Genomic DNA, 114,973 nt, shown 5'->3' with positions numbered 1-114,973 from the left:
TTTTTTCAGCAATTAAATGGTATTTTAAAGTGTACTGGATTGAGAATAATATTTTACATATAAAGCACGGTGTTTTTGTAAAGAAGGAAAGTTATTTAAATAAAGAACGTGTGCAAAATGTTAGTACGTCTTCTAACGTCATTTATCAGATGCTTGGGCTTATGAAGTTAAATATAGAAGTAGCGGGTGGTGGTAGTGAACCAGAAGTGATGTTGGCTGGTATTAAAGAAGACGAGGCAAAACATTTAATCTCTTTATTACATAAGAAAGAAACTACTGTAAAAGAAGAAATAGAAGAGGAAGAAAGCAAGACGGTTTATCAGTTAACAGCGAAAGAGGTTTTAGCAGCAGCGATTACATCTGGTCAGTTCGGACTAGTGTTTTCTGGACTGGTACTTCTTTACACAAAGTTTGATTTTGTTCTTCCTGAAGGATTCACAAGTAAAGTAGAAGCGTATGTGATGGGAAACGGTGTTTATAAACTAATTGTAATAGCATTAATTTTAATGGCAATTTCATGGATTATTTCCACGGCTGGATATGTGTTGAAATATGCAAACTTTAAAATTGAGCGAAAAGGGGAAGAAATTCGTATCGTTCAAGGGTTATTTGAAAAGAAAGAATTTGTCTTAAAATTGCACCGAATTCAAGCGATTACTGTAAAAGAATGTATGCTTCGCCAGCCATTTGGTTATTGCGCTGTTGAAGTGGAAGCAATTCACAGTATTGGAGCAGCAAGTAATGAAGTGATGTTGCATCCTTTTATGAAGAAAAAAGATGTACAGCACCTGCTCACATATTTAGAGTTACCTTATGAAATTGAGGCGGAGATCGCTCACTTACCAAAAACAGCGTTGCGTCGTTATTTCATTATGAGCTGGTTAATAAGTATCATACTCACAGTTCTAATTGCTAGCGTGAGTATATATTTGAAACAATATATTGCTTTATTTTTTATTTTACCGTTATTTATCGTGTTTTCGTTACTTGCGTATGCTAGATATAAAAGTGGTGGTTATGAATTAAGAGAAAATCAACTAACGGTTGTATATCGTAATTTTTCGAAATATACAGGAATAATGCGAAGAAGACATGTTCAAGCAGTAGGTTATAATCAATCGTATTTTCAAAGAAAGGATGAATTATGTACAACTCTTGTAGCGGTAGCTGGGCGGGGTTATGAAGTAAAGCATATGAGAAAAAAAGATTCACTTCGTATATATAATTGGTACAAAGAAAAAGGAAACACCGGTGTGTAATGGTGTTTCCTTTTTGTGTCATGATTTGTCGATAAGTCGATATATTCGAAGAAACGCTGATATAATTCGAGTTGCGCTGATATATTCAGAAAAACGCTGATATAATTCGAGTTGCGCCGATATATTCGAAAAATCGCCGATATAATTTCACATACCGTGGTTTCCGAACTCCAAACTCAAAAAAATTAAACTAACACATCAAAAGTAGTCACAAAAGAAGGGCGAGAGAAAATACTCTTTTGCTGTTCTGCATGTGGATGCGCTTGAGCCTGAGGTTTTCCTTCTACTTGCGTGGGACGTTTTTTATGAGCGTTTTCGAATGAACGTGATTCTGTCCAGTCTTTAAAGTTTTGCTCTGTTTCCCACATCGTTAAGATGACATATGTATCGTTACTTAATGGGCGTAGAACACGGATCGCTTGGAATCCTGGTTCGTTTTCGATAAGGCCTGCGCGGTTTTTAAAGCGGTTTTCAAATACAGGGCGACCTTCGTCTGTTACAGAAATGTTGTTACAAACGATATAGCCAGGTTGTCCTTTGAATTCACCGACAGCATCTAGTACGTCATACTGAAGTGAACCTTCTACAGATTCTTCTGTATTTTCTTTATAAAACATATTTTCCTCATCATTTTTTGCAGTGAAATGTGCTTGTTCTAGAGGTGTTTCGTATGAAATAATAGCCTTCATTTTAATGCCCCCTTACTAGTTTGTTTCTATTATATCAACTCTCTTAAAAAACTTCGAAGATTATATACATAAAGATACTTCTTTTTCAAATAATAAATGTACCATCATTTGGAAAGAAGGACGATGTATGAAGAAAGTAAAGTGGACTTTATTAGGCGGCGTCGCAACGTTCGTAGTAGCGATTGTACTCTATAAACTTATCGTGTTAGCTGGTGGCTATATGATGGATGAAAAGCAGCTCGTTTTCCACTCTTCATCACGTATCGTTGACCAGAAAGGGAAAGAAATTACGAAATTATACGTAGAAAATAGAGACCTTGTACCGATCGAGCAAATTCCGAAGTATGTGCAGCAGGCGTTTGTTGCGGTGGAAGATTCTCGTTTTTATGAGCATCAAGGGATTGATTATCCGTCGATATTCCGTGCTCTTTATAAAGATACGTTAGCTGGAGAGAAGGTAGAGGGCGGTAGTACCATTACGCAGCAACTCGCTAAAAACGTCTTTTTAACTCGTGAAAAAACATTTACGCGCAAATTGAAGGAAGTCGCAATTTCTCTTCAATTAGAGCAAAAATATACGAAGCAACAAATTCTTGAAATGTATATGAATCATATTTATTTTGGTCATGGGGCTTACGGTATTCAAGCGGCAGCAAAGTTGTATTTTAATAAAAATGTTGAGGATTTAACAGTAGAGGAAGGGGCAATGCTTGCAGGCCTTCCGAAGTCACCAAACGGATATTCACCGTACTATTCTGCAGAGAAGAGTAAGGAACGCCGCGATCTAGTATTGTCACTTATGCATAAACAAGGCTATTTGACTGCAGAAGAAAGCGTTCGTTATCAAGGGAAGACAATTGCTCTATATAAAAATTTAGATGAGAATGAGCTTGCATATATGCCGTATATTGATATGGTCATAGATGAAGCCGCTCGTTTATACGGGTTGTCTCATCAAGAAGTACTTCGCGGAGGATATACGTTTGTCGTACCTATGGATGAAAAGATTCAAAAGGTAGCATATAACCAGTTTCAAGATGCAAGGAATTTTCCTGGGAAAGAAGAAGGGGCGCAAGGTGCTTTCTTATTAATGGATAATCGTACGGGAGGGATTAAAGCGGCGATTGGGGGAAGAAAGTACGTCCCGAGAGGATTTAATCGTGTTTTTGCCAAAAGGCAGCCCGGATCTGTTTTAAAACCACTTATCGTTTATGCACCAGCACTAGAAACGAAAAAGTATAATCCGTATTCTTTATTAACAAATGAAAGAAATTCTTTTGAAGGGTATGAACCTCGAAATTATAATCATGAGTATTCAAAAGAAATGACGATGTATGATGCGATTTTAGAGTCGGCAAACGTACCGGCAGTTTCTCTATTAAATGAGTTAGGGGTAGAAGAAGGAAAGCAATATTTAGAAAAAGGAAATGTCCATATTGCAGATGCTGGTTTAAGTACAGCTCTTGGGGGACTAAAAAATGGCGTTTCAACATTTGATCTTGTAAAAATGTATCGTTCATTTTTAGCAAATGGAAATATAATTGAGCCGCACGTTATTGATAAAGTATTAAATAGACACGGTGCAGTCATTGGGGAATCTCCAAAAGTAGAGACGAAAATCTTCTCGAAGCAGACAGCATGGTATATGACGAAAATGCTAGAAGGAGTTGTGAAGGAAGGGACAGCGAGAGTTGGTGTATATAACGGTGCGCTAGCTGGAAAAACAGGTACAACTTCATTGCCAAATGACGATAAGGGAGCAAGAGATATGTGGTTCGTCGGCTATACACCTAACTTAGTAGGCGCTGTTTGGATTGGTTATGACCGTACGGATAAGGAGCATCAGTTGCAAGGAGAAAGTGCATCTGCGACAAAATTGTTTAAGAAAATTTTAACGAAGGCTAATGTAGAACATAAAGAGAAGTTTATGAAGCCTGAAGGTGTGGAAACAATCGGCGCTCCGATTCGACTGCGCAAAATTGAAGATGTAAAAATGAAACTATCATTTAGCCCTTTCGGTTTATTTAAAGCAAAATTAAGTTGGAAACCACTTCCAGATAACAGAATTATGTACCGAATCTATAGAGTGGAGAACGGAATTCATACACATGTTAGCACTGTAAATGGTGCTGGGGAATATGAGGAAAAGTTCGTTAACATATTTTCAAAACCGAGCTTTTACGTTGTACCATATAATACACAAACGAATCGTGAAGGAGAAAAGTCAAAAGTAGCTAAACCATAGTTTTTCTCTGTGTTATAATAAGAATGTTGTGAAAATAGTAAGCGTTTTTAAGAATGTTTGTGTCAATTTAATGAACAACGTACATAATATTATGCATTTTGTTTTTACAAGCTGTATAGTAAAAAAAGATAAATATCGAACGTATTCGAAGCATTGGTAAGGAAGGGAGCAAGGGTCTTGGTAAGAACTATAAATGAGACATTTTTAAAAGCATGTAGGGGGGAACGTACCGATTATGTACCAGCATGGTATATGCGTCAAGCAGGTCGTTCACAGCCGGAATATAGAAAGATTAAAGAAAAGTATTCTTTATTTGAAATTACACATAATCCAGAGTTATGTGCTTACGTTACAAAATTGCCGGTTGATCAATATAACGTAGACGCAGCAATTCTTTATAAAGATATTATGTCACCACTACCTGCAATTGGTGTGGATGTAGAAATTAAATCAGGTATTGGCCCAGTTATTGATAATCCAATCCGTTCTTTACAAGACGTAGAAAAACTAGGGGAAATCAATCCAGAAGATGACGTACCGTACATACTAGATACAATTCGTTTATTAACGACAGAAATGTTAGACGTACCGTTAATCGGTTTTTCAGGAGCTCCATTTACATTAGCGAGCTATATGATTGAAGGCGGTCCATCTCGTAACTACCATAATACGAAAGCGTTCATGTATGCAGAGCCAAAAGCTTGGTTTGCTTTAATGGATAAACTAGCAGATATGGTTATTACATATTTAAAAGCGCAAATAAACGCAGGAGCAAAAGCAGTTCAAATTTTCGATTCTTGGGTTGGAACAGTAAATGTAGCAGATTATCGCGTATTTATTAAACCAGCAATGGAGCGTATTTTTGCAGAAGTTCGTAAGATGGGTGTACCGATGATTATGCACGGCGTAGGAGCTGCACACTTAGTGAATGAGTGGCACGACTTACCGCTTGATGTAGTCGGCTTAGACTGGCGCTTACCGATTGAAGAAGCACGTGCACGTGGCGTTCATAAGGCGGTACAAGGTAATATGGACCCTTCATTCTTACTTGCACCATGGTCTGTTATTGAAGAACATGTAAAAGGTATTTTAGATCAAGGGATGAAACAGCCGGGTTATATCTTTAACTTAGGTCACGGTGTATTCCCAGAAGTAAATCCGGATACATTAAAACGTTTAACTACATTTATTCATGAATACTCTAAAGGGCAGTTAGCGAAGTAAAGGAGAATTGCTGTATGAAAAAGAAAATTGGTTTGCTTGTAATGGCATACGGAACGCCATATAAAGAAGAAGATATTGAACGTTACTATACACATATTCGTAGAGGAAGAAAGCCAAGTCCTGAAATGCTGGAAGATTTAACAGAGCGTTACCGTGCAATTGGTGGTATTTCTCCTTTAGCTACTATTACATTAGAGCAAGCTAAGAAGTTAGAACAGCGTTTAAATGAAGTACAAGATGAAGTAGAGTACCATATGTATCTTGGTTTAAAACATATTGAACCGTTTATTGAAGATGCGGTGAAAGATATGCATAACGACGGAATACAAGATGCAATCGCACTTGTTCTTGCACCTCACTATTCTACGTTTAGCGTGAAATCATACGTTGGACGAGCACAAGAAGAAGCTGAGAAACTTGGAAACTTAACAATTCACGGCATTGATAGCTGGTATAAAGAGCCGAAATTCATCCAGTACTGGGTTGATGCAGTGAAAGGTATATATAACGGTATGTCAGATGCAGAGCGTGAAAAAGCAGTATTAATCGTATCTGCACATAGCTTACCAGAGAAAATTATTGCAATGGGCGATCCATATCCAGATCAATTAAATGAAACAGCGGATTATATCGCGCGCGGAGCTGAAGTAGCAAACTATGCAGTAGGCTGGCAAAGTGCAGGAAACACACCAGATCCTTGGATTGGTCCAGATGTACAAGATTTAACGAGAGAACTAAATGAAAAGCACGGTTATACTTCATTCGTATATGCACCAGTTGGATTTGTTGCGGAACATTTAGAAGTTTTATATGACAACGACTTTGAGTGTAAAGTTGTAACGGATGAAATTGGTGCGAAATATTATCGTCCAGAAATGCCAAATGCATCGGACGCATTTATTGATTGTTTAACAGATGTTGTATTAAAGAAAAAAGAATCTGTACTGTAAGAAGAAAGGGGGAGCCTGCTTGAGGAAAAAAGTTGTGATCGTCGGCGGAGGTATTACTGGATTAACAGCAATGTATAACTTACAAAAAAATATTCATGAAAAAAACTTGCCGATTGATACATTACTTATAGAAGCATCGGGTAAACTTGGCGGAAAAATTCAAACCGTTCGAAAAGATGGGTTTACAATTGAGCGCGGACCGGATTCTTTCTTAGCACGAAAAGAAAGTGCAGCTAGATTAGTGAAAGAATTGGGTCTCGGCGATGAACTTGTAAATAATCAAGCTGGTCAATCATTTATCCTCGTAAACAATCGGTTACATAAAATGCCGACTGGATCAATGATGGGAATTCCAACGCAAATTACGCCGTTTCTATTTTCCGGGCTGTTCTCCCCAATTGGTAAACTAAGAGCTGGTTTTGATCTATTAATGCCGAGGTCAAAGCCAGTATCTGACCAATCACTCGGACAATTTTTCAGACATCGTCTTGGAAACGAAGTGGTTGAAAACTTAATAGAACCGTTACTATCGGGTATTTATGCAGGGGATATTGATCAAATGAGCTTAATGTCAACATTCCCGCAAATGTATCAGATTGAGCAGAAACATCGCAGTATTTCACTCGGTATGCGTACGCTCGCTCCGAAAGAAGAGAAAGCTGAACCGAAAAAGGGAATGTTCCAAACAGTGAAAACAGGTTTAGAATCTATCGTAAAATCTCTCGAAGTAAAGATGCATGAAGGTACGATAATAAAGGGAACTCGCATTGAAAAAGTTGCAAAACAGGGTGATGGTTATACAATTACTCTTAGTAACGGAAAAGAAATAGAAGCGGACGCCATCGTAGTGGCAACTTCGCATAAAGTATTGCCGTCCATGTTTGCTCAGTACAAGCAGTTTCGTTTCTTCCGTAATATTCCATCCACATCCGTTGCAAATGTGGCACTTGCTTTCCAAAAGTCTGCAATCCAGCGTGATATTAATGGTACAGGATTTGTCGTATCACGAAATAGCGATTACACCATTACAGCATGTACGTGGACGCATAAAAAATGGCCGCATACAACGCCAGAAGGAAAAACACTCCTTCGTTGCTACGTCGGGCGTGCTGGTGATGAAGCGGTTGTAGAACAAACTGAAGAAGAACTCGTTCAGCTCGTACTAGAAGATTTAAAGAAGACGATGGACATTACAGAGGATCCAGAGTTTACAATTGTAAGTCGCTGGAAAGAAGCGATGCCTCAATATACAGTAGGCCATAACGAGCGAATGAAACAGCTCACAACATTTATGGAGAAAGAGTTGCCAGGTATATACTTGGCAGGTAGCTCCTATGCTGGCGCTGGACTTCCAGACTGTATTAATCAAGGTGAGGAAGCTGCAAAGCGTGTATTATCTCATTTGGAGAAAGTAATAGATGCTGAATTAATCGCACAATAAATTATAAGAAACGCCTTCAATCATATTGAAGGCGTTTCGTTTATTATATAAAATACTTATTCGCCAATAAACATATATAAGTTATTTGGCTTTATAACAGCATCTCCTGCATAAATAACCCACTCTGTTAAGTTATCAAAATCTAAATGATAACTATTTCCTTCACTCATATCTTCTATAAAATATGGTTCATTAATGAGTATTCCTTGAATGAAATCTTCCGTAATGTTTTGCATTTCAAACCACATATGTTCACTTTTTCCCTCTTCGTAGGATACACCAAATTTAGCAAGGAAACGAAAATCTTCATTTGATTGTTCAATGTGAAAAATGTTGCTGAAATACCCGAAAGTATTCTTCGCATTGTAAGCCATACGATCAGTTTCACTATTTGTTTTATAGAACATGAGCCCTGTAGCTTCCTCGTGTTCTTGGAAAAAGCTTTCAATATATTCTTCTGAAGTATTAAATTTGAATAAGAGAACAGATGGAGATTGATGGTATTCATCTCGGTCATCCATACCGCCTAAGAATGTATTTTGTGCATCTATTGGTTGTAGTTTCACTTCTTCATCCTCGATTGAAGATAATTGGTCCATACTCGTTTTATGCCCTATATAAGATAATCCTTTTTCCCACGGAACAGCGACTGTATGTATAGAACCTTGCTGACTATGTGCGATAACGATAGGCTCATTTATAGGGACTTGTCCATTCTCAACGGCATTATTAGCAAATGTTTGAAAGAGATCGCTAATGCCGTAGTAGGAAGAAATGCGATTTGGAATAATTAACTCTATTTCAGTTACGCCTGCTCTTAAAAGACCGTGTGTATGAAACCAATATTGCGTAGGCTCACCGTCTTTATCGTCTTCATAAATGGAATGAATAACGTATAAGTCAGGAATGTCAGGTAATAATTCATTTTCAACGTGATATTCAATATAGCTTCTAGATATCACTTTCATTGCTGCACTTGAATCGATTACAAATAACAAATCTGGGGCGAGATTCCATAAGAACTGTAACTGCTGGAAAAAGCAGTCCAGTACATCGCCTACAAATAGCGTACGAGTGAAAATTTCAGTGCCGAAAGCTGCATCTTCAAAATTACGATCTACGATTGTAGCATCTTGTCTATTGTACATTTTATATCCTTCTGGATCGTTCGGTTCATCAATATGCAGTTCATACGGTATGACTGTTTCACCCATATGTAATTCAACAATAAGGCTTGTCTCATCACTATAAACAATTTTTAAATCATCAACTTTAGTAGCGATCGTTTCTAGTCGCTGTTTTAACTGCTCAATTGTAATTCTAGTTGGTATAACGGCAATCATATCTGAAAAATGACGTTCTAATGTTCCATTCATAGCTGCGCGGTATGTTTCTGTTTGCACTTCCATCCAATCACTCCTATTCAAATGAATCCATTTTACATGCCAATAAACTTTCGATATTTTCTGTTTTCTCTCTAACATTATAGAGTGTATTTGTAGAAGGTGTAAAATTATTATTTTGTATTATAGTTTGAAAGCTTGTAAATTAAATAAATCTTTTGTAAAATTTGTCGAAATATAGTTCTATATAACGAATCATTTGTTATGATAGAAATGCTGAGAAAATATGAAATAGAGAGAGGAAAATGGCTGTGAAGAAATTGTTAAGTGTCTTTTTATCATTCTTGCTATTGCTTTCATTTACTGGAACTTTAGCGCAAGCAGAAGAAACTGCTTCTATGTCAGTAGAAAAAGCAATTCAAGTATTTAAGCAGCAAGGGAAAACGAAGGGGATAGTAGAAGGATATATTGTTGGATATACGCAAAGTTCTTCTAAATATACGAAGGATCCAGCTAAGTTTGATGATACAAACGTAGCAATTGCAGATTCGCCAAACGAAACGAATCCAGACAAAATCATGCCCGTTCAGTTACCGAAAGGTGATGTGAGAACGGCAGTGAATGTAAAAGATCACCCTGAAAATATCGGGAAGAAAGTTAGTTTGACTGGGACCCTTGAATTATATTTTAGTAACCCAGGTCTAAAATCAGTAACAGCTTATAAGTTTCAAGGTGAAGGACAAAACCGTGTTAGCGATGTAGTAGCTTCACCGAACGGTGGAGAAGTTGCTAAAGGAACAGCGGTAACATTAACGACGAATACAGAAGGCGCAACAATCTACTATACGTTAGATGGCTCTAATCCTACTAATAAAAGCGTTCGTTATAATGGACAAATTATAGTCAATGAAAATAGTGTAGTGAAAGCAATCGCAGAAAAAGAAGGACTTACTCCTTCAGCAATTTCGACATTTTCATTTATTATCGTAAATAATGAACAGGTTCGTATTCATGACATTCAAGGGAAATCACATATGTCTCCTTACAACGGGAAGAAAGTAAACAATGTGGAAGGCGTTGTCACAGCGCTTGATAAAAACGGCTTTTATATAGAAGATAATCAGCCAGATAATGACCCAGCTACTTCAGAAGGTATGTACGTATATAAAAAAGATGTGAATGTAGCAGTAGGAGATCTTATTCAAGTTGATGGAGTAGTAGAAGAATATGTTGGACCAGGATATGCAGAGCGATTTGAAACAGACTTAACGACGACTGAAATTAAAGCGAGCCGCGTTGCTGTAATCGCAAAAGATCAATCTTTGCCAGCACCGATTGTACTTGGGGAAAACGGTGTGAAAATCCCGGACCAGATTATTGATAATGATGCATTTGGTTTATTTGATCCAAATGAAGATGCAATCGACTTCTATGAAAGTATAGAAGGTATGCGTGTTACGATGCCAACACCAAAAATTATTACACCTCAGAAAAACGGAAATTTATATGTAACAGTAAAAAATGGTGGAGATAAAATAGTAACACAATATGGCACACCTCTATTAGATGAAAATCAATTAAACCCAGAGCGCCTTTCTGTAAAAGTACCTCGCGATTATGTAGCAAAAGTAGGAGATACTTTTACTGGAGATATAACAGGGGTAGTAGGATATGATTACGGTTCTTTCCGTATTTCGCCAATAACAGAACTGCCAGCTGTAGTGGATGGTGGATTTAAGCAAGTAGGGGCAAATATTCAGCCACGTCTTGATAAGTTAACGGTTGCTACATATAACATTGAAAACTTCTCGGCGAATAAAAAAGAAACAACAGATGAAAAAGTAAAAGCGTTAGCGTATTCTATTAAATACAATTTAAAAATGCCAGATATTATCGGTGTAGAGGAAATGCAAGATAATAACGGATCAATTAATGACGGTACAACAGATGCGTCATTAAGCGCAAAACGTATCATTGATGCAGTTCTAGAAATTCGTGGACCGAAGTATGAGTATGTAGAAATCGCTCCAAACAATAATCAAGATGGAGGAGCACCAGGAGCGAATATTCGCGTCGGCTTCTTCTATAATCCATCACGCGTGAAATTAGCGACGGTACCGAAGTTACTTGATAAGAATGTTGTTCGTATTGGAGACGAAAATCCATTGTTTGAAAGTACACGTAAACCGCTAGCGGTAGAATTTACGTTCCAAGGACAAAACATTGTTGTCGTTGCAAATCACTTAAACTCAAAACTAGGAGATGCAACGCCATTTGGAAAAGTGCAGCCGCTCGTATTAAAGAGTGAAGACAAACGAATTCAGTTAGCACAAGAAGTAAATTATTTCGTGCAAGGAATTCAGAAAAAGAATACAAATGCACCAGTTGTTGTGTTAGGTGATATGAACGATTTCGAATTCTCTAAACCACTAAAAACACTAGAGGGAACAATCTTAAAAGATATGTTAAACACAGTGCCGAAAGAGAATCGTTACACGTACATTCACGAAGGAAATGCACAAGTGTTAGATCATATTTTAGTAACAAACAACATCGCACCACACACAATTGTAGACCCAGTACACTTAAACTCAAACATTATGAAAGAACACGGACGTGTAAGTGACCACGACCCAGTACTTGCTCAAATTGATTTGAAGAAGGCTTCTTAAAGTGGGGAACGCTTAGGTGACTAAGCGTTCTTTTTTTGCATCGTTATAGAATAGTATAAAGAGATGATTCCTTTTTTTGTAATCTAACGATAAAATTGATTGAATATTTAGTTTTTAATAAGGGGGACAACAATGCAGTTACAAATAAATGGAAAGGTAATGAATCAGTTTGCAATTTTTTTTAGTACGATCATCATGCTTCAGTTTGTAGCTGATATAACAGGACTTACAAGCAATCTAGATATTACGTATAACTTAATACATACAGCAGCTTCTTATATAACATTTAGTTTGGCGGTTATTTTCACTTTAATAGGTGCAAGAAGAGAATTAAGTAAATATGCAATTGTTTCATTATGTTTAGTTGTAGGTATTAAAGCGATTTATTTTGTAGCGGTTGTTATTTTATGGGGATTGGCTGGTACACCGTAAGTGAATAGTAAATAAAACCCTAATTTCCAATATAGTAAGGAAATTAGGGTTTTATTATACTTGAAACGCTTTTCTACACCGCTCTCTTTTTTGCAACCTTCTTCTATATTTTTTTTTATCACGTTTTACTCCTTGTATATACATGATTAAGCTAACGAGGAGGAAGAATGCACATTGTATTGTCAAAATATACGGCGACATGCCATGCAAAGGTTGTTTTGGGTCATATAAATGAAAAGGAGCTCCGCCTATTGTAGGGAATATCGTATTTAGCAGGACGTATGGAATGGAGGCAACTGCAAATGGGAAAAGAATCGCCATATAGTCCTTTTGTGACCACGCAGATGCAGCAAGTCCTAAAAGGGCCATTAAACCTGCAAATAAAAAATTAATTCCGATATATACAGTAATGTAAGTGAGGGGAGATTCGTAATATAAGTTTGCAAACATCCCATTATCATTTATAATGCCTGAACCAGCCGTCGGTTCTCCGTCTGGAATGGTTAATTTGCAAAATAATAACGATAAGATGAACGGGAATGTATAAAGAAGTCCGCCACAAAAGAATGTAACAATATATTTCGTTACTGAATAAGGGAACAAAGAAATCCCTTTACTTACAAACGGTTTAAAACCATCTGATTTATCCGAATTGTAACTTGTACTAAAGGGGAAACTGGCAATAACGGGCATTAATAATAAATAAACATCCATTTCATTGTCGCGAAATCCAATCCATTTAAAAGCTGTTGTTACAAACGCATCCGTTCCATCCCCAATGTAACGAATTACATAATAATAATGGTAAATAAAAATAAGAGCTAGTCCACTAAACATAATAATTAAAGAAACACGATTACAAAAAGCTTGCTTTATATTTAAACGAAGTGCACGCATCATGACTGAAAAAGCCTCCACTGTTTTGATAAACTTGTCTATTTTCTATATTACTATTAATTGTAAAGATTTTCTTGTTTTTTTATTTGATTATTTGAAAAAGAGGAATTTTGTTGTTGGTAAGTAAGGTTTAGCTGAAATTAATTTTTCTAAAATATGGTTGACAATTAAGTATTACATTTGTAATCTTAATTATAGATTACAAATGTAATACTTAGGAGTGAAATATACTATGACAAATCAATTACCTAAAATATCTGAAGCAGAATTAGAAATTATGAAAGTGCTTTGGTCGAATTCTCCGCAAACAGCGAATGAAATTATAGAAGAACTGGAAGATGCAATGGACTGGAAACCGAAAACAATCCGCACATTAATTAATCGATTAGTGCAAAAGGAAGCCGTTTCTTACCATCAAGATAAAGGGCGTATGTACGCTTATTACCCGTTAGTATCACAAGATAATTATTTGCAAGTGGAAACGAAATCTTTACTAAAGCGTTTTTGCGGTGCAGCGTTTAAGCCATTACTTGTTAATTTCTTAAAAGAGGAGAAATTATCTTCAGAAGATATTAATGAATTAAAACGCATTTTAGATGAGAAGACAGAGGAGAATAAGAGGAAGGATCGATAAAAATGATAAACACGCTTATAAATGTATACCTTCCTCATTTTTTTGATTGGCTTATAGAAACGTCACTTATGGCTAGCATATTAGTCGGATTTATTTTGTGTATAAAAGTTCTATTCAGAAATAAATTAACCCCCCGGTGGCAATATATGCTGTGGATCGTATTAATGATAAGACTCCTTTTACCGTGGTCGCCAGATAGCTCTTATAGCATTTACTCATTACTTTCTTATAGTTCTAGCGTATCGGTGTGTTCTGCAACTAAAAAGTTGTGCGAAATGCAATTTTTTTTGTTAGCACCCCAACTCATTTTATAAATTCATATAAGAATGTTTTAATCGATAACTTTCCCCTGAAAATGTTAACAAATAACTATGATGAACCAAACGATCTATTATGGCAGTTGTTAATCGTTCATCGTGGAAAATACTATTCCATTTACTAAACTCTAAATTTGTTGTGATAATAATACTTTGTTTTTCATAACAACTGGCAATGACTTGGAAGAGGAGCTGCGCTCCTTCTTGGCTTACCGGTATATATCCCCATTCATCACAGATTAAAACCTCTGTTTTTTCTATTTGATTCATCATTTTATATAGCTTACCTGCATTTTTTGCTTCAATTAATTCGTTTACTAATGCAGCTGTTCGATAAAACTTTACACTTTTCCCTTGATTACAAGCTTCTACACCTATAGCGGTAGCTAAATGTGTCTTACCTGTTCCTACCCCACCATATAATACAAGGTTTTCTTTTCGTGTTGTAAAATCAGTCGATTTAAGGTCTTCTACACTTAATTGTTTTGGTAGTTCCACTTCAGTAAAACTATAATTTTCAAATGTCTTTATCACATCGAATTTTGCTTGTTTTAACAACCTATTCTTTTTCTTAATTTGCCTGTGCTGTACTTCTAGAGCTAACAGTTTCTCCAAAAACTCTTGATGTGTAGCTGCTTGAATAGAAGGATATTGTTCCACTATACGGGTTCCTAACTTTAATTCTCGGCAATAGAATTCAATTGAATTTTTCATGTAGCGTCATCCACCATGAGTTTGTCATAGCGTTTAAAGTCTATTTCAAATACTACTTTTTGTTCAAGTTCCGATGGAACTGGTACATCCACACATTTTGGTAATTTTCCATTTAACCGATACCAAGTTGTTAAAATGCTATCAGAATCTTGACAACCACCTTGTAGTGTTTGAATTAACGCTTCTGTCGCTATCGATGCATCTCCATCTTCATGTATCATCTGAGATAATACATGTATTGCACGCTTTTTCTCTGCTGTTTGCGTTAAATATTCTTTCCATGGATGTGGTAATTCTTCATAAAAAGCTAAATTTTGAATGGACTTAGGACGCTGTACCATTAATTTCAAATAAGGAATCCACTTCATTGATTCTAATCCTTCTCCATACAAACGTGGATGGCTTACAATTTTTTGATAGTTCTCATTTAAAATTTCAATTTGCTTATAAGTAACTTTGAGCCATACTTCTCTTTGAGCAAATTCAGGTGCGGTAGAATAAATGTTTTTTGCATAGCGAACTTTCCCGTATTTATCAGCTTTCGCTTTTTGTAAACGGTGAACATCAAACGCTACCTGTGGTAAAGGGATAAAAGCTTGGTGATCTACCTGAAACAACTTATCGATATGTTCTTTTTTACGATAATGTCGGCGATTCATATCATGATCACAACGTTGTAATAATTCCTGATTATATGCTTCTAAATCTGGAATAGATGGTATCGGAACAAAAAAATTACGACGTATATAACCGACTTTATTTTCTACATGACCTTTCTCATGGCCACTGTTTGGATTACAAAATACATGTTGAAAATTATAATGACATGAAAACTTTTGAAATTGTTCTGTCAGTATACGTTCTCCCTTTTTTGGAATACTTGTTACTGCCGCTGATAAATTATCAAACCAAATTTGATGAGGTACACCTGCGGTGTATTCAAATATTTGCTTTAATCCCTGTAAGAGACATTCTTGGTTTTGTGCTGGCAACACTTGTACATAACTGGCATTGCTATAAGGAAAGGAAACCGCTAGATAGGAACCTTTTGTTTCTATTCCTTTTTCATCTAGATAAACAAGATGGCCAAAATCTGCTTGCGCTTCTCCAGGTGAATGCTGTAAGGGGAGATAACCTTCACAACTCTGATACAATTCTTTCTTTTTCCGAGATACATAATATTGAACAGTCCGTATAGAAACAGAGAGGTCTCCACCATATATTTCAATCAAGCGTTTGTAGACACGAGCTCCGGTATGTCTTTGCTTTACTGGAACCTTTTTATCTTCTTTTAACCATTGATCAATTTGTACTTTGTAAGGATCTAATTTGCTTCCGTGTACTTTTCTTGAGGTTGGAACGGTATTTGGGTTCTCCAGATACGCATATTTTTGCACAGTTTGAAAACTATGCCCTGTTTCTTTTGAAATGGCTCGTAGAGACATCCCTTTATACTGGTGTAAATATTTGATATGATGTTGTTGAATCATTGTAAGCATCCTTTCTCCTCCTTCTAACTGTCTTTTCTCACAATTAGAAGGTTAGTGGAACGAGAGGGGTGCTGACAATGATTTTTTATTTATCAGCCTGTTAACCTTTTATTTTGCATAATGCACTACTTTCATTTTGCACTAAACACGTATCGGAAGTTATTCCAAAAAATATGCCGGCTACTGAGAATATAGTGAACATAGAAAGCGACCGAAAAGTGGAATTGGAATCAAATTCTAAAATGGTGACAAAAACTAGCGAACCGGAAGTAAAAGTCAGTTCGGAAAAACAGACTACATTTTCTTTATACAAACTTGCTTTGTATGTGTGGCTAGCTGGGGTAATCATATTAGCAGCCATCACGTTTCTTACAAATAGACGTTTATATTCTTACATAAAGAAACAACCGGATATTACGGACGAACAGGTCACTACAGTGTTTAATCGCTGTAAGCAGTCTATGAAAATGAAGAAGGCAGTTTTATTACGTCTTGCAGGAAAGATTGCAAGTCCAACGGTTTTTAGTTTCTTTCGCCCGAAAGTATTACTATCAAAAAAACATATGAAAGTATTAAATGAACAACAATTACAATATGTCTTTTACCATGAGTTAGCTCATATTAAGAGAAACGATGTAGCTGTAAATTGGATTATGTACAGTTTAATCCTATTAAATTGGTTCAATCCAATTCTTTGGTACGCCTATTTTTGTATGCGAGAAGATCAAGAATTAGCCTGTGATGCATATGCACTTACTTTTATAGATAAAGAGGAACAAATTGCATACGGTCATACAATTATTACCCTTTTAGAACACTATTCCTATCAATTACCAAGCCTGGCAAATTTAAGTAGAAATAAACGAACACTAAAAAGGAGAATCATTATGATTAAAAAATTCCAAAAGAAATCGTATCGTCTTTCTTTACTTGGAGTTATTGTCATAGTTGCTATAGCATCCCTTTCTTTATTCAACGCACGTGCAACGGAAGGGAAAGAAAAACAAAAGGATAAAGTAGAGCAGTCAAAGGATGCTTTCCAACATGCTGTAGATATGCTGTTTGGTACAGAAGAAAATGCAAAAAAAGAATATAGGTATTCAGCAAGAGTGTATGAAAATAAGACAGATTATTTATATTTAGCTGAAAAGGCTTTAACAACAGATGAGTTCCAACAGTACATAAAATTGTATAAAGAAATTATTAATATACAGAAAAAAGGTGCTCCGAGAGATTCTGACTACGAGTCAATATTTTTTAGGGAAGAACGTTTAACAGAAACTGATCGTGAAAAATTATATGCACTTTATGATCAATCAAAACCGTTTAATGACAAAGTGGAAGAATCTTTAAATTACACGGTAAAGGAAGCGCAGGAACATGTAGATTTTCAAATTAAGAAGCCAACTTACACAATTGAAGGCTACGATCTAAAGGATGAAAAGGTAAGTTGTTTTATTAAGAGAAGACCCGAGTTAATTATAGAATTAGAGTATACAAACGGAAAAGGAAACTATACAACTTATCAATCACAAGTATTTGGAGAAAGTAAAGATCCGTTCCATGGTTTATTTGTTGTAGAAGAAAATATTGAACAGTACGAATTAGAAGGTAATCAAATATTCTATGCGACTCATAACTCGGATAGGAATTTACAAGGTATGAAGATGATTGTTCCAGCAAAAGGGAAAAATCGTGCATACCAAATCGTTATTATTAATCATAGTTTAGAGAACCCAGGAGAAGCAGTATTCGATAAGAATGTAAATAAAGAAGAATTAGAGAAAATTATGCTTTCTATGTTGAAATAGCAAAAAGGTGTTCTTAAGATGTATATCTCTAGAACATCTTTTCCTTTTCTCTTTTCTTCTGATAAACTATGGAAAGTATGATATACACTGACTGAAATTTTTTTATACTGGAAATAATAAAAAGAGAACTTGTATAGAATGTAAGCGTGTGGTAATATCAAAGATGTACTGATTGACTATATTATCCAATTGGTCATTTTTGGAGGTGACAATGTGGCGATAGATCGAAAACGTTCTATTATTGAAGCTGCAACAAAGTCTTTTTCAGCGTTCGGCTATAAAGCAACAACGATGGATCAAGTAGCGAAGTTAGCGAATGTAGGGAAAGGAACGATTTATACTTTTTTCAAAAATAAAGAAGAGTTATTTGGTGAAATTATTTCTAATTTAATTACAGAAATGAAGCAAGTTGCAGAAAGTGCAATTCGTTCAGATGTTTCATTTTTTGAAAATGTACATAGAGCATTATATAGCATCTTGGAATTTAGAAAAGAACATCAGCTCATGATTAAATTAATTCAAGAAGAGCGCGATATGGGAACGAAAGAAGTACAAGAAGTGATGCAACAAGTTGATGTGGAAATCGTTTCTGTTATTCAATCGTATTTAAAGATTGCGATTGAAAAAGGTGAAATTAGCAAATGTGATCCAGAAATTACAGCATTTATTATGCTTCGTCTATATGTATCGCTTATTTTTGATTGGGAAAAAAATCACGAACCGCTAGAAAAAGAAAAAATTGCAGAGTTATTTGAACTTTATTTACTAAAAGGATTGTCAAACTAAGATAATCCTTTTAATTTTATAAAAAAATGACCAAATGAACAATTCGGTCATATATTTAAGTTAAGGGGGGATATAGAAAAATTATAATCATAATAAGAAAAAATTGCATAGTAATAAATTCAGGGATAAGGCATATGTATGAACAAGTATAGCCTTTTTGTTTGGGTAAAAATGACTATATGAACATTTTGGTCATTTTATAAAAGGGGGAGAAATTATGAAAGGGAAGCAGTTACTTCGGAAAGAGTTCACGGAAATTATAAAAAGTAAAAAAATATTAATTCCAATTATTGCGGTCTTATTCGTACCAATTTTATATGCAGGGATGTTTTTGTGGGCTTTTTGGGATCCGTATAAACAGTTAGATGACTTACCAGTTGCAGTAGTCAATTTAGATAAAGGCGCAGTATTTGATGGGAAATCAATTGAGGTCGGAAAAGGGCTCGTTGATAATTTAAAAGATAATAAAAGTTTTAAATGGGAGTTCGTAAGTGAAAAAGAAGCGAAGAAAGGAATGGAAGCTAGAAAGTATTACATGTTAGTGCGCATTCCAGATGACTTCTCAAGTAACGCTACAACGTTACTAAAAGACAATCCAAAGCCATTAAACTTAGAGTACATTCCAAACGAAAGCTTAAACTTCTTATCTTCACAAATTGGAGGAACAGCCATTGAAAAGATTAAAACTGAAGTATCAAGCACGTTAACGAAAACATATGCAGAGAAAATGTTTGATTCCATTCAAGACGTCTCAAAAGGATTAGCAGATGGGGCGGAAGGAGCAAATAAACTACACGACGGATCAAGTGAGCTGCATGATGGTTCAAGTAAAGTGACGGATGGCCTTCATACACTTCAAGGGAATTCTGGGGAGATGAAGGATGGAGTTCAGAAATTAGCAGATGGATCTAATAAATTAGTAGATGGATCAGGCAAAGTAACAAACGGTTTAAATGTGCTAAATAGTAAAACAGGTGAAATGCAGGTAGGTATCGGAAAATTAGTAGATGGGTCAGGCAAAGTAACAAATGGTTTAAATACGCTAAATAGCAAAACAGGTGAAATGCAGATAGGTATAGGGAAATTAGTAGATGGGTCAGGCAAAGTAACAAATGGTTTAAATACACTAAATAGCAAAACAGGTGAAATGCAGATAGGTATAGGGAAATTAGTAGATGGGTCAGGCAAAGTAACAGATGGTTTACACGTATTAAATAGCAATGCAGGTATCGGAAAATTAGTAGATGGATCAGGCAAAGTAACAGATGGTTTACATGCATTAAATAGCAATGCAGGTATTGGGAAACTAGTAGATGGATCAGGCAAAGTAACAGATGGTTTACATGCATTAAATAGCAATGCAGGTATTGGGAAGTTAGTAGACGGATCGGGCAAAGTAACAGACGGTTTAAATACGTTAAATAGTAAAACGGGTGAGTTGCGTGATGGATCTGAGAAAGTGACCGGTGGCTTGAACAAATTAGTAAGTAAATCCGGTGAATTAAAAACAGGAACAACGGATCTATCAAATGGTATGGGAAAACTTGTTGAAGGGCAAAGCCAATTAGAGGAAGGTTCTCAAGCGATCCAAAAGGGATTGCAAGAGTTAAATAGTAACGTACAAAAGTCTGCTGCAGGCTTAGAGGAAATGCAGTCGAAAGTTCCTTCTATATTGAATACAGTAAATGAAAAAATAGATGGAGCTGGGGCGAATGTAAATCAGTTAAATGAACTTACACAATCAACAGCAGGAGATGCAAAAAATGCAGCACAAGAGGTAGCGAATTTACAAAAGCAAATTGAAAGTTTACCAAAAGAATATCAAGAGCAGTTACAGCCATTCGTAACAAGTGCTGTAAAAAGTACAGCGACAGTTCAGCAAAAAGCTGCCGGAGTAGCAGGTGGAACAAATAAATTAAATGAAGAAGTGAAACAATTAAAAGGTGAAATACATCAAACAACAAATGGGTTGCAAAAAAACTTACCAAATCCAGCAGGGATAAAAACTCTAGCAGGTGCTATTGAGAAACTAACGAGCGCACAAAATGAATTTGTTAGTAAGTTTCATGGATTTGGTGAGGGATTAGATAATGCAAAAATAGGTGCCGATAAATTAAAAGATGGATCAGTTCAATTAATTGATGGAGTAACGCAATTGCAAAGTGGCTCTGGAAAAGTGACAGCAGGATTAGGTCAATTATCTGCAGGAGTAAATCAATTAGCAGATGGGTCTGGTCAAGTAACAGGCGGTTTAGGAACATTATCTGTAGGAGTATCCAAATTAGCAGATGGGTCTGGTCAAGTAACAGGCGGTTTAGGGACATTATCTGTAGGTGTAACGAAATTAGCAGATGGCTCAAGCCAAGTAACAGGTGGTTTAGGAACATTATCTGCAGGAGTAAATCAATTAGCAGATGGGTCTGGTCAAGTAACAGGCGGTTTAGGTGCATTATCTGCAGGAGCAAATCAAATGGCAGGTGGAGTAAATCAATTAGCAGATGGCTCAAGTCAAGTAACAGGCGGCCTAGGTCAATTATCTGCAGGAGCAAACCAAATGGCAGGTGGAGTAAATCAATTAGCAGATGGCTCGAGTAAAGTAACAGGCGGTTTAGGGACATTATCTGTAGGAGCAAATCAAATGGCAGGTGGAGTAAATCAATTAGCAGACGGATCTGGTCAAGTAACAACGGGCTTAGGTACTCTAAATGGTGGCCTAAATCAAATGTCAAATGGCTCAACCCAGCTAATCGACGGCGTAAATAAACTAGCAGATGGCTCAGGAAAAGTAACAGATGGTCTCGTAAAAGTAAACGACGGTTCAGGTGAACTTGCAGAGAAACTTGGCGAAGGGGCAGAGAAAACTGGGGAAGTAAAAGTAAACGACGGTTCAGGTGAACTTGCAGAGAAACTTGGCGAAGGGGCAGAGAAAACTGGGGAAGTAAAAGGAACGGATAAAACGTATGATATGTTTGCAAGTCCTGTAAAAGTGAAGACAGAGAAAATGGCGGAAGTTCCTAACTACGGAACTGGATTTACGCCGTATTTCTTATCACTCGGTTTATTTGTTGGGGCATTATTATTATCTATCGTATACCCATTACGTGATACAGTAGGCGTTCCAAAATCAGGATTTAGTTGGTTTATTAGTAAGTTCGGTGTTTTACTATCAGTTGGTATTATTCAAGCGATAGTAGCAGATGTTATATTACTGTTCGGATTGGGTGTAGAAGTACAAAGCATTCCATACTTCATACTCTTTAGTATCATTACAAGTTTAGCATTTATCGCATTAATTCAATGTTTAGTAACAGCATTCGGTGATGCAGGCCGTTTTATCGCCATCATCACATTAATTATGCAGCTTACAACGAGTGCCGGAACATTCCCGCTAGAATTGATTCCGAAGTTTTTACAACCATTCAATGCTTGGTTACCGATGACATACTCTGTATCAGGATTGAAAGCAGTCGTATCGAGTGGAGACTTTGACTTCATGTGGAAAACATAGGAATACTCATGATTTTTATCGTTGTATTATCATTTGGAACAATCGTTTCTTTAACTTTGATGCACAAACGAAAATTTAAAAATGTGCTTGAAAATCAATCGGTTGAAGCGTAGATAAAAGCACCTTTTTGGTGCTTTTTTTATTAGTTTTGTTTTATCCCGCTTTAATGATGGGCAGTAAGACCCCACCTCAAAATTCAGCGAAAGCAAAGAAGTTAGGTGGGGATCAACTGCCCATTAAAGCCCGATTGGTGAGGGCTAATAATCAGTGGGGGATGAAGAAACCCCCACTGATTAAAGTTTCACTTCATTGGTTGAGAAAGTTCATTTGTTTTTCTGTTTTTACGGAACAAGTATATAACGATACTTATAAGAATAATTGTAGCTACAATCCAAATAAATGGACCATATTTTTCAGCAAAAGTATATAGTTTCATATTACTAGCAATTTCCTCTTTTGTTTTTCCTATTAGAATTTCAGAACCACTATACCCTTCAAGGGTATCCCCCTTTTTTATGCCAAAAATAAGAGTGTCTGATTTGTTTTCTATTCCCGTATATCGGTATCCTTTACTTTTAATTGTTAATTGAGTATCATCCTTTTTTAGTGAGTAATCTTCGATGGAAATATCTTTTCCTGACAGTGTAATTGGTTCCATCGAAAAACGAATTTCTTTTAATGCAGGAAGAACCTCATTATTTAGTAAGAGCTGCTTTGCAATATGTTGCTCTGTATCAATGTTTATCCAATTTGCTTTTCGTCGTTTATACGTATTAATTTCAAGGAGTGCGAATTCTTTATTTTGAAGTTTTTCCTCTGTAATAGGTTGCGCAGTAGTTAATGCTCCTTTTAATAAAATCACACCGTCTTTTGCAGATTGAAATGAAGAGACTTCTTTCGTTTCTTTTAATGTATTGATAGCACTTCTATAATCTTCTTTTCCTAAAAGAACAGCTCCTGTATGTACGGTTAAAATAAGATATAGAATGCTTAATACTATAATAGCTTTTTTCACTATGTACCCTCCAAAGTATGTATAAGTTAATTGTAACATAATTTACCATTTTTAATTTGTTAATTTGAATAATAGGTTGCAAATGTAAAAGTGGTAAGTCAGTTTGAAGAAAGTGTGGGTGAGAGGAGTAAAAATGAAAAGGAATTCCATAATAGGAAACCAGAAGATACAAAGAAAATAGGTAGTAGAATATATACGTCTGTCGTAGTAGCTTCATTATCGAATAAGAGAGGAAGCAGTGTTGAAGCACCTATGGTGAAAAATAGCAAAAAAGATAATGAATAAGAAAAATTTATCAATTTTAGAGTGAAATATCATTTATAATCATCCTTCTCCTTAATTTCACCATATCGCATGTGCAGTTTAAACGAAAGAAAAGGATTTACAACAATTTACAGAGAAAACTAGAATAGAGGAGTTGATATGATGAAAGGAAATCTTACTTATTATTTTATCTTAAATCCGCTAATCATCTTTCTTGTTTACGCCCTTTCACCTATCTTATTTCATAAAGAAAAATATATAAATATGAAAGATGCACTAGGAATACTTGTAGTTTACTATGTGCTTATTAGTGGGTATTACTTTATGGATGTTGTAAGTGAAAGAATGAAGAAGAATAGTAAGGACAAACAATAAAGTTTTGTTGTATAAAAATTAATGGAGGACAATAAAATGACTGAAAGTGAAATGAAATTCCGGGATACGACCATTCGTAACTTTTTCGATAAAGAGGATCGTTTAAAATCGATTCCAGGTCAAAAGAAGAAAAAACTAGTATTGTTAGAGCATTTAATTAGCAAGTTAAATGCTGAAAATCAATATACAGAAAAAGAAATGAATACATTTATAAAACAATATCATGATGATTTTTGTACAATTAGACGTGAATTTATTGTACAGGGGTTTATGAATAGAGAGGATAATATGTACTGTATAAACGGGAGGGAAGTTTGGACGAAGTGGGAGGAGTTAAAATAATGAATCAGCGAGGGGATCCCCGCTGATTATAAGCCTGTGCTAGTCTTGCTGTTTCTTTGTAGTAAGTCTATGAACGCTTCAACATTCGAACTTGTAATGTATCCAAGCGTTATATATTCATCTTCATAGTAAAATATTATTTTTTTGTCAAAGATTCTTCTCTTCGTTTCTATGGATAGAATTTTTTCATAATCAAATTCGGCAATGAATGTGTTTTTATATTGGCTAAAAAAGAGAAGTCTTTGATTAGTAGCAAGTAACATGCCAGGATACGGGACTTTATGCGTAATCATATAGCCAGTAAGTGAACATTTTAAAGTAGATAAAACCTTTTCTTCTTTATGTAATAGTTGTTTTGCAGCTGTTAAGATTGGATTCATTGCATACATTCCTTTTATTTTGATGTATGAATATTGTATCAAGAGTAAAAAGATTCTCAATATGTAATATTGCATATTGGGCGTTTTATAGTTGTAATATTATTTTTCAAAAGAAAAAGTACGAGGTGATTTAATGATACGGTTAGTAAAAGAGACTGATGCAGAAGCAATTATGAATATTAGAAAAGAAATTATATTATCGGAAACTACTACAAAATTTTTCATAGTATCCCCAAAGAAGTTACCGAATGATATGAATGCAGAAAGAGAAAAGATACGGAAAAGTAATGAGAAAGGTAATCTTTATATCGTGTATGAAGTAGATGGGAAGGTAGTTGGCTTTTTAATTTTCAACCGATATGAACTAGAACGGTTACAACACGCAGGCACAATGGGAATGGGGATTAAAGAGGCGTATTGTAATCAAGGCATCGGCACGAAATTAATTGAATTTCTTATTAGTTGGGCGAAAGGGCAGAAAGGTTTAGAGAAAATTTGTTTAGGTGTAGTTTCTGTTAATGATCGGGCAATTAAAGTGTACAAACGTATGGGCTTTGTAGAAGAAGGCAGACAACGAAAGCAAATAAAGTATGAAGATGGATCATATGGAGATGACGTATTGATGGGGTTTTATATTGAATAAAGGATATATGGTATTAAGAAAAGGAATGTACATAACGTAAATTTCTAAAAGCAGTATATTGCCCATGCATTAACAGACTTTTACCTATGTATAATATTAATATAGTAAAATCATAACAACCGATATTGCAGTTTCCAATAATATACTATATAATCAATTTAAGAAAACGTTTTCATGCAAAGGGGGAGAATTTCGTGTCGACTATAGAGGACGTGGCGAAATTAGCGGGGTTATCAAGGACAACGGTTTCTAGGGTGATTAATAATCATCCATATGTTTCAGATGAGAAGAAAAAAAGGGTTCAATTAGCAATGAAGCATTTAGGCTTCGTTCCTAATTCTGCGGCGAGAAGGCTTCGTAAACAAAAAACGGAAACAATTGCGGTGCTAGTTCCAAGGATTACAAATCCTTTCTTCAGTAGATTTATTGAAGCAATCGAGATTGCTGCTTCTGAACATAAATATAAACTGATTATTTGTCAAACAAGATATTTACCGGAAAAAGAGATGGAGTATTTACAATTATTATCTACGAAACAAGTAGATGGGATTATTCTATGTTCACTAGAAAATCCGTGGGAAGATGTAGAGCCATACTTACAGCACGGTCCAATCGTGTTGTGTAATGAATATATTGAGGAAGCAAATATTCCAACAGTGAAGTTTGATCATGCGCAAGGAGCATACATAGCTGCGAAGCATGTGTTAGATCAAGGATATCGTAATCTTATTTTTTGCCGTGGTAACGAAACCAAAGTCGTTAGCCAGCAGCGAAAAATGGGCTTTTTACGTGCAATAACTGAGAAGAGCCGCCAAGTAGAAGCGATTGACTTTCTTGAAAACGCTTTCTCTTGGGAAGATGGAAAACGAATATTCCATGAAGTATTAAAGGACAAAAAAAATCCTACCGCGATTTTGGCAGGAGGCGATGAGGTAGCAGCTGGAATTATCTCAGAGGCGAAACGCCATAACTGGAGCATTCCAGATGATCTCGCTGTTATCGGTTTTGATAATCAAATATTATCGCAGATTACAGAACCAGGTATTACGACAATTGAACAGCCAATTGATGAAATGGCCCGAAAAGTTGTCGACCTGATGATGGATAAAATCCATACGAAAAATTATCGAAAAAAAGAATTGTATGAGTTTGAACTGGAGCTCTTGGTGAAAGGTTCAACGATGAAGGATAAGATGTTATTAGCCTAGTAGACTATGTCTGCTAGGTTTTTTTATGTTCACAAACTACTATTCTTCGTGAACGCAATCGTCACATTTGTTATGGTATGCTTCGTGTTGCTCATCAATTTCTTTCCCGCAGTGCGCACAAGTTTTCGTCGGTAAATTTCTGAAAAACTCCATTGGTTGATCGATCATGTCAATCCCTCCATTTCCATTTCTTACCATCATTGTATTAGTACAAAAAATAAAAGTCAACAACTGTTTTATAACAAAATTGAAAATTAATGAAAAAGTTTAGGAAATGGATTATAGTTAACAATGTAGGATGTAAGTAAAACATGCATTTCTACTCGGCTTTAGAAAGGATGGATACATATGAAAATGACTGTTGTCGGCTTTTGGGGCGGCTTTCCAGAAGCGGGAGAAGCAACGTCGGGGTATTTGTTTGAACACGATGGTTTTCGTTTACTTGTAGACTGTGGTAGTGGTGTACTAGCACAGCTTCAAAAATATATAACACCATCTCATATAGATGCAGTTGTACTGTCACACTATCATCATGATCATGTTGCGGATATCGGGGTATTGCAATATGCGAGATTAATTATGAGCGGGGCGAAGGGGCAACTACCGGAATTACCAATATACGGCCATACCTTTGACGAGAATGGATTCCATTCTTTAACGCATGAACCACATACGAAAGGAATCGCGTACAATCCAGAAGAAACACTTCAAGTTGGACCATTCTCGATTTCGTTCTTAAAAACTGTTCATCCTGTTACATGCTTTGCGATGCGTATTACAGCTGGAGATGATGCTGTAGTATACAGCGCTGATTCAAGTTATATTCCTGAATTCATTCCATTCACGAAAGATGCTGATCTTTTCATTTGTGAGTGTAATATGTATGCACATCAAGAGGCTGCAAAAGCAGGGCATATGAATAGTACAGAAGTAGCAAGTATTGCAAAAGATGCGAATGTAAAAGAACTTTTATTAACGCACTTACCGCATACAGGCAACCCATCTGATTTAGTAACAGAAGCAAAACAAATTTTCAGTGGCCACATTACGCTAGCGCATAGTGGCTACGTATGGAACTCATGAGGTGATACGATGTTATTTATTGATAATAAAGGAATTACAGATCCTAGAATAAACTTAGCGATTGAAGAATATTGTGTGAAAAATTTAGATATTAACGAAACATATTTACTGTTCTACATTAACGAACCTTCGATTATCATTGGTAAAAACCAAAACACAGTAGAAGAAATTAATGCAGATTACGTAAAAGAAAAAGGTATTCATGTCGTTCGTCGTCTATCAGGCGGAGGCGCAGTATATCATGATTTAGGAAACTTAAACTTCAGTTTTATTACGAAAGATGATGGAGACAGTTTCAGCAACTTCAAAAAATTTACAGAACCTGTAACGAAAGCGCTTAGTAAATTAGGCGTAAATGCAGAACTAAGTGGTCGTAACGACATTTTAGCTGAAGGTAGAAAAATTTCAGGTAACGCACAGTTCGCAACGAAAGGTCGTATGTTCAGCCACGGTACGTTACTATTTGACTCTGAAATCGATCACGTCGTATCAGCGTTAAAAGTAAAAATGGATAAGATTCAATCAAAAGGAATTAAGTCAATCCGTAGCCGCGTTGCGAACATTACAGAGTTCTTAAACGAAGAAATGACGACAGAAGAGTTTAGACAACTTCTTCTAGAAACAATTTTCGAAGGAGAAACAGAAATCCCAACGTATGAATTAACAGAAGAGGATTGGAAAGCAATCCATAAACTTTCTGAAGAACGTTACCAAAATTGGGATTGGAACTACGGAAAATCACCGAAGTTCAACTTACAACATTCACACCGCTTCCCAGTTGGACAAGTTGACGTTCGTCTTGAAGTGAAAAAGGGAACAGTAACAGAATGTAAAATTTACGGCGACTTCTTCGGTTCACTAGATGTTCATGATATCGAAGAGCGTCTAACAGGCGTTCAGTTCGATAAAGATGCATTCACTGCAGCTTTAGAAGGCGTAGATATCGCACGCTACTTCGGTAACATTACAACAGAAGATTTCTTACATTTATTCTTCTAAAAATGAGGGAGGCTTCCATAACGGGCAGCCTCTTTCTTTTTTGCGTAGATTGTCAGGTTTTGTCGGTAAGTCGATATAACTGAAAAATCGCTGATATAAATTGAGTTGCGCTGATATATTTGGAAAATCGCCGATATAAACCGAGTTGCGCTGATATATTTGAAAAATCGCCGATATAAATCGAGCGGCGCTGATATAACTGAAAAATCGCTCATATAATTTCATTTACCACAAAACATAAAATCACAGGACATTTGCCCCTCGTAAAGGAATATATATATTCAAAAGGAGGCGAATCGAAATGAAAAGGGTAATGTACGTTGTATTATTACTCAGCTTCGCCGTCGGAATGACAGCGTGTAACAGTGGATCGCCCTCAAGTCGTACAATTTTGTCTATCGGAAAACCGGCTGAGGATAATGTTATATATTTTACGCATACAGATAACAAACGAAAGATACATGATATACAAGACATGTTTCAAAATAAGAAGTGGAAAAGAAATGAAACATTCAGCACTGTTAATAAAACACCAGATGTCATCTTATCAATAGATGAAGACAATATAGGGTTACCGGCATTATATGTTACAGTTTATTTTCATGAAGATGGAGCGGACGCTCTTAACTTGTTTGGAAAGCATACGACGTTACATAAAGAGGAACTTGATAAACTTAGAGAAAAGATGAGTGCATATTATCCTAAAATGATTTTTGGTCTAGTGTTATAAATTACTTGTAAATAAAATCCCCTTATTTTTCCAAAGTAAACTAAGAGAAGGTGATCTGTCTATATGCAGTTAATAGAATATCACTTGCCACTTTAATTTTCTTTTAATATAATTAATTTAGAATTTTTAAATATTCTAAATTTTATAAAGGTGGGGTTTTTGTGAATCTCGTTCAATCTTTGGCTGAAACGGCAAAAAAGAAGGGGGAAAAACCGGCTTATATATTTATGGATCAGTCGGTCTCATATGACCAATTAAACAAAATGGTCACAAGGTTTTCTAGCAATTTAGCAGAAATGGGCATTGGAAAAGGGGACAATGTCGCATTAGTTGTTGGGAACTCACCACATTTTTTGGTCGGTTTATACGGAACAATGAAAGCCGGAGCAACTGTTATTCCAGTTAATCCAATTTATACAGCAGACGAAATGCATTATATTTTACAAAATGGAGATGTAAAAACAATCATCGTACTCGACGTCCTTCTACCTGTTATACAATCTCTTACAACAAGACTTCCTTCATTAGAAAACATCATCATATGCGAAACCTCATCAGATTTTAACCATACAGAAACCGAAAAAATGAAAACGTTTACTAGTTTTGTGGGGACTGGAGATACAACTTACGAAGGTCCTGAACTAGATGAAGAAGATGTAGCGGTTATTCTATACACATCGGGCACAACTGGAAAACCGAAAGGCGCTATGTTAACACATAAAAATTTATATAGTAATGCGAACGATGTGGCGTCGTATTTACAATATACGGCTGATGACCGCGTTGTTGCGGCACTGCCTATGTTCCATGTATTCTGTTTAACAGTTGCGGTAAATGCACCGATTGTGAACGGGGCAACGATTTTAATGTTACCGAAATTTAGTCCGAAAGAAGTATTCCGTATTTGTCGCACGTACGAACCAACGATCTTTGCTGGCGTACCGACGATGTACAATTATTTATATTTATTTGAAGAAGCAAGCGCAGAAGATGTGAAGACGCTTCGCCTTTGTATTTCCGGTGGTGCATCGATGCCTGTTGCTCTTCTGCAAAACTTTGAAAAACGTTTTAACGTTATTGTTTCAGAAGGATACGGTTTATCAGAAGCATCACCAGTTACTTGTTTCAATCCGCTAGATCGTCCTCGGAAACCAGGATCAATTGGCACAAATATTTGGCATGTAGAAAATAAAATTGTAAATGAACTTGGGGAAGAAGTACCTGTCGGCGCAGTCGGTGAATTAATTGTTCGCGGACCTAACGTTATGAAAGGATACTATAATGCACCAGAAGATACAGCTGCGACATTGAAAGACGGCTGGCTATATACAGGTGACTTGGCGAAAATGGATGAAGAAGGTTACTTCTATATCGTGGATCGTAAAAAAGATATCGTCTTAGTTGGCGGTTATAACGTATACCCTCGTGAAGTAGAAGAAGTATTATATACGCACGAATCAGTAGCGGAAGTTGTCGTAATCGGTGTTCCTGATGAAAACTTAGGAGAAGCTGTGCGAGCGTACGTCGTTTTGAAGCAAGCAAACGTAACAGAAGAAGAACTAATGCATTACTGTACGTTACATTTAGCGAAATATAAAGTGCCGAAAAGCATTGAGTTTTTAATAGAATTGCCGAAGAATACGACGGGTAAGTTGTTAAGAAGAGCATTGAGAGAGAAAGCGATGCAAGTGTAAAAATGAGGCAACCATCTTTGGAGGTGGTTGCCTCATTTTTTTTGTATTGATTAAGCTGTGGTGCCATATATTTAAACCTGTATATGACCAACAAGGAGGGGACATACGTAGAACAGAAGAAATTAACGCTTACGTCGGGTGCAATATCTTATTTGTTAAATTATGGATGAACTCTGAAAGTGATAAGAACGGTAATTTTAATCAAAATGGAGTAGTGGACTGTGAATCAATGGCTACGGTGTTAGTAAATGCATATAAATTAGAATGGAATGAAAATAGTAAGTTACCAAAAGAATTTGCTGATTTGAAAAATCATTGGGCTCAACGTATGCCAATATTTTAGTTTAATAAGAAAATTCAAATTCCAAGTTGACACATGTGAATTACAGAATTAAAATGAAAAGAAATCGAATAGAATACATTAGAAGCTAATCAGATAAACTGAAGGCGCACAATGTTCACATTTGTGAATATATTGTGTGCCTTTTTCTATTGTATAAACTAAGGGGGCTTAACGATGAAAAAGTGGGGTAAGACAGCGTTTATGAAAAGTACAGGTGTTTTATTATCAGCAGTTGTACTTTTATCAGGGTGTGGTTCGGCAACATCCACTAGTAATTCTGAAGGAAGTGGAGATAAAAAAACAGTTGAGCTTTTAAATGTTTCTTATGATCCAACGAGGGAGTTATATCAAGATTTCAATAAAGATTTTGCGAAGTATTGGAAAGAGAAGCACGGGCAAACAGTAAATGTAAAACAATCACACGGGGGATCTGGAAGTCAAGCGCGCTCTGTTATTGATGGCTTAGAAGCAGACGTTGTTACACTAGCACTTGCTTATGATATTGATGCGATTAGTAAGAAAAAACAATTAGCAGAAGATTGGCAGAAGCGACTTGCGAATAATTCCACTCCATACACGTCAACAATTGTATTTCTTGTTCGAAAAGGAAACCCGAAAGGTATTAAAGACTGGGATGATTTAACGAAAAAAGGTGTGTCTGTCATTACACCAAACCCAAAAACATCAGGCGGGGCACGTTGGAACTATTTAGCGGCGTGGGGATACGCACTGAAAAAATATAATAATAGTGAAGATAAGGCGAAAGAGTTTGTTAGCCAAATTTATAAAAACGTAGAAGTATTAGATTCAGGAGCGCGCGGAGCAACGACAACATTTGTTGAAAAAGGAATTGGTGACGTATTAATCGCATGGGAAAATGAAGCGTTATTATCCCAAAAAGAGCTTGGAAAAGATAAATTTGAAATTGTAACCCCTTCTATTAGTGTACTTGCAGAACCACCAGTAGCGGTTGTAGATAAAGTCGTTGATAAAAAAGGAACGAAAAAAGTAGCAGAAGGGTATCTTGAATATTTGTACTCAGAAAAAGGACAGGAAATTGCGGCAAAAAACTTTTATCGTCCACGTAATGAAAAAGTAGCAGAAAAATATACATCTCAATTTCCGAAAGTTCAATTATTTACAGTAGATGAACTATTTGGTGGCTGGAAAAAAGCGCAGGAGAAACACTTTAATGACGGCGGCGTATTCGATAAAATTTATCAAAAATAATGCGTACTGCTAAAGGGGGATGAGGTGAAAGAGGATGAGGAAGAAACGTGTTTTACCAGGGTTTGGATTATCGCTTGGATTTACAATGTTGTACATGAGTTTATTCGTACTTATACCACTTTCTATCGTATTTATTCAAACTTCACAGTTAGGTTGGAAGAAGTTCGCTGGGGTTATAACGAACGAGCGTGTGTTGCATTCCTATCAAGTTAGTTTTACAACTTCATTTGCAGCTGCTATTGTAAATGCCATTTTCGGTTTATTAATAGCATGGGTGCTCGTACGCTACAAATTTCCAGGAAAAAGACTATTAGATGGACTCATTGATTTACCGTTTGCACTTCCGACAGCTGTAGCTGGTATTACACTTACAACGCTTTATGCGGAAAATGGATGGATTGGGAAAATATTTAGTCTGTTTCATATAAAAGTAGCTTTTACACCACTCGGAATTATCGTTGCGCTTACTTTTATCGGTTTACCATTTGTCGTTCGAATGGTGCAACCAGTGCTGCAAAATATTGATAAAGAAGTAGAAGAGGCAGCTTCGAGTTTAGGTGCATCCCGCTTACAAATATTTGTGAAAATCATTTTACCAGAAATCTTTCCCGCTCTTCTTGCCGGTTTTTCACTCGCATTTGCAAGAGCATTAGGAGAATACGGATCTGTCGTTTTCATCGCAGGTAATATGCCGATGAAAACAGAAATTGCACCACTGATGATTATGACGAAACTAGAACAATATGATTACGCGGGGGCAACAGCTGTAGCGACCGTGATGCTTATTATTTCCCTCCTTTTCCTTCTTCTTATTAATATGATTCAAAGCTGGAGTAGAAGGCATGAACTAAAAAGTGAATAGGAGGAGAGAAAATGGAACCAACATTATTAGAAAAGAAAATAGTAAAAAGCGTATCAGCTAAAAAAGAATCTAAGCTTGTACCAGGCGTATTAATTACGATTACAGTTTTATTTTTATCTCTCTTTCTATTACTGCCACTCATAACTATTTTTCTAAAAGCCTTTGAAAGAGGGATGGATGTATACATTGCCGCTATTACAGATCAAGAAGCATTTTCAGCAATTAGATTAACGCTTCTCGTTGCGTTAATCGTTGTGCCGCTTAATACGATATTTGGGGTAGCGGCCGCGTGGCTTATTACAAAGTTTCAGTTTAAAGGAAAACAAGTATTACTCTCTCTTATTGAACTGCCGTTTGCTGTGTCACCAGTTATCGCAGGATTAGTATTCGTCTTACTTTTCACACCGAGGGGTGCTCTTGGCGAATGGTTACTTGAACATGGAGTGAAACTCATTTTCTCTGTACCAGGCATTATTATTGCAACAATCTTTGTAACCTTCCCGTTCGTTGCACGTGAATTAATTCCGATTATGCAGGCGCAAGGGAAAAGTGAAGAAGAGGCAGCTTTATCACTTGGCGCAAGTGGCTGGAAAATGTTTTGGCGCGTTACGCTTCCAAATATCAAATGGGGTCTTTTATACGGCATGATTCTATGTAATGCCCGTACTATCGGTGAGTTTGGAGCCGTTTCTGTCGTATCAGGTCACGTGCGTGGCATTACGAACACGATGCCGCTCCATATTGAAATTTTGTACAATGAATATCAATTTTCAGCAGCATTTGCAGTAGCGACGTTAATGTCATTAATTGCAGTGTTTACACTCATTATAAAAAACTGGATTGAATGGCGAATGGAAAAACGCCAATAAGAGGGGGATTACGGTGAGTATTCAAATTCAAGGTGTATCAAAGCAATATGGTACATTTCAAGCACTAACAGACATTCATTTGGATATTCCAAAAGGTGAACTTGTTGCCTTATTAGGCCCGTCAGGTTCTGGGAAAACGACGTTATTACGCATTATTGCAGGATTAGAAGAAGCGGATGGAGGCTCTGTTTCATTTGATGGGGAAGATCTAACAGACATTCACGTGAAAAACAGGCAAGTCGGTTTCGTCTTTCAGCACTATGCGCTCTTTAAACATATGAATGTATTTGAGAATGTCGCTTTCGGTTTAAAAGTAAGAAAGAAAAGCTTAAGACCGTCAGCAGAAGCGATAGAAGAAAAGGTAACAGAATTATTAAAGCTCGTAAAAATGGATGGCTTTGCTAAACGTTATCCAGCGCAATTATCTGGTGGACAACGTCAACGTATTGCACTAGCCCGGGCACTTGCAGTCGAACCGAAAATTTTATTACTTGATGAACCGTTCGGTGCACTCGATGCAAAGGTGAGAAAAGAATTACGAAGATGGCTCCGAAAATTACATGACGAATTTCAAATTACGAGCGTATTCGTAACGCATGATCAAGAAGAAGCGTTAGACGTTGCAGACCGCATCGTTGTAATGAATGAAGGCTGCATTGAACAAATGGGAACACCGGAAGAAGTATATGAAAATCCAGCAAGTCCGTTTGTATATGACTTTTTAGGAAATGTAAATTTATTTCACGGCCGCGTTCATAAAGGAAAGCTAAATGTAGGATCGGTCGAACTAGAAGCACCAGAGCATAAGCACGTTTCAAACGTAGACGGAATAGCCTATGTAAGGCCGCATGACTTATCAATCTCTCGTACGAAACAAAGTGTAGATGCAATCCCAGCAAAAGTATCTTATTCTCACGCAGTCGGAAATATCGTATATGTAGAATTAAAACGAGACGAAACAGATGAATATTTAGAAGCAGAAATTACGAAAGAACAGTTCAAACAGCTGAACATTCAAGCGGGTGATTTCGTATACGTACAGCCGAAAGAAGTGAAAGTGTTTATTCCGGAGGATTTTGTAATTTAAGAGTGTTTACTCTTAAATTACAAAATCTATTAATAAGAAAAGGTCTCCTAAAAGATATTTTAGGAGACCTTTTCTTTGTTTATCGTAATAACTTTTTCTCATATGAAATGTAGTAGGAAGTTTGTATATATAATAGCGGAGCGTGTTCAAACAACTATTTGATATGAGTAGTAATGAAGATATTCTTCCTACTTTCTTACATAAAATTTTTAATTTTGGATATTTGTATCATATGTTTCTGCAACAAACACAAAGTCTACATGCTCTTTATCAATAAAAATACTTGTTTTAGATGGAAGACCTGTTATGGTAGAAACAATATCAACCTCAACAAGGTCAAATCCTACACGATAAGCATCTGCAATTTCAATTCCACCAGTTAGAAAATGCAATCCATCCCCAAATGACTTAAATACAAATACATTTTCTTTCAAACTTTTATTATCCATTTCAATCCATTCTTCGTTAATATAAATCTTAAATGTCGTGCACTTTGGAACACACTCGATGTGATGTATCCCTTTATAACTATTAAGCGAAAACATATAGGTATGAGTTTCTTTAAAGTTAATATCTATCCCGTATTTAAAAGCAAAGGTTTTATATACCATCTCATAAAACAATGGCATTACAATATCATCCCATGCGTCATAGGCAAAAGCATGAATTGGTATTAGATGAGGATATAAACTTACAATCGCTTTTTGAAAATTAAGTAAGATGGTTGTATCTGTAATTTCTTTTAAAGAATCATCTATTTCATGGTCATAATCTTTCGAAATTCTGTTATCAATCATATGACAAACTCCTTACATAGTCTTCTATATACTACGTTTTTCCGCATCATCAGTTTGTTCCTTCTGCAACTAAATTGCAAGTTTAACCGATGATTCCAAAAAAGCCCTTTTCTTATTTTATCAATCATTAAATGGGGTGGGATACTACAAGCATTAATGAGAAAAGAAATCGTCTTTTCTTTTTTTATGATAGATGTATTTATTTTTAAACTGCATTTACTTTACTCTTTATTTAATTTAGATTTGAATATGTAACATTATTGTGTTGAAAAATATTTCAGCGAGGTGAGTTTATGAAAGGAAAGAAATGGTATAGGCAATTAGTCGTGATGGTGTAGGAGTATCATCTAAGGCCATTTTAAATGTTGTTAAAACTGGTAAAAAAGTTATACAAAGTGGCGGTAGAACTAAATATACTAGTAAACAGGCTGTAGTAGTTTTAAATAAAAAAGGTAAAGTAATTACAACTTTTGCTAAAGGTTCAAAATACATAAGGAAAGGAAAAAATAAGTTTGTTTAAATTAAATAAAGAGATGCAGATTTTATTGAAACAGACATTAGAATCACAAAATAAACATTTACTATGGTTAAATGCTTATGAAGACTTACGTATGATAGAAACTGAAAAAATAAATAAATTGAGAGATATTATAGCAGATGAATTAATGGAGAAAGGTTTTGATGAACGAGACAATATAAACGATTTGGGAAGAGCATTAGAAGAGCTAATTGATATCTTAGGAAATTTAATACCTTAGAAAATGTTAAGCTGTATGGCAACGTTTTTAGCAGATGGAAAGTTCCATTAATTACAGAATGAAAGATTATATAACTTTTAACAATGCGCTTAATACGAGTGTAGCTATGATTAGAGGGTTTTGTATGTGTAAAATAACTTCAAAAATATAAGGATATATTTTGAGGGTGTATGATTATATAGTATATTTATTGATTCGAATCTTTAAAAGGAGGGGAAACATGGGGAAAATAATAGGGATTATTCTGATTATAGGTGGTATGATTCCATTAATTTATGCAATGATGCAAATCTATCGTCAATGGAAAGAAAAAGGGCCTTCTTTTGCTCTTAAATCAATAATTTTCCTAGTCGTAAGCATTTTGCTAGATACTGCAACAACTATTATATTGTGTATAGTAACAGTATTCATTGGTATTTGTTTAATTATCTACACATAATAAGTTCAAGAAGGCTAACTTATCGATTGTTACTAATTGGAGGGATTGGATGAACTTCATTTTACATGGATCTAAATATACAGTTTTAGCTTCCGTTTTTGACTCATTTCAAGGTAGGGAAAAAGAGTTTAATTGGCTTATAACAGACATGGAGAATGTCGCACATCAGGAAGAGAAACTTATCCGAGATTATCCTAAAATGTCGCATCCAATAGTTTGGATAGCAGGTGAAGATCTTTCAAATCTCGTAAAGAAATATAATCCTCAATTTATTTGGGGTGTACTATCTGCGTTTGATAAGTCTATAAACATTGATATTAATAATTTGCTTGTAGAACCCTATGCAAATGGAAATGAAGGGCTCTGGGTACCAAGTCCAAATATTCAGCACCCTCAAGCAAAACTTGAAATTGTTTGTTGGGATTCGTATGTAACGCTTTTTTTTAGTAAAGATGAGGACATCGATGATAAATTTCAAGACTATTTCAAGTCCGCTAAAAAATTGGATTTTTAAATAGGTCGTCCTTGAGTAATAAAATGAATGTATGAATAGTAATCTCTTTGATGATTATTGGAATATTAGCTAGTATTTTTGAAAAAGTAACTTGTAAAACTTCGGAGTGAATTGTTAACTTTTGATGCGATAGGAAATCGTAAATAAATTTATGAAGGAGAATTTAGAGTTGATAGAGTTTTTTGGATATTTATTAATTTTGGTTTTAAATATGCTAGTAGCATCTATCGTATTTTTACAAGAGTACTGCATAGGTAGTATAAGACTGTCTCATTATAGGAGAATCTTTGCTACGGTCATGGCTATACGTTCATTGGTGAGTATATGGATCATTTACCCTATGACAGCTACTCTGTTAGGGACGCTAAATATTTTAGTGATTCAATCAATTATATTACTTTTCCTTTGGGGGCTTATGCAGTGTGTAAAGAAGTACAGAGGAAAGTGGTATATTACAATGATTGCACTTATTATTTATGCTCTTAGCTGTTATTTTCATATTATGTATGCGAAAACTGTATAGATAATGAGAGGGTATTTGTAGACCTAGTTACATGATAGTAAGAATCTTTAATGAAAATTATAATAAAATGATGTCAAAAGGGAGACTAAAAGTGCTTATAGAATTTTTAGAATTCATTTCTATCTTGGCTTTAGTAGTTGTATTAACATTAACTGTTATGTTGCAAGATATATTTTTTATAAATATAAATAAACAATATACTGAAACACGTATTGGGGCGATTATTTTTTGTATTCGGATGTTGTTCGGGACATGGGTAGTATTTGTTACGGAAACTACTATAATTGCTGTCTCAAAAGTGACTGCAATTCAATTAATTATTTTACTTCTTTTTTGGGCATGTTCGAAGTATGTACAAAAAACTCGTGAAAATTGGCTAATTACTATAGTTGCTTTTGTTATTTATGGTGTTGGTACATACTTGTATATTCAGTTTGCTTTTAGAGGCTATTAATATATCACCAGAAAAGTTAGTGGTTAGAAAGATGCATTTGTTAAATGTGTATATGAAGGAAGAGCGAATATAGGCTCTTTTTTCTTTATATATAGGATAGGACATGTATCTAATCCTCGTGGGACAAATCAAAATAGAGAGCGGAAGGAATTATATGAACAAAAAAGAATTAAAATTAAAGCTACTGCAAGGTCTAGGTGAAGAGTTAAAAGAAGACGGTTATAAGACTATAACTACACAACAAGACCTGGTGAAAAAATTTGATAAAGGAAAAATCGGTATACATTTAGCCTTTATCAATCACCTAGAAGATTTTGATGTGACGGTGGATGTGGGAATTCGTTTTGATGAATTAGAAAATATGAAAAATCAATGGGCTGACGGTTTAACAATTAGAGAGAAAAAGGAGACCTATACAATTGGAGTTGATTTAGGGAATTTAGTCTATAGAGAGCAAAAAAGGTGGCGTGTTGAAAAGGAAGAAGATATTTTACCTGTTACTATGGATATTTTAAAAGAAGTTAAGGAATACTTCATTCCATATATTGATAAGTATGTAGATATGGAAAATGTATTTGATTTATGTGTAAGAGATGATGATGAGGCTGGATTAATAGGGACAATATTTGATGGGACGCGAGCACAAAATGCTATTGGATTAGCCTTGTTATTAAATAAAGAAGAGATATTAGAACAAATCATTGAGAAAAAGAGAGAGTATTTAAAGACGAGGGATAAATTTGAATTGGAGTTATTTGAAAACTTTCTTTCTAATATGAATCTAGGATAAACAAGGTTAGTTATTCATTTTCGTGATTATAGTGGGGTTAATTGTTTATATCTGGTTTTTCTGGTTGGAAAAACATTAAACTCTAGATTTTCTATTAATCATAAATATTGGTAACCCCTAGAAGGAAACATTTGACGTTTTTATGATTAGATACAAACTTCGAATGTAACTTATAGGGGTTTTTATTTACAGGTTTTATAATACTGGAAAGCCCATATCGAATTTTAGCCGGTTTGAGATAGTGCCTGCGAGTGATGATGGTGCACTGTAACCTTGAGCAGTAGCGATAGACTTAGCCTTTGGAAGCAAAAACCCCACAGAGTCTAGTCAACTTACCTTTTTAAAAAGTGTATCAAAGAATTATTTATTTGAGCTCAATTATATTATGTGAAATAGGAGTGAGAATCTTGTTCCAAACAATAATTTACGATAAAGCTAAATATCATTATGAAGGAGATTTCCCACAAGAATTACCGATGGAGCAAGCATTTGTACATACTGGAATGTTCTTAGGTTGGATTATTGATAATAATTTATTTAGTGATGAATTTTTAGAAGAGACTGAAGAGGAAATTAATAAATTTAAGCTTAGAAAAATGACTGGAACTCAAGTTTATATGTTCTGGGATGGGGTTTTAAGCGATGACATGTTAAATGATGAAGGGAATCAATTTGCAATAGATTATTTTGATTTTGAAAAAGGTTTATATTTAGATGATTATGATGATGTATTTTTAGAGTGTGATACATTATATCAAGTGCAAGATACTTGGGAAAATTACTTTAAATTAAAAGAAGTGATTGATATTAGGTATACAGAATGGAAAAAACTTAAAAATAACGGGTAAAGAGGACTTTAAGTAATGGAATATTTTTTGTTCCAAATGAAGGTTTATTATATGCTATAGAAAAGGGGAGAAATAATGAAATTCCCAAAAGATGAAGATGGACAAGTATTAAATATGTTATACAAGCAAGGTATAGATTTTAATAAAAAACATATAGTAGATTTCTTTATTGCAATTCCTGATCAAGGTAATGGAGAAAAAATAATTGGCAGACTACAAGAGCTGGGCTTAAATTGTGAATTAGATTATAATGAAGAATTTGAAGATTGGACGTGTACTTGTTCTAAAGAAATGTTCTTAATTTATGAGGATATTGTAGAGATGCAAAAGGAATTGAATAAACTGGGTGAAGAGTTTGGTGGATATACAGATGGTTGGGGTGCATTTGTGCAATGTTGAATTTATTTATCGTGATAAAATAAATTAGACGAAGTAAAGAAACTATTTACGGAAAGAAGGGCTTATATAAGTTCTTCTTTCTTTGTATATATTAAGATATCTTAGTAATAGAAACGTATATGATATGTGGGCGGGGGCTACTGGTAAAAGCCCAATTGGTAAGGGCTAATTAAAGTTTCACTTTATATAGGTTTTGAGAGAGTAAGATATATTGTTTGTAGCGGAGATCTTGAAGGAAGGGAGCGTGTGATAATTGGCAATGACGGATGAACAATTCGAAAATTATCTTGTTATGTGTTATGACAAATTAGAAAGTAAACAGCAAAAATTCATTTCAGATTATAATATCTATAACTTTGATGAGTATTGGTATGATCAAGATCAATGTATATTACAGTTTAAAAAAAATGGTCAAGTATTACTTGAATTTAGTGTTGTTTTTATAGGTTCTTGGTCTGAAAAGAGTAACAGTTGGATGTGGTCTTGGGCTAATGAGAATGTGGCTGATTATGCAAGAAGTAAGTCTAACTGTTTGAAAGATTTACAAAAGATTACAGGAAGTGAGGTTTTTATAAATCCACTTTTTGAATGCGATCAAGAAATGGCGTATGAGCTAGCAGCCTTTTCCATTGAATATTTAGATGCAGAAGGAGTGTATATAGCACCAGGTGAGAGAAGTGATGTATTTATGGCTGTTATGTCACCGTGTGCGTTGTGAGTAGAGCATATTAAAAATATAGATAAGATAGAATGAAAAAGGAGTACAGTTTAATAAATTAATAAAAGGTATCATAGGTCCCCGATGCATGGTGATAAATTTAAAGGAGTGAATTATATTGCTTGAAGTAAAGTTTTACGATTGGAAAAAAAAACGTCCTAAAAAACATTATTTGCTTGTACATGAAATTAGAATTTTTGAGCTAATTTTCTCAAAGAAAGTTAGCGAGTTTGAGATGGGATTAAGAGAGATTGAAAAAGTAACTGTCTTTTGTTTAGCTAACGAAAACACTGATATTTCATATGAAGTGAATAGAGCTTTGGGTGAAATTCGTATATATGTTCCATATGATTTTATGGACTTTTTAGCATTAAATTCAGTTGAAGAGAAATACAAAGAGTTTTGCAAATTAGTACGCCAATATGTTGTCCCTGGACTTGAAGAAAACTCTACTCTTTCATCATCTGTTGTTAAAGGGTATATAGAGGAATCTTTAGATGAAATTGTGAAGCAAAACTATGAAGGAATATTTTTAGTTGGGAAGACACCTAAGAAAAGCCCAAGCCGTAAGAGGATAGCGATATTAAAAGGAATTCATCGTGTTAAAGGTTTCCAACTACGATGTGAAGTGTATGATGAAAAGGGATTAAAGATTCGAGATCAACTATTGGTGGAAGAAGTAGGAAATGAAATGGTGTATGCAAGATTTTTGGGTACCTTAAAATGGGAAAGTGAAAATCTAATAGTAGTTCAATCTAAATCCAGTAGTTGGAAAGAAGAAATCTATCTTTAATAACAAGGTTGTATAGTAGAAAGAGGGTTGTAGAGCATAAATGAATTTTTTTCGAAAAAATAAATTAAGTGACATTCAGAAAAAGTACTATGAACATTTTGGAGAGCCGATTCAATTTGTTAATTATTATAGCTGTGGATCGGTTATGTATTTTCAAACGGATGATACGCTTTATTATGTTAATTTACTGAATGTATGAGGTGATAAATGTGAATGAACGTTTAAAGAAAATAGCAATGTTAAGAGAAAAGGTCGAGGAAAAGGCTACTAGAGAAAAGTTTTTAATGTTATGTCCGTCTATAAAAGAATTTGAGATTATTAGCGGGAAGAAAATTGCTTCATTAGTAAACTTTTTAATTGATGAAACACCGAATCCTATTAAAGTTATGAGTAAATTAAATGCTGAACAAGTTATCAATGAAATAAAAGAATTTGAACGTGAATTAACTAGTTTATTGTCTAAGAAGATTATTCTATGGTATGCACATGAAAATTGGGACTTTGGTGTGCAAATAGAGTTGGAAGATTTCATGTTATATATAAAAGAAGTATTACATTTCATTGGATATGATGATGCTCAAAGATCATTAATTTATTCTAGCCTTATTGTAGTAGATGCATCTATGAGAAGTGGCTTTACTTTTCTAAAGAATGAGTATGATCTTGAAATAGTACTATGGAAAGAAGGCTGAATGTATTAGAGTGTTTTGAAACAAATTGGATGAATGGTTGGGTTTATTATTAGAAGAAGTGGTGCGTGTTTTAGTGTGATAGAAAGAAAAAGAGAGTCTTCAAGGGATATGTATAAGAGAGTAAAGGAGAGAAAATATGTCTTTTTATAAAGAGGAAATAAAAGGGGATAAATTGATTATAAGTGATGAAAGCATTGATATTTTAATGGATGCTTTTCAAGAGATTGAAAAGATATATAATGAAGGGCCTCACAGATTACCAAATATAAATGAGTTAGAGATAATGTTAAAAAATGCATTAGAAATGCAGAGTGATAGTTTTTCTTTAGAGGAACAAGAAGTAGTAGATTGTAAGTTTAAATTAAAAAAGCGTCGCAAAAAATCATTTAAGCCAGGGATAGTTTTTGCGATAAATCTTAAAAATATTAATAAGTATGGGTACGGCATGTTAGTGAAAGGCCAAAATGTTACGCGGCCATATGATGGGGAAACATATATAGAATATTTTTCTTTATTTACAGATGAAAAAATACGGATAAGCGAGTTTAAAAACTATTACAAGAATCAAAAAGAAGTATTATTTACGGCGTATACTGCCTGGTCTGGTTGGTTAGATGGTGATTGGAAAATTATTGGTGGATTACCAATGGAATTGTTTGATCCGGGGGAGTATAATCTTCCAGATTTTGTGTTTGAGAATAAGGATCAGGGGACTTATTTTGTAAGCCGAGGGAGAGCAGATGGTCCTTTAATCGATTTTGAAATGGTTAGTGAAGAAGAAGGGAAGAAAATTAAAAATCCTTCAGGGATAGCAGGACAATATGTTATAGAAGATTGGTTGGAAGAGAAATATAGCATTTTATAAAAAAGAATGTTTTTGTGTTGAAGAGATCGAGGATTTTACTTGTATTTGAAAGGAGTAATAATATGGATATTTATGAGTTGGCTAATGGTGTAGATTCAAAAGAAAAATTAGTAGAATTCCTGTTTTATTTTCAAAAAGATTTCAAAGAAAATAAAGATGAGTGGGAGAATATAACATTAGAAGATTATTTAGAATCAATGGAAGCATGGCTAAATGATTGTGATGGTGCTTTTCAAAATAAAGGTGAAGAGATGCCTAAAAATATATCATGGAATTTCATAGCGACGGTATTACTCGCAGGATCTTATTATGAGTAAGTAAAAAACGAAGAGTCTAAATAGTCCCTTCGTTTTTTCACTTTATTTTTTCTCTACTAATTTCTTATTCTTCCAATCTAGTGTGAACAATTTATTAAATGTTTTTTGATCAACGTCTTTTACGTTGTTTCCAACCCAGTTTGCAGTTCCGAATGTGTAGCCTGGACGAAGTTGGTAGTCGTCGGCGTGTTTTGTATAAGCGACCTGTAAGTTAGATTGATCTGTATTTTTTTCAGAGATAACAACAGCAATCATACCAGGAGAGAAACCACTATTTGTTAGCGCTGGAAGTTGATCCATCGGTATTAAATTACCTTTTGCATCAGATTCATATAGGTATGTGCGAGAGTACATGAAAAGTTGGTTTCCATATAAAGAATGATAGGAGTCACGTGTATAAATACCCCAGTTTTGATTGTTATATCCGTTAAAGAATACGTTCCACTTTACGTTTTTGTTTGTTTGGTCAATTAAATTTGTTTTATAACTAGTTTGTTTATAGCTTACAGAGTCAGACCAAGTGACTTGACCAGTTGCACCAGCTTCACCGCTAGGGCCATTAGGCGTTACAGAAGCTTTAACAGAGCCACCAAGTTGATAAGATACGCTAGATGTTACAGTCGTTTCTTCTACAGCATTTGTAGGCGCTACGTTAAAGAAACGAGCGCTGTTATCTTGAAGGTTAAATGCAACATCATATTGTGAAGGATAACGTAATGTTGCACTAGCGCCAGGGATTGGGTAGTTATCAATAGGTGCATCACTTATAGTAGGATTTGCTTTTAGAAAACTACCAGTTGTATTAATAACGGCAATCTGTTTATCAGCGCTAGGGTCATCGATAAAAGTTACCTTTAAAGACATTGTCATATTATCAGCTTGATCATTATTAAATGTATTATAGCTCGTATGTGTTTTTGCATTTTGCCCGATATCTGTTACAACTTGTGATGTTGTTTGAGCGTAAGCAGCAGGTGTTGAAAGAGTTATAGCACTACTAGCAAAAACAGCGGATAATGCTAAATATTTTAAGTATGTTTTAGAACGTTTCATACAATCACTTCCTTTTATCTTTGTCGATATATGTCGTATTACATTTATATCGTAACATGAAAATAAAACGGAATGGATGGTTATGCATAATTGCATAGATGAGTTTTGAAGGATAACGATAATAGCATTTTATCAATCCTTATTAAGGAAATTGATGCGGTTTTATTTTATCCCGCTATTTGCTGGGCAGTAAGACCCCCACCTCAAAATGCAGCGAAAGCAAAGAAGTTAGGTAGGGGATGAATAAATCCCCACTGATTAAAGTTTCATTTTATATATTCCTCCTAATCAATTCTCCAACTTGCGTCGCAACAAACGCAACATCACTATCAATTTCATCCAACACGTAAGACTCTAAAATGCCCATTACAGCTGTTCCTAAAAATTTTAAGACGATATGTTTATCGATGTTTTTATTTACTGATGTGTCTGTATTTAATTTTTTCTCTATTTCACCCATGATGAAAGTTAGTAATTTTTTTTGAAATGATAAGGTGCTGTTACTTCTAAATAGTGCCGCAAAAAATGGTTTGTGTTCTTTGAAGTATTCAAACCATATGATTGTTCCTTCTATAAATTCTTTGTTTTGCTTCTCGTAGCATATTTCTTTTAATTGGTCTAAATGATCGTCCACAATTTTATCTAATAAATTGTACTTATCTAGATAGTGTAAGTAAAACGTTTTTCTTCCGATGTTTGCTTTTTCGGTAATGTTTTTAACTGTAATTTCATCAAATCCATCTGTAATTAACATTTCTATAAATGCCGATTGAATGGCGTTTTGTGATTTTATAATTCTTCTATCGATTTTCTCCATATCGTGTTCCTCCGTTATTGATACACATATTTCGTTACGTGTGTATTATCACCCAAATGCGTAAATGTGGTCATTGAAACAAGTGGTTGCTCGCTTTATTATAAATATACACGTGAGTATTAACTCTCACAAGTGTAAATTAAAAATGAAGTAAGGGTGGTTTTATATATGGCAGTTACGAAAAGAAATGTCCGTTTTTATGCAAGAGGATTACAAGTTGCAGGTATTTTAAATATTCCTGTAGGTGCTGAGGGAGAGAAACAAAATGCAGCGATTGTTTGTGTGCATCCAGGTAGTAGCTGTAAAGATCAAACGGCAGGATTATATGCAGAGAAGTTAGCAGAACAAGGCTATGTAACGCTTGCGTTTGATGCATCGTATCAAGGTGAAAGTGAAGGTGCACCGAGATATATGGAAGAACCAGCTGCGCGCGTTGAAGATATTCGCTCAGCGGTAGATTATTTGACTACTCTTTCTTATATAGATGAAGAACGTATCGGTGTGTTAGGCGTTTGTGCGGGCGGTGGTTATGCGGTAAATGCCGCAATGACAGAGCGCCGCATTAAAGCAGTTGGCACAGTTGTTGGTGCAAATATTGGCCGATTAAATCGTGAAGCTGATCCAATTGGGGTGTTAGAGGCGATTGGTAAACAACGTACTGCTGAAGCACGCGGAGCAGAGGAACTGATTACAAATTGGATTCCTAAAAATCAGGAAGAGTTAGTAGCAGCGGGTATGACCGATATAGATATTGTAGAAGCAGTTGAGTATTACACAACGCCACGAGGGCAAAGTGTTAACTCTCCAAATAAGCTAAACTTTACGAGCATGGGATCGGTAATTGGTTTTGATGCGTTCCATTTAGCAGATACGTTATTAACGCAGCCGCTGCAAATTATTGTCGGCAGTAAGCAAGGTGCATTTGGTTCTTATAAAGATGGTCATGAGCTTTATGAGAAAGCAGCTTCAGAGAAAAAAGATTTACTTGTTGTGGAAGGTGCGAGTCATTACGATTTATACGACCAACCAGAACCAGTAAAAATTGCAGTTGAAAAATTAACAAGTTTTTATAAAGAGCATTTGTAAAAACAATGTTGATATAAATGGTGCCTATAGTTGTTAGATACAAGTCTAACAACTATAGGTTTTTACTATGATGAGCGAAGTGCTTAATATTTACGTTATAAGTGCATAACAAGTTATAATAAAAGAAATCAATAAGGAGGCTGGCTGTGAAGAATCTTCGTTATCTCAATATATTTACCATGTTAATTATATACACACTACTTATGTTTTACATTGGCTGGAACGGATGGGTTTGGCTTCATGCGGTATTTGGCTGGGAATCTTGGGGATATTATGCTTTCATAGTTGCATTTATTTCATATGCGTACATTCTCGTGCAAGTGTTTAAGTTTTTGCCATTTCTGCGAACGATAGGTTCGATTTGGTTTGCAGTTATACAATATGCGCTTATGTTGTTGCCATTAGCTAATATTATGGTCTTTCTTTTACAGTTTTCAGTAGAGAAAGAAGCGGCAATTATTTGGACAGGGGCGGCTGTGATAGCTGCATTTATCTTTATCTTTGCGTATGGAGTATTTAATGCGTATAGTCCGGTAGTAAGAAAGTACGAGGTGCACATACCGAAAAAGGTAGAGGGGCGTAAAAGTTTACGCATTGCGATGGCTTCTGATATGCATTTCGGTAAACTGTCTGGCGTTTCGCATTTAAAAAGACTTGTTCGTCATGTAAATGAGATGGAACCTGATATTATTTTACTGCCAGGTGATATTATCGATGATCATCCAGGTGTGTTCATTCAAAAGAATATGGGACCAATCATGAAACAAATGAAAGCACCATTAGGCGTATATGGTGTTTTAGGGAACCATGAATACTACGGTAGAGCGGTTCCAGAGTTTTTACAAGAGATGGATAAGATTGATATTCGTATTCTTTTAGATGAAGTAATTACAATTGAAGATGACTTTTATCTCGTTGGAAGAAGAGATAAAACAGAGCGAGATCGTCAAAGCTTTGAACAATTAATGAGTACGGTAGATAAATCGATGCCTGTTATCGCAATGGATCACCAGCCATTTGAGTTGAAACAAGCAGCAGCGGCAGGTGTAGATTTATTATTATCCGGTCATACGCACCGCGGACAAATGGCGCCCAATCATATTGTAACGAGAAGAATGTACGAGCTAGACTGGGGATACGCACAAAAAGGCGCGTTCCACGCAATTGTTTCTTCTGGATTTGGGTTTTGGGGACCACCGCTTAGACTTGGTAGTAGGTCGGAGATTGTGCAGGTAGAAGTTACATTTGAATAGGGGTTATGAAATAGAGAGCTGATGGCTCTCTATTTTTTTTAATAAAAACAAATAACAATAAATATTTATGTTGGTGCTAATTTCATAAAAGAGATAAGATTATAAGACTCGATCAAAATAAAGGGGGATTGTAAGTGATCATATTAGATGTACTATACGGAGAATTTGAAGTGGATCAAGTAGTAGAAGAATTAATTTCAAGTAAATCTATGCAAAGACTAAAGGGAATTCATCAAGCAGGCGCAAGTTACTTAATGAACGAGAAATGGAATGTAACGCGCTTTGATCATTCAGTTGGTGTTATGTTGTTAGTGAAAAAACTAGGTGGTTCAGTAGAAGAACAGATCGCTAGTTTACTGCATGACGTATCGCATACTGCTTTTTCCCACGTGATTGATTACGTTTTTCATAATGAAGATGAAAGTTATCATGAAGAGATATTTAGTTCTGTTGTGAAAAACTCAGAAATTCCAGCGATTCTTGCGAAGTATGGTTATAACTATGAAGATATTTTGTTAGATGATTCGAAATGGACGTTACTCGAAAGGTCAGCACCAGAATTATGCGCAGACAGAGTGGATTATACATTACGAGATATGTATACATATGGGTATGTTTCTTTAGAAGAAGTTCACAGTTTTTTAGAAGATGTCATCGCTGTAGATGGGAAAATGGTTGTTCAAAGTGTCGAAATGGCAGAATGGTTTACAGAAACGTATTACAAGGAAGTAATCGATTTCTTTATGGAACCAATGAATATTTACGGAAATGATATGTTAGCGAAAACGTTAAAGGTAGCTCTTCATAAAAGGATTATTCATGCAGATGATTTTCTTCTTGAAGATGAGGAGCTTATTTCGAAATTGCAGCAATGTAATGACCCCGAAGTAGAAGCTTTATTAAGCAAAGTTCATCGAAATGTAAAGGTAAAAGAAGATAGAAACGATTATGATTTACATCAGAAAAATAAAGTGCGTCTTATTGATCCGCCGTTACTTCGTGAAGGGAAAATCGTTCAGTCGTCTGTTGTGTCAGAAAACATAAGACAGATGAGTGATATTGCTTATGAAAAAGCGGTGAGAGGGATGTATGTGAAAGTGATTTCGAATTAAAAAAGAAGTAGTGCATCGTTTTTAGAGCGCTACTTCTTTTTTATTAATAATCAAACCAATTCCAAATCTCAATATCTCCAAGAGTCGCATAACGTACGTGCGGGGAGTTTTGTAATTTTAATAACTCTTTCGATGGGCCAGTAATAACAATTCCGTATACTTTTACACCGTTATCCTTTACATATTGATAACGTTTATCTAAGTTTAGTTCTTTCTCAGAAAGCGCTGCTATTTTGCTTACTGTTTTTTTATGGATAGAAAGGACGCGCATCATTTCGGTTACTTTGTCTTCTTGCGTTTTCTGCCCGTCAGTTTCATTATCGAGGAATCTTACATATTCTGGAAATCCTATAGCTTCTCCGCCATGTAGGATATAGTCATCTACATTTTTTCTTTCTTGTCCTGTATCTAAAGCGTACCATACAGGAGTTGGAGGGAGTTTTTGTGCCTCGAATATGCTATATAAAAGCGGTTCTAATTCTTTTAAAGTGTAAGCTTTATCAAAAGAAATTGCTACTTCTGCAACGGTTCCATCATGTACTTTTGCAAGTGTATCCCATACTTTTTTTGATGAATCCTTTAAATAATCACCCTGCTCTGTTTTGGGATGAACAAAGAAGAGTTTTGGTTGATAGAACGGATTCATCCAAGTTTGCTTCGTGATATCTACAGATGATAAGAAGCTTTTTGTTTCTATTGTACCGAGGGGCATTTCTTTTTTACCGATGGTTCTTACTAAATCAAATTGGCTATTCGTACGGAAAAAAGCTTCTACACTTGTTCCGCCTCCCATAACGCGGCTATTTGGAATAGTTGCTTCAAGTGCCAGAGAAGGAACCTCTCTAATTTCTTTTAGCCTTTTATCATTATTAGCTTGAAAATAAAAGGCTGATAATACCCCGCCGATTATATAGATAACGATGCAAATTGATAATATAAAACCAAACGTTTGTAAACGATGTTTCCACTTAATTCTCCAAAAAGGAATTTTAAGATCTTTTGGAGGTAACTTTTTCTTAATTGGTTCTGTTTTTGTTAACAGCTCATCTAAGTAAGCTTCACAAGCTTCACATGACTCAATATGACTTTCTAACAGTTCTTGTTCATCATGCGTGAGCGTTCCATTTTCATACTTCTTCCATAGTTTTTTAAATTCTGCACAGCCCATCTGTATCACTCCTTTATGGTTTTTATTTCTTTTCGTCCCCTGTGTAATTCAATTTTCACTTTCGCTAATGAGAGACCAGTCATTTCTGCTATTTCCTTATAGGAGAATCCATAGTAATCTCGTAGTAGCAGGGCATTTCGTCTTTCGAGCGGAAGAGAAGATAAACTGTCTAACCAACTAGCAATCTCATGTTTTACGAAATATTCATGTTCTGTACTTGGAACGTTTGGTAAATGGAATTCTGCAACTTCTGTTGTTTTATATTTCTTTTCTTTACGATACCAATCGATAAAGGCATTGTAGGCAATTGTAAATAACCACGGCCTAATTTCTTCTCCTTTATAATAGTCAATATGGACGAGCATTCGGTAAAAGGTTTCTTGCATGAGATCTTCTGCATAGTGGGAATCTCCGGTTAGGGAGAGAAGATAGCGAAATAAATCTTGCATATGCTCGGAGTAAATGTCTTCTAATGATTGTTTGCGTTTCACTACATTTCCCTCCCTTCATACATAACAACGAAATACATATAAAAAAGTTACAATTTTTTATGGAATTATAGTAAAAAACGTCAAGAATTGGATAGGATTCTCTTTTATCATAATACATATAAGGCGGGTGAACAGAGATGGAAAGCTATGAAACACAAATTCAAAGGTCAATTGATTATATTGAGGAAGATGTAATGGAAAAACAAACGCTGCGTAATTTAGCGCGGGTTGCAGGTTTTTCTGAGTCGCATTTTCATCGTGTATTTCAGGCGTTAGTAGGTGATACAGTAATGGAGTATGTTCGAAAGAGGAGGTTAGCCCGGGCAGCTTATCAACTTTCTCATACGGATGAAAAAGTTATTGATATCGCATTTGAGCATGGCTTTCAATCTCACGAAACGTTCACGAGAGCCTTTAAAAAATTATTTCAAATGACACCGAGTGAATATCGAAAACAAGAAATCGAAACACCGATGTATTACAGAGTGAATGTAAAGCAAAGAAAATTAAATCCGTATTTAGGAGGCATACAAATGGAATATCGTATTGTAAATAAACCAGAATTTTTAATGGCAGGTTATGAACTGAAGACGACAAGTAAAGAGGGGAAGAACCATCAAGACATCCCAGCATTTTGGCAAGAATATTTACAAAAAGATCTTGGAACAACGATTCCGAATCGTAAAGATACGAGCCAATGGGTAGAGCTTGGATTATGTACTGATTTTAATTTAGAAACAGGGGACTTCACTTATATTATTGGAATGGAAGTTACAGACTTTGAAAATGTACCAAATGAAATTGCAAAGCGTACTTTCCCTGCAGCAACATATGCAGTATTTACAACGCCGAAAGTTCCTCATAAAGAAATGGTATCGTCTATTCACCAAACTTGGAATGCAGTATTCTCAGAATGGTTTCCGCATTCAGGGTATGAACATTGCGGAGTTACAGAGTTTGAACTGTACGATGAGCGTTGCCACGAAGATAAGAGTGAGTTTGCACAAGTAGAGCTTTGGATACCGGTGAAGAAAAAATAATAAGGTAAGAGCGAATCATTGGGAGATGGTTCGCTTTTTCATAAAAGGAGAAATGGGAAAATGTTCAAAAAACTAGAATGTGTATCTATACATACGAAAGATATAGAAAGATCAGTTTCTTTCTATAAAGAAATGGGAATGAAGCAAAACTGGATGATAGAAAGAGAACTAGAAGAAGGAGCTATTTGGACGTTAATAGGATTGAAATTTCCAGATGAGAAAAGTTCGGAGTTAGTAATAAGCAATCATCCGGATATTAATTTTACGGAAGTCGAAGTATTAGTAGAAGATGTACAACAAACGTATGAGAGTTTAAAAGATAATAAAGATGTAAAGTGGATTCGCGAACCATTTCCAACAGAATCAGGACATGTTGCAGTAATGGAAGCACCTGATGAGAATGTGTTTGTGTTAGTAGGGAAATAGCTGAAATATGGAGTGACCTTTCATAGTGAGTTATGAAGGGTTATTTTTACTTTGTATAGTAGGGAAGTAGGTTAGTATTGTCGGTTTTTGTCGGTAAGTCGATATATCTAGAAAATCGCCGATATAATTCGAGTTGCGCTGATATATTCAAAAAATCGCTGATATAATTCGAGTTGCGCCGATATATTCAAAAAATCGCCGATATAATTTCATATACCGCTAAAACACCTCAAAAAAAACGATCTGCATAATTTCAATTACCGCAAAACTCTCCCAGAAAAGAAAAAAAGACGCCACATAGCATCTTTCTTACGAACGAAACGGAAATACAAGGATAATCGTCGTTCCTTTTCCGAGTGCACTATCAACGGAAATTGTTCCGTTATGAGCATGAACGAGCTGTTTTGTAATGGCTAGGCCAAGTCCAGTTCCGATGTTGCTTTCTTCTGTGTTTGTTCCGCGGTAATATCGTTCAAATAGAAGTTCTTTCGTTTTTTCATCCATTCCTTTTCCGTCATCTGAAATGGAGAGTGTAAAGGAATTAGCGTTTTGTGATAGTTTTACGATGACATTAGTCGTTTCATTATTATGTTTTACCGCGTTTACGAGTAAGTTTTCGATAATACGCTGAAACCATTTTTCTTCAATGAAATATTGAATTTTATTTGAGCTCGGTACGAATTCAATATTTTGATTTTGTAGTGTTGGATTGTTAATAAACTGCAATAATACTTTTTGAACGAACTGATTGATTTCAATGTTTACGTGTTGGGCAGGAAGGCTGTTATTTTTTAATTGATACGTTAAGCTTAAATCATCAATTAATGTCGTCATATATTGAGATTTCTCTTTCATAACACTACCAAATTGCTGAATATCACGATCAGTCCAGTTATATTGATCCGATTCGAGTAATAATGCGTAGCCATATATAGAGCTAAGTGGTGTTTTTAAGTCGTGTGTTAGACCGGTAATCCATTCTTCTCGTGTTTGCTGGAGGACTTGCCTCATCGCATCATTTTTTTTGAGTGTAATAGAAAGGTGTTCTAGTGAACTTGTTACATCTCTAAACAAACGGAATGACCATTTTTCTTTACCAGATCGCCGGAACCTGACAGGTTTTCCTTTTTTACTAATAGGTTCTTCATACTTTCCGCCAGCGATATTTTTAAGCCAGCGCATCGCATGTAATAACGGTTTCCCGAATTTATTACCGTACCAAATAGAAAGAATGACTAAATAAACAAATACGATAAGAAGGATTAATCCGCATCCGATGAGAAACTTCTTAGTAAATACATCTTCAATTTCGTCATCTGGATAGTAGTGATCATTTTTCGCAGTCACAACGAGAAGGTTGCCACTATTTGCATCGTAAAAGCTAGACGTATTTTCTTTATGATTCCACGGCTCTTTTTCATTAAGGGCGATTTGTATTGCTGAAAATGTTTTTTTCTTTCCAGTTGGATAGGAAAAAACCTCTTCGCCATTTTGATTAAATATTTGAAGTGCTGCTTTTTCTTTAGACAGTAACTGTTTTTCTTGATCTGTTAATGTGAACGAATCCATCGTTAAAGAGGAGTGATCCTTTTGAATTGCTGTCAGTAACGCATTGCTTTTTAACATACCACCATAAATAACAAGTGCTTTCTTTTCTTCTAATTCAATTTCCCAATATGTAAATTTATAATTGCTTTCGATATGATGCTGTATATATGCGACTAAAGATGTCTTCGTATAAGCATCCGGAACATCATTTGGTGTATTAAAGTGGTAGAGGATTTTTCCGTTTTCATCTACAACTTGGAGCCAATCATTTTTCTCCTTTATTAAATCTTGCACTTCAGATTGTAACGAAATATGCCCATCTTCTGAAGAGATGTATCTTGAAATTGTAAAACTATCAGAATCCGGAATGTTAGGTTCGTATAAAGTACTAGTAAGAAGAAAAATTAAATAAGTAAAAGCAGCAACTACAGCGATAAGTAATGTAACTAAAACAAAAACGTGTTGCATGATAAATTGAATAATAAGTCGTTTATTAAAATTCATATCGTCACCCTACTTTGTAACGAACTTATAACCAAGCCCGCGAACGGTTTTTATATATTCTGGTTTACTTGGATCGTGTTCAATTTTTTCACGTAGTTTTCGAATGTGGACCATAACAGTGTTGTCATCGCCATTATAGGCAGGTGCTCCCCAAACTTTTTCATATATTTCCTCTTTCGAAAATACGTAGTTCGGATTCTCGCAAAAGAAGAGTAGTAGTTGAAAGAGTTGAGCAGAACATTCGACAATGTGCCCATCTACTGTTAGTTCTGCAGAGTGCTGATCAATTTCAAATCTTCCAAATGAAATTGAGTGTGGTTTTTGTTCGTGTGGTACGGTTTGTTTCATATGTCTCCGAAGCTGTGCTTTCATACGTGCTACTACTTCTAATGGATTAAATGGTTTCGTAATATAATCATCTGCACCGTATGAAAATCCGGATATTTTATCTAAATCAGATGCTTTTGCTGATAGGAAGAAAATTGGACAATCTGTTTGTTGGCGAATGATTGGACAAATATCAAAACCAGATTGTCCAGGAAGCATTACATCTAAAATAATTAAATCGTAATTGTTTTGCTTAGTTAGAGATAAAGCTATTTCAGCTGATGTTGCAGTTGTAATATGAGAAAAGCCTTCTTTTTCAAGAATGGTAGTTAGTAATTGTAAAATTGCTGTTTCATCATCAACGAGTAAAATATTTGCTTGGTACATAAATATCCCTCCTAATTTTCTCGAATATCATATCATCATTTTGTAACTTATGGAATTTTTAAGGAAATTTTAAGGTTTTCTTTCGCAAAAAATTAAGAATCAAATGATATGATAAAAGTAACATAGGGGAGGAGATGAGTGTGAACCCGTTTCAAGTGATGCGAGCTAGATATTTTTTAATTGTATTTGCACTATTAATTTTAATAGCGAGAAGTAGTGGCGATTTGCTAACAAGTATATTTCATATACAAAATTCTTCTTTTATAAATATCCTTATATTCTATATCCTTCCGATGGTATGGATTTCTTATGAGTATAGAAAGCACCACATTTCATTTTCATTATTTGTTAATAAAAATGAAACATTTAACTTGGTACAAGTTTTATACATTACGGTTATGTTATGCATGTTTAGTTACGGGTATCTTATTTTGTATATGTATAGTTTTGCATGGATTACACCGGACTTTATTATGAACGCCCTGCATGAACCAATTGTAGATAGTACTGGGGGATATGTATCTCAAGTCATTAGGGTCGTATTCATCGCACCAATTATCGGGGAAATTGTTTTTCGCGGATTTTTACTTCAACGTTTTGCAACAAAATGGGGAACGAGCATAGCGACCATCGTTGTAGCAATATTGTTTGCGTTGTTACATGTTGATTTCCTCGGTGCAGCCATATTCAGCATCGTATTGTCAATCGTATATATTCGTACGAAAAGTTTACTCATGCCAATTGCAATACATATGTTAAACAATGCATTTGTAATAGGTGCGTCTTTTCTAATAAGTAGAGAAAAAATTATTAGTTTTGCCGATTTCTCAAATTATACGACATTCTTTCCTGGACTTATTATTTTTATAACAGGATTAAACTTAGTACTTATCTTTTTATTTGTTAATCGCAAATATTGGAGTAAAGAAGTGCCGGTTATATATGCAGAGCAGGAAAAGAGCTTTTCAGATGTAGTCGGGAGTAAATAAGATGAAGAAGACGGTTGAAAAAATATTAAAAGACATTATAGATTCTACGTCTATTACAGATATGTGTGATAGAAGTGTTTGTCATTGGCTTCAACCTGTAGTAGATACGATTGTGTTTCCAGAGTATTACGTATTTTCTAGTACTCATTTAAAAGAAAATATTATTTCTCTTCTTATTGTGTTCGGGGTTTTACTAACATTTGGTCTAATTGTAGAAGAAATGATGAAGCGCATCTTCAAAAAGAATGAAGAGAAGTATATGTGGATTCATAAAGTATTCGAGAAAGTAATGGTGGCTTTCCTTTTGTTTTATGGTATAAAAACAATCATTTACTTTATAGCTTTGAAACATCATTAATTCGAAATTTGAAAGGGATGTATAAAATTATATGAATGAAACGATATCATCAAATAAGTTTTTTTATTTGATTTTACTTAGTCTAGTGTTAATAACGACAGTGAATGTTATTTTGCGCTGGGAGGAAGCTTATTTTTTCATGTATTTAGCGCTCCATTTGCTAGGGATTTTATGTATAAGTGGTGGAGTGGTTACTGAAAAAAAGAATGAAGAAAGCGTTAACTATATGTGTGTGATCGGTCTGGTTTTACTTTTAGCTGTACAGGGTATTATGAAATATAGTTCTTTCTCTTTACAAGATTTTAGTTTATTAATAGATGTACTTCCTTAAAGAGGCTTTTTATTTTATCTAAAAAGCAAGTAGGGTACGTGTTGGTTTGTAAGTGTACGGATTGTGAACCGAAGAAAGTGTTTAAAGATAGGTAAAACTCTTCTTATGTAGAAGAGTTTTTTTATGTAAATAAAAAGATCCAGAGCAATTCACATAATAAGCTTGTTCTAATTTAGCGTGTACGAACTTACAATAATAATAGACAGGCAGCATAGAGGAGGGAATAGCGTGAAGAAGGTTATCGGTTGGTCGCTTTTTTTGTACGTTGGATTTGCGTTACTTATATATTGGTATTTATTTGGATGGAATCATGAACTTATTCCGGACATGTATAAGGGAACGAGTGCAGATCCAGAAACGTTTATGAGTACGAGAGAGCTTACGCTAAGCCAAGATTATTCGCGCGTGAAAAATTTACTATACTTTTTAGCGACGCCTCTTGAATGGATTATTTTATTATTTGTACTTGTGCTAGGTATTTCAAGAAAGTTTGAGAAATGGTCGAAGGAAACGACTAAAATAAGTGTTTTGCAAGTTGCGATTTATTTCTTTTATTTATCATTATTGACAACAGTGCTTGCCTTACCGATGCAATGGATTGGCCGGAAAGTGTCCGTTGATTACGGCATTTCAACACAAAGTACACAAAGCTGGATAAAAGATCATGTTATCGGTTTTTGGGAAAGTTATGCGACTATGTTAATCGTAGTTACCGTTCTATTATGGCTTATCCGTAAATTTCCGAAGAGATGGTGGCTCGCAGGATGGGCGCTCTCTGTTCCATTTACAATCTTTTTAACATTCATACAGCCTGTCGTTATTGATCCACTGTATAACGACTTCTCGACGCTGAAAAATAAAGAATTAGAAACGAAAATTTTAGCGATAGCAGACAAAGCGGACATTCCTGCTAAACACGTATATGAAGTAAATATGTCAGAAAAAACGAATGCATTAAATGCTTACGTAACAGGAATTGGCCCTAACGCCCGTATTGTAATGTGGGATACAACACTTAAGCAGTTAAAAGATAAAGAGATTTTATTTATAATGGCCCATGAAATGGGGCATTATGTTATGAAACATATATATTTTGGCGTTGCAAGTTATGTATTGCTATCGTTTATAGGTATGTTTTTAATTAGTCGTATTATAAATATGTGTATTCGCAAATGGGGAGATACATTGCAAATTTCAAAAGTAGCATGTTTCTCCATTTTACCTTTATTTTTCTTAATTTCTTCTGTCCTCTCTTTTGCAGCACAACCAGCAACAAACTACGTTTCACGTATAGAAGAAAGAGCGGCAGATCAATATGCTTTAAATATGACGAAGGATGGGAAATCTGGTGTGAAAACTTTTCAATATTTATCAAAAACAAGTTTAAGCCAAGTAAATCCGCCTGCGTTAGTAAAATTTTTCTTATACACGCACCCACCAATTTTTGAAAGAATTCATACGTTTGAACAATATGAGAAACAAAGCAAAAAGGAGTAGCATGATAGCTACTTCTTTTTTTATAGAGATATAAGTTTCATATTGGGAATATTTATCATTGCTTTTTATTACGATTTTGTAAATAATAAGCTATAAAATTCTAAAAATCTATATATAAAGGAATAAAGGTGGAAAAATGTATTTTTTACAAAATTTAAAAGTGAAATATAAATTATTAGCGCTTATTTCATTAGCAGTTTTAGGTATGGTAATTATGAGCAGTGTAGCAATTAATTCTATTAATAAGATTAAGCACGATACAGAGGTTGTAGTAGATGATTATCAATATTCTGCAATTTTATTAGAAGGAATGCTTCGTACACAAAATTCATTAGAATATAACTTACTAGAATTAATTACGGCATCACAAAATGAAGTGGCAAATAAAGAGGGGATAATTGATAATATTGAAAAGGATCTTAAAAAATATGATTCTTTATTAAAAGAATATGATGATGGTTTTAATTTAAGTAAGCAAGAGGATGAACTATTTCAGAAGATGAAGAAATCTTTGCCAAGTTATAAAGATACATATAAAAAATTATTTGAAAAGGCGAAGGCAACAAATGAGCCACAAATGGTAAATGAATTTCAGAAGGAATTAAAACCGAAGGGAATAGAGTTAGCTGGTTATGCAGTGGATCTAGAATCGTATGTTTCAAATTTAGCTGACCAAGTATTTAAAGATTCTCAAAAAATGATTGATCGTTCCGTTATTACCTTTATCATTCTTGTAGTAGTTACTACAATCGTTATATGTATAGTAAGTTATATTATTAGCAAGCTCATAGTTGCTCCTTTACAAACGGTTAGTCGTATGATGGAAAGAGCGAAAGAAGGAGATTTAACCGTACATGGTGAGTATACTGCTAAGGATGAATTAGGTATATTAGTAAGTAATTTTAACGAGATGATTGCAGGGCTAAGAACAAATATGCAAGAAGTAGAGAATAATATTCAGCTTTTATTCCAACATGCAGACGGAGTAGTATCTGCATCAGAAGTATCTAGTAGTGCAGCGAAGAAAATCACTATGGATATTGAAGAAGTTGCAAATGGTGCAGAGAGTCAAATGCAAGCAATGGAACAAACTGCGGGTGCGATGGAAGAGTTGACGCAAGGAATGCAGAGTATAGTCAATACATCATCCTCTGTAAATGAATTATCTGCTCAATCAGCATTAGATGCAGAGAGTGGTAACAAATTAATGAAACAAATGATTCAACAGATGGATACAATCCAAAATTCGGTACATAGCGGTGTGAAACAAGTAGAGACTATGAAAGAACAATCAGAAGAAATTGTTAAAATCATTGATGTTATGCAAGGTATTACCTCCCAGATTAACTTATTAGCATTAAACGCCGCAATTGAGGCTGCACGTGCTGGTGAAAGTGGTAGAGGATTTGCAATTGTGGCAGATGAAGTGCGGAAATTAGCAGAACAATCTAGTGATTCTGCAAAACAAATTGAGAATCTTATTACTCAAGTTATGGGAACAACGAACCATACGGTACATATGATGGGGAAAGTAGATAATGAGGTACAGGCAGGTACACAAGTAGTAATGCATACAGAAAAAGTATTTGGAACAATTACAGAAAAAGTACAGCAAGTATCTGAGCAAATTCAAACGGTATCTATGTCTACAGATGAAATTGCAGCGAGTAGTGAGGAAATCTCGGCTTCTGCAGAAGACATGGCTCAAATTTCCCAAAGATCATCTGACCGAACTGATAGGGTAAAAGAGTCTATTCAACAGCAAGAAAAATCTGTTCAAGAGATTTCGGTTTCAATTGAACATATGCATAACGCAGCAGGAAAATTAAAACAAATAGTTGCCCAATTTACTCTTCAAAAGTAGTAGCATATTTGAGTGTTAATAAATATAAAAAAATCATCCTCTTTTAAGAAAAAAGGATGATTTTTTTATCCCGTTATTTGCTGGGCAGTAAGACCCCCACCTCAAAATTCAGCGAAAGCGAGTTATCAGTGAAGGGGGATGCTACCTCTGAAATATAAACCATGAATATAGTAATCTCCATTAGGCATCTCCTTTAGGTGCCAATAAAGGGAAGTTATAAAGTGAAAAGGAGTTTATAAAGAGATTGTAGAATGTTTTAGTATATAACACCTTAGATGTGACAACTTCCTTTTTGAAAAAGAAAGAAGGGGGTATAAAGCAGAAAGGTAGTGGGAATATTTCTTCTAGAAGATTTGCATTTTATCTTACATTCACAAAAAAAATAGTACTCCTGAAACAATGAAGTTCATTTTATTTGAATGAAATAGGGAGAGAGGATAATGAAGAAAAAAATATTGGGTGTAATGATGATTGCGACAATGGCAGGAGGTATATTTGCAGGGGCGAATGTGACACCTGTAAAAGCGGAAGAGTATCCACAAATGATTGTGTTTGAAGATGTTCCATACGGATTTTGGGCATATGATGCTATTATGGATTTAGCGTATCATAAAATTATATTAGGGTATGGAAACGGGAAGTATGGTGTTGGCGATCTTATAACACGTGAGCAAGTAGCTGGGACTATTTACAGAACACTTGAGATAAAAGAAGAAGGGCCAGTAGCGAATCCATATAAAGATGTTTCTGATAGTACAACCACTTTTAAAAAGGAAATTTTAGCGTTAACAAAACGTGGTGTTTTTACAGGGGATGGCCAAGGGGATTTTAGGCCGAAAGCACCAATCTCTAGAGCGGAAATGGCTGTCATTTTAAAACGAGCATTTAATTTTGAAACGAAACAAAAACATACATTTAAAGATATTCCAAAAGGTCACTGGGCAGAAGATGCAATTAGTGCGTTACAATCTAATAATGTTGTGAGAGGAACTGGGAATGGCATGTATGAATTAAATCGCCCTGTACCTAGAGAACAATATGCTCAGTTTATTAATAATGCGATTATTAATTATCATTTGAAAGAGGATTGGAAGTAGAGTGAAATATGAAAGCACAAATAGAAAAATTTGTGCTTTTTTGTTTGTTTAAAAAAGAATTATTATTCGTATTTATGTATTTTTATGATTATAAACAAGCTTTATAATCAACCCGATGAAAAAGACATGATGTGTAATATGATTCACAAAACCGTCACGAAATGTGTCGGAAAATATATTGTCACTATACCATTTATTCTGTATATTTTTAAAAAAACATATACATATTGGGGAGATAATTTGATGAGCAAAAAATTATTAAAAACAGCTACAGCATTAACAATTATGGGTGGGGTGTTATTCTCAGCAGAGAGTAATAGTGTAAAAGCGGAAAGTGCACCGTTGCAAAAAGCAAATACAATTGTATTTAAAGATGTACCAAAAGGACATTGGGCATATGAGGCAATTCATGAATTAGCGGAACAAGAAATAATTTTGGGATATGGCGATGGAATATTCGGTTTTGGGGATAATGTAACACGTGAGCAAGTTGCAGCTTTAATTTACCGTGTGTTTGATATGGAAGAACAAGATGAATATGAAAACCCATATGGAGATATCGATGAAAATTCAACAAGCTTTATCGAGGAGATATTGGCTCTAACGGAAATCGGAATTTTCCAGGGAGACGAGAATGGAAACTTTAGACCGAAGGCGACGTTAACGCGTGCGGAAATGGCACAAGTTCTTACGAATGCTTTTGACCTACAGGCAAAGCGATCTCATAACTTTAATGATGTTTCAGCAAATTCATGGGCAACGAATGCAATTAGTGCAGTACAAACAAATGGTATTACAATGGGAATCGGAGAAGGTAAATTCGGTCCGTCTATGAAGGTAACGAGAGAACAATACGCACAGTTTTTACATAGAGCAATATTGCATGATATGGAACAAGGGCAGTAATAAAGTTTAACTAGTCAAAGTGAAATTCAAAAATAATACAAAAAGGTCGTTGTTGTATAACAGCGGCCTTTTTTGTATGAAATAAAGCGCGAAAGAATGGCGTTTTGAAAAAAACGAAATGAATTTTCAAAAAAAACTTCCTTTTCTGAAGATTTGTTATATAATATAAAACATGAAATCAAATCTGTTATAAAACAGTTTAAGAAGGGGATGCTAATATGTCGACGCAAACTTCACGGGTTACACTCGTTGGAGAAATGTTACCAGCGTACAGCGAAATATTGACACCTGAGGTGCTTAGTTTTTTGAAGGAACTACATGAGAATTTTAATGAGCGCCGCATAGAACTTTTACAAAAACGTGTAGAAAAACAAAAGAGAATTGATGCAGGGGAGTTTCCGAAGTTTCTAGAAGAAACAAAACACATACGTGAAGCGGATTGGACAATTGCCAAGCTGCCAAAAGACTTAGAGGATCGCCGTGTAGAGATTACTGGACCGGTAGATAGAAAGATGGTCATTAACGCTTTAAATTCAGGAGCGCATCTTTTTATGGCGGATTTTGAAGATTCGAATTCACCAACTTGGGAAAATGCAGTGGAAGGCCAAATCAATTTACGAGATGCAGTAAAGGGAACGATTTCACATGAAAATGATAAAGGGAAAGAATATAGATTAAATGAGAAAACAGCTGTACTCATTGTACGTCCAAGAGGATGGCATTTAGAGGAAAAGCATATGCAAGTTGATGGGAAAAATATGTCGGGTAGCTTAGTAGACTTCGGCTTGTACTTTTTCCATAATGCGAAAGCTCTTTTAGCAAAAGGGAGCGGCCCATACTTTTACTTACCGAAAATGGAAAGTTATTTAGAAGCGAGATTATGGAATGATGTATTCGTATTTGCTCAAAAATATATCGGCATTCCAAATGGAACGATTAAAGCAACTGTGTTACTGGAAACGATTCACGCTTCGTTTGAAATGGATGAAATTTTGTATGAGCTAAAAGATCATTCTGCTGGCTTAAACTGCGGAAGATGGGATTATATTTTTAGCTTTTTAAAGAGTTTCCGTAATCATAATAAATTCTTACTACCAGATAGAGCACAAGTCACGATGACGGCGCCATTTATGCGTTCGTATTCTTTGAAAGTAATTCAAACATGTCACCGCCGTAATGCACCAGCAATTGGAGGAATGGCGGCACAAATTCCGATTAAAAATAATCCAGAAGCAAATGAAGCAGCTTTTGAAAAAGTGCGTGCTGATAAGGAACGCGAAGCTTTAGACGGTCATGACGGGACTTGGGTTGCCCACCCTGGACTTGTACCGGTTGCAATGGAAGTGTTTAATCACATTATGAAAACACCAAATCAAATTTTTAGAAGACGTGAAGAAATATGTGTAACAGAAAACGATTTACTAGAGGTACCGGTGGGAACGATTACAGAAGAGGGCCTTCGCATGAATATTAGCGTAGGTATTCAATATATTGCATCTTGGTTAAGCGGACGGGGAGCAGCACCCATTTATAACTTAATGGAAGATGCGGCAACAGCTGAAATTTCAAGAGCACAAGTATGGCAATGGATTCGTCATGAAGGTGGAAAACTAAATGATGGTCGTAATATTACGCTTGAATTAATGGAAGAATTAAAAGAAGAAGAATTAGCAAAAATAGAAAGAGAGATTGGTAAGGAAGCCTTTAAGAAAGGGAGATTCCAAGAGGCGACAACGTTGTTTACAAATCTCGTTCGAAATGATGAATTCGTACCATTTTTAACATTACCGGGTTATGAAATTTTATAAAAAATGAAAAGGGGATGGAACAAATGAAAAACGAAAGAATCGAGAAGTTACAAGAAAGCTGGGAATTAGATGAGCGTTGGAAAGGGATCACACGTCCATATTCGGCAGAAGATGTAATTCGCCTGCGCGGGTCAATTGATATTGAACATACGTTAGCGCGTCGTGGTGCTGAGAAGCTTTGGACATCGCTTCATACAGAAGACTATATTAACGCACTTGGCGCATTAACAGGAAACCAAGCGATGCAACAAGTAAAAGCTGGGTTAAAAGCGATTTACTTAAGTGGTTGGCAAGTAGCAGCTGATGCAAACCTTTCTGGGCATATGTATCCAGACCAAAGTTTATATCCAGCGAACAGCGTACCTGCTGTAGTAAAACGAATTAATCAAACGCTTCAACGTGCGGATCAAATTCAGCATATGGAAGGAAGCGATGATACAGACTATTTCGTACCGATTGTAGCAGATGCAGAAGCTGGATTTGGTGGGCAATTAAATGTATTCGAACTGATGAAAGGTATGATTGAAGCAGGTGCATCAGGTGTGCATTTTGAAGATCAATTATCTTCAGAGAAAAAATGTGGCCATTTAGGCGGAAAAGTATTACTACCAACGCAAACAGCAGTACGCAATTTAATTTCTGCACGCCTTGCAGCAGATGTAATGGGAGTGCCGACAATTATCGTTGCAAGAACAGATGCGGATGCAGCTGATTTAATTACGAGCGATATTGATCCTGTTGATAAAGCATTTATTACAGGAGAAAGAACACCAGAAGGATTTTACCGTACAAATGCAGGTCTTGATCAAGCAATTGCGCGCGGTTTAGCGTATGCACCGTACGCAGACCTCGTTTGGTGTGAAACGTCAGAACCGAATTTAGAAGATGCAAAACGATTTGCGGACGCAATTCATAAGGAGCATCCAGGGAAGCTACTTGCATATAACTGCTCACCTTCATTTAACTGGAAACAAAAACTAGATGAAAAAACAATTGCAAGCTTCCAAAAGGAAATCGCATCTTACGGTTACAAGTTCCAATTCGTAACACTTGCTGGATTCCATTCATTAAATTACGGTATGTTTGAACTAGCACGTGGCTATAAAGAGCGCGGCATGGCAGCATACTCTGAACTACAACAAGCAGAATTCGCAGCTGAAAAACATGGCTACTCTGCAACACGTCATCAACGCGAAGTAGGAACAGGTTACTTTGATGAAGTGGCACAAGTGATTACAGGCGGAACTTCATCAACGACAGCGTTAAAAGGATCTACGGAAGAAGCACAGTTTACGAAATAAAAGGAAGGGGCACCTTTTTGAAAGGTGCCCCTTGTTATTTTCTAAACGATTCGAAAAGAGAGATTGAGTTGTCGGCAAAAAACGATACTAACTTTTCTTTATTACTAAATCAACTCCACTCAGCCCTATGATCACGAATAAACTTCATATCTTTCTCATAATGCTCTAGATGTCCTTCATCGATCATTCTTTGGAAATTCAAGTCGCCTTCTTGAGCTTTTCGTTTCATATATGTACATAACCCTTCTAATCGAAGCAACACCATTCCTAAGTAATCTTCATCCATATTTTTATCATAGGACTGAACGAACAAATTCACTCTCTCTTTAATACGATCTGCATGTTGCGATGAGTCATAATGAACGGCTTCACCGGATTCAGTATAATACACTCTACTTAAAGGCACACAAGTATAGAGTGTATAAGCGATATCCCATAGTCTTGGACCAGGAGCAGCAACATCGAAATCAATAATCCCTACTGGCTTCTTATTATTAAAAATAATGTTATATATGGTAAAATCATTGTGACATAAAACCTCAATGTTATTTGGAGTATGATCCATCGGTTTCCAATCAGCTAATAACGGAAAATCACTTACAGCATCATGGTAAAGGCGGAGCATCTTTGCTATTTCTTTTAATACATCATTAGATCGCATATATTCTTTTAAAGGATAATTGCCAGCTTCTCCTTCAATAAAGGATAAAATCTCTCTATCCTTTTCATCTACACCTAAAAACTTTGGAGCATAATGAAATCCTTTGTTTTCTAAATATTGCAATAGCTTATGAATCTTTTCACTGCCTGGCTTTAACTCTCGCCGAACAGTATTTTCAGAACGATATACGCTTGAGACGTTTCCCCCTGTTAGCCTTTCTTCTTTAGCGTAGTTTGACATGTGAAAATTCCCCCTGTGATTAAAAAATCCAATTCCAAATAGTGAATAGACCAACAACGGCAGAAAAGAGGAGGGAAGCAAGCAATGCTAGACAGCCAAAAGGAACTAGCTTATCTTTCCATGTTTCTTTATACTCATAAATTAACTCCTCTGCTACTTTCTTCTGCACTGAAGATAAAGGTTGATCTTTATACAACCCTTTTATATGGTTAGAATCGCCTTTAAACTTTAAAGCACGTGCAATATGATGAGGACTATTTCCCATTGATTTTTCAAATAATAAACATGATTCATGCATAATACCTGTTTTATGCTCTTCTAGATACCAGTAACGTCCAGCCATTTCTGGATATTGTAATTTATAATAAATATCTCCGAGTTGTTTTCGAAGATGTAATTCATTTGGGTATGTAAAGATGAGGCCATGCAATCTATCTCTTGCTTTTCCAAGATTATTATTTTCAATATCCTCTTCAATTCTTTTTAATGTTTTTCTAGGAATTTTATTGGTCATAAACTCCTCCTTATTTAGAATAGAGATAATTATATTTTATAAGAAATACTAAAAATTAGAAATTCTATTTTCGAAAAAGATTGTACATTTTATTTTAATGTGCTATGATGATGTCAGTTGAATAGTTAAATTAAGCAATCCATATGTTATCAAGTGCTGAAAACGAACGAGAAAAAGTATGTGAGAACTAGTTTATGTTTCGTATTTGATAATGTGTGGATTCTTTTTTTAGACAGGAAGACTAAAAAATTTAAAATTTGTATTTTCTTAGGAGGAAATAATTATGGCAGTAACAGGACAAGTAAAATGGTTTAACAACGAAAAAGGTTTCGGTTTCATCGAAGTTCCAGGCGAAAACGACGTATTCGTACACTTCTCAGCAATCGAAACTGACGGTTTCAAATCTTTAGAAGAAGGTCAAAAAGTTAGCTTCGAAATCGAAGACGGTAACCGTGGACCTCAAGCTAAAAACGTAATCAAACTATAATTTTATAGTTGATGATGGAAAAAAGGATGGCTAATGCCATCCTTTTTTTGTTGTGGAGAAAGTTTTTTTAGAGCCTGTTTTTATATCTAAATCTCTTTTTCGATGTTACAACTGGTAAAAAATTATCTGGAATGCGTATTAGTTTCTGTAGAAGAATTAGTTCAGCAAGAGCATTTGCTGCGTATGATAGTAAATAACTATAAATTTGTATTCTCTGTTGAAATGGAGAAATCTTTTCCAGATAGACCTTGAGTAACATCTTTTTTGTTAGCGTTGTTGTTGGAATTTTGTACGTTTTGAGATGATGTTTCTAACAGTTGTTCTTGTTCCTTACTAGGGGTATTCAGAGCATCTGAGGGAATGCTATTAACCTGCTGATTTAATGGATTTTCTTTATCCATAGTATACAACTCCTTTTTAGAATTCGATAAAAAGCAATGTAATTATAAATAGCTACTTATATATATTTTGTTTTTGAATGACATTATATACAAAACTTATATTGCAAAGTTAACTAATTAACGAATTGTTAGTGATGGATAAAGATGTACAAATTTTAATTTTTTAATAAAAATTAAAAGCGGGTAACAAGTACAAATACTCTTTCTCATGTTTTATATAAGGATTATATTACAAATCAAAAAAGATGTAGAGAACCTTGGAAGAAAATATAGTCGTTTTTTAGGGGGAAGAAGAATAAATAAAATGATACTACAAATGTAAAAAGGCATTCCATAAAGGAAGGCCTTTTATTGTTCTTGCCCTGATTTTTTCTTCTCACGTTTTTTACATTCTGGACATTTTGATTTACGAAACGGTTTGGCAAAGAATAGCAGAATGAAAAATAAACCGAATATAATACTAGCTGAGTTTTTCACGATAATGACGCTACTATTTTTCATTTGAATCGATGGTTGAATCTCTTTTTCTTCCATAGTGGCCCTCCATATATTGGATTTACATTTTAATTATAGCAAAGTTAGTTGTTGTAATGATGTGAAATGAGGAATGGATAATAAATATTTATAGGTAGTATAAATGCTGTTTTTATAACTTTAAAATTAATTAATTTCTATATTGTGATTTTATTGTTTAACAAATGTTTGATAAATGATAAAAAATTGTAAAAAAGCGGAACTTGTAAGCTATTTCCTTTTCATAGATGCTAAAATTATATATGCAGCTGCTAATATAAATGGAAAAAAGGAGATAATGGAGTATGGAAAGTAAAGTGGAACGCTATGTCGAAAATTATGTTGTAACGAAAAATACGATGGCCTTACTTCCTGTTATTCTAAGTGAAAAGAAAATTGTTACGCGAGTCGTTGAAATGAATGATTCTTTTTTCGTATTTCAAAAACCTCTAGATATTATAGAAAGAAGTTGCCGCAAGCATGGCTCTAGTTTCTTAGGCAGAAAAGAAGGAACGAAAGAGTTAACTCATATTACACATAAAGCACCGATTGCGATTAGTCCAGCAGATCAACTTTATTTTTTCCCTACCTATTCTTACTCTAGAAAAGAGTGCGCTTGGTTGTCTCATTTTTATATTGAAAGTAATAAAGAATTAGAAGATGGAAATCTTATTATTAGATTTATAAATGGCTTTGCTGTGAAATTAGAAATATCAAAAACTAGTTTTGAAAATCAACAAAATCGTACAGCGAAATTACGTACTGAATATGAAGATCGTAGGAAAAAACAAGGGAATCCTTGTTTTAAAGAGGTCGATAAAAAAGAGGAATCAACATTAAGACCCGCTTATGAGAAGGTGTATTTTGTGAAGGAAGGCGAAGTGTGAAAGGATGGGGGAATCCCCATTCTTTTTTGTTTGTCAGTCAGTCTTTGTAGATAAGGCGATATATTAGAAAAAACGAGTTGTAATTGATATATTTAGAAAATCACCAGTATAATTTCATTTACCGATAAAAACCGAAAAACAATCTAAATAACAAAATGAACGACACGTCCTGTCGAATATTGATAGATTATCATAGCTAAATAATGAAGGAATTCTTATGAAAGATATGGAAACTTTAATAAATACATCTCCGTATGTCGTATCTACCATTTCCTCTTTCATATAAGCAATGATACAGTAGGGATAGTATTTAGAGTAAAGGGGTAAAGTGTAGAATGGATTTTCAGACAATCAAAGAGTATTTTTCACCAGAAAATATGGATCATATTGTTGAGAGTTATAAAGCGTTCGGACCACTTCTTGGTATTGGTTTACCGATGATAGAGGCGTTGATTCCAGCATTACCGCTTATTGTATTTGTACTGGCGAATGCTGTTGCATTTGGCTTTTGGCTCGGTTTTCTTTATTCATGGCTTGGATCAGTAATGGGTGCATTACTTGTCTTTTTCATCATCCGCCATTTTGGTCGCAGTCGTTTCTTTTCGTTTGTAAATAAGCATGAGAGAGTACGAAAAGCAATGGGGTGGGTTGAAAGGAAAGGATTCGCACCGATTTTTGTTATATTTTGTTTTCCGTTTACACCGTCAGCGCTCATAAATGTTGTCGCTGGTTTATCCCGAATTAGTGTAAAACAGTTTGGTCTAGCGTTAGCATTCGGAAAACTTGTGATGATTTTTATTTTAACGTATATCGGTCATGATTTAATGTCATTTATTCATAATCCAGTGAAATCAGTTATTGTAGCGATTGGTATTTTTATTTTATGGTATGTCGGTAAGAAAATCGAAGTAAAGTTAGAACTACATTAAGAATAGTCTTCTTTGTAAAGGAAAGCTTCAGTATTAAAGGATAAGGGGAGAAGCAGATGAAGAAAACTTTGAAAAAAGAAGGCATAGAGTGGATACGAACAATTTTAATTGGTGTATTATTAGCTGTATTTTTTCGAACGTTTTTCTTTTCAACGTATGTTGTAGAGGGGAAGTCAATGATGCCGACATTGCAAGATGGCAATATGCTAGTTGTAAATAAGGTGAGTTATCAAGTTGGGGACTTGAACAGATTTGACGTTGTGGTATTTCATGCGAATAAAAAAGAGGACTATGTAAAGCGGGTTATCGGTTTACCTGGAGATCATATTGAATATAAGCAGGATAAGTTATATATAAACGGTCAATTTATTGATGAGCCGTATTTAGAGAAGTATAAGAAAGAGATAAATGGAAGGCAACTAACAGGCGACTTTACATTAGAAGAGTTAACGAAAGAAAAGCTGGTGCCACCCGGGTTTATTTTTGTAGTAGGTGATAACCGGCTCGGGAGCTGGGATAGTAGACACTTTGGCTTTGTAAAAGCTGATACAGTTGTCGGTAAAGTTGATTTGCGATATTGGCCAATTCAAGAGGTGCAAACGAATTTTTCAAAAGGTTGATATAATGAAGTAGAAGTATAGAAAAGACAAACAACTCAGTTTGTCTTTTTTCGTGTACTATAATACAATTATAGTAGCAAACTAACGTTCGTTATGTAAGTGAAAGGTGGGGTTACATGTCACTTCGATTTGTGATTGGTAGAGCGGGAAGTGGAAAAAGTACACTTTGTTTACGCGAAGTGCAAGAAGAGTTAAAACAACGCCCGAGAGGGAAAACAATATTATATCTTGTGCCAGAACAGATGACATTCCAGACGCAGCAGGCGTTAATTGGAAGTGAGGATGTAAGAGGTTCTATTCGGGCACAAGTTTTTAGTTTTTCACGATTAGCGTGGAAGGTACTACAAGAAGTTGGCGGAGCGAGTCGTCTTCATATTGATGAAGCGGGTGTACATATGTTACTCCGTAAAATTGTAGAGTCTCGTAAAGATGGATTATCGGTGTTCCAAAAAGCAGCGGAGCAAAACGGTTTCTTTGAACATCTTGGCAGTATGATTGCAGAGTTTAAACGTTACAATGTAACGCCATCTAACGTATATGAAATGTGGCAACAATTGGATGCGCATAGTAGCAGTGCCGAACAAAAGTTACTAGCGAATAAAGTGTATGATTTACAGCTATTATACGATGATTTTGAACGTGCTTTAATTGGAAAATATTTAGATTCAGAAGACTACCTACAATTGCTAGTGGAAAAGCTTCCGCAGTCTGAATATGTAAATGGTGCGGAAATTTATATAGATGGATTTCATTCATTTTCCCCGCAAGAGTTAGAGATTGTAAGACAGCTTATGATTTGCGGAGCGAGAGTTACGATCACGTTAACGATAGATGAAAAAACGTTAGCACAGCCAGTAAATGAACTCGATTTATTTTATGAAACGACGTTAACGTATGAAAAAATCAAACAAGTAGCGCGTGAAGAGAAAATAGAAATTGAAAAAACAATTCCACTTATGGAACAGCCGCGTTTTCATTCTCCGGCATTAGCGCATTTAGAAGCTCATTATGAAGCGCGTCCGAATGAAAAATTTAACGGTGAAGCGAGTGTAACGATTAGTACAGCTGCGAATTTACGAGCAGAGGTAGAAGGTGTTGCGCGTGAAATTCGTAAACTTGTGGCGGAGGAAAACTATCGTTACCGAGATATTGCGGTTCTTCTTCGTAATGGGGAAAGTTATTACGATGTGATGCGAACGTTATTTACAGATTATAATATCCCACACTTCATCGATGAAAAGCGCCCGATGTCACACCACCCATTAGTAGAATGTATTCGTTCTGCACTCGAGATTATTAGTGGGAATTGGCGTTATGATGCGGTGTTCCGCTGCGTGAAAACAGAGCTTTTATATCCATTAGACGTAAGAAAAGAAACGATGCGTGAAGAAATGGATGAATTTGAAAATTACTGTTTAGCGTACGGTGTACAAGGAAAGAGGTGGACTTCAGAGGATCCATGGATGTATCGCCGTTATCGTTCTCTTGATGATACGAACGGGATGATCACAGATAGTGAACGTGAAATGGAAGAGAAAATAAATCGATTGCGTGACGTTGTAAGAACACCTGTTATTCGCATGCAAAAAAGGTTAAAGCGTGCAGGAACAGTTATGCAAATGTGTGAAGCAGTTTACTTATTTCTAGAAGAGCTGGATGTTCCGAAAAAACTAGAAGAATTACGTATACGTGCAGAAGAAAGTGGAGATTTCTTATTTGCGACAGATCATGAACAAGTATGGGAAGAAGTAATGAGCCTTCTTGATACGTTTGTAGAGATGCTTGGTGAAGAGAAAATGTCTCTTTCTATGTTTACGGACGTTATGTCGACAGGTCTTGAGGCACTTCAATTTGCTAACATTCCGCCGTCATTAGACCAAGTGTTAATTGCTAATATTGATCACTCCAGGTTATCTGACGTGAAAGCAACGTTTATTATAGGTGTAAATGAGGGTGTTATTCCAGCAGCACCTATGGACGAAGGTATGCTTTCTGATGAAGAAAGAGAAGTTCTTGGTGCAGCAGGGATTGAATTAGCGCCAACGACGAGACAAACTTTGTTAGAAGAACAGTTCGTTATGTATCAAATGGTAACGAGAGCATCTGAGAAGTTATATATTTCATGCCCGCTTGCAGATGAAGAAGGAAAGACGTTACTTGCGTCTAGCTTTATTAAGAAAATAAAAAGAATGTTCCCTAATGTGAAAGATTCATTTATTACCAATGACGTAAACGATTTATCACGTTCAGAACAAATTTCATACGTAGCAACGCCAGAAGTAACGTTATCTTACGTTATGCAGCAACTACAAACGTGGAAGCGATACGGATTTGAAGGGAATTTAGACTTTTGGTGGGACGTATATAATTTCTACGTAACTTCAGATGAATGGAAACAAAAAAGTAGCCGCGTCTTATCAAGTTTATTCTATCGAAATCGTGCGAAGAAACTAAGTACAGCAGTAAGTAGAGATTTATACGGAGATATAATTAAAGGAAGCGTCTCTCGTATGGAACTATTTAACCGTTGTGCATACGCTCATTTTGCGCAGCACGGTTTATCGCTTAGAGAGCGTGATATTTTCAAGCTTGATGCGCCGGACATCGGCGAATTATTCCATGCGGCATTAAAGAAAATTGCGGACAAGCTATTGCGTGAAAACCGTACTTGGGCGGATTTATCCATAAAAGAGTGTGAGCATCTTTCTGTTTTAGTAATAGAAGAAATCGCACCGTTATTACAACGACAAATTTTATTAAGTTCAAACCGTCATTTCTATTTAAAACAAAAACTACAACAAATCATTTTCCGTACGTCAATCATTCTTCGTGAACATGCGAAGTCAAGCGGATTCGTACCAGTTGATTTAGAAGTGCCGTTCGGTATGGGTGGTACAGGATCACTTCCGCCGATGGAATTCTCATTACCAAATGGTGTGAAGATGGAAGTTGTCGGCCGTATTGACCGTGTTGATAAGGCAGAAGATGAAAACGGGACGTTCTTACGTATTATTGATTATAAATCAAGTTCAAAAGCGTTAGATTTAACGGAAGTGTATTACGGATTAGCACTTCAAATGTTAACGTATTTAGATGTTGTTACTTCGAATGCGCAGACGTGGATGAAAAAAGGTCACGCAGCATCACCAGCTGGTGTATTGTATTTCCATATTCATAACCCAATCGTTGAGATGAAAGGTGACGCATCTGAAGCTGAAATTGAAAAAGAAATTTTAAAGAAATTTAAAATGAAAGGACTCGTATTAGGAGATGCTGACGTTGTTCGTTTAATGGATAACAAACTTTCAACAGGAAGTTCAGATATTATTTCTGCTGGCCTGAAAAAAGACGGTAGCTTTAGTGCGCGTTCAAGTATTGCAAGTGAGCAAGAGTTTAACGTACTGCAAAAATATGTACACCATACGTTTGAAAATATCGGAAAAGATATTACAGAAGGTGTTATCGATATTGCTCCTTATAAAATGGGAAATAAAGCAGCATGTACGTTCTGTAACTTCAAATCTGTTTGTCAATTTGATGAGTCACTTGAAGATAATCAGTTCCGATCGTTAAAAGATATGAAAGATAGCGAAGCGATGGAGAAAATAAGAGAGGAGGTTGGCGGAGAATGATAGAAAATTGGCCTGAAAAACCAGAAGGTAGTCAATGGACAGATGACCAGTGGAAAGCTGTTGTAGCGAATGGACGTGATATTTTAGTTGCGGCTGCAGCTGGGTCAGGGAAAACAGCAGTATTAGTTGAACGTATTATTAAAAAGATTATTAATGAAGAGAATCCAGTCGATGTCGACCGCCTGCTCGTTGTAACATTTACGAATGCAGCGGCGCAAGAGATGAAAAACCGAATCGGGGAAGCGTTAGAAAAGGTATTAATTGATGAACCAGGCTCTCAACACGTAAGAAAGCAGCTGAGCCTATTAAATAAAGCTTCCATTTCAACAATTCACTCATTCTGTTTACAAGTAATTAGAGGATATTACTACATGCTTGATGTTGATCCTCGTTTCCGTATTGCGAATCAAACAGAAAATGAATTGTTAAAAGAAGAAGTGCTAGATGACATATTAGAAGAAGAGTACGGAATCGAAGATAATACAATCTTCTTTGAACTTGTTGATCGTTATACGAGTGACCGTAGTGATGATGACTTACAACGTATGATTTTAGCGCTTCATACAGAGTCAAGAGCGCATCCAAATCCGGAAAAATGGCTTGATAAATTAGTAGAAGCATATGACGTAGAAGGAAAGACAATTGAAGATTTAGTATATGCTTCTTATTTATTAGAAGATGTGAAATTCCAGCTTGAAACAGCGGAACAGCATATTCGTAAGGCAACTGAACTCGCAATGCTTCCTGACGGTCCAGCGCCTCGCATTGAAACCCTGCAAGCAGATGTAGCTTTACTTGGAACGCTATCATCAGCTGCTCAGGAGTCGTGGACAAGTTTGTATGAAGCGATGCAAAACGTATCGTGGCAAACGTTAAAGCGTATTAAGAAAAGTGATTACAATGAAGATGTTGTAAAACAAGTAGACTCTCTTCGTAATAAAGCGAAAGATGAAGTGAAGAAATTACAAGAAGAGTTATTTAGCCGAAAACCTGAAAGTTTCTTACGAGATTTTCAAGATATGCACCCAGTATTAGAAAAGCTTGTTCAACTTGTAAAAGTATTTACAGAGCGTTTCCAAGCGATGAAGCGAGATAAAGGAATGGTCGATTTCACAGATTTAGAGCATTTCTGTTTACAAATTTTAAGTGAACAAAGTGAAAATGGTGAAATGAATCCGTCAGCAGTGGCGCTCCAATATCGTAATAAATTTGCTGAAGTATTAGTCGATGAATATCAAGATACGAACTTTGTACAGGAATCTATTATTAAATTCGTAACGAAAGATTCTGAGAGTGAAGGAAACTTGTTCATGGTTGGTGACGTAAAGCAGTCGATTTATCGTTTCCGACTAGCCGAACCAGGACTATTCCTAGGAAAATATAAACGCTTCACACAAGAAGGATTGGGCGGTGGAATGAAGATCGACTTAGCGAAAAACTTCCGTAGTCGTCATGAAGTGTTAGCAGGTACGAACTTTATCTTCAAACAAATTATGGGTGAAGAAGTCGGAGAAATCGACTACGATGCAGACGCTGAATTAAAGTTAGGTGCTACCTATCCAGAAGGTGAAGATGTAGCGGCAGAACTACTGTGCATTCAGCAAACGGAAGAAGAAGTAATAGACGGAGAAGAAGGTGCAGAAGTCGAAAAAGCACAGCTTGAAGCTCGTCTTATGGCGCAGCGCATTAAAGCGATGGTTGATTCAGGTTATGAAGTGTATGACCGTAAAAATGATAGTATGCGCCCAGTACAATACCGCGACTTCGTTATTTTACTTCGCTCCATGCCGTGGGCCCCGCAAATTATGGAAGAGTTAAAATTACAAGGAATTCCAGTGTACGCTGACCTTGCGACTGGTTACTTTGAAGCGACGGAAGTAAATATTATGATGAACGTATTCCGCGTTATTGATAATCCGATGCAAGATATTCCGCTTGCAGCTGTACTTCGTTCTCCAATCGTTGGATTGAGCGATGAAGAACTTGCAACGCTTCGTGCTCATGGAAAGAAAGGCTCGTTTTATGAAGTAATGAGCTCATTCTTAAAAGGGGCACCACTTGAAGAGGAGCAAGAACTTCATGATAAATTAGAGTGGTTTTATAACTTACTGCAAGGATGGCGTGAATTTGCACGTCAACAATCACTTTCTGATTTAATTTGGAAAGTGTACGGTGAGACAGGTTATTACGACTTCGTTGGCGGTTTACCAGCTGGAAAGCAAAGGCAGGCAAACTTACGCGTACTATATGACCGCGCAAGACAATACGAAGCAACATCATTTAGAGGATTATTCCGCTTCTTACGTTTTATTGAACGTATTTTAGAACGCGGTGATGACATGGGTACGGCGAGGGCCCTCGGTGAACAAGAAGACGTTGTTCGCATTATGACGATTCATAAAAGTAAAGGGTTAGAGTTCCCGGTTGTATTTGTAGCTGGGCTCGGTCGTCGTTTTAATACACAAGACTTAATGAAACGTTTCTTATTGCATAAAGATTTCGGTTTCGGTTCGCAATTTATCGATCCGCGTAAACGAATTAAATATACAACATTATCACAGCTTGCGATTAAGCGTAAAATGAAAATGGAATTAATTGCGGAAGAAATGCGCGTACTATACGTAGCGTTGACGCGCGCGAAAGAGAAGTTAATTTTAATCGGAACAGTTAAGGATGCAAATAAGGAAATGGAAAAATGGCTTGATGCGAGGGAACATAGTGAATGGTTATTACCAGATCACATACGTGCCGGGGCGTCTTGTTATTTAGACTGGATTGCCCCTTCATTATATAGACACCGTGATAGTGAAATGCTTCTTGAATTAGGACAAGGAAGTATTCCAGATGAAATTTACGGGTATGACACTAGCTGGAAAGTAGAAGTTGTGGACGGTAATACGCTACTTGCACCAGAGCCAGTTCAAGAAGAGAAACAAGAATTGTTAGAAGCGCTTCGTGAGAAAAAGGCTGTGCCGTTAGAAAGTGAACGAAAAGATGAAGTGTACGACAGATTAATGTGGAAGTACGGATATGAGGAAGCAACATCTCACCGTGCGAAGCAATCTGTTACAGAAATAAAGAGAAATTATCAATCAGAAGATGGTAGTGATAACGCCTTTATTAAAAAACTACGTGCACCAATTAAAACACGTCCGCGCTTTATGGAGAAAAAAGGGTTAACGTACGCAGAGCGCGGAACAGCAGTCCATGCCGTTATGCAGCATGTTGATTTGAAGAAGCCGATTACGGTTGAAGTTCTTCAAGAGCAAATTGCTGGAATGGTAAATAAGGAATTATTAACATTCGAGCAGGCGGAAGAAATAGCGATTGAAAAAGTAATTTCATTCTTTGACAGTGACTTAGGTAAAAGGGTATTAGCGGCGAAAAGTGTTGAGCGTGAAGTTCCATTTACGATGATGCTTGCAGCAGAAGAAGCATATCAAGATTGGCAAGGGAATAGCGGGGAATCGATTCTTGTCCAAGGGGTTATCGACTGCATGATTGAAGAGGAAGATGGCATTACGTTAATCGACTTCAAAACAGATACGATTGAAGGGAAATTTCCAGGCGGATTTGAACAAGCGAAACCAATTTTAGAAGATCGATATAAAGTGCAGCTTTCGTTATATGCAAAAGCACTGGAGAAAAGCTTACAACATCCTGTAAAAGAGAAATGTTTATACTTCTTTGATGGGAATCACGTTGTAAATATTGAAGAATAGAGGGGCTTGAAAATGGTAACGGAAAAAACGTTAAGAACTTGTGAACAGGGACACGAGTACTATAAAAGTAGCGATTGTCCAACTTGCCCAGTCTGTGAGAAAGAGAGAAAACCAAAAGAAGGTTTTCTCTCTCTTCTTTCAGCGCCAGCAAGAAGGGCATTAGAACACCATGGAATTCAAACTGTAGAAGAACTCTCAAAATATAGTGAAAAAGAAATATTAAAACTGCATGGTATGGGACCTGCGTCTTTGCCGAAGCTTAGGAGGGCTTTGGAGGAGAGCGGGTTATCATTTAAATAAAATGAAATAGTGCCTCTTCACTACTTACTTGTTTATACCACTATTTGTGGACAGTAAAGCTCTTGCTTATTAAAATTTTATTTTAATAATTTTGAATTAGATAAAAGAAAAAAGTAGGAGAATATCTCCTACTTTTTTTACGCTGTTCCAATCTGATCTTGATCTGCCACATCAGAATCAAATGTATTCGTTGCACTAACACCGTTAAACGTATTCACGACAAACCCAACATTGGAAGCTCCAGATCCGTTATAGGCTTTCGTGTTTTCTTTCGGAGATACGTTATAAAAATCTCCTAAGTTGAAAGAGCCGTTACTGTTTTGCACGACGAGATTTCCTACAACCGAAGGCATACCATCCACCTACTTTACTAAGCTTTTTAATTACTATATGAATTATTGTGCGGAAGGTTCATCCGTAATATATTGGCGGATTTGTATAATACGAGAGTTATTAAAACCATAATCAACATTTCCAATTTGAAAGCAACCAGAATTTAAAAGTGTGCGTAATTCAACGTTATTAACTTCAATAAAAGGGCATTCATTTACAATGTTTAATTTTACATCTGTCGTTCGTTTTGGAATTGTAATGTGTTCATCTGTAAAGATTTCAAAAGCATCAAAGCGACCTTCTCCCCGTATATAAAAAGGAATTTCACGGTGGACGGCAATAGCTCTACTTTTTAATTCCATTTGGTTTGCATCTCCAACTTGAAATACAGCAGCAATCCCTAAAGAAATAATAGAAACATTTTGGACAATAGACACATGATGCAACATAATTTCTCAGTCTCCTTAACCTGGAGTAGGAGGGACATCTGTTACTAATGGTACAAATGGACCCTCTGTAACTGTTTCAAATGGTGTATCGAGAATAGAAGATAGAATGAGGAGATTTGCATCTCCAATTAAAAAGAGTGCGGACGACGATACACCGTTCATTTTAATCTGTCCGACTTTTAACTCACGGTTTACAACGTTAAGGTTCATACATACTTACTCCTTTCGGAAATTTCCCGGTATGTGCTGAATAAAGGAGAGAAAGGCTTTGTCAATATCTTGTTTCATTGCCTGAATAATGATATCTCGTAAATAATCTGGATCTGTTGAAATACCTTCATATGATTGCACTTGTGATAAATAATAAGGGAGTCGATGCTCCATCTGTTTTTTTATGTCATCCACCATCATTTGTCGATACATTTCATCAAGCGGTGTTCGCTCTTCTTGTTCAAAATGGAGAATACGATTATATGCTTCTTCATCTAAGTATCGATGCATTTCTTGGAGGATACCTTGATAAAAGTCTGGGTTTGTTTCAGTTTCAGGGTTTACCTTCAATGTTTCTGTATCCACTTGAAAATCTTCAATTTGTTGTCCTTTTGCTGAAAATGGGTTTAAACCAATATTTAAAGTACCATTTAAATTTTCGACTTTTAATTGATCGAATTTGTATTCCACTTTTCCTACAGAAGAGGAGGGGCGATTTTTTAATTCGTTAAGCTCTTCTTGGAGTTGGCGCACTTGATCTTCTAAATTCAGGATGGCTGCTTGTTGTGTTTGAAGAGCTTGTTGAAGTTGGTGTAAGTAAGTATATATATCTTGATTCATTTGTGAAACCTCCTTTTCAATAGGGAGGGTAAAAATATTCCTGCTATATATTTATGACAAGGATGTCTTAAGAAGAACTAGTTGATGGTTTGATAGAAATAATTTGTCCTTTCGCCTGTAATGGGCGAAGCGGCTCCGTAAATCCGCCCGTATTTGAAAATTTAGATAGGGCTTTAATACTTCCGGCAGTACCAATTTGGAACACAGAAGAGGTTGTAATGCTATCAATTTTAATACTGTTGATGATGATACTTTGGTTTACATAAAAATTCAATGCAATTGCCTCCTTTAAGTTGAGCCAATTATCGCTTGATCGATTACATCTGAATCGTTGACAGTCGTTGCACTTTGATAATTGTAGACAGAAACATTGTCTCCAACGTTGAAAGAGCCGGCCCCGGCGAAAGCACGTGAGTAACTAATAGGCCTAATCGCAAATACATCTCCAATATGAAAAATACCACTTGATCCAATATTGACGATACGAATATGTCCGACCATAGCTGGCATATAAAACACCCTTCGTTTTTAAAATTTTCTTTTCTACTATTGTATGGGCGTTTTCAATAAAATGTGTGTTTTTTTGAAATAAAAGACACACACACGCTATTGCGTGTGTGTGTCGAGTGTTTGATTTGGGTGAAAATCCGTATGTACATGCCAAATTACATTTAAGAGCCTGTCCAGTTCTTGGCTACAATCCACTGTTTTTTGAGAAGTCATTCCATAGCGTTCAGCAAAATAAATCATTTTTTCACGTTTTTTTTCAATCGCTTGCTCAAACATTGAAATCGGCTCCATCTCTAAATGAAATTTTTAGTATATATGTAGTACATATTATACAAAAACTCCATAAAAAAGAAATACCTTCGCTAAAAAAGTAAAATTTCTACATTTTATGCCAAATATAAAGGCGTAACGAATAGGGTATGAGAAGAATATTGTAAAAATTAGCGTGTATGAGAAGGTTTTTTTCTTACGGATGCGAATACAATTAAAGGGCATGAGTTTTAGGATGGAGAGTGGAAATATTGCGTTTTGTAACGGCGAAGAAAGAAGAAAAGGTATTTGTAGGTATTGTGGATGAAGAAGAAAAAAAGGTATTACACTTAAGAGAAGCGCAAAGACAAAAAGGGGAAAAGGTTACAATCCCTATTACAATGTTAGAGTGTATTGAAAGAGGAACTGAATGCTTTGAGAAAGTATGTGAAATTGTAAATTGGGCAAAAGAGAACGGGGAAGCGGCGTATTATCCGTTAACAGAGGTGAAAATATTAGCACCGATTCCAAGGCCAAGAAAGAATATTTTGTGCGTTGGAAAAAACTATCGTGAGCATGCCATAGAAATGGGCGGAATAGAGTCTATTCCAGAAAATATAATGATTTTTACGAAAGCACCAACAACAGTTATTGGCATAAATGAGCAAATTAATGGTCACCCTCATGCAACGGACGAACTAGATTACGAAGGAGAATTAGCTATCATTATTGGTAAGCGAGGGAAGCAAATAAAAAAAGAAAAAGCGCTTGAGCATGTTTTTGGTTATACGATTATAAATGATGTAACAGCTCGAGACATTCAAAGAAAACATAAACAGTTTTTCCTTGGGAAAAGCTTCGATACATTTTGTCCGATGGGACCGTATTTAATTCATAAATCGGTGGTTAATGCGCCGAATGCATTACACATTGAAACGGTAGTAAATGGAGAAGTAAGGCAAACTTCCAACACAAATAAAATGATTTTTTCAATAGAAGAAATTATTTCAACGATAAGTAAAGGAATGACTTTAGAACCAGGCGATATTATCGCAACAGGAACCCCGGCTGGTGTCGGAAAAGGTTTCACACCACCGAAGTTTTTACATGCTGGTGATGAAGTGGTTATTACAGTAGAAGGAATTGGTACTTTGCGAAATGTAGTGAAGTGAAGAAAAGAGCTATCTTGTTAAAAGATAGCTCTTTTTTATGGCCTTGGGTTATAGAGGTAATCAATAACGGAAAAAGTGTAAAGACCAATGAATGCAAGTGTACAAATGCCAAATAGTATAACCGTAAGTGCGCTTTTTTCTCGTCCAAAACCAATGATAGTAAGAATAACAGCAGTCCAAAATGATGCTTTCAGTAGTGTGAATGTAGTAGGAGTTGAGTAGTGAGTAAGCCATGTTGTGGAAAGTAGGAAGCCAAAGAATGTAACTAAAATAAAAGATGTAGCTAAATAGTTAATATGTTTACCATATCTTAATAGCATATCGCACCTCCTTTACGATTTTAAAATACAGAAAATTACAAAATTATCTTAATGTAAATGAATATAAAAAGAAAGAGGTTGTCCCAACATGTCGGACAACCTCTCTATCATTACGATAATACAGCTTTAATTTTTTGGAATGCCCACTCTAAATCTTCTTCAGAGATTACTAGAGGTGGTGCGATACGAATTACGTTTTCATGTGTTTCTTTACATAGTAGACCAGCTGCTTTTAGTTGTTCACAGTAAGGACGAGCTGGTTCGTTTAATTCGATACCGATGAATAAACCTTTACCGCGAACTTCAGTGATCATTGGGTTATCAATCTCTTTTAATTGCCCAACTAATTTTTCACCTAATTGAAGAGAACGCTCTGTTAATTTTTCTTCTTCTAACACTTCAAGAGCTGCGATAGAAACAGCACATGCAAGTGGGTTACCACCGAATGTAGAACCGTGAGAACCTGGCTCGAATACGCCTAAAATGTCGCGGTTTGCTGCTACGCAAGAGATTGGGAATACGCCGCCGCCAAGTGCTTTACCAAGTATGTACATGTCAGGAGTTACATTGTCCCAGTCACAAGCAAATACTTTACCAGTACGGCCTAAGCCAGTTTGGATTTCATCTGCTACAAATAAAACGTTTTCTTTTTTACATACTTCAAAAGCTTCTTTTAAGTAACCAGCTGGTGGGATGTTAATTCCTGCTTCACCTTGAATTGGCTCTAAAATGAATGCTGCTGTGTTTGGTGTAATTGCGGCTTTTAATGCTTCTAAATCACCGTAAGGAATTACAACGATGCCAGGAAGCATTGGACCGAATCCACGCTTGTACTCTTCGTTTGAAGACATAGAAACAGAACCCATTGTACGTCCGTGGAAGTTATCTTCACAAACGATGATTTCAGCGCGGTTTGCTTCTACTTTCTTCACATCGTAAGCCCAGCGACGAACTGTTTTAATTGCAGTTTCAACAGCTTCAGCACCTGTATTCATTGGAAGTACCATTTCTTTATTAGTTAGTTTCGCAACTTTTTCGTACCAAGGACCTAATTGATCGCTATGGAAAGCACGAGAAGTTAACGTAACACGATTAGCTTGGTCAATTAAAGCGTTAATAATTTTCGGGTGACGATGACCTTGGTTTACTGCAGAATATGCACTTAATAAGTCCATATAGCGGTTTCCTTCAGGATCTTCTACCCAAACACCTTCTGCTTTAGAAATAACGATTGGAAGTGGGTGATAGTTATTTGCTCCGTATGTGTCTGTAAGTTCGATAATATCCTTAGTTTGAATCATGATTGTTCCCCCTTTTGTTATTACAAGAAGTTTGTAAATACTCTAAATATTATAGCATTTAAATGTAAAAAAGCGAAACATTTCCTGAAAATAAATGAACATGTTATCATATAGAGTGAAAAAGTGTGAAAAGAGGAGGTAAGGGATACGATGGTACATATGCATATTACAGCATGGGCGTTAGGTTTAATTTTATTCTTCGTTGCGTATTCACTTTATTCAGCAGGAAGAAAAGGTAAGGGTGTACATATGGGGCTTCGCCTAATGTATATCATCATTATTGTGACAGGCTTCATGTTGTACATGAGTATTGTGAAGACAGCAACAGGTAGCATGCACATGTGGTATGGCTTGAAAATGTTAGCTGGTATTTTAGTTATCGGCGGAATGGAAATGGTTCTTGTAAAAATGAGCAAAAACAAACCAACAGGGGCGGTTTGGGGCTTATTTATTGTTGCGCTAGTAGCAGTATTATACTTAGGACTGAAATTGCCACTTGGCTGGTACGTATTCAAATAAAAATAAAACCACCTTATAATCTCAAAGACTTGGGAGATAAGGTGGTTTTTTATTTTATGTCGCATCGATATGCAACTCTTCTCCATTTACTTTCGTAAAACGGAACATATTTTTATTTGACGTAGTGTGACGGACGAAATGGTGCTGCAGTGTACAGATCATTTCGTCGTTATCAAACAAAAGAATATTTACTCCTTCGCGTGACTCCTCTTTCGGTAAGAAAGATAAATAATTATGACAATACATGCAATCATATAAAGAGTAGTGAAGTGATTGCAATGATTCGGTTAATAATGTGAAGACAGAGTCAGGTAATTCCTCGAGCCATTCATTATAGCTAAGAAGTAACTTTTTTCGAATACGTACCATTTCACCATTTTGCAAATGGTGTTGCTCGTTGGCGATTTGTAATACATCTTGTTCATAGAAACGGGCTGGTAACCAATTGTTATTATACAAAATTTCAAACCCATCTTCGGCAATATCTTCTAATAGAAACGCTTCATCATTTTCATCATCAAAGAATACCCATTCATTGTTTATATATTCTACATTACCGACTGTATGAGCACGGGGCTGGTTATATAAAATATGTTTACGTTGTATCATATACGATTTCTCCTTTATGAAAAGTAGTTATTCCTGTTATAGACAGTTCGTGCGTTCTTTATAACTAGACACATCTAGACATAGGTGGGCATACAATAAAACACGTTTTACTGAGTGAGAATGCTATTCCATATGTGGATAGTAGGTTATCGTCAAGTTTTTTATTTTTTAATCCGCACTCTTAGGGTGGGGATTACTGCACGTTCAAGAAAAGAAATAAGATGGAAGGATGATTTATATGTGCGGGATTACAGGATGGGTGGATTATAAACGCTCATTAGAAGGAGAAAGAGATGTCGTTACGAAGATGGCTGAGACGTTAGCGAAGCGGGGGCCGGATGATAATAAAATTTGGATTAAAGGAAATGTCGCATTTGGGCATAAACGGTTAATTGTTGTTGATCCTGAGGGGGGGAAACAACCGATGACTTGTTTAAAAGATGAAACGAATTATGCCATTTGCTATAACGGTGAACTTTATAACACAGAAGACATTCGAAAGGAATTATTAAGAAGAGGGTATACGTTCAAAGGTCATTCTGATACAGAAGTATTATTAGCTTCTTATATTGAATGGAAAGAAGAATGTGTCGATCATTTAAACGGTATATATGCGTTTGCAGTATGGGACGAACAGAAAGAACAAGTATTTATTGCGAGAGATCGATTAGGTGTAAAGCCACTTTTTTATAAATATGATAGCGGACGCTTATTATTTGGTTCGGAGTTAAAAGCGATATTGTCGCATCCAGATGTGAAGGCGGAAGTAACATTAGAAGGGTTATCAGAAATATTCGGACTCGGACCGTCAAGAACGCCTGGCCACGGTATTTATGCTGGTATAAAAGAATTACGTCCAGGTCATGCGATGACATTTTCAAAGAACGGTTTATGTATATGGAGATATTGGAATGTAGAAAGTAAAAAACATGAAGACTCTTTTGAAGAAACAGTAGAGAAAACGCGCTTTTTATTACAAGATGCTATTACAAGACAGCTTGTTTCTGATGTACCACTATGTACTTTTTTATCAGGTGGTGTAGATTCGAGCGCTATTACAGCTATTGCAGCGAAAGAATATGAGAGATCGGGAAAAGGGCAATTACACACGTATTCTATTGATTACGAAGATAATGACAAATACTTTAAAGCAAATGCATTCCAGCCAAATTCAGATGCTCCGTTTATTAATTTAATGACTGAGACATTTCAAACAACCCATCATCGCTGCGTCATTTCGAATGAAAAATTAGCAGAGTATTTAACTGAAGCAGTACTTGTTCGTGATTTGCCTGGTATGGCAGATATCGATTCGTCATTATTATGGTTTTGCCGAGAAATTAAACAAGATTTTGTCGTTGGCTTATCTGGAGAATGTGCAGATGAAATATTTGGTGGATATCCGTGGTTTTATAGAGAAGATGATTTACAATCGAGTGCATTTCCATGGATGCGTTCTACAGAGGCACGTGAACAACTTCTAAAAAAAGAATGGAGAAATAAATTAAATTTACAACAATATGTACAAAGGCGTTATGAAGAGTCGATTCAAGAAGTTCCTATTTTAGAGGGGGAAAGTCCGCTAGAAGCAAAAAGACGCCAATTATTTTATTTAAATATGGTATGGTTTATGACCACATTATTAGACAGAAAAGACCGCATGAGTATGGGGGCAAGTTTAGAAGTACGTGTTCCATTTGCAGATCATCGTCTTGTCGAATATGCGTGGAATATTCCTTGGGAAATGAAAATGTATAAAAACCGCGAAAAAGGTCTATTACGTAAAGCGTTAGAAGATGTACTTCCGCATGACATCTTATATAGAAAGAAGAGTCCGTATCCGAAAACGCACAATCCACACTATACAAACGCAGTAACAGTATGGCTTCAAAATCTATTAACGGATAAAGGTTCGATTTTACACGAACTGTTTGATAAAGAGCAGTTGAGCGGATTGATTCAGTCTGGCGGCAGTGCATTTCAAACACCATGGTTTGGTCAATTAAACACAACCTAACTACATCAAATAAATACAGTTAGGCTGCGATTATTTTATTTTGAAATCTGTAACCTTTATTACTGGTGCAATTGGGTTCTTACCTACACGAGCAGGTTTTGTGACTTCGACTGTAATGGAAGATACAATTGCATTTACTGCTGCTTTCTTAGATTCGTTGTTTAAATTGTACCATTCATCTTTCAACTGATTTAAAAGTTCTTTTATTTCAAGTGAAGAGGCTGTATCAGTTATATTAGCCAGTTGTTTTTGAATTATGTTCTCTTCTTGGGTTAGGGTTAACATATCCTTTTTATATTCGTTCTTAGGAATATCTCCTTCTATGAACAGATATTTTAAACGTGCTTTCTTATCTTGGATTCTATTATATTGTTCTTGTAAATTACTTAACTCTATTGGTTTCTCTTCAGTATCATCAAGATCAACGATGGCGTCTTCCAAGAGGTTTAGAAATTCTTTTTCGATTACATCCTCTGGAACTTGAGGCATATCGCAGGTTCCTTTATGATGTCTTGAGCTACATCTATAGCTCATTACAATTCTATTATGGCTTCTTACTTGTTTATTTCCCAAAAAATGCTTTCCGCATCTGGCGCACTTTAAAACATTAGAGAATACGAAAAAATTATGCAATCTAACCTTGCCTCTCTTTCTACTATCTTGTACTTGTTGTACAGTATACCAAGTATCTTTATCGATAAAAGTTTCGAAATCCTTTTGAGCAATGTCTGTTAGAATGTCGTCTCCCCAGCGAATTTTTCCAATATAAATCGGATTATTTATAATATAGCGTACAGCATCATAATTGAATATTTTCCCTCTCTTAGTCTTAACGCCACGACTGTTTAAAGATTTTACGATGCTTATTATACCTTTTGTTTTAAACATCTCGAATATGTATTTTACAATTTCAGCCTCAGTATGATTGATATATAAGTTTCCTTTGTTTAGGTCATATCCCATGGGTGATTTAGCTCCGTTTCTCAGACCTAATTCAGCCTTTTTGTGCATGGAATCTCTCACACGTTCTGCTGTTGTCTCTCGTTCCCATTGCGCAAGTGTAGCAACTAAGGTAATAAACATTCTTCCGGTAGCGGTTGTTGTATCAAATATCTCTGTGCTACTCTTAAATTTAACATTATATTCATCCATTATTTTTAGAATGGAATGTAAGTCTGATACTGAACGAGTGAATCGATCTAATCTATAAACAAGAATAATATCAAATTGTTTTTTCTTCATATCTTTTATCATTTTTTGAAAAGCAGGTCGTTCTGTATTTTTCGCACTATATCCTTCATCGCAGTAATCATTTACAACTACCCATCCTTGTGATTTAGCATATTGCTCCAGACGTAATTTCTGCATATCTAATGAAATACCTTCTTCAACTTGCATATCAGTAGATACGCGTCTATAAATTACACACTTCATTTGCGCATGCTCCTTTCTTAACTAAATTTCTATATCATATGCTTTATCAAAACTAATTAGACAAATGTATGAGTCAATCATTTGATTGACTTTTTGGCCCAGTGAGAAATTCTCACTGTTCATCCAACTGAATGAAATCATATAAATCTTCCATATTTACGTTAAGTTGAGAAGCGATATTCTTAGCGGTTTGATAAGACATGATTCTATCATTATTTGCATAAGAATGAACTTGTTGTTTTTTCATATCTAACTTTAATGCTAAATCTACTTGTGTTAATTTCTTCTCTTTTAAAATTTCATTCAGTCGGCATTTGCCGACTACATACACTGTTTCACCGCCTAATTATTGAATGATCGGACTCACACTGTATAAAAATTTCCCTATAATCCTTATATCCTCGCAGTTATTTTGTGAGTATTGTTGGTCCTTAAAACTTTTGTCATGTGAACAAGGTTCTAAAATTATTAAATCTGTAAATTTATACACCTTTTTTAAAGTTGCGTAATGTCCATTTACAATTACAGCTGCTATTTCTCCGTTTTGTACATCACACTGTTTTTTCAGTATGGCATAATGTCCATTAGGAACAATTTTATTCATGGATTCACCGTTAACAACCAGTCCGAATAATTCATCAATACTGTGAGTTTTATATGGTGGTGCAATTCTATCAACTACATCTTCTATAGCTTCCAATGGAACACCAGCTGCTATTTTACCAATAATAGGAATGTCTTTTTTTAGTTCACACTCAATGGGTTTTTCTTGAACTAATTGAAGTTCCCCATCCACAATTTCAACTTTTGTATTCTTATAAGTTGTATCAATGTCAGATTTTGTTACTCCAAATACAGCGGCCATTTTTTCTAAAACCCCTGAACTTGGTTTGGCTCTATAATTCATATAATCACTTAAGGTACTTCTTGCAATTCCTATTTGACTAGCTAAATCAGATTGAGTCATATTATTTTTTTTTAAAAATTTCTTTATGTTTCTTACTATGGTTTGTTTTTGTATATCAGTCATACCGTCACCTCCTATTCTGACTACGCTTTTTAATATAACATATTACGAATTATTCGTAAAGTGTTATATTTGTATGGTTTTTTCGTATTTTTGTATTGAAATTACATAAATTTAGTAATACAATAAATCTCGAAGGAAGGGGGAAACGAAATGGATTATTTGAAGAGAACATTGAATGAACTTAGGGAAAGCGCAGGGTTCAATCAAGCAGAGCTTGCGGATATATTAGAAGTATCCCCAAAAACGCTATGGTTATACGAACAAGATTCAACAAACATACCAGATGAATTAATTAAAAAGTATATGTATTTGTTCGATGTTCCGTATGAGGATATATTTTTTGGTTCTAAGTACGAAAAATTCGTACAAGTGAAGAAACGTGTACAAGAAAGAGCGAATAATTTAAAGAAAATTGTTTCATAAAATTTTGCTTTAAATGGGTAGTCCTATTGTCCCACGAACATATAAATGCATTGAGGTGATTGAGGATGAGTGGGGGGCAAATCATTCGTGATGAAAATGGGTATGTGGTGAAAGTAATCCTTACAAAGGAACAGTGGAAGATATTTCTAACACCGTTAATACCAGCTGCACGGGAGTTAATTATTCAAAGAAAAGTGGAACAACGAAAAAAGCAAAATGAGAATGAATAATTTTTTTAATATATTTGCGAAATTTGACGATAAATATTGGTTCTACAAATTAAAGGAGAGTGAAAAGCATGAATGGAGTACTACTAGCAACACGAATTATGAAAGGGCATGAAGTTGTTAAAAAATGCGCAGAAGCAAGAAATAACCCTCTACTATTAGAAGCTATGGAATCAGAAGCGAAACGTAAGTTATACGAAATGAACCGTAAGGTTTCAAATCGAAGGGAGGTGAGTTAATTGAAGGAAGTAACAGTAATTTTTAAATCTGGTGCAACAGCAAGTTTTACAGTTGAGGAATTTGCAACATTTAAAAATGGATTTGGAGCTTTAACAAAAATCGAGTATACAGGTGCTAATGAGAAATTACCCTTCCACATCGGATTAAGTAATATCGATGCAATATTTGTGGAAGACATTCCTGAAGAAGAAAAGATTAAGGAACCTGATCATCCAATTGAAGATTTTTATGGTAATGAAATTATGAAAGATGAAACTTACTTTGTGTTTGATTGTGATGTTGTACTTGAACAGAATTTAAAACAATATTTGACGGAAGAATACGAAGTTGAATGCTATCAAGCTCAATAATTAAAGAAAGGATGGTAAAAGAAAATGACACCTGAAGAGTTGTTTGAAGAGAAACAACATTTAGTAATAGCGGCGATTAAACAAAGGTTTGGAAGTATGGCAAGAGCTACACAAATTGCAGAAATGAACAATATGGAGTTGGACGATTTAATTCAAGTAGGTCGTATGCATTTATGGCAGTGCTGCGTGAAATATGATGCAGAGAGAGTGAAAACATTCAACGCATATGTCATGAAAGGTATGAAATGGGCAATGAGCGATGAAATTCACATGAAAGGAATGCCTTTTAAGATAAGTAGAAAAGTTAGTCATGAGGAAAGGAACCAAATTAATTTTCATTCGATTGATTTACATCGAGATGAGGAAACAGTAAACGAATTCTACGCAGTGTCTCCAATTGATGTGGAAGAAGAAGTAATATCATCCATTGAGTTTGAAGAAGTAACGAGTGTGCTGGAAGAAAAAGAAAAGTCAATCATTCTGCACATCGGTGAGGGGTATACCACAGCAGAAATTGCAATGAAATTTGAGATGGGACAATCCACAGTGAATGGAAAGAAAAACAAAGCATTTCTAAAAATTAATCCTGATTATAAACCGATGAAGCAAACATCATTTTTCAGGGGTAAAAGGACATTAAAAAACCACCTGCGCCAACAGGTGATTTAAGTAAAAATATTCACAGTTATTATAGCATGAATTGATTTTGTGTAAAGGAGGGACAAGCGTGAAGAACGGTAAGAAGCCAAATAAACGTGAAAAAATTCATATTCAATCACATGATTTAAACCCACAGGATTGGTTGATTTATAAGAAAGTAAATGGAGAAATGCATTTGGTTCATCGAACTACTGGTGCGACTCGTATAATTCCAAACTTATAGATTAGGAGGTTACATATTAATGAGTATTAAAGAAGTTGCTAAAGCTGTACAAGCTATTCGTGAAGCACGAAATGAACATGGCATTATCAGTGTTCGTGGAAAAGAGGTTCATCTCAGTAATGAAGTATTGGAATCATTGTTGGATGAATCAAAGGTTAAACCATTAATACTAAAACGTGAATCAAAGGATTATCCTTATGAAGTTTCGTTTATTAGTGACCATGTGATTTATTTCTCTCTTTATACTTTAGAAAAATTAAAAACTAAACTTGGAGGTAATATCGATGAATGCATTACAACAAAATGAATTATTAGAAGTAGACCAATTGCAAGATGCAGAGCAACAATTTGAGATTACGGATATTAACGGTTTGAATTGGGCATTTCGTAAAATTTCAGCACTTAAAGCAAAAGAAAAAGAAATTACGACACTAGCAAATGTTGAACGTGATCGCATTACACAATGGGAGCAAAGTGAATTGAAACCCATCCACAATGATATTTCATTCTTTGAAACTCATATCCGACGTTATCATATGGAACAGCTTGAAATGGATCCAAAACAGAAAACAATTAGTACGCCTTATGGTAAATCAAAAACTCGTAAGAGTAGTGAAGCGCCGGAGCAAAAAGATAAAGCCCAGGTACTTCAATATGCCATTGAAAACGAGCTTGATGATTGCTTAAAAACAGAAGTCAAATGGGCTGATTTTAAGAAGAAATTAAAGATTGTAGAAATCGGTGAAGAAAAAGTCGTTGTGGATGAAAATGGACAAATTGTTCCAGGGATTACGGTTAAACCTGAATCTATCTCTTATAGTGTGGAGGTATAAATATGTTGCAAGTAACCGATGCACAACGTGAAAAACTGAAAGCTTGTATAGCATTATTCGGTGCAAGTGGCGGAGGTAAAACATTAACTTCTTTAATCCTGGCATATGGAATGATGAAAGAAGCTTATCCTGATTTACCAGAAGAAGTATTGTGGAAGAAGATTGGTGTTATTGATACGGAGCACAAACGCTCACTTCTTTATGCGAACAATACAATTAAAGGTTACAAGATTGGTAGCTTTAAATATGTAGAACTTGATGCACCATATTCTACAGTGCGATACCAACAAGCGATTGAATTATTAAAGAAAAGTGGTTGTGAGGTTGTTATTGCAGATAGTCTTTCACATGCTTGGGAAGGTATCGGAGGTATCTTGGACCAGCAGCAAGATTTAGGTGGGCGTTTTCAAGATTGGAAAACAATGAAGCCGGTTATTAAAGAGTTCATTAAATCACTTACAGAAAATGATGTTCATATTATCGCTACGTTACGTACTAAACAAGAATATCAAGCTGAGCGTGATGATAATGATAAGCTTCAAATTCGTAAGTTAGGATTAAAACCAATTCAGAAAGATGATTTGGAGTACGAATTCATGATTGTTCTACGTATGGAGCAAAATCATACAGCTACCCCAACTAAAGATAATTCTAATTTAATAAATGAAAATGGTGAATTAATTAAGCCAGAGCATGGTGCAATCATTTATAAATGGTTAGAACTTGGTGTGGATGTAAGAGCGGAGCAAGAGAATGAAAGAAATGCTCTTATTGCAAAAATTATAGAAATTGTTGAATCCAGTGATGAAGCAGCGAAGATGCTAGATGAAATTGAGTTTAAAACAAAACAAAAACTTCAAGATTTCAATCTTAAATATTTAAATGCTGCTTTAGATAGAGTACAAGTTTTTAACAACAAGGAGGAAAAATAATGTTTACAGTAGATCATGAACAAGCTAAAGGATTTGAACAAGTTAAGCCAGGAGAATATGAGGTAATAGTTGTTAATTATGAATTAAAAAACGCTGAATCTGGAAACAACATGATTGTTGTGGATTATGAAATTCGTAGTGATGTAGACCAGGCATTCCAAGGACAGAAGCTCTTATTTGATAATTTTGTTGTAACTAAAAAATCAATGTGGAGATTACAAGCGATTTCTAAAGCGGCAGCTTTTCCAACAGGAATGAAGTTTGCTTCTTATAAAGAATGGGCAGATACACTTTTAAATAAACACCTTCGTGTAGTAGTAGGTGAGCGTGAATATAACGGTAAAAAATATCCACAAGTAAATGGATTTAAAGAATCAGAAGCATCGGCTCCAAGTACTGGATTTACAGTTTCGGATGAGGATGTTCCGTTCTAAAAGTTAATTAACAAGATTCAAATAGGAGGGAGCTACTAACGGCTCCCTTTTCCAAAGGGAGAAAATCAAATGAGATATAAATTTAATCAAATACCGGCAGAGCTTAAAAATACTCCTCATTGGATCTTATGGCGGTCAGAAGTAAGAAATGGTAAGAAAACAAAAGTTCCTTATCAAATCAATGGGGAAATGGCTCAATCGAATAATAAACGGAGCTGGTCAACGTTCCCAACGATCATAAAATTCTTTGAACAAGGAGATTATGACGGAATTGGATTCATGTTTTCAAAGGATGATCCATTCATTGGAATAGATATTGACCATTGTATTCAGGAAGGTGCTCTTACAAGTTTAGCTGAGGATGTTATTGAAATCGTAAATAGTTACACGGAATATTCACCAAGTGGTGATGGCATCCACATTATTGTAAAAGGTAAGCTACCATTAAAAGGACCAGGTACAGGACGGAAAAATGTTGATATCGGATTAGAAGTGTACAGACATGGACGCTATTTTACTTTCACCGGTGATTGCTTGGATCAAGTTCCTGTGGAAGATAGAACAGAAGAATTAAAAGTTTTATTTGAGAAGTATTTGAAAGAAAAGCCAAAGCCAGAAAAGAAACAAAGCACTACTTCATTCGAACGAGAAGATATTACTAGTTTATCGAATGCAGAATTATGGGAGCGAATGTTTGATAGTAAAAGCGGTGCAGCCATTAAAGATTTATTCCAGGGTATGTTGATTAACGGAGATCATTCTTCAACTGATATGGCTTTATGCAACCATTTAGCATTTTGGACGGATAAAGATGCTGCAAAGATGGATTCGATGTTTAGAGAGTCTTCCTTACTTCGTGAGAAGTGGGATAAACCACATTCAAGTGATGGCCGCACATATGGCCAAATGACAATTGATACAGCAATTCTTTCAACTCCTTCCACAATAGCTGATTATGAACCGCCCGAAGAGAAAAAATATGAAGTTTATATATCCGATAACTCAATTGAAGATACTGAGGAAATTATTGATGAAGCACCAAAGTTTCATTTAACTGAGCTAGGAAATGCAGAACGTATTGCATATTATCATGGCGAGAATGTTCGTTATTGTAATGAATTGGAATGGCTTATATGGAACGGTAAACATTGGCATGAGGATAGTAAGAGACAGATTGAAGCTATCACGGCTAAAACACTTAGGGCCATATATGGAGAAGCGAAGGCTACAGAAGATAAATATCAATCAAAGTTATTACATGATTGGGCAAAGAAATGTGAAAGACGGTCAATTAGAATAAATAGCATATTGGATGTGAGACCTATGGTATCAGTGAAAAAGAAAGAATTAGATTCTCATAACTTTTTATTTAACTGTGATAACGGAGTTATCGATTTAAAAACAGGTGAATTATTACCGCATGACCGTGACTTGTTATTAACAAAGATTTCTCCAATCAAGTATGACAGAAATGCTGAGTGTCCAAACTGGAAAGCTTTCTTGGAGAGTATTTTTAAAACACCTGCAGGTGAAGCGGATTATGAATTAATAAATTACCTGCAGAAAGCAATTGGTTATTCATTAACCGGTGTAACCAAAGAGCAAGTAATGTTTTTCTTATTCGGTAATGGCCGTAATGGTAAATCTACTTTTATTAATATCATCCAGGATCTACTCGGTGATTATGGAAGACAGACAAACAGTGACACGTTCTTGAAAAAGAGAAATGATTCAGGAATCAATAACGATGTGGCCAGATTAGATGGAGCTCGTTTTGTATCGGCCGTTGAGAGTGAAGAGGGGCAACAATTATCTGAAGCTCTGGTTAAACAAATCACCGGTGGAGAAAAGATGTCAGCTCGTTTCTTACGCCAGGAATATTTCGAGTTTACACCTGAATTTAAAGTATTCTTCACTACCAACCATAAGCCGATTGTAAAAGGTTCGGATGAAGGTATATGGAGAAGGATTATGCTTATTCCATTTACCGTAACAATCCCAAAAGACAAGATTGATTATGATCTACCTGATAAATTAGCAAAAGAGATGCCTGGAGTTTTACGGTGGGCTGTTGAAGGTTGCATGAAGTGGCAGACCGAAGGATTGCGTGCTCCTGAAGCCGTGAAGGCAGCGACAGCCGAATATCGTGAAGACATGGATATATTAGGACCATTTATTGATGAAAATTGTACGGTTCATTCTACGGCGCAAATTGAAGCGAAATCACTTTATGAAAGTTATACCAAGTGGTGCTATCAAAATAATGAAATGGATTTAAAGAATCGTGCCTTTTATCGTCAATTAGAGATTCGTGGATTTAAGAAAGAAAAGGGTACAGGTAATAAAACATTTATTACTGGAATTACATTAAATCAATTTGCGGGAGCAAATCTATTCTCAACTGGAGATAAAGAAGAAAAACACAATGTAACTGCAATCAATAGGAAAAAAGTTTAGATAATAGTTACTAAAGTTACTGAACTGCTTTTTTCGATAACTCTTATAAACGTTGATATAACAATGTTTATAGATGAATAGTTATTGAAGTTACTGAGTTTCCTATATCGGCTCTTAAGAAAATAAATAAATAAAAAAATATATATAATATATAGCCTTTAATAGAAAAATGGATAACTTTAGTAACTTTGATAACTCAATATGCTTTAAACCATTGATATGCCTGGTTTTTGGTGAGTTATCGAAAATTTTCATTCAATAACTTCAGTAACTCCTTTTAAGGGGATTGTGATATGGAACATCTTGAAAAAGTGAATCGACCGCAAAATCTAGATGAATTTATTCAACAAAGATGTATTGTTGCTATCGATAAAAAAATTGAAGCCCAATTATTTTATAAAGCTTGTATGAAAGCATTTGGTTTAACTAAAGTTTCGTTCATTGGTACAAGAACTTTTTATAAAAACCTAAAAAATATGGGTCTTGTATTAAAGAAATCAAATAATAATAAACTTTATATTTTTGGACTAACTTTGAAATAGGTGATTGAATGCATCCAAAACAAATATGTGCTGATATTCAATCGATGGGAGCGAAGCTCGTTCTTGATGGAAATGATTTGTACATTGAGAACCATGAAAAGGTTGCTCCTGAAATTGAATCAGTTATTAAAGAATACAAGCTACGGATTATTAAATATTTGCAAGGTAATTATTCCGATCAAGATCATGCGGTAAAACAAACGATAGATAAAATTATTAATTTTTTTATTGGTGTTGAGCAAGACATGAATCCCAAAATAAATGATTGGTTCAATCATGATGAAGCTGCAGCAAGGTTAGTTATGGAATTAACATTAAACTTCTCACTTAATGGTTGGTTATATGTAAAAGAATCTGTGGCCAACTATGAAAATAAATTAACGGACGAGCTTTCATTGAATTTATATAATCGTGCGATGGCTTATTTTAAGAAAGGGGCATGAAAATGAGAGAGATAAAATTCCGTGCTTGGGATGGAACGGATTGGGTTTATAGCGAATGTATATCAAAAGATGGCATCAATTGGTGGATATTAAATAATGAAGATGATAATTGGTTGGTGTGTTTAGATCCGCAGCAATATACAGGATTAAAAGACAAAAACGGTAAGGAGATTTATGAAGGGGATATTGTTCATATGTATAGCGTTACGCCAGGATGCGACATTGACGAAATAGGAATAGTTAAGTTTATAGAATGTGCCTTTCTGTTTGAAAAAACAGACGGAAGTAACGGATGGTCGATATTTAACGAAGCAACAGAGATTGAAGTCATCGGAAATATTTACGAAAATCCAGAGTTATTGGAGCGATAAATATGAGTGCTATACATTATCGATACTCAGAAAAAGAGTTAAAGGAAATCCTGGATACATTAGAAATCATGGTGGATACAAGGGAACAGAAAAACCAACATGTACTTGATTATTTCCGTAAAAAGGATGTTAAATTCAGACTTAGAAAAATTGATACAGCCGATTATTCAGCGGTAATTCCTAAAAATCCTGAAATGGGCATTACACGAGATATTTATTTAAGTGCTGGGGTAGAACGTAAAAATGGCGTAGATGAATTGGTTCAATCAATTAAAGATCGTACGAGATTTGAAAATGAATTGATTCGTGCTGCTAAACATCCATTTGTTCTTCTTGTGGAAGATTTAAAAGGCTATCAAAAAATATTAAAAGGTGAGTATATAAGTCAATACAAACCAGAAGCGTTACTTGGTAGTTTAAAAACATTTGAAGTACGATATGGATTTTCAACGGTATTTATTGAGCCAGCTACAACCGGTAATTACATATATCATCATTTCTTATATATGGCTCGTGAGTATTTGAAGAAGGGCGTTATCTGATGAAACCTAAAACAATTAAAGGAGAAATAAACCATGACTAAAATTCAATTGAACGTATTATTTAAGAAAATGCAAAAGGATGATAAAAAGGAAGTTTTAATGTTCCATGTATTAAGTGATGAACTTCCACATGCTGATGAATTATTAAAAATGCCAGGTACTATTGTTCATCTAACTGTGGAGAAAAGTGATGTTGAAGCAATTGGTGCTGAATTTGTTTCTATTCAACGTGATAGCAAGAAAACAGTTCTTAAATTCAATGTAAAAGGCGATACGAAAGATAAAATTAATAAACTTTATCCATTCGCTGGTGAAAATGTTTCTATTACTCTAGAGCCTTCGCAAATGTCGATTGATGAGTTTTACGAAGAACAACATGAAGGTGTTGAGTATAACGTAAATCCTGATGGGACAACGGATGTTGCTCCTGGTCAATTGAAGATTGTTGATGAAGAAACGATTGCTGAATAAAAATTTATCCTGGGCTTCGGCTCAGGAAATTAATACAATTAGAATTTTATTAAAAAATGGAGGGGTATAAAGATGGAAAAGTATCAAGTAGAAGTGGAAGTAACGAAAACGTATAAAGCTCTTGTTGAAGTTGAAATACCGGAAGATGCAAACAGTGATGATTTCCAAAGGTTGGTTGAGAAAAAAGTGGAGTTAATGGATCAAGAGAAATTAGATTATCAAGATACTAGTCATTTTGTTTTGAAAATTAATGATATGGAATAAAAGCGATGTTTGAATCTAATCGACATGTTCCGACATGAAAATGACCGTCAGAATCATAGTGATTTGAAGTTTTATTTCTTTCTGAATACAAATGGATGTACAAGTGTTAAAACGTCCCAGAAAGGAAAATAAACGTATTTTATGAGATGTGTTGTTTTTAATAGAAAGTAGGTGAATCATCATTTGTTTGACTGGCTGAAAGACTATCAGAAATTAGAAGAAAGAATTGCATACTTAGATTACAACTTAGATAAAGCAAAAGCTGAATTAAAACGCTGGGTCAGTGGTGATTTGCGAGAAGTACGTTTAACTGCTGAATCGGAAGGTGCAAAGGTAGAAGAACGTATTGAAGCAATTGAATATGAGTTAGCAAATGAAATGAATGCCATGTATGACCTTATGGAATTGATTAATAAGTTTAAAGGGCTAGATAATCAAATACTTGTGAAGAAATACATATATGGTATGACATTAGAACAAATAGCATGGGATTTAAATTACAGTCCGAATTACATTAAACGTAAGCATGCCGAAGTAAGAAAGATAATAAAGTTTGTGGATGATTTATAAGGTTACTTTTTGGGAAGGTACTTTTAGGGAAACGAAACTATTGCAAATATGAATTATAGTAATAACATAAGATTTTGACGAAAGGGCAACTGGTGCACGGTTGCTCTTTTATTATAAGATAAGAAAGTATAAGTTTTTTAGCACGAAGTGCCCTCTTGGAATACTTGCTGTATAAGGGATTACGAACAATATTTGGAATTTCCATAATGCGCTAGATTGTGATATTTTTTAATAGTTTTTATAGGAATGTACGTTCTGCTTATGCTATAATTAGATTGGATTATAATTCCAAAAATAATTATGGAAAGGGATGTTGCATAGGTGAGTAATTTAGATCAAACTATTCAAAAATTCAAGGTATATTTTGGTGAAGATACTGAGGAAAAAATGTTAAAAGAAAAATTTAAGGAGTTTGAATCGGTTTTCTATAAAATGCATGTAGAGTTAAATGCGACAGAAAGAGGTTCTTTTCATACTGACTGGGTGATGGATACGAAATTTGTAGAAATCGAAGGTGTTAAACTAGAATTACATCTTAATAAAGAAACAAATGTAATTGAAGTTAGTAAGAAAGATGAATCGGGTTCTACTAGATTAGATGCCATCATTTTAAAAGAAAATGAATTGTATTGCACAAAACGTGGAGTGATTTTCACAGAAGATGTGTTCAATGAGTTTTTAAAAGAAGTGTTTGTAGAAATACTAGGTTAATAAAGTTACCAGAAGCATTCCTTAGGGAGTGCTTTTTTATATAAAATTTACATAGGTGGTGTAGATATGACTCTAACGTTGCATAATGGAGATTTGAATAAGTTGGCAAGAGATACTTCACATGACAGTATCATCTTGAGAGTTGGTGAACAAGAAATGGTATCTCTAAAAAGCAATGGAGATATCTATGTTAAAGGTAAGCTTGTTGAAAACGATAAAGAAGTTGTAGATGGTATGAGAGAGTTCTTGAGGTTAGCTAGGTATAGATAAGCGCAAACGTGTTGCATTTGAAAAGGATGGTGTTAAGTAAATGAATCCAGATGAGATATATGTAAAACAAATGGATGCGTGGATTAAAGAACAAGAGGCTAGAAGAGAACAGATTGTAGTAACAATTAAAACTAGCTCTGAGATTGTGGAACAAAACAAGATACAGTTGCAATGGTTAGATAAAGGATTGGGTCTTGCTAAAGAGGAGTTCGAGAATTGGAAGAAAGAAAATACTTATAAAGGTGATGTATGAAAATGCTTTGGTTATTAGCTTATCTAATAGTAGGTATGGTTTATGCATCGTTAGATATTTATTCAGCCGTAAGGAAAGCAATCAAAAAGGATAAAGAGCATGGACATATAATTCTAATGTCATCTTTATTTTTGGTTTTTCTTTTAGCAATATTCTGGCCTGCTTTATTAACAATGAAGATTGCTACATGGATGAATCATTATAAGGAGAGTGAACTTAAATGATTCAAAAGGAAACAAAGTGTAATGGTGTATATGTGGTAATTAAATATAAAGTATTTGGATTACTTATCTATAAGTCAACTATTCAGAGGAGTTTATACAAAGTTAAATAAGGATGGTGTTGATTAAATGATTACTGAAATTAGAAAAACAATATCTGGTACAGAGTATTGGGATAACAAAGAAAAGAGAAGTCTATTTGTTCCTACAGGTGAAGAACCAGGATTCGAAGTAACTGTTAATCCAGAGAGTATGATCTTGGGCATGGACTTATCAAGTAAACCAGATACTACAGTAGTGACAGTACCATTTAATGATATGACAGTGAAACAGTTACGTGAGTATGCTGATGAGCTAGGCATTAACATTCCTTCTGATATTAAAAAGAAAGAAGACATCATTGAATTACTATCATGAAATACTGTGACTTCAATGGTTGCCATAACAAGATAAGCAAAGGACGTTACTGTGAAGAACATAAGCGTAACAAACCAAGGAAGAAGAAAGATAAGAAGAACATCTATCATCATGAGAACAAACCATTCTATCGTACTGATGCATGGAAGTATGTTAGGTCAAAGGTATATGAAAGAGAGAATGGATGCTGTCAACGATGTGGAAGGTTCGTCTTTGGTAGGCGTGCTCATGTTCATCACGTAATACCAATCAAAGAAGATCCAACTCTTAAATTAGAAGAGAATAACCTAAGATTACTTTGTCCAGTTTGTCATACAATCGAAGAAAATGAAGATAAACCCAAAAAAGTTTTTCCTAGTTATTTCGGAAGCCCCCCTATCAAAAAATAAAATTTGTCCTCTGGGGAGGATAGGTAGCGTAGGGGGCATCTCTATCGTTAGACAACATTTTAAAAAAATAAAGGGGGGTGTGAAATGTCTACGAAAAAAGAGCGTCAAAAAATTGTTGCCGATAAAACAGAAGCTGAAAAAAATCGGATATTAAAAATCATGCGTGATGCAGATATTTACACCCTTACTTTAGATCCATTAATTGAATCGTATTTAGATATTTTCGAAGTTTATATGACGATGTTTATCGAATGGAAAGAGAAAGGATTTCCACCTACTCAACGTCACACCAATAAAGTAGGAGCTACAAATAATTCAAAGCATCCGTTGGCGCAGCAAGTAGAAACTTGGGCTGATAAGAAGACAAAAGCATTGGATTTATTGGGGCTTACAAATAAGGCTAAACCAGGTAAATATGTCACTGGTGGTTCTACTGTTGGGAAAAATGAAGAGGTGGAAAAGCCTAAAGCAAAGGTTAGTGAATTAGACAAACATCGTGCAAAATGGCGTGGTGCAAAATGATTGAACGTGGCGTTAACTATGCAGATATTTATGCAAAACAAGTAAGAAAGAATCCTAAAAAATATCCCGATACTATCAAAGCGATGGTAGATCGTTATTATAAATGGAAAAAGCGTAAAGATATTTGGTTCGATGTGGACCGTGCGAATGAAATGATGGATTGGGTTGAAACGTTTGTCCGTCATACGAAAGGTGATTTAGCAGGACAACCTTTTATCCTGGAAGATTGGGAGAAATTTGCTTACTCATGGATATATGGATGGGTTCATGAGAATGAAAAAGGGCAAATTGTCCGAGTTACTCGAGAAGCCTACATTCAAGTTCCTAAGAAAAATGGTAAAACTTTAATCGGTGTTGGTGCTCTTGGTTATGCGATGTACGGTGAAGGAGTACTTAGTGCCGATTGTTATTGTTGTGCGAGTGATTTTAACCAGGCTCAATATGCAGCAAAGCCATTTGCAGCAACAATTATGAACCATGATGTATTAATGGATTGTTCACACATATATAAAGGTCCAAAAGGGACGATTTCTAGTGTGACATATGATTATATTCGTGATGATTTGGCTTATCAGAACCAATTCATTGTAATGAGTAAAAATATTCAATCCATTGAGGGTTCCAATCCACACTTCATTCTAAATGATGAACTTCATGCTCAAGAAAATATGGATCAGTACGATAACTTTAAATCAGCACAGGTTTCTCGTGCTGAGCCGATTATGTTTAATATATCAACGGCTGGTAAAGGTTCTTCATCAGTTGGTATGCGAGTATATCGTGAGGCAAAAGAAGTATTGAAACGTGATGATAATGATTCAAGTTTCGTCATGATATACGAACCTAACAAGAACTATGATTGGACAGACCGAAATGTTTGGGCAATGGTTAATCCAAACATTGGTGTATCTGTAACGATGAGTGCACTTGAAACGGAATTTATCTCAGCATCACGTTCAGCACATAAAAAAGCCGAGTTTCTTTCTAAACATTTGAATGTATTCGTAAATGGAGCTGAGAACTTCTTTGAGCAAGGTCAAGTTGAACATGTTCTTGTGGAAGACCTGGGTGATTTAACAGGTGAAACTTGCTATATCGGTTTAGACTTATCGAAAACAACCGATTTAACATGTGTAAGCTTGAATTTCCCTAACGCTGGTTATACCGAAGATGGAAAGTCAATATTGAAGGTTAAACAAATGTATTTTGTACCTAATGAAGATATCGAACATCGCGAGAAGGAAGATAATGTTCCATATACTTATATGGTTGAACGTGGTTTTGTTACTTTTTGTGATGGAAAGATGATAAACCAGGATCAGGTTATGGATTACATTGTAGAATGCATGAATTTATATGATGTGCAGCAAATAAACTATGACCCAGCGATGTCACAAAAGTTAATTGAAAAACTTGAGAATCTTGGCCTCGAATGTATCTCGGTAAGTCAGTGGCCTAATGTTATGAATGCAATGATGGATGATGCAGAAATACTTATTTATGAAAAACGTATCATGACTGATAACCCTTTGTTTGTGTATTGTGCTCTCAACGTTGTGGTTGTAACAAATATCAATGGAATGAAAGCACCAAGTAAGCGGCAGTCCAAAAAGAAGATTGATGGATTTGTTGCTTTTTTATGTGCTCATAAAGAAACGATGATGGTTATGGACAGCATAACTGAAGAAGGCATGGATGAATTAATTGATGAAATTTATAGATAGAAAGAAGGTGAGAAAATGGGCTTACGGAGTATGTTTTCAAATTATTTGTATCGACAAGCTGAAAAACGTGGTTGGTTTGAAGATATATTCAACAATACTATCCGATATGGTGGGAGATACGTCACTGACGATACTATTTTAGAGTCTAGCGATGTTTATGAGTTACTACAAGATATAAGTAATCAAATGATGCTGGCTGAGATTGTTGTGGAAGACAAAGATGGTAAGGAAATTAAAAATGATTCAGCTCTTAAAATTTTAAAGAATCCTAACAATTATCTTACACAGTCCGAATTCATTAAGTTAATGACAAATACTTATTTACTTCAAGGTGAAACCTTTCCAGTGTTGGATGGTGACCAATTACATTTAGCCACTAATGTTTATACAGAATTGGATGATAGATTGGTAGAGCACTATAAAGTAAATGGAGAAGAAATCCCACCATTTATGATTCGTCATATGAAAAACATTGGGGCAGACCACTTAAAAGGAAAAGGTATTCTTGAGTTAGGAAAAGATACACTTGAGGGTGTTATGTCAGCAGAAAAAACTTTGACGGATAAGTATAAAAAAGGTGGATTATTGGCGTTCCTACTAAAATTAGATGCCCATATTAATCCACAAAATGCAGCACAGTCTAAACTTATTAACGCTATTTTAGATCAATTGGAATCCATTGATGATGCAAGGTCCGTTAAAATGATTCCACTCGGAAAAGGATATGCAATAGAAACGCTTAAAAGTCCGTTAGATGACGAAAAGACTCTGGCATATCTAAATGTATATAAAAAGGATTTGGGTAAGTTTTTAGGCATAAATGTAGACACATACACAGAGTTAATCAAAGAAGATATTGAGAAAGCAATGATGTATATCCACAATAAAGCAGTTAGACCAATAATGAAAAATTTTGAAGACCATTTGAGTCTTCTTTTTTTCGGCAGAAATTCGGATAAACGCATTAAATTCAAAATTAATATCCTTGATTTTGTTACTTATAGCATGAAAACAAACATTGCTTACAACATTGTTCGAACTGGTATTACATCACCAGATAATGTGGCGGATATGCTTGGATTCCCTATGCAAAATACACCTGAATCACAAGCTATCTATATTTCAAATGACTTGACTGAAATCGGTATGAAAAATGCAACTGATGATTCATTGAAGGGAGGTGATGGAAATGGCAAAGACAAAGGAAACACGGACATTTGACATCACTAAATTAAGTACTAGGGACGCTACGGAAGAACAACCTTCCAGGATAACTGGTTATGCAGCCGTGTTTAATTCAAAGACAACTATTGGTGGATGGTTTGATGAAGTTATTGAACCTGGTGCATTTGCTCGTTCTCTTTCTGAGAATAGTGATATTAGAGCGTTATTCAATCACAACTGGGATAATGTCCTGGGTAGAACGAAAAGCGGTACATTGAGACTAGAAGAGGATGAAAAAGGACTTAAATTCGAAATTGAATTACCTAATACATCTGTTGGTCGAGATTTAGCTGAGAGTATGTCCAGGGGCGATATTAACCAATGCTCATTTGGATTTTGGATAACCGAAGAGAATTGGGATTATAATGTTGAACCAGCATTAAGGACCATTAAAGAAGTAGAACTTTATGAAATATCGGTTGTTTCAATACCAGCTTATGACGATACGGAAGTATCTTTAGTTCGTAGCAAAGAAATTGGCAAAGAAATAGAACAACGAATGAAAATGATTAAACAAATAAATCAAATCTTGGGGGAAAAGTAAAATGAACAAACAATTATTATTAGCATTACAAAAACGAAGCAATGAAAGATTAGTAGAATTACGTACACAAGTTGAAAATCCTGAATTACGTGCTGAAGACTTACCAGCAATTCAAGAAGAAATTGATGAAATTAACAAGCAATTACAAGACGTTGCTGATGCTTTAGCTAACCTTGAAGATGAGGGTGAAGGTGACGAAGGCGACGAAGAAGGAGAGGAAGGTTCTGGCAATGCTGGCACTGAAGGTTCTGGTGAAGGTGGAGAAGGACGTTCTGGAAATCCAGAAGGGAATGCAGGTGTAAGTCCGGAACAACGTCAAGCAGCAATGGCAGCTATTAAATCAGCATTATCTACTCGTAATGCAAAATCAACTAAAGCGAAGGAAAAAGAAATTCGTTCAGCATTTGCTAACTTTGTTGTTGGTAACATTTCAGAAATGGAAGCACGTGCATTAGGTATCGAAGCAGGTAATGGCTCAGTTACAGTTCCAGAAGTCATTGCTAGTGAAATTATTACTTATGCTCAAGAAGAAAACTTCTTGCGTCGACTTGGCCAAGGTGTAAAAACAACTGGTAATATGAAATATCCAATTCTAGTTAAGAAGGCTACAGCGCAAGGTCATAAGAAAGAACGTACAGGTTCAAATCCAATCCCTGAAACAGACATTGAATTCGATGAAGTATACCTTGAACCTACAGAATTTGATGCATTAGCAACTGTAACGAAAAAATTATTAAAACAATCAGGTTTACCAATTGAACAAATTGTCATGGATGAATTAAAGAAAGCTTATGTTCGTAAAGAAGTCCGTTATATGGTTCATGGCGACGAAACTGATAATGTCAATCCAGGGGCACTAGCTAAAAAAGCAGTAGAATATAAACCGACAGCAGAGGATGTTGAATTATATGATCAACTTGTTTCAATGAAAAATAGTGTGCCAAAAGTTGTTCGTAAAAAAGCCCGTTGGGTGCTTAATACAGCAGCGATTACAAAAATTGAGAAGATGAAAACTAAAGATGGTTTCCCATTATTAAAACCTTTAGAACAAGCTCAAGATGGTTGTGATTATAAATTGTTAGGCTATCTGGTGGAAGAAGAGGAAGAAATCAGTAAAGAAGGACAAGAAGATACACCTGTTTTCTATTTTGGTGACTTCTCTTCATTCAAAATTCAAGATGTTACTGGTTCATTAGAATTAGAAGTATTAAGAGAATTATTCACTAATACAAACCGAGTAGGATTTAAGTTGTATTCATTACTTGATGCTCAACTAATCTATTCACCATTTGAACCAACTGTTTATCGTTATGAAGTAAAAGCTTCTACTGGAGCTTAATATGGATGAGTTAATTGAGAAATTAAAATCTCATATTCATTGGGAAGAGGGCATGGATGATTCTTTGCTCTCTTTTTATATTGAGCAAGGTCAACGATATGTAAAAAAAGCATGTGGAAGAGAAGTGAAATACCTGGTCATTATGTGCGCGGGTATTTTTTATGAATATCGTGTATCAGAAAAGGAATTAGAACAAGCACTTGATGCTTTGACACCATTCTTTGTCCAGGAGGTTTATGATGCCGAAGAGGAAGACGAATAAACTCAAATGGATGGGTGAGCTACTTAAACTAGGGGAGACCATTGATCCAGAAACAGACCGTCCTGTTATGGGATATCCATTAGAACGGAAAATTCGATATAACAATATTGGAGTTACAGCCACTGATAAATTCACGACAAAAGATATGAATGAAATTGTAAAGAAAATTGAAGTTCGTATTGATCGGGAGATTGAAAACAATCAAAAGGATTATCGTGTAAAAGTTGACGGCCGTATTTATGATATTGAGCGTATTTACGTAAAAGAAGAAGACCGATTGATGGAGGTGTCACTGTCTTATGCAAATTAGTTTTCAAGAGTTACGAGACATTATGAAGAAGTCAGGCATTCCAGTTTATCGTGATAGTGCACCCACAACAGCAAATTATCCTTACATTGTGTATGAATTTGTGAATGAGCAACAGAAAAGAGCTTCTAATAAAGTTATAAAGGATATGCCACTTTATCAAATTGCAGTTATCACAAATAGAACTGAAAAAGATTATGAGCCGTTAAAGGTTGTTTTTAACGAAGCAGGCGTGTCTTATTCTCAATTTGATGGAATGGATTATGACGAGAACGACGACACTATCACGCAGTTTATAACGTATGTGAGGTGTATCCAATAATGGCTTCAAATAACAATGGTTTTGCTGAAGCTTTAGAAGATATCAATACGCTATTACGTGTGAATAAAAAGGTCGAACTGGATGTATTGGATGAAGCAGCGAAGTATTTTGCGAGTAAATTAAAACCAAAAATTAAGGCATCCAGTAAAAACAAGCGGACACATTTAAGGGATAGCCTAAAGGTTGTTGTGAAAGATGATCGTGTATCTGTGGAATTTAAAGATGAAGCTTGGTATTGGTACTTAGTTGAACATGGCCATAAAAAAGCAAATGGTAAGGGACGTGTGAAAGGAAAACACTTTGTTCAGAATACCTTTGATGCAGAAGGTGACAAAATTGCTGATATTATGGCACAAAAAATAATTGATAGAATGTGAGGATGATATACATGACAATTGAAAATAAAGAAATTCAATATTCCGTAGGGATTGAAGATTTATATCTGTGCTTGATGAAGGGAAATGAAACTTCTAGTGCACTACCAACTTATGAGGATATCGTTTATAGACAAACAAATATTTCTGATTTAACGATTTCTACTACTTCTACTAATTTTACAAAGTGGGCATCTAACAAAAAAATTATTAACATTGTCAAAAATACAGCGTTTGGATTAGCTTTTAATCTTGCTGGTCTAAATCGTGAAGTAAAAGATAAAATCTTTGCTAAAACACGTAAAAAAGGTGTGTCTTTTGAAACAGCGAAGGCGAAGGCGTATCCAAAGTTCGCAGTAGGTGTTGTATTCCCTTTAAATGATGGAACAAAAATATTACGTTGGTATCCAAAATGTACGGTTGCTCCAGTAGAGGAATCTTGGAAAACACAAGGTGATGAAATGACTGTGGATGATATTGCTTACACAATTACAGCAGATCCATTGTTATTTAATGATGTAACACAAGCTGAATTAGATACTGGTGATCCAGAGGCAAAAGGAATTAAAGCTGAAGATTTCCTAAAACAAGTAATTTGTGATGAATCTCAACTAGCGCAGCTAGGTGGAACGACTCAAACAGGTAAATAAGGAGGGTATTTATGGCACGTTTAAGTGATTTAGTTAACGTTAATATAAATTTAAATAAAATCAAAATACAGGGTGTTGATATCCCTGTTATTTTTACGTTTGAATCATTTCCTTATGTGGAAGAATCTTATGGGAAACCATATCATGAGTTTGAAAAAGATATGAACGAAATGTTGGCAAAAGAACAATTTAGCTTAGGGGAAAATGAAGCGAAATTGATGCGATCTTTAATTTACGCGATGATGCGTAGTGGAGGTACTGAGTGTACACCAACAGAAGTGAAAAATTCAATTCCGCTTTATGATTTACCTGATATTTTCAAAGTGGTATTTAACATTTTTAACAATCAAAACTTCCAACATTCCGATATGGAGAAGCTCAAGCAAGAAAAAAAGTAAAAAACATACTGACTAAAAACGAGGAATCTCAGTCCGAATTGGACTGGGATTTTTATTTTTATGTTGGTAATACGTTGCTTGGTTTAAGTATGAATGACTTCTTGAAAATCACACCGGCACATTTTTCAAAACAATTCATTATGCATCTCAGATACAACAATCCGGATGCGTTACATGAGCAGAAAACGAAACAAATCTACACGCTAGATCAAACACCATTCCTATAAGAATGAGGTGAGAAAATGCCTGGGAATAGTAAAGAAAGAAACGTTGTTCTTAATTTTAAAATGGATGGCCAAGTTCAGTATGCAAATACATTGAAACAAATCAATATGGTTATGAATAATGCAGCGAAAGAATATAAAAATCATATTGCGGCAATGGGCCAAGATGCGACGATGACTGATAAACTTCTTGCTGAAAAGAAGAAGCTTGAAATTCAGATGGAAGCAGCCAAGAAACGTACAGCTATGTTACGTGCTGAATATCAAGCTATGTCCAAGGACACAAGTACAACCGCCGAACAACTCAATAAAATGTACGGGAAGTTGCTTGATGCTGAACGTGCTGAAACTTCTCTTGATAATGCAATGAAAAGAGTGAATGAAGGTCTTTCCGAGCAAGCAATTGAAGCTAGGGAAGCACGTGGGACTTTACTTGATTTACAAGAGAATTCTAAGAAACTTGAGGCAGAACAAAAGAAACTAACAAGCTCTTTTAAACTTCAGAATGCTGAATTAGGAGCAAACGCTAGTGAAGCTGATAAGTTGGAATTAGCACAGAAACAACTACGCCAGCAAATGGAAATGACTGATAGGGTCGTCCACAACTTAGAACAACAGTTGAGCGCAGCAAAGCGTGTGTATGGTGAGAATTCTACCGAAGTGCAGCAACTTGAGGCTAAATTAAACCAAGCAAAAACGACATTAAAGCAATTTGAAAACTCATTACAGAGTGTTGGGCGGAGTGGTTCACAAGCGGCGGATGGTATGGCGGAAATCAATAAGAAACTTGATATGAACAATTTAATGGAAGCTGCTGAAGTTCTACAAGGAATATCCGAAAAATTGATTGAAATGGGAAAGTCAATTGTAAATACAGCAATAGAGTTTGATGGATCACAGAGGAAAATTCAAGCTTCATTAGGGTTGACTGGAAAAGGTGCCGAAAACCTTCAAAAGATTGCTGTGGATACTTGGAAAAAAGGTTTTGGTGAAAATCTTGAAGAGGTAGACAATGCACTTATAAAGGTCTATCAAAATATGCGCGATGTTCCACATGAAGAATTACAAGGTGCATCGGAAAACGTTTTAACATTAGCTAAAGTTTACGATGTTGATTTAAACGAAGCGACTCGTGGTGCAGGGCAGTTGATGAGTCAATTTGGTTTATCTACACAAGAAACATTTGATTTACTTGCTGCTGGTGCTCAAGAAGGTCTAAATTATTCAGATGAGTTATTTGATAACCTCTCTGAATATGCGCCTTTATTCAAACAAGGTGGCTTTAGTGCTCAAGAAATGTTTACGATTTTAGCAAATGGAACAAAAAGCGGTTCGTATAACTTAGACTATATCAATGACCTGGTGAAGGAATTTGGTATCCGTGTACAAGATGGTTCGAAAGGTGTATCAGAAGGATTTGGTGATTTATCTGAAGAGACACAAAAAGTATGGAAATCATTCAATGAAGGTAAGGGAACCGCAGCCGATGTATTCAATGCTGTGTTAGGCGATCTTCAAAAGATGGATGACAAAGTAAAGGCAAACCAGATTGGTGTTGCTTTATTTGGTACTAAATGGGAAGACATGGGTGCAGAAGCCGTACTAAGTTTAAATGATGTAAATGGTGGTCTTGGGGATGTAACTGGACGTATGGATGAAATGAAGAAACTTCAGGAAGAATCTTTGGGGCAGCAGTTTCAAAAAGCATTAAGAGAAACACAGGCGGCGTTAGAACCACTTGGAAAGAAATTTGCAGAATTAGCTAAAGATATTTTGCCTCCAATTGTTGATGGGGTTAAAGCTGTAATGGATTGGTTTAGTAAATTGTCTGAAGCCGATCAAACACTTTTAATTGTGATGGGTGCATTGAGTACGGCGTTTATTATTCTAACTCCAATTGTAGCAGCTTTAGCCGTATCATTTGGTGCGTTGAATTTGGCATTTTTACCTGTGATAGCTACCATTGCAGCAGTTTCCTTAGTGATAACTGGTATTATCATGTTAATAAAAAACTGGGGTGCCATAACGGATTGGCTTTCTGAAAAGTGGTCTGAATTTAAAGATTGGTTTGGTGAATTGTGGGATAGCATAGTTCAAACTTGTGAAAATGGTTGGTCATCCACAGTTGATTACTTTTCTGGAGCCTGGTCAGATTTTTTAAATATGGTAAATGAATTCTTTGAACCCATTGGTCAATTTTTTACAGATCTATGGACGGGAATTTCTGATACGGCATCGGAAATTTGGACAGGTATTACTGATTATTTTTTAGAATCGTGGTCTTCATTCATTGAATTAGCTGATAGTATATTGTCTCCTTTAGGTGAATTTTTCAGTGGATTGTGGACGGGTATTGTTGAAACGGCAACTTCTATTTGGGATCAATTAAAGACAGCTTGGCAAGAAACGTGGGATACAATACTTACAGTTTTAGATCCGATTATTTCAGCAGTTTCCACAGTTTTAGAAGCAGGTTGGCTACTCATTCAAGCAGGGGCACAAATTGCATGGGCTGCAATATCTCAATATATTATACAACCCATCCAGGAAGCGTATGATTGGATAAGTGCAAAAATTGGCGAATTAGTCACATGGCTTAGTACGCAGTGGGAACTTATAAAGGCTGCTGCACAAGTTGCTTGGGGCTTATTTAAACAATATATTACTCAACCTGTTCAAGAAGCATGGGATTGGGTTAAAGAACAGATCGGTACGCTTGTTTCTTGGTTAAATTCACAGTGGGAGACAGTGAAATCATATACTTCCGCAGCGTGGAATCTAGTAAAACAATATGTCATTCAGCCTGTTCAGGAATTGTGGAATGCAACGAAAGAAAAATTGAATGATTTAGCGAATTGGATACTAGGTAATTGGGCCAAAATCCAATCTTATACACTTACGGCATGGAATCTAGTTTATAAATATATTATTGATCCAGTGATTTCAGCTTATAATTCTGCAAAAGAGAAGTTCAATGATATGTACAATACGGCACGGGAAAAATTTGATTCTGTAAAGAATGCAGCGCAAGAAAAATTTGATGCAGCAAAGAGATTTATCGTTGATCCAATAAAAGATGCGGTAGATAAAGTGAAGGGATTCATTGATAAAATCAAAGGGTTTTTCAGTGATTTGAAATTAAAGATTCCGAAACCGGAAATGCCTAAAATGCCACACTTCAGTCTGCAGACTAGTACGAAAAATATTTTGGGTAAAGACATTACTTTCCCATCTGGTATCGATGTGCAATGGCGTGCAAAAGGCGGTATCTTTACTAGACCTACCATTTTCGGTATGAGTAATGGTCAGTTGCAAGGTGCAGGAGAAGCGGGGAGAGAAGCAGTTTTACCGTTGAATAAAAAGACATTAGGTGAGATTGGTGAAGGGATTGCAGCAACAATGTCTACTGAACCAACTGTAATTAATATTTATAATCCTTCAGTGAGGGATGATCGTGATATCGACCGCATGGTCGGAAAAATAGATGATGCACTTGCTCAAAAAGGGCGTAATTCAAAAATAGGAATAGGGAGGACTTAAATTGCTAGACATAGGTATCGATAATCAGTTGGCAAGTGACTACGGAATATGTATAGTAGGACGCCCTGTTATTCCTACAGCAGAACAAGAAGTAGAACATATTGAAGTGTCTGGTAGACATGGTTCACTTACAAAAAAAGGGGCGTTTAAAGACGTTCCTTTAAAAATAAAGTTCAATATGCTTGAAGAAGAGAATATTAAGCCGTTAGTGCGACGTATGAAGTCGTGGTTGATGAATGGAAAAACATTATATTTTACTGATGATGATGTGTATCGAAAGATTAAACATGTTGTAGTAGGTGATATTGTAAATGAAATTGAAGAACACGGTGAATTTGAAGTGGATTTTAAGCTAGATCCCTTTGAATATACAGAGGATGTAAATCTAAAGCTGACCAAACCTGGTGTAATTTATAATCCAGGTACAATTGAATCTGATCCTAAGTTTTGGATTGTGGGAAATGGTACTTTCCGTATAACAATCAATGACGTCTCTTTTCAAATAAAAGATGTGAATGGTTCTGTTGTCATAGACTCAGAAATACTTGAAGCATATACCGATACCATATCAATGAATAATAAAATGGTTGGGCAGTTCCCTATATTCAACGTAGGAGAAAATACAATAGAGTGGTCAGGAGCAATTCAATTCATGGAAATTCGACCTAGGTGGAGATATAAATGATTACTTTATATAAACCAAATGAGACTGACTTTACGCACAATGGTATAGGGGCTTTAGATAAAAATATTTATAACGCAACTGTTGAGGAAGAACTCAATGGTTTATTTTTATTTTCATTTAGTTATCCATTGTTTGCACCACGTGGTCTGGAAATAGAGGGAATGAGTATTATTAAAGTTCCAACTCCTGATGGTGAACAACTATTTCGAGTGGCAGCTCCTAAAGTCAGTATGGGTGAGATTACAGCGCAATGTTATCACATTTTTTACGACTTAACAGAAAACCTAATTGAAGACATTTTTGCTGAAACAACAAATGGTAATGGAGCTATGAATCGTATGTCAGCAGGATGCCAATACAAGCATCCTTTTCAGTTTTATTCAGATGTACCAAAGATAGCAAGTGCACGTATTGTCCGTAAAAATCCTGTGGAAGCATTATTGGATTCTAGTCAAGACAATTCATTTGTTAATCGTTGGGGCGGCGAATTAAAGCGAGATAATTTTGATGTGAAGATGCTACTAAATCGCGGTATGGATCGTGGAGTAGTGATTCGTCATAAGAAAGATTTATTAGGATATGAAGGTAATGTGGATTGGAAAAGTCCCATAACTAGAATCATGCCACAAGGTTTTGATGGGTTATTTCTTCCTGAAAAGTATGTGGATAGCCCACTTATAAATAAGTATCCTCATCCTAAAATCAAAGTTGTTGAATTTAAACATATTAAAGCAGCTATTGGTGAAAATGCTGACGATGAAGATGCAGTTCCGTTAGAAGAAGCATATAGGTTATTACGCCAGGCAGCTAAGGATATGTTTGCTATTCAAAAGGTTGATCAGCCTAAAGCAAATTATAACGTTAAGTTTCAGGAGTTATCACAAACGGAAGAGTATAAGGATTATAAGCATTTACAGAGTGTTTATATGGCAGATACGGTTACGGTTGAGCATCAAGAAGATGGTATTGATATAAAGGCGAAGGTAATTGCTTATAAATATGATCCAATAAAAAAAGAGTATCTGGATATAACCATTGGTAACTTCAAAGAATCCTTTACGGATGTTTCCGGTAGGGTTGATCTGGTACAAGAAGAGTTATCCAATATGCCAGGCTCTATTTTGGATGC

134 protein-coding genes and 2 pseudogenes (2 of these 136 cut by a window edge) are annotated in these 114,973 nt (G+C 35.4%); 104 read left to right on the top strand and 32 right to left on the bottom strand.

The window, feature by feature from the left end:
- Window positions 1-1,259, top strand: partial view of a PH domain-containing protein gene (locus QCI79_RS07430; protein ID WP_071699947.1) — the 3' portion only. The gene continues 157 nt to the left of window position 1, outside the view; only the last 1,259 of its 1,416 coding nucleotides appear in the window; its start codon lies beyond the left edge, outside the window; the stop codon is at window positions 1,257-1,259.
- 185 nt (window positions 1,260-1,444) lie between these two features.
- Here the strand turns inward: QCI79_RS07430 and hmoB are convergent, their stop codons facing one another.
- Complete coding sequence (hmoB, locus tag QCI79_RS07425) at window positions 1,445-1,948, bottom strand: heme-degrading monooxygenase HmoB (RefSeq protein WP_000644052.1); 504 nt, start codon at window positions 1,946-1,948, stop codon at window positions 1,445-1,447.
- Window positions 1,949-2,075: 127 nt separating this feature from the next.
- Here hmoB and QCI79_RS07420 point away from each other — a divergent pair, with 127 nt between their 5' ends.
- From QCI79_RS07420 to hemY, 4 genes are all read left to right on the top strand, one after another.
- Window positions 2,076-4,193, top strand: a complete 2,118-nt coding sequence (locus tag QCI79_RS07420) for a transglycosylase domain-containing protein (RefSeq protein ID WP_021728485.1) — start codon at window positions 2,076-2,078, stop codon at window positions 4,191-4,193.
- Window positions 4,194-4,370: 177 nt separating this feature from the next.
- The gene (hemE, locus tag QCI79_RS07415; RefSeq protein ID WP_000252605.1) at window positions 4,371-5,417 is read left to right on the top strand and encodes a uroporphyrinogen decarboxylase; all 1,047 of its coding nucleotides are present in this window, start codon (window positions 4,371-4,373) and stop codon (window positions 5,415-5,417) included.
- A 14-nt stretch (window positions 5,418-5,431) separates the two neighbouring features.
- A complete protein-coding gene (gene hemH, locus QCI79_RS07410) occupies window positions 5,432-6,367 on the top strand; it encodes a ferrochelatase (RefSeq protein WP_000726800.1) in 936 nt (311 codons plus the stop codon).
- Between the two features lie 19 nt (window positions 6,368-6,386).
- Window positions 6,387-7,808, top strand: coding sequence for a protoporphyrinogen oxidase (gene hemY / locus QCI79_RS07405; RefSeq protein WP_001228110.1), 1,422 nt, complete (start codon window positions 6,387-6,389; stop codon window positions 7,806-7,808).
- 56 nt (window positions 7,809-7,864) lie between these two features.
- On the opposite strand, the gene QCI79_RS07400 is transcribed toward hemY, so the two are convergent.
- A complete protein-coding gene (locus QCI79_RS07400) occupies window positions 7,865-9,217 on the bottom strand; it encodes a DUF4026 domain-containing protein (protein WP_000453717.1) in 1,353 nt (450 codons plus the stop codon).
- Window positions 9,218-9,456: 239 nt separating this feature from the next.
- On the opposite strand from QCI79_RS07400, the gene QCI79_RS07395 reads away from it, so the two are divergent.
- Window positions 9,457-11,823 carry a DUF6359 domain-containing protein gene (locus QCI79_RS07395; protein WP_000279281.1) on the top strand — a complete coding sequence of 789 codons (2,367 nt, stop codon included), beginning with the start codon at window positions 9,457-9,459 and terminating at the stop codon, window positions 11,821-11,823.
- Window positions 11,824-11,955: 132 nt separating this feature from the next.
- On the top strand, window positions 11,956-12,255 hold the full coding sequence (locus QCI79_RS07390) for a hypothetical protein (protein WP_001176844.1): 300 nt from the start codon (window positions 11,956-11,958) through the stop codon (window positions 12,253-12,255).
- A gap of 54 nt (window positions 12,256-12,309) precedes the next feature.
- On the opposite strand, the gene QCI79_RS07385 is transcribed toward QCI79_RS07390, so the two are convergent.
- Window positions 12,310-13,155, bottom strand: coding sequence for a hypothetical protein (locus QCI79_RS07385; protein WP_000984162.1), 846 nt, complete (start codon window positions 13,153-13,155; stop codon window positions 12,310-12,312).
- Window positions 13,156-13,384: 229 nt separating this feature from the next.
- Between QCI79_RS07385 and QCI79_RS07380 the strand changes: the two genes are divergently transcribed.
- Both QCI79_RS07380 and QCI79_RS07375 read left to right on the top strand, forming a co-directional pair.
- Window positions 13,385-13,786 carry a BlaI/MecI/CopY family transcriptional regulator gene (locus tag QCI79_RS07380; protein WP_000184503.1) on the top strand — a complete coding sequence of 134 codons (402 nt, stop codon included), beginning with the start codon at window positions 13,385-13,387 and terminating at the stop codon, window positions 13,784-13,786.
- A 2-nt stretch (window positions 13,787-13,788) separates the two neighbouring features.
- Window positions 13,789-14,031: pseudogene (locus tag QCI79_RS07375) on the top strand (M56 family metallopeptidase); the annotation flags it as partial.
- 63 nt (window positions 14,032-14,094) lie between these two features.
- On the opposite strand, the gene istB reads toward QCI79_RS07375, so the two are convergent.
- Together istB and istA are read right to left on the bottom strand one after the other, a co-directional pair.
- A complete protein-coding gene (istB, locus tag QCI79_RS07370) occupies window positions 14,095-14,817 on the bottom strand; it encodes an IS21-like element helper ATPase IstB (protein WP_021727480.1) in 723 nt (240 codons plus the stop codon).
- Window positions 14,814-16,316: an IS21 family transposase gene (istA, locus tag QCI79_RS07365; protein ID WP_021727481.1), complete on the bottom strand. Its 1,503-nt coding sequence runs from the start codon at window positions 16,314-16,316 to the stop codon at window positions 14,814-14,816. The genes istB and istA overlap by 4 nt, the downstream gene beginning before the upstream one ends.
- Before the next feature lie 164 nt (window positions 16,317-16,480).
- Between istA and QCI79_RS07360 the strand changes: the two genes are divergently transcribed.
- The 4 genes from QCI79_RS07360 to QCI79_RS34965 all read left to right on the top strand — a co-directional run bounded on the left by QCI79_RS07360 (window position 16,481) and on the right by QCI79_RS34965 (window position 22,525).
- A complete protein-coding gene (locus QCI79_RS07360) occupies window positions 16,481-18,118 on the top strand; it encodes a M56 family metallopeptidase (protein WP_353842241.1) in 1,638 nt (545 codons plus the stop codon).
- A 213-nt stretch (window positions 18,119-18,331) separates the two neighbouring features.
- Entirely contained in the window at window positions 18,332-18,904 is a 573-nt protein-coding gene (locus tag QCI79_RS07355) for a TetR/AcrR family transcriptional regulator (protein WP_000963381.1), read from the top strand.
- Between the two features lie 217 nt (window positions 18,905-19,121).
- Complete coding sequence (locus tag QCI79_RS07345; RefSeq protein WP_249265504.1) at window positions 19,122-22,412, top strand: YhgE/Pip family protein; 3,291 nt, start codon at window positions 19,122-19,124, stop codon at window positions 22,410-22,412.
- On the top strand, window positions 22,400-22,525 hold the full coding sequence (locus QCI79_RS34965) for a hypothetical protein (RefSeq protein WP_021727521.1): 126 nt from the start codon (window positions 22,400-22,402) through the stop codon (window positions 22,523-22,525). The genes QCI79_RS07345 and QCI79_RS34965 overlap by 13 nt, the downstream gene beginning before the upstream one ends.
- A 188-nt stretch (window positions 22,526-22,713) precedes the next feature.
- Here the strand turns inward: QCI79_RS34965 and QCI79_RS07340 are convergent, their stop codons facing one another.
- Window positions 22,714-23,466: a hypothetical protein gene (locus tag QCI79_RS07340; RefSeq protein ID WP_003283506.1), complete on the bottom strand. Its 753-nt coding sequence runs from the start codon at window positions 23,464-23,466 to the stop codon at window positions 22,714-22,716.
- A gap of 51 nt (window positions 23,467-23,517) precedes the next feature.
- On the opposite strand from QCI79_RS07340, the gene QCI79_RS07335 reads away from it, so the two are divergent.
- The 3 genes from QCI79_RS07335 to QCI79_RS07325 all read left to right on the top strand — a co-directional run bounded on the left by QCI79_RS07335 (window position 23,518) and on the right by QCI79_RS07325 (window position 24,408).
- Window positions 23,518-23,712, top strand: coding sequence for a hypothetical protein (locus QCI79_RS07335; protein WP_000254586.1), 195 nt, complete (start codon window positions 23,518-23,520; stop codon window positions 23,710-23,712).
- A 138-nt stretch (window positions 23,713-23,850) separates the two neighbouring features.
- Window positions 23,851-24,066, top strand: a complete 216-nt coding sequence (locus tag QCI79_RS07330; RefSeq protein ID WP_001988614.1) for a hypothetical protein — start codon at window positions 23,851-23,853, stop codon at window positions 24,064-24,066.
- A 36-nt stretch (window positions 24,067-24,102) separates the two neighbouring features.
- Complete coding sequence (locus QCI79_RS07325) at window positions 24,103-24,408, top strand: DUF2087 domain-containing protein (RefSeq protein WP_000140294.1); 306 nt, start codon at window positions 24,103-24,105, stop codon at window positions 24,406-24,408.
- A gap of 26 nt (window positions 24,409-24,434) precedes the next feature.
- Here QCI79_RS07325 and QCI79_RS07320 read toward each other — a convergent pair whose 3' ends face one another.
- On the bottom strand, window positions 24,435-24,788 hold the full coding sequence (locus QCI79_RS07320; protein WP_001068226.1) for a PH domain-containing protein: 354 nt from the start codon (window positions 24,786-24,788) through the stop codon (window positions 24,435-24,437).
- Between the two features lie 133 nt (window positions 24,789-24,921).
- Here QCI79_RS07320 and QCI79_RS07315 point away from each other — a divergent pair, with 133 nt between their 5' ends.
- Both QCI79_RS07315 and QCI79_RS07310 read left to right on the top strand, forming a co-directional pair.
- On the top strand, window positions 24,922-25,431 hold the full coding sequence (locus QCI79_RS07315; RefSeq protein ID WP_000620467.1) for a GNAT family N-acetyltransferase: 510 nt from the start codon (window positions 24,922-24,924) through the stop codon (window positions 25,429-25,431).
- 194 nt (window positions 25,432-25,625) lie between these two features.
- Window positions 25,626-26,639 (top strand): LacI family DNA-binding transcriptional regulator, encoded by a 1,014-nt coding sequence (locus QCI79_RS07310; RefSeq protein ID WP_000103715.1) that lies wholly within the window; start codon window positions 25,626-25,628, stop codon window positions 26,637-26,639.
- A 39-nt stretch (window positions 26,640-26,678) separates the two neighbouring features.
- Here the strand turns inward: QCI79_RS07310 and yhfH are convergent, their stop codons facing one another.
- The gene (yhfH, locus tag QCI79_RS07305) at window positions 26,679-26,807 is read right to left on the bottom strand and encodes a protein YhfH (protein ID WP_000567010.1); all 129 of its coding nucleotides are present in this window, start codon (window positions 26,805-26,807) and stop codon (window positions 26,679-26,681) included.
- Window positions 26,808-26,987: 180 nt separating this feature from the next.
- Between yhfH and QCI79_RS07300 the strand changes: the two genes are divergently transcribed.
- The 9 genes from QCI79_RS07300 to QCI79_RS07260 all read left to right on the top strand — a co-directional run bounded on the left by QCI79_RS07300 (window position 26,988) and on the right by QCI79_RS07260 (window position 35,536).
- Window positions 26,988-27,722 (top strand): MBL fold metallo-hydrolase, encoded by a 735-nt coding sequence (locus QCI79_RS07300; RefSeq protein WP_000784680.1) that lies wholly within the window; start codon window positions 26,988-26,990, stop codon window positions 27,720-27,722.
- Window positions 27,723-27,731: 9 nt separating this feature from the next.
- A complete protein-coding gene (lplA, locus tag QCI79_RS07295; RefSeq protein ID WP_000897275.1) occupies window positions 27,732-28,721 on the top strand; it encodes a lipoate--protein ligase in 990 nt (329 codons plus the stop codon).
- 301 nt (window positions 28,722-29,022) lie between these two features.
- Entirely contained in the window at window positions 29,023-29,451 is a 429-nt protein-coding gene (locus QCI79_RS07290) for a hypothetical protein (protein ID WP_000832614.1), read from the top strand.
- A 161-nt stretch (window positions 29,452-29,612) separates the two neighbouring features.
- A complete protein-coding gene (locus QCI79_RS07285; protein ID WP_001055200.1) occupies window positions 29,613-31,145 on the top strand; it encodes a fatty acid--CoA ligase family protein in 1,533 nt (510 codons plus the stop codon).
- 166 nt (window positions 31,146-31,311) lie between these two features.
- Entirely contained in the window at window positions 31,312-31,488 is a 177-nt protein-coding gene (locus QCI79_RS07280) for a hypothetical protein (protein WP_001999272.1), read from the top strand.
- Window positions 31,489-31,662: 174 nt separating this feature from the next.
- Window positions 31,663-32,718 carry a sulfate ABC transporter substrate-binding protein gene (locus QCI79_RS07275; protein WP_000758703.1) on the top strand — a complete coding sequence of 352 codons (1,056 nt, stop codon included), beginning with the start codon at window positions 31,663-31,665 and terminating at the stop codon, window positions 32,716-32,718.
- A gap of 34 nt (window positions 32,719-32,752) precedes the next feature.
- Window positions 32,753-33,580, top strand: coding sequence for a sulfate ABC transporter permease subunit CysT (gene cysT, locus QCI79_RS07270; protein WP_001227879.1), 828 nt, complete (start codon window positions 32,753-32,755; stop codon window positions 33,578-33,580).
- A gap of 11 nt (window positions 33,581-33,591) precedes the next feature.
- On the top strand, window positions 33,592-34,449 hold the full coding sequence (cysW, locus tag QCI79_RS07265) for a sulfate ABC transporter permease subunit CysW (RefSeq protein WP_000433834.1): 858 nt from the start codon (window positions 33,592-33,594) through the stop codon (window positions 34,447-34,449).
- A gap of 13 nt (window positions 34,450-34,462) precedes the next feature.
- Window positions 34,463-35,536: a sulfate/molybdate ABC transporter ATP-binding protein gene (locus tag QCI79_RS07260; RefSeq protein ID WP_000027104.1), complete on the top strand. Its 1,074-nt coding sequence runs from the start codon at window positions 34,463-34,465 to the stop codon at window positions 35,534-35,536.
- 209 nt (window positions 35,537-35,745) lie between these two features.
- Here the strand turns inward: QCI79_RS07260 and QCI79_RS07255 are convergent, their stop codons facing one another.
- Window positions 35,746-36,333: a hypothetical protein gene (locus QCI79_RS07255; protein ID WP_000566763.1), complete on the bottom strand. Its 588-nt coding sequence runs from the start codon at window positions 36,331-36,333 to the stop codon at window positions 35,746-35,748.
- 512 nt (window positions 36,334-36,845) lie between these two features.
- Here QCI79_RS07255 and QCI79_RS07250 point away from each other — a divergent pair.
- From QCI79_RS07250 to QCI79_RS07190, 13 genes are all read left to right on the top strand, one after another.
- Entirely contained in the window at window positions 36,846-37,091 is a 246-nt protein-coding gene (locus tag QCI79_RS07250; RefSeq protein WP_000475560.1) for a hypothetical protein, read from the top strand.
- Between the two features lie 220 nt (window positions 37,092-37,311).
- Window positions 37,312-37,530 (top strand): hypothetical protein, encoded by a 219-nt coding sequence (locus QCI79_RS07245; RefSeq protein ID WP_000516160.1) that lies wholly within the window; start codon window positions 37,312-37,314, stop codon window positions 37,528-37,530.
- 49 nt (window positions 37,531-37,579) lie between these two features.
- A complete protein-coding gene (locus QCI79_RS07240; protein WP_001009372.1) occupies window positions 37,580-38,044 on the top strand; it encodes a hypothetical protein in 465 nt (154 codons plus the stop codon).
- A gap of 169 nt (window positions 38,045-38,213) precedes the next feature.
- Window positions 38,214-38,567 carry a hypothetical protein gene (locus tag QCI79_RS07235; protein ID WP_000569001.1) on the top strand — a complete coding sequence of 118 codons (354 nt, stop codon included), beginning with the start codon at window positions 38,214-38,216 and terminating at the stop codon, window positions 38,565-38,567.
- Window positions 38,568-38,658: 91 nt separating this feature from the next.
- The gene (locus QCI79_RS07230; RefSeq protein ID WP_000904358.1) at window positions 38,659-39,021 is read left to right on the top strand and encodes a hypothetical protein; all 363 of its coding nucleotides are present in this window, start codon (window positions 38,659-38,661) and stop codon (window positions 39,019-39,021) included.
- Window positions 39,022-39,175: 154 nt separating this feature from the next.
- On the top strand, window positions 39,176-39,811 hold the full coding sequence (locus QCI79_RS07225; protein WP_001034376.1) for a hypothetical protein: 636 nt from the start codon (window positions 39,176-39,178) through the stop codon (window positions 39,809-39,811).
- A 407-nt stretch (window positions 39,812-40,218) separates the two neighbouring features.
- Complete coding sequence (locus tag QCI79_RS07220; RefSeq protein WP_000487868.1) at window positions 40,219-40,659, top strand: DUF7832 domain-containing protein; 441 nt, start codon at window positions 40,219-40,221, stop codon at window positions 40,657-40,659.
- Window positions 40,660-40,734: 75 nt separating this feature from the next.
- Window positions 40,735-41,058 carry a ribonuclease E inhibitor RraB gene (locus QCI79_RS07215; RefSeq protein WP_021727519.1) on the top strand — a complete coding sequence of 108 codons (324 nt, stop codon included), beginning with the start codon at window positions 40,735-40,737 and terminating at the stop codon, window positions 41,056-41,058.
- Window positions 41,059-41,311: 253 nt separating this feature from the next.
- On the top strand, window positions 41,312-41,776 hold the full coding sequence (locus QCI79_RS07210) for a DUF6882 domain-containing protein (RefSeq protein WP_001251759.1): 465 nt from the start codon (window positions 41,312-41,314) through the stop codon (window positions 41,774-41,776).
- A 118-nt stretch (window positions 41,777-41,894) separates the two neighbouring features.
- Window positions 41,895-42,569, top strand: a complete 675-nt coding sequence (locus QCI79_RS07205) for a hypothetical protein (RefSeq protein WP_000895167.1) — start codon at window positions 41,895-41,897, stop codon at window positions 42,567-42,569.
- A 209-nt stretch (window positions 42,570-42,778) separates the two neighbouring features.
- Window positions 42,779-43,261, top strand: a complete 483-nt coding sequence (locus tag QCI79_RS07200; RefSeq protein WP_001005737.1) for a YxiF family protein — start codon at window positions 42,779-42,781, stop codon at window positions 43,259-43,261.
- Between the two features lie 136 nt (window positions 43,262-43,397).
- Window positions 43,398-44,126, top strand: coding sequence for an Imm26 family immunity protein (locus tag QCI79_RS07195; protein WP_000011705.1), 729 nt, complete (start codon window positions 43,398-43,400; stop codon window positions 44,124-44,126).
- Window positions 44,127-44,188: 62 nt separating this feature from the next.
- Window positions 44,189-44,443: a DUF7660 family protein gene (locus QCI79_RS07190; protein WP_000356076.1), complete on the top strand. Its 255-nt coding sequence runs from the start codon at window positions 44,189-44,191 to the stop codon at window positions 44,441-44,443.
- Between the two features lie 42 nt (window positions 44,444-44,485).
- On the opposite strand, the gene cytK2 is transcribed toward QCI79_RS07190, so the two are convergent.
- Entirely contained in the window at window positions 44,486-45,496 is a 1,011-nt protein-coding gene (gene cytK2 / locus QCI79_RS07185; protein WP_000830636.1) for a beta-channel forming cytolysin CytK2, read from the bottom strand.
- A 271-nt stretch (window positions 45,497-45,767) separates the two neighbouring features.
- A complete protein-coding gene (locus QCI79_RS07180; RefSeq protein ID WP_000410998.1) occupies window positions 45,768-46,313 on the bottom strand; it encodes a TetR/AcrR family transcriptional regulator in 546 nt (181 codons plus the stop codon).
- 168 nt (window positions 46,314-46,481) lie between these two features.
- Between QCI79_RS07180 and QCI79_RS07175 the strand changes: the two genes are divergently transcribed.
- The 3 genes from QCI79_RS07175 to QCI79_RS07165 all read left to right on the top strand — a co-directional run bounded on the left by QCI79_RS07175 (window position 46,482) and on the right by QCI79_RS07165 (window position 49,764).
- Window positions 46,482-47,399 carry an alpha/beta hydrolase gene (locus QCI79_RS07175; protein ID WP_021727518.1) on the top strand — a complete coding sequence of 306 codons (918 nt, stop codon included), beginning with the start codon at window positions 46,482-46,484 and terminating at the stop codon, window positions 47,397-47,399.
- A gap of 146 nt (window positions 47,400-47,545) precedes the next feature.
- Window positions 47,546-48,652 (top strand): metallophosphoesterase, encoded by a 1,107-nt coding sequence (locus tag QCI79_RS07170; RefSeq protein WP_000793767.1) that lies wholly within the window; start codon window positions 47,546-47,548, stop codon window positions 48,650-48,652.
- A gap of 134 nt (window positions 48,653-48,786) precedes the next feature.
- The gene (locus QCI79_RS07165) at window positions 48,787-49,764 is read left to right on the top strand and encodes an HD domain-containing protein (RefSeq protein ID WP_000584686.1); all 978 of its coding nucleotides are present in this window, start codon (window positions 48,787-48,789) and stop codon (window positions 49,762-49,764) included.
- A 43-nt stretch (window positions 49,765-49,807) separates the two neighbouring features.
- Here QCI79_RS07165 and QCI79_RS07160 read toward each other — a convergent pair whose 3' ends face one another.
- Together QCI79_RS07160 and QCI79_RS07155 are read right to left on the bottom strand one after the other, a co-directional pair.
- Window positions 49,808-50,932, bottom strand: a complete 1,125-nt coding sequence (locus QCI79_RS07160; protein ID WP_000501652.1) for an anti-sigma factor — start codon at window positions 50,930-50,932, stop codon at window positions 49,808-49,810.
- 5 nt (window positions 50,933-50,937) lie between these two features.
- Window positions 50,938-51,423, bottom strand: coding sequence for an RNA polymerase sigma factor (locus QCI79_RS07155; protein ID WP_000823982.1), 486 nt, complete (start codon window positions 51,421-51,423; stop codon window positions 50,938-50,940).
- 137 nt (window positions 51,424-51,560) lie between these two features.
- On the opposite strand from QCI79_RS07155, the gene QCI79_RS07150 reads away from it, so the two are divergent.
- Window positions 51,561-52,463 carry an AraC family transcriptional regulator gene (locus QCI79_RS07150; protein WP_000446853.1) on the top strand — a complete coding sequence of 301 codons (903 nt, stop codon included), beginning with the start codon at window positions 51,561-51,563 and terminating at the stop codon, window positions 52,461-52,463.
- 60 nt (window positions 52,464-52,523) lie between these two features.
- Window positions 52,524-52,889, top strand: a complete 366-nt coding sequence (locus QCI79_RS07145) for a VOC family protein (RefSeq protein WP_000473643.1) — start codon at window positions 52,524-52,526, stop codon at window positions 52,887-52,889.
- Window positions 52,890-53,198: 309 nt separating this feature from the next.
- Here the strand turns inward: QCI79_RS07145 and QCI79_RS07140 are convergent, their stop codons facing one another.
- Together QCI79_RS07140 and QCI79_RS07135 are read right to left on the bottom strand one after the other, a co-directional pair.
- Window positions 53,199-54,941 carry a sensor histidine kinase gene (locus QCI79_RS07140; protein ID WP_001010437.1) on the bottom strand — a complete coding sequence of 581 codons (1,743 nt, stop codon included), beginning with the start codon at window positions 54,939-54,941 and terminating at the stop codon, window positions 53,199-53,201.
- Between the two features lie 9 nt (window positions 54,942-54,950).
- Window positions 54,951-55,655, bottom strand: coding sequence for a response regulator transcription factor (locus tag QCI79_RS07135; RefSeq protein ID WP_000283864.1), 705 nt, complete (start codon window positions 55,653-55,655; stop codon window positions 54,951-54,953).
- 140 nt (window positions 55,656-55,795) lie between these two features.
- On the opposite strand from QCI79_RS07135, the gene QCI79_RS07130 reads away from it, so the two are divergent.
- The 10 genes and pseudogenes from QCI79_RS07130 (at window position 55,796) to aceA (ending at window position 65,806) form a co-directional block, all read left to right on the top strand.
- Complete coding sequence (locus QCI79_RS07130) at window positions 55,796-56,644, top strand: CPBP family intramembrane glutamic endopeptidase (protein ID WP_001067989.1); 849 nt, start codon at window positions 55,796-55,798, stop codon at window positions 56,642-56,644.
- 1 nt (window position 56,645) lies between these two features.
- The gene (locus QCI79_RS07125; protein WP_000754343.1) at window positions 56,646-57,002 is read left to right on the top strand and encodes a hypothetical protein; all 357 of its coding nucleotides are present in this window, start codon (window positions 56,646-56,648) and stop codon (window positions 57,000-57,002) included.
- A 31-nt stretch (window positions 57,003-57,033) separates the two neighbouring features.
- Complete coding sequence (locus QCI79_RS07120) at window positions 57,034-57,333, top strand: DUF2101 family protein (protein WP_001006050.1); 300 nt, start codon at window positions 57,034-57,036, stop codon at window positions 57,331-57,333.
- Window positions 57,334-57,561: 228 nt separating this feature from the next.
- The gene (locus QCI79_RS07115) at window positions 57,562-58,830 is read left to right on the top strand and encodes a M48 family metallopeptidase (protein ID WP_000755729.1); all 1,269 of its coding nucleotides are present in this window, start codon (window positions 57,562-57,564) and stop codon (window positions 58,828-58,830) included.
- Between the two features lie 136 nt (window positions 58,831-58,966).
- Window positions 58,967-59,746: pseudogene (locus tag QCI79_RS34960) on the top strand (MCP four helix bundle domain-containing protein); the annotation flags it as partial.
- Window positions 59,741-60,694, top strand: a complete 954-nt coding sequence (locus tag QCI79_RS34955; RefSeq protein WP_409194079.1) for a methyl-accepting chemotaxis protein — start codon at window positions 59,741-59,743, stop codon at window positions 60,692-60,694. The pseudogene QCI79_RS34960 and the gene QCI79_RS34955, both read left to right, overlap by 6 nt.
- A 440-nt stretch (window positions 60,695-61,134) precedes the next feature.
- Window positions 61,135-61,791 carry an S-layer homology domain-containing protein gene (locus tag QCI79_RS07105; RefSeq protein ID WP_000727094.1) on the top strand — a complete coding sequence of 219 codons (657 nt, stop codon included), beginning with the start codon at window positions 61,135-61,137 and terminating at the stop codon, window positions 61,789-61,791.
- Window positions 61,792-61,929: 138 nt separating this feature from the next.
- Window positions 61,930-62,697, top strand: a complete 768-nt coding sequence (locus QCI79_RS07100; RefSeq protein ID WP_113623467.1) for an S-layer homology domain-containing protein — start codon at window positions 61,930-61,932, stop codon at window positions 62,695-62,697.
- A 218-nt stretch (window positions 62,698-62,915) separates the two neighbouring features.
- Window positions 62,916-64,505, top strand: a complete 1,590-nt coding sequence (gene aceB / locus QCI79_RS07095; protein WP_000107349.1) for a malate synthase A — start codon at window positions 62,916-62,918, stop codon at window positions 64,503-64,505.
- Between the two features lie 23 nt (window positions 64,506-64,528).
- Window positions 64,529-65,806 carry an isocitrate lyase gene (gene aceA / locus QCI79_RS07090; protein ID WP_000787346.1) on the top strand — a complete coding sequence of 426 codons (1,278 nt, stop codon included), beginning with the start codon at window positions 64,529-64,531 and terminating at the stop codon, window positions 65,804-65,806.
- A gap of 109 nt (window positions 65,807-65,915) precedes the next feature.
- Here the strand turns inward: aceA and QCI79_RS07085 are convergent, their stop codons facing one another.
- Entirely contained in the window at window positions 65,916-66,707 is a 792-nt protein-coding gene (locus tag QCI79_RS07085) for a phosphotransferase (protein ID WP_000073798.1), read from the bottom strand.
- 19 nt (window positions 66,708-66,726) lie between these two features.
- On the bottom strand, window positions 66,727-67,221 hold the full coding sequence (locus QCI79_RS07080; protein WP_000182395.1) for a DUF6584 family protein: 495 nt from the start codon (window positions 67,219-67,221) through the stop codon (window positions 66,727-66,729).
- 283 nt (window positions 67,222-67,504) lie between these two features.
- On the opposite strand from QCI79_RS07080, the gene cspA reads away from it, so the two are divergent.
- Window positions 67,505-67,708 (top strand): RNA chaperone/antiterminator CspA, encoded by a 204-nt coding sequence (cspA, locus tag QCI79_RS07075; protein WP_000301518.1) that lies wholly within the window; start codon window positions 67,505-67,507, stop codon window positions 67,706-67,708.
- Between the two features lie 197 nt (window positions 67,709-67,905).
- Here the strand turns inward: cspA and QCI79_RS07070 are convergent, their stop codons facing one another.
- Window positions 67,906-68,109, bottom strand: coding sequence for a hypothetical protein (locus QCI79_RS07070; RefSeq protein ID WP_000356923.1), 204 nt, complete (start codon window positions 68,107-68,109; stop codon window positions 67,906-67,908).
- A gap of 348 nt (window positions 68,110-68,457) precedes the next feature.
- Complete coding sequence (locus QCI79_RS07065) at window positions 68,458-68,643, bottom strand: hypothetical protein (protein ID WP_000391373.1); 186 nt, start codon at window positions 68,641-68,643, stop codon at window positions 68,458-68,460.
- Between the two features lie 284 nt (window positions 68,644-68,927).
- Here QCI79_RS07065 and QCI79_RS07060 point away from each other — a divergent pair, with 284 nt between their 5' ends.
- The 6 genes from QCI79_RS07060 to QCI79_RS07035 all read left to right on the top strand — a co-directional run bounded on the left by QCI79_RS07060 (window position 68,928) and on the right by QCI79_RS07035 (window position 78,712).
- Window positions 68,928-69,509, top strand: coding sequence for a competence protein ComK (locus QCI79_RS07060; protein ID WP_000444439.1), 582 nt, complete (start codon window positions 68,928-68,930; stop codon window positions 69,507-69,509).
- Window positions 69,510-69,844: 335 nt separating this feature from the next.
- On the top strand, window positions 69,845-70,438 hold the full coding sequence (locus QCI79_RS07055) for a TVP38/TMEM64 family protein (protein ID WP_000347518.1): 594 nt from the start codon (window positions 69,845-69,847) through the stop codon (window positions 70,436-70,438).
- Between the two features lie 56 nt (window positions 70,439-70,494).
- On the top strand, window positions 70,495-71,058 hold the full coding sequence (lepB, locus tag QCI79_RS07050; protein WP_000751910.1) for a signal peptidase I: 564 nt from the start codon (window positions 70,495-70,497) through the stop codon (window positions 71,056-71,058).
- Window positions 71,059-71,174: 116 nt separating this feature from the next.
- A complete protein-coding gene (addB, locus tag QCI79_RS07045) occupies window positions 71,175-74,690 on the top strand; it encodes a helicase-exonuclease AddAB subunit AddB (RefSeq protein WP_000058598.1) in 3,516 nt (1,171 codons plus the stop codon).
- Complete coding sequence (gene addA / locus QCI79_RS07040; RefSeq protein WP_000572259.1) at window positions 74,687-78,412, top strand: helicase-exonuclease AddAB subunit AddA; 3,726 nt, start codon at window positions 74,687-74,689, stop codon at window positions 78,410-78,412. The genes addB and addA overlap by 4 nt, the downstream gene beginning before the upstream one ends.
- 12 nt (window positions 78,413-78,424) lie before the next feature.
- Entirely contained in the window at window positions 78,425-78,712 is a 288-nt protein-coding gene (locus QCI79_RS07035; protein WP_000255727.1) for an RNA polymerase alpha subunit C-terminal domain-containing protein, read from the top strand.
- Between the two features lie 137 nt (window positions 78,713-78,849).
- Here QCI79_RS07035 and gerPF read toward each other — a convergent pair whose 3' ends face one another.
- The 7 genes from gerPF to QCI79_RS07000 all read right to left on the bottom strand — a co-directional run bounded on the left by gerPF (window position 78,850) and on the right by QCI79_RS07000 (window position 81,111).
- On the bottom strand, window positions 78,850-79,065 hold the full coding sequence (gene gerPF, locus QCI79_RS07030; RefSeq protein ID WP_001141566.1) for a spore germination protein GerPF: 216 nt from the start codon (window positions 79,063-79,065) through the stop codon (window positions 78,850-78,852).
- 42 nt (window positions 79,066-79,107) lie between these two features.
- On the bottom strand, window positions 79,108-79,494 hold the full coding sequence (locus QCI79_RS07025; protein WP_000902319.1) for a spore germination protein GerPE: 387 nt from the start codon (window positions 79,492-79,494) through the stop codon (window positions 79,108-79,110).
- A 15-nt stretch (window positions 79,495-79,509) separates the two neighbouring features.
- Window positions 79,510-79,704, bottom strand: coding sequence for a spore germination protein GerPD (gene gerPD, locus QCI79_RS07020; RefSeq protein WP_001052807.1), 195 nt, complete (start codon window positions 79,702-79,704; stop codon window positions 79,510-79,512).
- A 6-nt stretch (window positions 79,705-79,710) separates the two neighbouring features.
- The gene (gene gerPC / locus QCI79_RS07015) at window positions 79,711-80,325 is read right to left on the bottom strand and encodes a spore germination protein GerPC (RefSeq protein ID WP_001070761.1); all 615 of its coding nucleotides are present in this window, start codon (window positions 80,323-80,325) and stop codon (window positions 79,711-79,713) included.
- Window positions 80,326-80,392: 67 nt separating this feature from the next.
- The gene (gene gerPB, locus QCI79_RS07010) at window positions 80,393-80,599 is read right to left on the bottom strand and encodes a spore germination protein GerPB (protein ID WP_001012508.1); all 207 of its coding nucleotides are present in this window, start codon (window positions 80,597-80,599) and stop codon (window positions 80,393-80,395) included.
- 14 nt (window positions 80,600-80,613) lie between these two features.
- Window positions 80,614-80,835, bottom strand: a complete 222-nt coding sequence (gerPA, locus tag QCI79_RS07005; protein ID WP_001111187.1) for a spore germination protein GerPA — start codon at window positions 80,833-80,835, stop codon at window positions 80,614-80,616.
- Window positions 80,836-80,931: 96 nt separating this feature from the next.
- Window positions 80,932-81,111 carry an aspartyl-phosphate phosphatase Spo0E family protein gene (locus QCI79_RS07000; RefSeq protein ID WP_000462845.1) on the bottom strand — a complete coding sequence of 60 codons (180 nt, stop codon included), beginning with the start codon at window positions 81,109-81,111 and terminating at the stop codon, window positions 80,932-80,934.
- A 245-nt stretch (window positions 81,112-81,356) separates the two neighbouring features.
- On the opposite strand from QCI79_RS07000, the gene QCI79_RS06995 reads away from it, so the two are divergent.
- Complete coding sequence (locus QCI79_RS06995) at window positions 81,357-82,256, top strand: fumarylacetoacetate hydrolase family protein (protein ID WP_001213086.1); 900 nt, start codon at window positions 81,357-81,359, stop codon at window positions 82,254-82,256.
- Window positions 82,257-82,291: 35 nt separating this feature from the next.
- Here the strand turns inward: QCI79_RS06995 and QCI79_RS06990 are convergent, their stop codons facing one another.
- Window positions 82,292-82,576, bottom strand: coding sequence for a hypothetical protein (locus tag QCI79_RS06990; RefSeq protein WP_000926864.1), 285 nt, complete (start codon window positions 82,574-82,576; stop codon window positions 82,292-82,294).
- Between the two features lie 110 nt (window positions 82,577-82,686).
- Window positions 82,687-83,877 (bottom strand): ornithine aminotransferase, encoded by a 1,191-nt coding sequence (gene rocD, locus QCI79_RS06985; RefSeq protein ID WP_000616658.1) that lies wholly within the window; start codon window positions 83,875-83,877, stop codon window positions 82,687-82,689.
- Between the two features lie 150 nt (window positions 83,878-84,027).
- Here rocD and QCI79_RS06980 point away from each other — a divergent pair, with 150 nt between their 5' ends.
- Window positions 84,028-84,396: a YisL family protein gene (locus QCI79_RS06980; RefSeq protein WP_000233495.1), complete on the top strand. Its 369-nt coding sequence runs from the start codon at window positions 84,028-84,030 to the stop codon at window positions 84,394-84,396.
- Between the two features lie 54 nt (window positions 84,397-84,450).
- Here the strand turns inward: QCI79_RS06980 and QCI79_RS06975 are convergent, their stop codons facing one another.
- A complete protein-coding gene (locus tag QCI79_RS06975; RefSeq protein WP_000616049.1) occupies window positions 84,451-85,005 on the bottom strand; it encodes a DUF2777 domain-containing protein in 555 nt (184 codons plus the stop codon).
- Window positions 85,006-85,243: 238 nt separating this feature from the next.
- Here QCI79_RS06975 and asnB point away from each other — a divergent pair, with 238 nt between their 5' ends.
- Window positions 85,244-87,022: an asparagine synthase (glutamine-hydrolyzing) gene (gene asnB, locus QCI79_RS06970; RefSeq protein ID WP_000333967.1), complete on the top strand. Its 1,779-nt coding sequence runs from the start codon at window positions 85,244-85,246 to the stop codon at window positions 87,020-87,022.
- Between the two features lie 30 nt (window positions 87,023-87,052).
- Here asnB and QCI79_RS06965 read toward each other — a convergent pair whose 3' ends face one another.
- From QCI79_RS06965 to QCI79_RS06955, 3 genes are all read right to left on the bottom strand, one after another.
- A complete protein-coding gene (locus tag QCI79_RS06965) occupies window positions 87,053-88,456 on the bottom strand; it encodes a recombinase family protein (protein WP_016097900.1) in 1,404 nt (467 codons plus the stop codon).
- Window positions 88,457-88,568: 112 nt separating this feature from the next.
- Window positions 88,569-88,787: a helix-turn-helix domain-containing protein gene (locus QCI79_RS06960; RefSeq protein WP_000289676.1), complete on the bottom strand. Its 219-nt coding sequence runs from the start codon at window positions 88,785-88,787 to the stop codon at window positions 88,569-88,571.
- Window positions 88,788-88,802: 15 nt separating this feature from the next.
- On the bottom strand, window positions 88,803-89,486 hold the full coding sequence (locus QCI79_RS06955) for a LexA family protein (RefSeq protein WP_071699956.1): 684 nt from the start codon (window positions 89,484-89,486) through the stop codon (window positions 88,803-88,805).
- Window positions 89,487-89,636: 150 nt separating this feature from the next.
- Between QCI79_RS06955 and QCI79_RS06950 the strand changes: the two genes are divergently transcribed.
- The 39 genes from QCI79_RS06950 to QCI79_RS06760 form a co-directional block, all read left to right on the top strand.
- On the top strand, window positions 89,637-89,909 hold the full coding sequence (locus QCI79_RS06950) for a helix-turn-helix transcriptional regulator (RefSeq protein WP_016097902.1): 273 nt from the start codon (window positions 89,637-89,639) through the stop codon (window positions 89,907-89,909).
- Between the two features lie 65 nt (window positions 89,910-89,974).
- On the top strand, window positions 89,975-90,139 hold the full coding sequence (locus QCI79_RS06945) for a hypothetical protein (RefSeq protein WP_170857910.1): 165 nt from the start codon (window positions 89,975-89,977) through the stop codon (window positions 90,137-90,139).
- Between the two features lie 68 nt (window positions 90,140-90,207).
- Entirely contained in the window at window positions 90,208-90,375 is a 168-nt protein-coding gene (locus QCI79_RS06940) for a hypothetical protein (protein ID WP_001014678.1), read from the top strand.
- Window positions 90,376-90,726, top strand: a complete 351-nt coding sequence (locus QCI79_RS06935; RefSeq protein WP_071699957.1) for a YqaI family protein — start codon at window positions 90,376-90,378, stop codon at window positions 90,724-90,726.
- Window positions 90,727-90,750: 24 nt separating this feature from the next.
- Window positions 90,751-91,395 carry a sigma-70 family RNA polymerase sigma factor gene (locus QCI79_RS06930; RefSeq protein WP_016097904.1) on the top strand — a complete coding sequence of 215 codons (645 nt, stop codon included), beginning with the start codon at window positions 90,751-90,753 and terminating at the stop codon, window positions 91,393-91,395.
- A 58-nt stretch (window positions 91,396-91,453) separates the two neighbouring features.
- Entirely contained in the window at window positions 91,454-91,609 is a 156-nt protein-coding gene (locus QCI79_RS06925) for a DUF6906 family protein (protein WP_170857917.1), read from the top strand.
- A 19-nt stretch (window positions 91,610-91,628) separates the two neighbouring features.
- Window positions 91,629-91,916 carry a hypothetical protein gene (locus QCI79_RS06920; protein WP_000023094.1) on the top strand — a complete coding sequence of 96 codons (288 nt, stop codon included), beginning with the start codon at window positions 91,629-91,631 and terminating at the stop codon, window positions 91,914-91,916.
- Entirely contained in the window at window positions 91,894-92,442 is a 549-nt protein-coding gene (locus QCI79_RS06915) for a host-nuclease inhibitor Gam family protein (RefSeq protein WP_071699983.1), read from the top strand. The genes QCI79_RS06920 and QCI79_RS06915 overlap by 23 nt, the downstream gene beginning before the upstream one ends.
- A 2-nt stretch (window positions 92,443-92,444) precedes the next feature.
- A complete protein-coding gene (locus tag QCI79_RS06910; RefSeq protein WP_071699984.1) occupies window positions 92,445-93,374 on the top strand; it encodes an AAA family ATPase in 930 nt (309 codons plus the stop codon).
- On the top strand, window positions 93,374-93,808 hold the full coding sequence (locus tag QCI79_RS06905; protein WP_006927188.1) for a DUF669 domain-containing protein: 435 nt from the start codon (window positions 93,374-93,376) through the stop codon (window positions 93,806-93,808). The genes QCI79_RS06910 and QCI79_RS06905 overlap by 1 nt, the downstream gene beginning before the upstream one ends.
- Window positions 93,809-93,877: 69 nt before the next feature.
- Complete coding sequence (locus tag QCI79_RS06900) at window positions 93,878-96,265, top strand: phage/plasmid primase, P4 family (RefSeq protein WP_071699985.1); 2,388 nt, start codon at window positions 93,878-93,880, stop codon at window positions 96,263-96,265.
- A 293-nt stretch (window positions 96,266-96,558) separates the two neighbouring features.
- On the top strand, window positions 96,559-96,807 hold the full coding sequence (locus QCI79_RS06895; RefSeq protein ID WP_000400491.1) for a hypothetical protein: 249 nt from the start codon (window positions 96,559-96,561) through the stop codon (window positions 96,805-96,807).
- 8 nt (window positions 96,808-96,815) lie between these two features.
- The gene (locus tag QCI79_RS06890) at window positions 96,816-97,250 is read left to right on the top strand and encodes a hypothetical protein (protein ID WP_030028337.1); all 435 of its coding nucleotides are present in this window, start codon (window positions 96,816-96,818) and stop codon (window positions 97,248-97,250) included.
- 2 nt (window positions 97,251-97,252) lie between these two features.
- The gene (locus QCI79_RS06885; RefSeq protein WP_006927178.1) at window positions 97,253-97,621 is read left to right on the top strand and encodes a YopX family protein; all 369 of its coding nucleotides are present in this window, start codon (window positions 97,253-97,255) and stop codon (window positions 97,619-97,621) included.
- A gap of 2 nt (window positions 97,622-97,623) precedes the next feature.
- On the top strand, window positions 97,624-98,163 hold the full coding sequence (locus tag QCI79_RS06880) for an ERCC4 domain-containing protein (RefSeq protein WP_001273080.1): 540 nt from the start codon (window positions 97,624-97,626) through the stop codon (window positions 98,161-98,163).
- 33 nt (window positions 98,164-98,196) lie between these two features.
- Window positions 98,197-98,634, top strand: coding sequence for a hypothetical protein (locus tag QCI79_RS06875; RefSeq protein ID WP_000161625.1), 438 nt, complete (start codon window positions 98,197-98,199; stop codon window positions 98,632-98,634).
- 72 nt (window positions 98,635-98,706) lie between these two features.
- Entirely contained in the window at window positions 98,707-98,898 is a 192-nt protein-coding gene (locus tag QCI79_RS06870; protein ID WP_071699986.1) for a hypothetical protein, read from the top strand.
- Between the two features lie 183 nt (window positions 98,899-99,081).
- Window positions 99,082-99,468, top strand: coding sequence for a hypothetical protein (locus QCI79_RS06865; protein WP_000460743.1), 387 nt, complete (start codon window positions 99,082-99,084; stop codon window positions 99,466-99,468).
- Between the two features lie 321 nt (window positions 99,469-99,789).
- Window positions 99,790-100,179, top strand: coding sequence for a DUF3942 family protein (locus QCI79_RS06860; protein ID WP_071699987.1), 390 nt, complete (start codon window positions 99,790-99,792; stop codon window positions 100,177-100,179).
- A 66-nt stretch (window positions 100,180-100,245) separates the two neighbouring features.
- On the top strand, window positions 100,246-100,449 hold the full coding sequence (locus QCI79_RS06855; protein ID WP_071699988.1) for a hypothetical protein: 204 nt from the start codon (window positions 100,246-100,248) through the stop codon (window positions 100,447-100,449).
- A gap of 40 nt (window positions 100,450-100,489) precedes the next feature.
- Window positions 100,490-100,702, top strand: coding sequence for a hypothetical protein (locus QCI79_RS06850; protein WP_087988200.1), 213 nt, complete (start codon window positions 100,490-100,492; stop codon window positions 100,700-100,702).
- 2 nt (window positions 100,703-100,704) lie between these two features.
- A complete protein-coding gene (locus QCI79_RS06845; RefSeq protein ID WP_071699989.1) occupies window positions 100,705-100,926 on the top strand; it encodes a hypothetical protein in 222 nt (73 codons plus the stop codon).
- 126 nt (window positions 100,927-101,052) lie between these two features.
- Complete coding sequence (locus QCI79_RS06840; RefSeq protein WP_071699990.1) at window positions 101,053-101,340, top strand: hypothetical protein; 288 nt, start codon at window positions 101,053-101,055, stop codon at window positions 101,338-101,340.
- Window positions 101,337-101,729, top strand: a complete 393-nt coding sequence (locus QCI79_RS06835; protein ID WP_093998164.1) for an HNH endonuclease — start codon at window positions 101,337-101,339, stop codon at window positions 101,727-101,729. Before QCI79_RS06840 ends, QCI79_RS06835 begins: the two co-directional genes overlap by 4 nt.
- Window positions 101,730-101,813: 84 nt before the next feature.
- On the top strand, window positions 101,814-102,251 hold the full coding sequence (locus QCI79_RS06830) for a P27 family phage terminase small subunit (protein ID WP_071699991.1): 438 nt from the start codon (window positions 101,814-101,816) through the stop codon (window positions 102,249-102,251).
- A complete protein-coding gene (locus tag QCI79_RS06825) occupies window positions 102,248-103,975 on the top strand; it encodes a terminase large subunit (protein ID WP_071699992.1) in 1,728 nt (575 codons plus the stop codon). Before QCI79_RS06830 ends, QCI79_RS06825 begins: the two co-directional genes overlap by 4 nt.
- 15 nt (window positions 103,976-103,990) lie before the next feature.
- Window positions 103,991-105,196 carry a phage portal protein gene (locus QCI79_RS06820; RefSeq protein ID WP_071699993.1) on the top strand — a complete coding sequence of 402 codons (1,206 nt, stop codon included), beginning with the start codon at window positions 103,991-103,993 and terminating at the stop codon, window positions 105,194-105,196.
- Entirely contained in the window at window positions 105,165-105,743 is a 579-nt protein-coding gene (locus QCI79_RS06815; protein ID WP_087988202.1) for an HK97 family phage prohead protease, read from the top strand. Before QCI79_RS06820 ends, QCI79_RS06815 begins: the two co-directional genes overlap by 32 nt.
- 1 nt (window position 105,744) lies before the next feature.
- Complete coding sequence (locus tag QCI79_RS06810) at window positions 105,745-107,082, top strand: phage major capsid protein (RefSeq protein WP_325816337.1); 1,338 nt, start codon at window positions 105,745-105,747, stop codon at window positions 107,080-107,082.
- Window position 107,083: 1 nt separating this feature from the next.
- On the top strand, window positions 107,084-107,344 hold the full coding sequence (locus tag QCI79_RS06805; protein WP_000343863.1) for a head-tail connector protein: 261 nt from the start codon (window positions 107,084-107,086) through the stop codon (window positions 107,342-107,344).
- Window positions 107,322-107,654 carry a hypothetical protein gene (locus QCI79_RS06800; protein WP_242325701.1) on the top strand — a complete coding sequence of 111 codons (333 nt, stop codon included), beginning with the start codon at window positions 107,322-107,324 and terminating at the stop codon, window positions 107,652-107,654. Before QCI79_RS06805 ends, QCI79_RS06800 begins: the two co-directional genes overlap by 23 nt.
- Entirely contained in the window at window positions 107,644-107,973 is a 330-nt protein-coding gene (locus QCI79_RS06795; RefSeq protein WP_093998176.1) for a hypothetical protein, read from the top strand. Before QCI79_RS06800 ends, QCI79_RS06795 begins: the two co-directional genes overlap by 11 nt.
- Complete coding sequence (locus tag QCI79_RS06790; protein ID WP_000157916.1) at window positions 107,973-108,350, top strand: HK97-gp10 family putative phage morphogenesis protein; 378 nt, start codon at window positions 107,973-107,975, stop codon at window positions 108,348-108,350. Before QCI79_RS06795 ends, QCI79_RS06790 begins: the two co-directional genes overlap by 1 nt.
- Before the next feature lie 11 nt (window positions 108,351-108,361).
- Window positions 108,362-108,997 (top strand): major tail protein, encoded by a 636-nt coding sequence (locus QCI79_RS06785; RefSeq protein ID WP_016125430.1) that lies wholly within the window; start codon window positions 108,362-108,364, stop codon window positions 108,995-108,997.
- 11 nt (window positions 108,998-109,008) lie between these two features.
- A complete protein-coding gene (locus QCI79_RS06780) occupies window positions 109,009-109,395 on the top strand; it encodes a hypothetical protein (protein WP_043939509.1) in 387 nt (128 codons plus the stop codon).
- Window positions 109,396-109,433: 38 nt separating this feature from the next.
- Window positions 109,434-109,622, top strand: coding sequence for a hypothetical protein (locus QCI79_RS06775; protein WP_087988275.1), 189 nt, complete (start codon window positions 109,434-109,436; stop codon window positions 109,620-109,622).
- Between the two features lie 15 nt (window positions 109,623-109,637).
- On the top strand, window positions 109,638-113,159 hold the full coding sequence (locus QCI79_RS06770; protein ID WP_353842240.1) for a phage tail tape measure protein: 3,522 nt from the start codon (window positions 109,638-109,640) through the stop codon (window positions 113,157-113,159).
- Between the two features lies 1 nt (window position 113,160).
- Window positions 113,161-113,844: a phage tail domain-containing protein gene (locus tag QCI79_RS06765; RefSeq protein ID WP_087988259.1), complete on the top strand. Its 684-nt coding sequence runs from the start codon at window positions 113,161-113,163 to the stop codon at window positions 113,842-113,844.
- Window positions 113,841-114,973 carry the 5' end (the start) of a phage tail spike protein gene (locus QCI79_RS06760; protein WP_093998174.1) on the top strand. The gene runs 1,210 nt beyond the window's last position, so only the first 1,133 of its 2,343 coding nucleotides appear in the window; it begins with the start codon at window positions 113,841-113,843; its stop codon lies beyond the right edge, outside the window. The genes QCI79_RS06765 and QCI79_RS06760 overlap by 4 nt, the downstream gene beginning before the upstream one ends.

The organism is Bacillus cereus group sp. MG1 (genome assembly GCF_040460035.1).
Taxonomy (GTDB): Bacteria; Bacillota; Bacilli; order Bacillales; family Bacillaceae_G; genus Bacillus_A; species Bacillus_A cereus.
Note: the sequence above shows the minus strand (reverse complement) of the source record. Positions and strands in the feature narration are given on the sequence as shown.

Excerpts from the sequence above, each read along its gene's own strand:
- QCI79_RS06870 (WP_071699986.1), top strand. The coding sequence starts at position 98,707 with ATGGAAAAGTATCAAGTAGAAGTGGAAGTAACGAAAACGTATAAAGCT.
- QCI79_RS07065 (WP_000391373.1), bottom strand. The coding sequence starts at position 68,643 with ATGGAAGAAAAAGAGATTCAACCATCGATTCAAATGAAAAATAGTAGC.
- QCI79_RS06805 (WP_000343863.1), top strand. The coding sequence starts at position 107,084 with ATGGATGAGTTAATTGAGAAATTAAAATCTCATATTCATTGGGAAGAG.
- aceA (WP_000787346.1), top strand. The coding sequence starts at position 64,529 with ATGAAAAACGAAAGAATCGAGAAGTTACAAGAAAGCTGGGAATTAGAT.
- QCI79_RS07105 (WP_000727094.1), top strand. The coding sequence starts at position 61,135 with ATGAAGAAAAAAATATTGGGTGTAATGATGATTGCGACAATGGCAGGA.
- QCI79_RS06950 (WP_016097902.1), top strand. The coding sequence starts at position 89,637 with ATGGATTATTTGAAGAGAACATTGAATGAACTTAGGGAAAGCGCAGGG.
- QCI79_RS06910 (WP_071699984.1), top strand. The coding sequence starts at position 92,445 with ATGTTGCAAGTAACCGATGCACAACGTGAAAAACTGAAAGCTTGTATA.
- gerPD (WP_001052807.1), bottom strand. The coding sequence starts at position 79,704 with ATGAACCTTAACGTTGTAAACCGTGAGTTAAAAGTCGGACAGATTAAA.
- QCI79_RS07400 (WP_000453717.1), bottom strand. The coding sequence starts at position 9,217 with ATGGAAGTGCAAACAGAAACATACCGCGCAGCTATGAATGGAACATTA.
- QCI79_RS07035 (WP_000255727.1), top strand. The coding sequence starts at position 78,425 with ATGGTAACGGAAAAAACGTTAAGAACTTGTGAACAGGGACACGAGTAC.
- QCI79_RS06980 (WP_000233495.1), top strand. The coding sequence starts at position 84,028 with ATGGTACATATGCATATTACAGCATGGGCGTTAGGTTTAATTTTATTC.
- QCI79_RS07215 (WP_021727519.1), top strand. The coding sequence starts at position 40,735 with ATGAAATTCCCAAAAGATGAAGATGGACAAGTATTAAATATGTTATAC.
- QCI79_RS07125 (WP_000754343.1), top strand. The coding sequence starts at position 56,646 with ATGAAGAAGACGGTTGAAAAAATATTAAAAGACATTATAGATTCTACG.
- QCI79_RS07300 (WP_000784680.1), top strand. The coding sequence starts at position 26,988 with ATGAAAATGACTGTTGTCGGCTTTTGGGGCGGCTTTCCAGAAGCGGGA.
- lplA (WP_000897275.1), top strand. The coding sequence starts at position 27,732 with ATGTTATTTATTGATAATAAAGGAATTACAGATCCTAGAATAAACTTA.
- QCI79_RS06795 (WP_093998176.1), top strand. The coding sequence starts at position 107,644 with ATGCAAATTAGTTTTCAAGAGTTACGAGACATTATGAAGAAGTCAGGC.
- QCI79_RS07225 (WP_001034376.1), top strand. The coding sequence starts at position 39,176 with ATGAACAAAAAAGAATTAAAATTAAAGCTACTGCAAGGTCTAGGTGAA.
- QCI79_RS06850 (WP_087988200.1), top strand. The coding sequence starts at position 100,490 with ATGAATCCAGATGAGATATATGTAAAACAAATGGATGCGTGGATTAAA.
- QCI79_RS06895 (WP_000400491.1), top strand. The coding sequence starts at position 96,559 with ATGGAACATCTTGAAAAAGTGAATCGACCGCAAAATCTAGATGAATTT.
- QCI79_RS06945 (WP_170857910.1), top strand. The coding sequence starts at position 89,975 with ATGAGTGGGGGGCAAATCATTCGTGATGAAAATGGGTATGTGGTGAAA.
- QCI79_RS34955 (WP_409194079.1), top strand. The coding sequence starts at position 59,741 with ATGATTGCAGGGCTAAGAACAAATATGCAAGAAGTAGAGAATAATATT.
- QCI79_RS07315 (WP_000620467.1), top strand. The coding sequence starts at position 24,922 with ATGATACGGTTAGTAAAAGAGACTGATGCAGAAGCAATTATGAATATT.
- asnB (WP_000333967.1), top strand. The coding sequence starts at position 85,244 with ATGTGCGGGATTACAGGATGGGTGGATTATAAACGCTCATTAGAAGGA.
- rocD (WP_000616658.1), bottom strand. The coding sequence starts at position 83,877 with ATGATTCAAACTAAGGATATTATCGAACTTACAGACACATACGGAGCA.
- QCI79_RS07290 (WP_000832614.1), top strand. The coding sequence starts at position 29,023 with ATGAAAAGGGTAATGTACGTTGTATTATTACTCAGCTTCGCCGTCGGA.
- QCI79_RS06990 (WP_000926864.1), bottom strand. The coding sequence starts at position 82,576 with ATGCTATTAAGATATGGTAAACATATTAACTATTTAGCTACATCTTTT.
- gerPA (WP_001111187.1), bottom strand. The coding sequence starts at position 80,835 with ATGCCAGCTATGGTCGGACATATTCGTATCGTCAATATTGGATCAAGT.
- QCI79_RS06780 (WP_043939509.1), top strand. The coding sequence starts at position 109,009 with ATGGCACGTTTAAGTGATTTAGTTAACGTTAATATAAATTTAAATAAA.
- QCI79_RS07070 (WP_000356923.1), bottom strand. The coding sequence starts at position 68,109 with ATGGATAAAGAAAATCCATTAAATCAGCAGGTTAATAGCATTCCCTCA.
- QCI79_RS07100 (WP_113623467.1), top strand. The coding sequence starts at position 61,930 with ATGATTCACAAAACCGTCACGAAATGTGTCGGAAAATATATTGTCACT.
- QCI79_RS07345 (WP_249265504.1), top strand. The coding sequence starts at position 19,122 with ATGAAAGGGAAGCAGTTACTTCGGAAAGAGTTCACGGAAATTATAAAA.
- QCI79_RS06800 (WP_242325701.1), top strand. The coding sequence starts at position 107,322 with ATGCCGAAGAGGAAGACGAATAAACTCAAATGGATGGGTGAGCTACTT.
- QCI79_RS07080 (WP_000182395.1), bottom strand. The coding sequence starts at position 67,221 with ATGACCAATAAAATTCCTAGAAAAACATTAAAAAGAATTGAAGAGGAT.
- QCI79_RS06885 (WP_006927178.1), top strand. The coding sequence starts at position 97,253 with ATGAGAGAGATAAAATTCCGTGCTTGGGATGGAACGGATTGGGTTTAT.
- QCI79_RS06845 (WP_071699989.1), top strand. The coding sequence starts at position 100,705 with ATGCTTTGGTTATTAGCTTATCTAATAGTAGGTATGGTTTATGCATCG.
- QCI79_RS06815 (WP_087988202.1), top strand. The coding sequence starts at position 105,165 with ATGGCAAAGACAAAGGAAACACGGACATTTGACATCACTAAATTAAGT.
- QCI79_RS07420 (WP_021728485.1), top strand. The coding sequence starts at position 2,076 with ATGAAGAAAGTAAAGTGGACTTTATTAGGCGGCGTCGCAACGTTCGTA.
- gerPF (WP_001141566.1), bottom strand. The coding sequence starts at position 79,065 with ATGCCTTCGGTTGTAGGAAATCTCGTCGTGCAAAACAGTAACGGCTCT.
- hmoB (WP_000644052.1), bottom strand. The coding sequence starts at position 1,948 with ATGAAGGCTATTATTTCATACGAAACACCTCTAGAACAAGCACATTTC.
- QCI79_RS07320 (WP_001068226.1), bottom strand. The coding sequence starts at position 24,788 with ATGAATCCAATCTTAACAGCTGCAAAACAACTATTACATAAAGAAGAA.
- QCI79_RS07025 (WP_000902319.1), bottom strand. The coding sequence starts at position 79,494 with ATGTTGCATCATGTGTCTATTGTCCAAAATGTTTCTATTATTTCTTTA.
- istB (WP_021727480.1), bottom strand. The coding sequence starts at position 14,817 with ATGAAAAATTCAATTGAATTCTATTGCCGAGAATTAAAGTTAGGAACC.
- QCI79_RS07140 (WP_001010437.1), bottom strand. The coding sequence starts at position 54,941 with ATGAATTTTAATAAACGACTTATTATTCAATTTATCATGCAACACGTT.
- QCI79_RS07160 (WP_000501652.1), bottom strand. The coding sequence starts at position 50,932 with ATGGGCTGTGCAGAATTTAAAAAACTATGGAAGAAGTATGAAAATGGA.
- QCI79_RS07120 (WP_001006050.1), top strand. The coding sequence starts at position 57,034 with ATGAATGAAACGATATCATCAAATAAGTTTTTTTATTTGATTTTACTT.
- QCI79_RS07325 (WP_000140294.1), top strand. The coding sequence starts at position 24,103 with ATGACTGAAAGTGAAATGAAATTCCGGGATACGACCATTCGTAACTTT.
- QCI79_RS07360 (WP_353842241.1), top strand. The coding sequence starts at position 16,481 with ATGCCGGCTACTGAGAATATAGTGAACATAGAAAGCGACCGAAAAGTG.
- QCI79_RS06810 (WP_325816337.1), top strand. The coding sequence starts at position 105,745 with ATGAACAAACAATTATTATTAGCATTACAAAAACGAAGCAATGAAAGA.
- QCI79_RS07175 (WP_021727518.1), top strand. The coding sequence starts at position 46,482 with ATGGCAGTTACGAAAAGAAATGTCCGTTTTTATGCAAGAGGATTACAA.
- QCI79_RS07135 (WP_000283864.1), bottom strand. The coding sequence starts at position 55,655 with ATGTACCAAGCAAATATTTTACTCGTTGATGATGAAACAGCAATTTTA.
- QCI79_RS06825 (WP_071699992.1), top strand. The coding sequence starts at position 102,248 with ATGATTGAACGTGGCGTTAACTATGCAGATATTTATGCAAAACAAGTA.
- QCI79_RS06975 (WP_000616049.1), bottom strand. The coding sequence starts at position 85,005 with ATGATACAACGTAAACATATTTTATATAACCAGCCCCGTGCTCATACA.
- QCI79_RS07150 (WP_000446853.1), top strand. The coding sequence starts at position 51,561 with ATGGAAAGCTATGAAACACAAATTCAAAGGTCAATTGATTATATTGAG.
- QCI79_RS06835 (WP_093998164.1), top strand. The coding sequence starts at position 101,337 with ATGAAATACTGTGACTTCAATGGTTGCCATAACAAGATAAGCAAAGGA.
- cysW (WP_000433834.1), top strand. The coding sequence starts at position 33,592 with ATGGAACCAACATTATTAGAAAAGAAAATAGTAAAAAGCGTATCAGCT.
- QCI79_RS06890 (WP_030028337.1), top strand. The coding sequence starts at position 96,816 with ATGCATCCAAAACAAATATGTGCTGATATTCAATCGATGGGAGCGAAG.
- QCI79_RS06840 (WP_071699990.1), top strand. The coding sequence starts at position 101,053 with ATGATTACTGAAATTAGAAAAACAATATCTGGTACAGAGTATTGGGAT.
- aceB (WP_000107349.1), top strand. The coding sequence starts at position 62,916 with ATGTCGACGCAAACTTCACGGGTTACACTCGTTGGAGAAATGTTACCA.
- cspA (WP_000301518.1), top strand. The coding sequence starts at position 67,505 with ATGGCAGTAACAGGACAAGTAAAATGGTTTAACAACGAAAAAGGTTTC.
- QCI79_RS07390 (WP_001176844.1), top strand. The coding sequence starts at position 11,956 with ATGCAGTTACAAATAAATGGAAAGGTAATGAATCAGTTTGCAATTTTT.
- QCI79_RS07395 (WP_000279281.1), top strand. The coding sequence starts at position 9,457 with ATGGCTGTGAAGAAATTGTTAAGTGTCTTTTTATCATTCTTGCTATTG.
- QCI79_RS06940 (WP_001014678.1), top strand. The coding sequence starts at position 90,208 with ATGAATGGAGTACTACTAGCAACACGAATTATGAAAGGGCATGAAGTT.
- QCI79_RS07380 (WP_000184503.1), top strand. The coding sequence starts at position 13,385 with ATGACAAATCAATTACCTAAAATATCTGAAGCAGAATTAGAAATTATG.
- QCI79_RS06915 (WP_071699983.1), top strand. The coding sequence starts at position 91,894 with ATGAATGCATTACAACAAAATGAATTATTAGAAGTAGACCAATTGCAA.
- QCI79_RS07340 (WP_003283506.1), bottom strand. The coding sequence starts at position 23,466 with ATGTTACAATTAACTTATACATACTTTGGAGGGTACATAGTGAAAAAA.
- QCI79_RS06905 (WP_006927188.1), top strand. The coding sequence starts at position 93,374 with ATGTTTACAGTAGATCATGAACAAGCTAAAGGATTTGAACAAGTTAAG.
- gerPC (WP_001070761.1), bottom strand. The coding sequence starts at position 80,325 with ATGAATCAAGATATATATACTTACTTACACCAACTTCAACAAGCTCTT.
- lepB (WP_000751910.1), top strand. The coding sequence starts at position 70,495 with ATGAAGAAAACTTTGAAAAAAGAAGGCATAGAGTGGATACGAACAATT.
- QCI79_RS06785 (WP_016125430.1), top strand. The coding sequence starts at position 108,362 with ATGACAATTGAAAATAAAGAAATTCAATATTCCGTAGGGATTGAAGAT.
- QCI79_RS07060 (WP_000444439.1), top strand. The coding sequence starts at position 68,928 with ATGGAAAGTAAAGTGGAACGCTATGTCGAAAATTATGTTGTAACGAAA.
- QCI79_RS06855 (WP_071699988.1), top strand. The coding sequence starts at position 100,246 with ATGACTCTAACGTTGCATAATGGAGATTTGAATAAGTTGGCAAGAGAT.
- cysT (WP_001227879.1), top strand. The coding sequence starts at position 32,753 with ATGAGGAAGAAACGTGTTTTACCAGGGTTTGGATTATCGCTTGGATTT.
- cytK2 (WP_000830636.1), bottom strand. The coding sequence starts at position 45,496 with ATGAAACGTTCTAAAACATACTTAAAATATTTAGCATTATCCGCTGTT.
- QCI79_RS07275 (WP_000758703.1), top strand. The coding sequence starts at position 31,663 with ATGAAAAAGTGGGGTAAGACAGCGTTTATGAAAAGTACAGGTGTTTTA.
- QCI79_RS07145 (WP_000473643.1), top strand. The coding sequence starts at position 52,524 with ATGTTCAAAAAACTAGAATGTGTATCTATACATACGAAAGATATAGAA.
- QCI79_RS07195 (WP_000011705.1), top strand. The coding sequence starts at position 43,398 with ATGTCTTTTTATAAAGAGGAAATAAAAGGGGATAAATTGATTATAAGT.
- istA (WP_021727481.1), bottom strand. The coding sequence starts at position 16,316 with ATGCTTACAATGATTCAACAACATCATATCAAATATTTACACCAGTAT.
- QCI79_RS07330 (WP_001988614.1), top strand. The coding sequence starts at position 23,851 with ATGATGAAAGGAAATCTTACTTATTATTTTATCTTAAATCCGCTAATC.
- addA (WP_000572259.1), top strand. The coding sequence starts at position 74,687 with ATGATAGAAAATTGGCCTGAAAAACCAGAAGGTAGTCAATGGACAGAT.
- QCI79_RS07055 (WP_000347518.1), top strand. The coding sequence starts at position 69,845 with ATGGATTTTCAGACAATCAAAGAGTATTTTTCACCAGAAAATATGGAT.
- QCI79_RS06770 (WP_353842240.1), top strand. The coding sequence starts at position 109,638 with ATGCCTGGGAATAGTAAAGAAAGAAACGTTGTTCTTAATTTTAAAATG.
- QCI79_RS06955 (WP_071699956.1), bottom strand. The coding sequence starts at position 89,486 with ATGACTGATATACAAAAACAAACCATAGTAAGAAACATAAAGAAATTT.
- QCI79_RS07280 (WP_001999272.1), top strand. The coding sequence starts at position 31,312 with ATGAACTCTGAAAGTGATAAGAACGGTAATTTTAATCAAAATGGAGTA.
- QCI79_RS06880 (WP_001273080.1), top strand. The coding sequence starts at position 97,624 with ATGAGTGCTATACATTATCGATACTCAGAAAAAGAGTTAAAGGAAATC.
- QCI79_RS06790 (WP_000157916.1), top strand. The coding sequence starts at position 107,973 with ATGGCTTCAAATAACAATGGTTTTGCTGAAGCTTTAGAAGATATCAAT.
- QCI79_RS07255 (WP_000566763.1), bottom strand. The coding sequence starts at position 36,333 with ATGATTGATAACAGAATTTCGAAAGATTATGACCATGAAATAGATGAT.
- QCI79_RS07190 (WP_000356076.1), top strand. The coding sequence starts at position 44,189 with ATGGATATTTATGAGTTGGCTAATGGTGTAGATTCAAAAGAAAAATTA.
- yhfH (WP_000567010.1), bottom strand. The coding sequence starts at position 26,807 with ATGATCGATCAACCAATGGAGTTTTTCAGAAATTTACCGACGAAAACT.
- QCI79_RS07240 (WP_001009372.1), top strand. The coding sequence starts at position 37,580 with ATGAACTTCATTTTACATGGATCTAAATATACAGTTTTAGCTTCCGTT.
- QCI79_RS06820 (WP_071699993.1), top strand. The coding sequence starts at position 103,991 with ATGGGCTTACGGAGTATGTTTTCAAATTATTTGTATCGACAAGCTGAA.
- QCI79_RS06875 (WP_000161625.1), top strand. The coding sequence starts at position 98,197 with ATGACTAAAATTCAATTGAACGTATTATTTAAGAAAATGCAAAAGGAT.
- QCI79_RS07385 (WP_000984162.1), bottom strand. The coding sequence starts at position 13,155 with ATGATGCGTGCACTTCGTTTAAATATAAAGCAAGCTTTTTGTAATCGT.
- QCI79_RS06900 (WP_071699985.1), top strand. The coding sequence starts at position 93,878 with ATGAGATATAAATTTAATCAAATACCGGCAGAGCTTAAAAATACTCCT.
- QCI79_RS07180 (WP_000410998.1), bottom strand. The coding sequence starts at position 46,313 with ATGGAGAAAATCGATAGAAGAATTATAAAATCACAAAACGCCATTCAA.
- QCI79_RS06920 (WP_000023094.1), top strand. The coding sequence starts at position 91,629 with ATGAGTATTAAAGAAGTTGCTAAAGCTGTACAAGCTATTCGTGAAGCA.
- addB (WP_000058598.1), top strand. The coding sequence starts at position 71,175 with ATGTCACTTCGATTTGTGATTGGTAGAGCGGGAAGTGGAAAAAGTACA.
- QCI79_RS06830 (WP_071699991.1), top strand. The coding sequence starts at position 101,814 with ATGTCTACGAAAAAAGAGCGTCAAAAAATTGTTGCCGATAAAACAGAA.
- QCI79_RS07085 (WP_000073798.1), bottom strand. The coding sequence starts at position 66,707 with ATGTCAAACTACGCTAAAGAAGAAAGGCTAACAGGGGGAAACGTCTCA.
- QCI79_RS07000 (WP_000462845.1), bottom strand. The coding sequence starts at position 81,111 with ATGTTTGAGCAAGCGATTGAAAAAAAACGTGAAAAAATGATTTATTTT.
- QCI79_RS07245 (WP_000516160.1), top strand. The coding sequence starts at position 37,312 with ATGGGGAAAATAATAGGGATTATTCTGATTATAGGTGGTATGATTCCA.
- hemH (WP_000726800.1), top strand. The coding sequence starts at position 5,432 with ATGAAAAAGAAAATTGGTTTGCTTGTAATGGCATACGGAACGCCATAT.
- QCI79_RS06965 (WP_016097900.1), bottom strand. The coding sequence starts at position 88,456 with ATGAAGTGTGTAATTTATAGACGCGTATCTACTGATATGCAAGTTGAA.
- QCI79_RS06930 (WP_016097904.1), top strand. The coding sequence starts at position 90,751 with ATGACACCTGAAGAGTTGTTTGAAGAGAAACAACATTTAGTAATAGCG.